Annotated in this window: 103 protein-coding genes, 8 tRNA genes and 1 pseudogene (1 of these 112 running past the window's edge); 77 read left to right on the top strand and 35 right to left on the bottom strand. The window is 67.0% G+C overall.

Annotation, left to right across the window (positions count from 1 at the left end; all coding sequences use genetic code 11):
• Positions 1-622 precede the first annotated feature (622 nt).
• Complete coding sequence (gene pbpG, locus SB786_RS07920; RefSeq protein WP_410727007.1) at positions 623-1,777, top strand: D-alanyl-D-alanine endopeptidase; 1,155 nt, start codon at positions 623-625, stop codon at positions 1,775-1,777.
• A 102-nt stretch (positions 1,778-1,879) separates the two neighbouring features.
• Here pbpG and SB786_RS07915 read toward each other — a convergent pair whose 3' ends face one another.
• Positions 1,880-2,689 (bottom strand): IclR family transcriptional regulator, encoded by an 810-nt coding sequence (locus SB786_RS07915; protein ID WP_006754125.1) that lies wholly within the window; start codon positions 2,687-2,689, stop codon positions 1,880-1,882.
• A gap of 182 nt (positions 2,690-2,871) precedes the next feature.
• Here SB786_RS07915 and SB786_RS07910 point away from each other — a divergent pair, with 182 nt between their 5' ends.
• The 12 genes from SB786_RS07910 to iscX all read left to right on the top strand — a co-directional run bounded on the left by SB786_RS07910 (position 2,872) and on the right by iscX (position 12,140).
• Complete coding sequence (locus tag SB786_RS07910) at positions 2,872-3,594, top strand: (Fe-S)-binding protein (RefSeq protein ID WP_410727006.1); 723 nt, start codon at positions 2,872-2,874, stop codon at positions 3,592-3,594.
• A 34-nt stretch (positions 3,595-3,628) separates the two neighbouring features.
• Positions 3,629-5,041: a lactate utilization protein B gene (locus SB786_RS07905; protein ID WP_410727005.1), complete on the top strand. Its 1,413-nt coding sequence runs from the start codon at positions 3,629-3,631 to the stop codon at positions 5,039-5,041.
• A 127-nt stretch (positions 5,042-5,168) separates the two neighbouring features.
• Complete coding sequence (locus tag SB786_RS07900) at positions 5,169-5,396, top strand: hypothetical protein (protein WP_006754128.1); 228 nt, start codon at positions 5,169-5,171, stop codon at positions 5,394-5,396.
• 101 nt (positions 5,397-5,497) lie between these two features.
• Positions 5,498-5,980 carry a low molecular weight protein-tyrosine-phosphatase gene (locus SB786_RS07895; protein ID WP_410727004.1) on the top strand — a complete coding sequence of 161 codons (483 nt, stop codon included), beginning with the start codon at positions 5,498-5,500 and terminating at the stop codon, positions 5,978-5,980.
• Between the two features lie 117 nt (positions 5,981-6,097).
• Complete coding sequence (iscR, locus tag SB786_RS07890) at positions 6,098-6,637, top strand: Fe-S cluster assembly transcriptional regulator IscR (RefSeq protein WP_006760276.1); 540 nt, start codon at positions 6,098-6,100, stop codon at positions 6,635-6,637.
• Positions 6,638-6,711: 74 nt separating this feature from the next.
• The gene (locus SB786_RS07885) at positions 6,712-7,935 is read left to right on the top strand and encodes an IscS subfamily cysteine desulfurase (protein ID WP_410727003.1); all 1,224 of its coding nucleotides are present in this window, start codon (positions 6,712-6,714) and stop codon (positions 7,933-7,935) included.
• Positions 7,936-8,003: 68 nt separating this feature from the next.
• Positions 8,004-8,411, top strand: coding sequence for a Fe-S cluster assembly scaffold IscU (iscU, locus tag SB786_RS07880; protein ID WP_410727002.1), 408 nt, complete (start codon positions 8,004-8,006; stop codon positions 8,409-8,411).
• Positions 8,412-8,554: 143 nt separating this feature from the next.
• Positions 8,555-8,878: an iron-sulfur cluster assembly protein IscA gene (gene iscA / locus SB786_RS07875; protein ID WP_006754132.1), complete on the top strand. Its 324-nt coding sequence runs from the start codon at positions 8,555-8,557 to the stop codon at positions 8,876-8,878.
• A 94-nt stretch (positions 8,879-8,972) separates the two neighbouring features.
• The gene (hscB, locus tag SB786_RS07870) at positions 8,973-9,500 is read left to right on the top strand and encodes a Fe-S protein assembly co-chaperone HscB (RefSeq protein ID WP_034176899.1); all 528 of its coding nucleotides are present in this window, start codon (positions 8,973-8,975) and stop codon (positions 9,498-9,500) included.
• 54 nt (positions 9,501-9,554) lie between these two features.
• Entirely contained in the window at positions 9,555-11,423 is a 1,869-nt protein-coding gene (hscA, locus tag SB786_RS07865) for a Fe-S protein assembly chaperone HscA (protein ID WP_410727001.1), read from the top strand.
• 89 nt (positions 11,424-11,512) lie between these two features.
• Positions 11,513-11,854 (top strand): ISC system 2Fe-2S type ferredoxin, encoded by a 342-nt coding sequence (gene fdx / locus SB786_RS07860; RefSeq protein ID WP_011657374.1) that lies wholly within the window; start codon positions 11,513-11,515, stop codon positions 11,852-11,854.
• Between the two features lie 76 nt (positions 11,855-11,930).
• Positions 11,931-12,140 (top strand): Fe-S cluster assembly protein IscX, encoded by a 210-nt coding sequence (gene iscX / locus SB786_RS07855; RefSeq protein WP_006754136.1) that lies wholly within the window; start codon positions 11,931-11,933, stop codon positions 12,138-12,140.
• Positions 12,141-12,265: 125 nt separating this feature from the next.
• On the opposite strand, the gene SB786_RS07850 is transcribed toward iscX, so the two are convergent.
• From SB786_RS07850 to SB786_RS07830, 5 genes are all read right to left on the bottom strand, one after another.
• Entirely contained in the window at positions 12,266-13,021 is a 756-nt protein-coding gene (locus tag SB786_RS07850; protein ID WP_410727000.1) for a glycine zipper 2TM domain-containing protein, read from the bottom strand.
• A gap of 347 nt (positions 13,022-13,368) precedes the next feature.
• Positions 13,369-14,895, bottom strand: coding sequence for a lysine--tRNA ligase (gene lysS, locus SB786_RS07845; RefSeq protein WP_410726999.1), 1,527 nt, complete (start codon positions 14,893-14,895; stop codon positions 13,369-13,371).
• 75 nt (positions 14,896-14,970) lie between these two features.
• Positions 14,971-16,075, bottom strand: a protein-coding gene (gene prfB, locus SB786_RS07840) for a peptide chain release factor 2 (RefSeq protein WP_098143590.1) whose coding sequence is annotated in 2 segments (ribosomal slippage) — positions 14,971-15,993 and positions 15,995-16,075 — 1,104 coding nt in all. Because the reading frame shifts where the segments join, the coding sequence is not laid out codon by codon here.
• 152 nt (positions 16,076-16,227) lie between these two features.
• Entirely contained in the window at positions 16,228-17,925 is a 1,698-nt protein-coding gene (recJ, locus tag SB786_RS07835) for a single-stranded-DNA-specific exonuclease RecJ (protein ID WP_410726997.1), read from the bottom strand.
• A gap of 10 nt (positions 17,926-17,935) precedes the next feature.
• Positions 17,936-19,012: a regulator gene (locus SB786_RS07830; protein WP_410726996.1), complete on the bottom strand. Its 1,077-nt coding sequence runs from the start codon at positions 19,010-19,012 to the stop codon at positions 17,936-17,938.
• 154 nt (positions 19,013-19,166) lie between these two features.
• Here SB786_RS07830 and SB786_RS07825 point away from each other — a divergent pair, with 154 nt between their 5' ends.
• The 9 genes from SB786_RS07825 to ftsB all read left to right on the top strand — a co-directional run bounded on the left by SB786_RS07825 (position 19,167) and on the right by ftsB (position 29,961).
• Positions 19,167-20,420: a lipoprotein-releasing ABC transporter permease subunit gene (locus tag SB786_RS07825; RefSeq protein WP_105787636.1), complete on the top strand. Its 1,254-nt coding sequence runs from the start codon at positions 19,167-19,169 to the stop codon at positions 20,418-20,420.
• On the top strand, positions 20,413-21,171 hold the full coding sequence (lolD, locus tag SB786_RS07820) for a lipoprotein-releasing ABC transporter ATP-binding protein LolD (protein ID WP_410726995.1): 759 nt from the start codon (positions 20,413-20,415) through the stop codon (positions 21,169-21,171). Before SB786_RS07825 ends, lolD begins: the two co-directional genes overlap by 8 nt.
• Before the next feature lie 65 nt (positions 21,172-21,236).
• Entirely contained in the window at positions 21,237-22,025 is a 789-nt protein-coding gene (locus tag SB786_RS07815; protein WP_410726994.1) for a TatD family hydrolase, read from the top strand.
• A gap of 57 nt (positions 22,026-22,082) precedes the next feature.
• The gene (locus tag SB786_RS07810; RefSeq protein ID WP_410726993.1) at positions 22,083-24,572 is read left to right on the top strand and encodes a DNA internalization-related competence protein ComEC/Rec2; all 2,490 of its coding nucleotides are present in this window, start codon (positions 22,083-22,085) and stop codon (positions 24,570-24,572) included.
• A gap of 22 nt (positions 24,573-24,594) precedes the next feature.
• The gene (locus tag SB786_RS07805; RefSeq protein ID WP_410726992.1) at positions 24,595-25,440 is read left to right on the top strand and encodes an alpha/beta fold hydrolase; all 846 of its coding nucleotides are present in this window, start codon (positions 24,595-24,597) and stop codon (positions 25,438-25,440) included.
• Between the two features lie 174 nt (positions 25,441-25,614).
• Positions 25,615-27,273: a CTP synthase gene (locus SB786_RS07800; RefSeq protein ID WP_410726991.1), complete on the top strand. Its 1,659-nt coding sequence runs from the start codon at positions 25,615-25,617 to the stop codon at positions 27,271-27,273.
• Positions 27,270-28,124: a 3-deoxy-8-phosphooctulonate synthase gene (gene kdsA, locus SB786_RS07795; protein ID WP_175664948.1), complete on the top strand. Its 855-nt coding sequence runs from the start codon at positions 27,270-27,272 to the stop codon at positions 28,122-28,124. The genes SB786_RS07800 and kdsA overlap by 4 nt, the downstream gene beginning before the upstream one ends.
• 106 nt (positions 28,125-28,230) lie before the next feature.
• A complete protein-coding gene (gene eno / locus SB786_RS07790) occupies positions 28,231-29,514 on the top strand; it encodes a phosphopyruvate hydratase (protein ID WP_410726990.1) in 1,284 nt (427 codons plus the stop codon).
• Between the two features lie 81 nt (positions 29,515-29,595).
• Positions 29,596-29,961, top strand: a complete 366-nt coding sequence (gene ftsB, locus SB786_RS07785; protein ID WP_410726989.1) for a cell division protein FtsB — start codon at positions 29,596-29,598, stop codon at positions 29,959-29,961.
• Positions 29,962-30,116: 155 nt separating this feature from the next.
• On the opposite strand, the gene SB786_RS07780 is transcribed toward ftsB, so the two are convergent.
• The 3 genes from SB786_RS07780 to SB786_RS07770 form a co-directional block, all read right to left on the bottom strand.
• The gene (locus SB786_RS07780; protein WP_410726988.1) at positions 30,117-30,473 is read right to left on the bottom strand and encodes a hypothetical protein; all 357 of its coding nucleotides are present in this window, start codon (positions 30,471-30,473) and stop codon (positions 30,117-30,119) included.
• A 135-nt stretch (positions 30,474-30,608) separates the two neighbouring features.
• On the bottom strand, positions 30,609-31,559 hold the full coding sequence (gene hslO / locus SB786_RS07775; protein ID WP_410726987.1) for an Hsp33 family molecular chaperone HslO: 951 nt from the start codon (positions 31,557-31,559) through the stop codon (positions 30,609-30,611).
• 24 nt (positions 31,560-31,583) lie between these two features.
• Positions 31,584-32,108, bottom strand: coding sequence for a gamma carbonic anhydrase family protein (locus tag SB786_RS07770; RefSeq protein WP_006761906.1), 525 nt, complete (start codon positions 32,106-32,108; stop codon positions 31,584-31,586).
• 153 nt (positions 32,109-32,261) lie between these two features.
• Between SB786_RS07770 and SB786_RS07765 the strand changes: the two genes are divergently transcribed.
• From SB786_RS07765 to SB786_RS07715, 11 genes are all read left to right on the top strand, one after another.
• Positions 32,262-33,113, top strand: coding sequence for a ferritin-like domain-containing protein (locus tag SB786_RS07765; protein WP_410726986.1), 852 nt, complete (start codon positions 32,262-32,264; stop codon positions 33,111-33,113).
• Positions 33,114-33,309: 196 nt separating this feature from the next.
• Positions 33,310-34,200 carry an alpha/beta fold hydrolase gene (locus tag SB786_RS07760; RefSeq protein ID WP_410726985.1) on the top strand — a complete coding sequence of 297 codons (891 nt, stop codon included), beginning with the start codon at positions 33,310-33,312 and terminating at the stop codon, positions 34,198-34,200.
• Positions 34,201-34,282: 82 nt separating this feature from the next.
• Positions 34,283-35,113, top strand: a complete 831-nt coding sequence (locus SB786_RS07755) for a 3',5'-nucleoside bisphosphate phosphatase (RefSeq protein WP_410726984.1) — start codon at positions 34,283-34,285, stop codon at positions 35,111-35,113.
• Between the two features lie 72 nt (positions 35,114-35,185).
• On the top strand, positions 35,186-35,818 hold the full coding sequence (locus SB786_RS07750; RefSeq protein WP_006762218.1) for an L-threonylcarbamoyladenylate synthase: 633 nt from the start codon (positions 35,186-35,188) through the stop codon (positions 35,816-35,818).
• 49 nt (positions 35,819-35,867) lie between these two features.
• Positions 35,868-36,530 (top strand): site-2 protease family protein, encoded by a 663-nt coding sequence (locus tag SB786_RS07745; RefSeq protein ID WP_166722628.1) that lies wholly within the window; start codon positions 35,868-35,870, stop codon positions 36,528-36,530.
• Positions 36,531-36,538: 8 nt separating this feature from the next.
• Positions 36,539-37,741, top strand: a complete 1,203-nt coding sequence (locus SB786_RS07740; protein ID WP_410726983.1) for a tryptophan--tRNA ligase — start codon at positions 36,539-36,541, stop codon at positions 37,739-37,741.
• Positions 37,742-37,750: 9 nt separating this feature from the next.
• Positions 37,751-38,353, top strand: a complete 603-nt coding sequence (locus SB786_RS07735) for a class I SAM-dependent methyltransferase (protein ID WP_410726982.1) — start codon at positions 37,751-37,753, stop codon at positions 38,351-38,353.
• 47 nt (positions 38,354-38,400) lie between these two features.
• Positions 38,401-39,306 carry a 4-hydroxy-tetrahydrodipicolinate synthase gene (gene dapA / locus SB786_RS07730; RefSeq protein ID WP_006751602.1) on the top strand — a complete coding sequence of 302 codons (906 nt, stop codon included), beginning with the start codon at positions 38,401-38,403 and terminating at the stop codon, positions 39,304-39,306.
• Positions 39,307-39,414: 108 nt separating this feature from the next.
• Positions 39,415-40,557 carry an outer membrane protein assembly factor BamC gene (gene bamC, locus SB786_RS07725; protein ID WP_410726981.1) on the top strand — a complete coding sequence of 381 codons (1,143 nt, stop codon included), beginning with the start codon at positions 39,415-39,417 and terminating at the stop codon, positions 40,555-40,557.
• Positions 40,558-40,561: 4 nt separating this feature from the next.
• Positions 40,562-41,338: an MBL fold metallo-hydrolase gene (locus SB786_RS07720; protein WP_006761912.1), complete on the top strand. Its 777-nt coding sequence runs from the start codon at positions 40,562-40,564 to the stop codon at positions 41,336-41,338.
• 121 nt (positions 41,339-41,459) lie between these two features.
• Positions 41,460-41,642, top strand: a complete 183-nt coding sequence (locus tag SB786_RS07715) for a hypothetical protein (protein ID WP_410727011.1) — start codon at positions 41,460-41,462, stop codon at positions 41,640-41,642.
• A 20-nt stretch (positions 41,643-41,662) separates the two neighbouring features.
• On the opposite strand, the gene SB786_RS07710 is transcribed toward SB786_RS07715, so the two are convergent.
• Together SB786_RS07710 and SB786_RS07705 are read right to left on the bottom strand one after the other, a co-directional pair.
• Positions 41,663-41,908 (bottom strand): hypothetical protein, encoded by a 246-nt coding sequence (locus tag SB786_RS07710; protein ID WP_410726980.1) that lies wholly within the window; start codon positions 41,906-41,908, stop codon positions 41,663-41,665.
• A 54-nt stretch (positions 41,909-41,962) separates the two neighbouring features.
• A complete protein-coding gene (locus SB786_RS07705) occupies positions 41,963-43,183 on the bottom strand; it encodes a JmjC domain-containing protein (RefSeq protein ID WP_410726979.1) in 1,221 nt (406 codons plus the stop codon).
• A 32-nt stretch (positions 43,184-43,215) separates the two neighbouring features.
• Between SB786_RS07705 and SB786_RS07700 the strand changes: the two genes are divergently transcribed.
• Entirely contained in the window at positions 43,216-43,764 is a 549-nt protein-coding gene (locus SB786_RS07700) for an FKBP-type peptidyl-prolyl cis-trans isomerase (RefSeq protein ID WP_410726977.1), read from the top strand.
• Here SB786_RS07700 and SB786_RS07695 read toward each other — a convergent pair.
• Both SB786_RS07695 and mutS read right to left on the bottom strand, forming a co-directional pair.
• Positions 43,744-45,000 carry a hypothetical protein gene (locus tag SB786_RS07695; protein WP_410726976.1) on the bottom strand — a complete coding sequence of 419 codons (1,257 nt, stop codon included), beginning with the start codon at positions 44,998-45,000 and terminating at the stop codon, positions 43,744-43,746. The genes SB786_RS07700 and SB786_RS07695 overlap by 21 nt on opposite strands.
• Positions 44,981-47,638 carry a DNA mismatch repair protein MutS gene (gene mutS, locus SB786_RS07690; protein ID WP_410726974.1) on the bottom strand — a complete coding sequence of 886 codons (2,658 nt, stop codon included), beginning with the start codon at positions 47,636-47,638 and terminating at the stop codon, positions 44,981-44,983. The genes SB786_RS07695 and mutS overlap by 20 nt, the downstream gene beginning before the upstream one ends.
• A gap of 390 nt (positions 47,639-48,028) precedes the next feature.
• On the opposite strand from mutS, the gene SB786_RS07685 reads away from it, so the two are divergent.
• Positions 48,029-49,156: an ATP-binding protein gene (locus tag SB786_RS07685; protein ID WP_410726973.1), complete on the top strand. Its 1,128-nt coding sequence runs from the start codon at positions 48,029-48,031 to the stop codon at positions 49,154-49,156.
• Between the two features lie 146 nt (positions 49,157-49,302).
• Positions 49,303-49,704 carry a hypothetical protein gene (locus SB786_RS07680; protein ID WP_410726972.1) on the top strand — a complete coding sequence of 134 codons (402 nt, stop codon included), beginning with the start codon at positions 49,303-49,305 and terminating at the stop codon, positions 49,702-49,704.
• A 272-nt stretch (positions 49,705-49,976) separates the two neighbouring features.
• Here SB786_RS07680 and SB786_RS07675 read toward each other — a convergent pair whose 3' ends face one another.
• Both SB786_RS07675 and SB786_RS07670 read right to left on the bottom strand, forming a co-directional pair.
• The gene (locus SB786_RS07675) at positions 49,977-51,599 is read right to left on the bottom strand and encodes an NAD(P)/FAD-dependent oxidoreductase (protein WP_006760908.1); all 1,623 of its coding nucleotides are present in this window, start codon (positions 51,597-51,599) and stop codon (positions 49,977-49,979) included.
• A gap of 310 nt (positions 51,600-51,909) precedes the next feature.
• Positions 51,910-52,713, bottom strand: a complete 804-nt coding sequence (locus tag SB786_RS07670; RefSeq protein ID WP_006751612.1) for an inositol monophosphatase family protein — start codon at positions 52,711-52,713, stop codon at positions 51,910-51,912.
• Between the two features lie 278 nt (positions 52,714-52,991).
• Between SB786_RS07670 and SB786_RS07665 the strand changes: the two genes are divergently transcribed.
• Positions 52,992-53,813 (top strand): RNA methyltransferase, encoded by an 822-nt coding sequence (locus SB786_RS07665; protein WP_410726971.1) that lies wholly within the window; start codon positions 52,992-52,994, stop codon positions 53,811-53,813.
• A 288-nt stretch (positions 53,814-54,101) separates the two neighbouring features.
• Positions 54,102-54,875 (top strand): serine O-acetyltransferase, encoded by a 774-nt coding sequence (gene cysE / locus SB786_RS07660; RefSeq protein ID WP_410726970.1) that lies wholly within the window; start codon positions 54,102-54,104, stop codon positions 54,873-54,875.
• Positions 54,876-54,932: 57 nt separating this feature from the next.
• Here cysE and SB786_RS07655 read toward each other — a convergent pair whose 3' ends face one another.
• The 4 genes from SB786_RS07655 to SB786_RS07640 all read right to left on the bottom strand — a co-directional run bounded on the left by SB786_RS07655 (position 54,933) and on the right by SB786_RS07640 (position 57,677).
• Positions 54,933-55,733 (bottom strand): UDP-2,3-diacylglucosamine diphosphatase, encoded by an 801-nt coding sequence (locus tag SB786_RS07655; RefSeq protein ID WP_006751615.1) that lies wholly within the window; start codon positions 55,731-55,733, stop codon positions 54,933-54,935.
• Positions 55,734-55,759: 26 nt separating this feature from the next.
• The gene (locus SB786_RS07650) at positions 55,760-56,251 is read right to left on the bottom strand and encodes a peptidylprolyl isomerase (protein ID WP_011352518.1); all 492 of its coding nucleotides are present in this window, start codon (positions 56,249-56,251) and stop codon (positions 55,760-55,762) included.
• 88 nt (positions 56,252-56,339) lie between these two features.
• Complete coding sequence (locus SB786_RS07645) at positions 56,340-56,915, bottom strand: peptidylprolyl isomerase (protein ID WP_006760912.1); 576 nt, start codon at positions 56,913-56,915, stop codon at positions 56,340-56,342.
• 39 nt (positions 56,916-56,954) lie between these two features.
• Positions 56,955-57,677: a tetratricopeptide repeat protein gene (locus SB786_RS07640; RefSeq protein WP_410726969.1), complete on the bottom strand. Its 723-nt coding sequence runs from the start codon at positions 57,675-57,677 to the stop codon at positions 56,955-56,957.
• A gap of 234 nt (positions 57,678-57,911) precedes the next feature.
• Between SB786_RS07640 and cysS the strand changes: the two genes are divergently transcribed.
• The 4 genes from cysS to tilS all read left to right on the top strand — a co-directional run bounded on the left by cysS (position 57,912) and on the right by tilS (position 62,752).
• The gene (gene cysS / locus SB786_RS07635; protein WP_410726968.1) at positions 57,912-59,309 is read left to right on the top strand and encodes a cysteine--tRNA ligase; all 1,398 of its coding nucleotides are present in this window, start codon (positions 57,912-57,914) and stop codon (positions 59,307-59,309) included.
• A gap of 43 nt (positions 59,310-59,352) precedes the next feature.
• The gene (locus SB786_RS07630) at positions 59,353-60,216 is read left to right on the top strand and encodes a DNA-3-methyladenine glycosylase family protein (protein WP_410726967.1); all 864 of its coding nucleotides are present in this window, start codon (positions 59,353-59,355) and stop codon (positions 60,214-60,216) included.
• A 99-nt stretch (positions 60,217-60,315) separates the two neighbouring features.
• Complete coding sequence (locus SB786_RS07625; protein WP_006478433.1) at positions 60,316-61,287, top strand: acetyl-CoA carboxylase carboxyltransferase subunit alpha; 972 nt, start codon at positions 60,316-60,318, stop codon at positions 61,285-61,287.
• 43 nt (positions 61,288-61,330) lie between these two features.
• On the top strand, positions 61,331-62,752 hold the full coding sequence (gene tilS, locus SB786_RS07620) for a tRNA lysidine(34) synthetase TilS (protein WP_410726966.1): 1,422 nt from the start codon (positions 61,331-61,333) through the stop codon (positions 62,750-62,752).
• Positions 62,753-62,872: 120 nt separating this feature from the next.
• Here tilS and SB786_RS07615 read toward each other — a convergent pair.
• A pseudogene (locus SB786_RS07615) lies at positions 62,873-63,110 on the bottom strand (hypothetical protein); the annotation flags it as partial.
• On the opposite strand from SB786_RS07615, the gene SB786_RS07610 reads away from it, so the two are divergent.
• The 7 genes from SB786_RS07610 to cyoD all read left to right on the top strand — a co-directional run bounded on the left by SB786_RS07610 (position 63,093) and on the right by cyoD (position 70,800).
• On the top strand, positions 63,093-64,346 hold the full coding sequence (locus SB786_RS07610) for an aspartate kinase (RefSeq protein WP_006759058.1): 1,254 nt from the start codon (positions 63,093-63,095) through the stop codon (positions 64,344-64,346). The pseudogene SB786_RS07615 and the gene SB786_RS07610 overlap by 18 nt on opposite strands.
• Positions 64,347-64,456: 110 nt before the next feature.
• Positions 64,457-64,550, top strand: a tRNA-Ser gene (locus tag SB786_RS07605).
• A gap of 576 nt (positions 64,551-65,126) precedes the next feature.
• Positions 65,127-66,656 (top strand): complex I subunit 4 family protein, encoded by a 1,530-nt coding sequence (locus SB786_RS07600; protein ID WP_410726965.1) that lies wholly within the window; start codon positions 65,127-65,129, stop codon positions 66,654-66,656.
• 305 nt (positions 66,657-66,961) lie between these two features.
• Positions 66,962-67,849: a ubiquinol oxidase subunit II gene (gene cyoA / locus SB786_RS07595; protein ID WP_410726964.1), complete on the top strand. Its 888-nt coding sequence runs from the start codon at positions 66,962-66,964 to the stop codon at positions 67,847-67,849.
• A 3-nt stretch (positions 67,850-67,852) separates the two neighbouring features.
• Positions 67,853-69,859 (top strand): cytochrome o ubiquinol oxidase subunit I, encoded by a 2,007-nt coding sequence (gene cyoB, locus SB786_RS07590; RefSeq protein ID WP_410726963.1) that lies wholly within the window; start codon positions 67,853-67,855, stop codon positions 69,857-69,859.
• Entirely contained in the window at positions 69,859-70,467 is a 609-nt protein-coding gene (gene cyoC / locus SB786_RS07585) for a cytochrome o ubiquinol oxidase subunit III (RefSeq protein ID WP_006759068.1), read from the top strand. Before cyoB ends, cyoC begins: the two co-directional genes overlap by 1 nt.
• Positions 70,468-70,800 carry a cytochrome o ubiquinol oxidase subunit IV gene (gene cyoD, locus SB786_RS07580; protein WP_410726962.1) on the top strand — a complete coding sequence of 111 codons (333 nt, stop codon included), beginning with the start codon at positions 70,468-70,470 and terminating at the stop codon, positions 70,798-70,800.
• A 100-nt stretch (positions 70,801-70,900) separates the two neighbouring features.
• Here the strand turns inward: cyoD and SB786_RS07575 are convergent, their stop codons facing one another.
• A complete protein-coding gene (locus tag SB786_RS07575) occupies positions 70,901-71,203 on the bottom strand; it encodes a DUF4148 domain-containing protein (protein ID WP_410726961.1) in 303 nt (100 codons plus the stop codon).
• A 216-nt stretch (positions 71,204-71,419) separates the two neighbouring features.
• On the opposite strand from SB786_RS07575, the gene SB786_RS07570 reads away from it, so the two are divergent.
• The 3 genes from SB786_RS07570 to SB786_RS07560 are packed head-to-tail and all read left to right on the top strand — an operon-like array spanning position 71,420 to position 74,182.
• Positions 71,420-72,094, top strand: coding sequence for a response regulator transcription factor (locus SB786_RS07570; RefSeq protein ID WP_410726960.1), 675 nt, complete (start codon positions 71,420-71,422; stop codon positions 72,092-72,094).
• An 11-nt stretch (positions 72,095-72,105) separates the two neighbouring features.
• Positions 72,106-73,497, top strand: coding sequence for a sensor histidine kinase (locus tag SB786_RS07565; protein ID WP_410726959.1), 1,392 nt, complete (start codon positions 72,106-72,108; stop codon positions 73,495-73,497).
• 19 nt (positions 73,498-73,516) lie between these two features.
• Positions 73,517-74,182, top strand: a complete 666-nt coding sequence (locus tag SB786_RS07560) for a response regulator transcription factor (RefSeq protein WP_006753717.1) — start codon at positions 73,517-73,519, stop codon at positions 74,180-74,182.
• Positions 74,183-74,267: 85 nt separating this feature from the next.
• Here the strand turns inward: SB786_RS07560 and SB786_RS07555 are convergent, their stop codons facing one another.
• The 4 genes from SB786_RS07555 to SB786_RS07540 form a co-directional block, all read right to left on the bottom strand.
• On the bottom strand, positions 74,268-74,525 hold the full coding sequence (locus SB786_RS07555; RefSeq protein WP_410726958.1) for a DUF4148 domain-containing protein: 258 nt from the start codon (positions 74,523-74,525) through the stop codon (positions 74,268-74,270).
• A 110-nt stretch (positions 74,526-74,635) separates the two neighbouring features.
• A complete protein-coding gene (locus tag SB786_RS07550; protein ID WP_410726957.1) occupies positions 74,636-76,051 on the bottom strand; it encodes an efflux transporter outer membrane subunit in 1,416 nt (471 codons plus the stop codon).
• Positions 76,044-77,219: an efflux RND transporter periplasmic adaptor subunit gene (locus tag SB786_RS07545; protein ID WP_410726956.1), complete on the bottom strand. Its 1,176-nt coding sequence runs from the start codon at positions 77,217-77,219 to the stop codon at positions 76,044-76,046. Before SB786_RS07545 ends, SB786_RS07550 begins: the two co-directional genes overlap by 8 nt.
• Positions 77,209-80,427: an efflux RND transporter permease subunit gene (locus tag SB786_RS07540; RefSeq protein WP_410726955.1), complete on the bottom strand. Its 3,219-nt coding sequence runs from the start codon at positions 80,425-80,427 to the stop codon at positions 77,209-77,211. Before SB786_RS07540 ends, SB786_RS07545 begins: the two co-directional genes overlap by 11 nt.
• A 343-nt stretch (positions 80,428-80,770) precedes the next feature.
• Here SB786_RS07540 and SB786_RS07535 point away from each other — a divergent pair, with 343 nt between their 5' ends.
• The 6 genes from SB786_RS07535 to SB786_RS07510 all read left to right on the top strand — a co-directional run bounded on the left by SB786_RS07535 (position 80,771) and on the right by SB786_RS07510 (position 87,899).
• On the top strand, positions 80,771-81,133 hold the full coding sequence (locus tag SB786_RS07535) for a hypothetical protein (RefSeq protein ID WP_410726954.1): 363 nt from the start codon (positions 80,771-80,773) through the stop codon (positions 81,131-81,133).
• A 221-nt stretch (positions 81,134-81,354) separates the two neighbouring features.
• Positions 81,355-83,238: an extracellular solute-binding protein gene (locus tag SB786_RS07530; protein WP_410726953.1), complete on the top strand. Its 1,884-nt coding sequence runs from the start codon at positions 81,355-81,357 to the stop codon at positions 83,236-83,238.
• A 52-nt stretch (positions 83,239-83,290) separates the two neighbouring features.
• On the top strand, positions 83,291-84,334 hold the full coding sequence (locus SB786_RS07525) for a microcin C ABC transporter permease YejB (RefSeq protein ID WP_410726952.1): 1,044 nt from the start codon (positions 83,291-83,293) through the stop codon (positions 84,332-84,334).
• A 48-nt stretch (positions 84,335-84,382) separates the two neighbouring features.
• Positions 84,383-85,480 carry an ABC transporter permease gene (locus SB786_RS07520; RefSeq protein WP_410726951.1) on the top strand — a complete coding sequence of 366 codons (1,098 nt, stop codon included), beginning with the start codon at positions 84,383-84,385 and terminating at the stop codon, positions 85,478-85,480.
• Positions 85,477-87,099, top strand: a complete 1,623-nt coding sequence (locus SB786_RS07515; RefSeq protein WP_410726950.1) for an ABC transporter ATP-binding protein — start codon at positions 85,477-85,479, stop codon at positions 87,097-87,099. The genes SB786_RS07520 and SB786_RS07515 overlap by 4 nt, the downstream gene beginning before the upstream one ends.
• A gap of 128 nt (positions 87,100-87,227) precedes the next feature.
• Entirely contained in the window at positions 87,228-87,899 is a 672-nt protein-coding gene (locus SB786_RS07510) for a C40 family peptidase (RefSeq protein WP_410726949.1), read from the top strand.
• 146 nt (positions 87,900-88,045) lie between these two features.
• Here SB786_RS07510 and SB786_RS07505 read toward each other — a convergent pair whose 3' ends face one another.
• Complete coding sequence (locus SB786_RS07505) at positions 88,046-88,954, bottom strand: patatin-like phospholipase family protein (RefSeq protein ID WP_410726948.1); 909 nt, start codon at positions 88,952-88,954, stop codon at positions 88,046-88,048.
• Between the two features lie 280 nt (positions 88,955-89,234).
• Here SB786_RS07505 and gltX point away from each other — a divergent pair, with 280 nt between their 5' ends.
• The 9 genes from gltX (at position 89,235) to SB786_RS07460 (ending at position 92,442) form a co-directional block, all read left to right on the top strand.
• Positions 89,235-90,644 (top strand): glutamate--tRNA ligase, encoded by a 1,410-nt coding sequence (gene gltX, locus SB786_RS07500; protein WP_410726947.1) that lies wholly within the window; start codon positions 89,235-89,237, stop codon positions 90,642-90,644.
• Between the two features lie 128 nt (positions 90,645-90,772).
• Positions 90,773-90,848, top strand: a tRNA-Ala gene (locus SB786_RS07495).
• Between the two features lie 139 nt (positions 90,849-90,987).
• Positions 90,988-91,063, top strand: a tRNA-Glu gene (locus tag SB786_RS07490).
• Between the two features lie 79 nt (positions 91,064-91,142).
• Positions 91,143-91,219 (top strand) — tRNA-Asp (locus SB786_RS07485).
• 63 nt (positions 91,220-91,282) lie between these two features.
• Positions 91,283-91,358: transfer RNA gene (locus SB786_RS07480), tRNA-Glu, on the top strand.
• Positions 91,359-91,438: 80 nt separating this feature from the next.
• Positions 91,439-91,515 (top strand) — tRNA-Asp (locus SB786_RS07475).
• Between the two features lie 63 nt (positions 91,516-91,578).
• Positions 91,579-91,654 (top strand) — tRNA-Glu (locus tag SB786_RS07470).
• An 80-nt stretch (positions 91,655-91,734) separates the two neighbouring features.
• Positions 91,735-91,811: transfer RNA gene (locus tag SB786_RS07465), tRNA-Asp, on the top strand.
• 166 nt (positions 91,812-91,977) lie between these two features.
• Positions 91,978-92,442 carry a GNAT family N-acetyltransferase gene (locus SB786_RS07460; protein ID WP_410726946.1) on the top strand — a complete coding sequence of 155 codons (465 nt, stop codon included), beginning with the start codon at positions 91,978-91,980 and terminating at the stop codon, positions 92,440-92,442.
• Between the two features lie 26 nt (positions 92,443-92,468).
• Here the strand turns inward: SB786_RS07460 and SB786_RS07455 are convergent, their stop codons facing one another.
• On the bottom strand, positions 92,469-93,350 hold the full coding sequence (locus tag SB786_RS07455) for an AraC family transcriptional regulator (protein WP_410726945.1): 882 nt from the start codon (positions 93,348-93,350) through the stop codon (positions 92,469-92,471).
• A 301-nt stretch (positions 93,351-93,651) separates the two neighbouring features.
• Between SB786_RS07455 and SB786_RS07450 the strand changes: the two genes are divergently transcribed.
• Positions 93,652-94,065 carry a gamma-glutamylcyclotransferase gene (locus SB786_RS07450; protein WP_410726944.1) on the top strand — a complete coding sequence of 138 codons (414 nt, stop codon included), beginning with the start codon at positions 93,652-93,654 and terminating at the stop codon, positions 94,063-94,065.
• 133 nt (positions 94,066-94,198) lie between these two features.
• Here the strand turns inward: SB786_RS07450 and aceB are convergent, their stop codons facing one another.
• Both aceB and SB786_RS07440 read right to left on the bottom strand, forming a co-directional pair.
• A complete protein-coding gene (aceB, locus tag SB786_RS07445) occupies positions 94,199-95,791 on the bottom strand; it encodes a malate synthase A (protein WP_410726943.1) in 1,593 nt (530 codons plus the stop codon).
• A 67-nt stretch (positions 95,792-95,858) separates the two neighbouring features.
• A complete protein-coding gene (locus SB786_RS07440; protein WP_410726942.1) occupies positions 95,859-96,620 on the bottom strand; it encodes a haloacid dehalogenase type II in 762 nt (253 codons plus the stop codon).
• A 154-nt stretch (positions 96,621-96,774) separates the two neighbouring features.
• Here SB786_RS07440 and SB786_RS07435 point away from each other — a divergent pair, with 154 nt between their 5' ends.
• Both SB786_RS07435 and SB786_RS07430 read left to right on the top strand, forming a co-directional pair.
• On the top strand, positions 96,775-97,680 hold the full coding sequence (locus SB786_RS07435) for a LysR family transcriptional regulator (protein ID WP_059529255.1): 906 nt from the start codon (positions 96,775-96,777) through the stop codon (positions 97,678-97,680).
• Between the two features lie 159 nt (positions 97,681-97,839).
• Entirely contained in the window at positions 97,840-98,274 is a 435-nt protein-coding gene (locus tag SB786_RS07430; RefSeq protein WP_006755353.1) for a universal stress protein, read from the top strand.
• Between the two features lie 220 nt (positions 98,275-98,494).
• Here the strand turns inward: SB786_RS07430 and aceA are convergent, their stop codons facing one another.
• The 3 genes from aceA to SB786_RS07415 form a co-directional block, all read right to left on the bottom strand.
• Positions 98,495-99,802, bottom strand: coding sequence for an isocitrate lyase (aceA, locus tag SB786_RS07425; protein ID WP_410726941.1), 1,308 nt, complete (start codon positions 99,800-99,802; stop codon positions 98,495-98,497).
• 399 nt (positions 99,803-100,201) lie between these two features.
• Positions 100,202-101,743 carry a DEAD/DEAH box helicase gene (locus tag SB786_RS07420; protein WP_410726940.1) on the bottom strand — a complete coding sequence of 514 codons (1,542 nt, stop codon included), beginning with the start codon at positions 101,741-101,743 and terminating at the stop codon, positions 100,202-100,204.
• Positions 101,744-102,103: 360 nt separating this feature from the next.
• On the bottom strand, positions 102,104-102,373 hold the full coding sequence (locus SB786_RS07415) for an acyl-CoA-binding protein (RefSeq protein WP_410726939.1): 270 nt from the start codon (positions 102,371-102,373) through the stop codon (positions 102,104-102,106).
• Positions 102,374-102,520: 147 nt separating this feature from the next.
• On the opposite strand from SB786_RS07415, the gene tsaB reads away from it, so the two are divergent.
• Genes tsaB through SB786_RS07395 form a run of 4 tightly spaced genes read left to right on the top strand, consistent with a single transcriptional unit; the run spans position 102,521 to position 105,774 of the window.
• A complete protein-coding gene (gene tsaB / locus SB786_RS07410; protein ID WP_410726938.1) occupies positions 102,521-103,288 on the top strand; it encodes a tRNA (adenosine(37)-N6)-threonylcarbamoyltransferase complex dimerization subunit type 1 TsaB in 768 nt (255 codons plus the stop codon).
• On the top strand, positions 103,285-103,785 hold the full coding sequence (gene rimI / locus SB786_RS07405) for a ribosomal protein S18-alanine N-acetyltransferase (protein ID WP_006762477.1): 501 nt from the start codon (positions 103,285-103,287) through the stop codon (positions 103,783-103,785). Before tsaB ends, rimI begins: the two co-directional genes overlap by 4 nt.
• Positions 103,772-104,818: a uracil-DNA glycosylase family protein gene (locus SB786_RS07400; protein WP_410726937.1), complete on the top strand. Its 1,047-nt coding sequence runs from the start codon at positions 103,772-103,774 to the stop codon at positions 104,816-104,818. The genes rimI and SB786_RS07400 overlap by 14 nt, the downstream gene beginning before the upstream one ends.
• A complete protein-coding gene (locus SB786_RS07395; RefSeq protein ID WP_410726936.1) occupies positions 104,815-105,774 on the top strand; it encodes a DUF1853 family protein in 960 nt (319 codons plus the stop codon). The genes SB786_RS07400 and SB786_RS07395 overlap by 4 nt, the downstream gene beginning before the upstream one ends.
• An 18-nt stretch (positions 105,775-105,792) precedes the next feature.
• Here SB786_RS07395 and thiD read toward each other — a convergent pair whose 3' ends face one another.
• Complete coding sequence (gene thiD, locus SB786_RS07390) at positions 105,793-106,602, bottom strand: bifunctional hydroxymethylpyrimidine kinase/phosphomethylpyrimidine kinase (protein ID WP_410726935.1); 810 nt, start codon at positions 106,600-106,602, stop codon at positions 105,793-105,795.
• A gap of 58 nt (positions 106,603-106,660) precedes the next feature.
• Positions 106,661-107,968, bottom strand: a complete 1,308-nt coding sequence (gene lplT, locus SB786_RS07385; RefSeq protein ID WP_166724917.1) for a lysophospholipid transporter LplT — start codon at positions 107,966-107,968, stop codon at positions 106,661-106,663.
• Between the two features lie 218 nt (positions 107,969-108,186).
• On the opposite strand from lplT, the gene alr reads away from it, so the two are divergent.
• The 3 genes from alr to SB786_RS07370 all read left to right on the top strand — a co-directional run bounded on the left by alr (position 108,187) and on the right by SB786_RS07370 (position 111,058).
• Positions 108,187-109,257 (top strand): alanine racemase, encoded by a 1,071-nt coding sequence (gene alr, locus SB786_RS07380; protein WP_410726934.1) that lies wholly within the window; start codon positions 108,187-108,189, stop codon positions 109,255-109,257.
• An 11-nt stretch (positions 109,258-109,268) separates the two neighbouring features.
• Positions 109,269-110,645 (top strand): DNA repair protein RadA, encoded by a 1,377-nt coding sequence (radA, locus tag SB786_RS07375; protein WP_012364148.1) that lies wholly within the window; start codon positions 109,269-109,271, stop codon positions 110,643-110,645.
• Between the two features lie 146 nt (positions 110,646-110,791).
• A complete protein-coding gene (locus SB786_RS07370) occupies positions 110,792-111,058 on the top strand; it encodes a DUF2866 domain-containing protein (protein ID WP_006759630.1) in 267 nt (88 codons plus the stop codon).
• Positions 111,059-111,238: 180 nt separating this feature from the next.
• Here SB786_RS07370 and SB786_RS07365 read toward each other — a convergent pair whose 3' ends face one another.
• Positions 111,239-112,917, bottom strand: the 3' portion of a protein-coding gene (locus SB786_RS07365) for an ATP-binding cassette domain-containing protein (RefSeq protein WP_410726933.1). Its footprint extends 253 nt past the window's final position; 1,679 of the gene's 1,932 nt are visible here — the last part of the coding sequence; its start codon lies beyond the right edge, outside the window — the gene reads right to left on this strand; it ends in the stop codon at positions 111,239-111,241.

Genomic DNA, 112,917 nt, shown 5'->3' with positions numbered 1-112,917 from the left:
TATAAAGGGCACTACGCTGGGGAACCTCGGCGCTGCGTGCTTTGTGCATCGCAGCAATGAGTCATATTTTAGGGCACAGAAAAGTCTTGTCAAGCATTTTTTGTGCATTGCACAATCGCGACAAATTATCGATAAAACAACGAGTTATCGCACGCGTCCGGAATCGGTTTCACCCGTGTTTTTCCCACATGGTGCGCACCCGGCCGGGGCAGGCGCGGCGCACCATGATCATGCACAGGTAAACCTGACAGGCATGTGGAACGTTATGCTTCTGTTCCTGTCGAAAAGCGCGCCGTTTCAATGCGCGTGCCGTGGCGACGTGCCGCCGCCGCGGCGGAGACCGGTGCCACGGGCACCCCGAGCGCCGGATACGTACTTTCCCCGCTTTAACTTCTCGTCAAAGTGACGTTATCTCAATTAACCGCGTGGTAATCGCGAGGCGGGTACTGTCGGGCAGCGCATCCCATGAATTTTTTCGATGGGAGCGGGAGGGTCGATCGATGGATCGTCGGGCGACCCTTACATTCCGGTTTAACGACGATCGGTAAGTGCCTAATATTGCTCTTTTTTTAAGCTTTAACTACACTTGCGGAAACCTCCCGCCCGCTTTGTCCAGACCCCAATGAAAGCCGAATCGTTTTCACCACGCAGATTGTTGCAGAGCATGACGCTCGGCACGGCTGTGTCGGTCGCCGTCGCCTTGCTGGCGACCACCGCGTCCGTCACGCCGGTTGACGCCTTTGCCGCCACTGCGAAGACCCACCAGGCCGCCAGGAAAGCCGCTTCCTCTTCGTCCGCGAAGAAGTCGGTGAAGGCTGCCTCCGCCAAATCCGCCGACGTCGCGTCGGCCGATGCGCCGCGCGCGAAGGCCTCGCGCAAGCGCGCGACGCTCACGGCGAACGTGCACGGCCACCGCGGCGCGGTGCGCAAGGTCGCGTTCCAGCCGCGTCGCCCGACGGTCGGCCAGGCGTTCGGCCTGCACGACACGCCGGACGCGCTCGCGTTGCGCTCGAGTGTCGCGTACGTCGTCGACCAGAACACCGGCGAGCCGCTGTTCGACAAGAATTCGCACGCCGTCGTGCCGATCGCGTCGATCTCGAAGCTGATGACGGCGATGGTCGTGCTCGACTCGAAGTCGCCGATGACCGACCAGCTCGAGGTCACCGACGAAGATCGCGACTACGAAAAGGGCACGGGCTCGCGCCTGTCGGTCGGCTCGGTCCTGTCGCGCGAGGACATGCTGCACATCGCGCTGATGGCATCGGAAAACCGCGCGGCGGCGGCGCTGTCGCGCTACTACCCGGGCGGCCGTCCGGCCTTCATCGCCGCGATGAACGCGAAGGCGAAGTCGCTCGGCATGAACGACACGCACTTCGAGAATTCGACGGGCCTGTCGAGCTCGAACGTGTCGAGCGCGCGCGATCTCGTGAAGATGGTCAATGCGGCATACCAGTACCCGGTGATTCGCCAGTTTTCGACCGATCGGACGTACGACGTCTATACGGGCAAGCGCAACCTGGTCTACAACAGCACGAACGCGCTGATCCGCGGCAACGGCTCGTGGGACATCGGCCTGCAGAAGACGGGCTTCATCAACGAGGCAGGCGAATGTCTCGTGATGCAGGCGACGATCCATGGCCGGCCGATGGTGATGGTGCTGCTGGATTCGTTCGGCAAGTATTCGCGCTTCGCCGACGCGGCGCGCCTGCGCAACTGGCTCGACGCCGGCGGCGGCGAGCGCCTGACGGCGGCCAACACGGCGAACGGCGGCACCTGATCGCGGCGCGGCGGTTTGCCGCCGCACCGGTCGCCGCAAAGAAAAAGCCCTGCAATCGCAGGGCTTTTTTTCGTCCGGCCGCCGGGCGGCGGGTGGCGCGGCTCATGCGTGCCGCTGCAGTCCTTCCGTATCCTTCGCGGGCGCGGGGCGGTAGCCGAGCGATTCCGAGATGGTCAGCGCGGTGCGGCTCAACTGGCCGAGCCACGCGTCCTGCAGGCGGTCGGCCGGTGCCGACAGCGACAGGCCGGCGACGAGCTTGCCCGAGTCGTCGTAGATGCCGGCCGCGATACAGCGCACGCCCAGCTCCAGTTCCTCGTTGTCGCGCGCGCACGATTGCTGGCGCACGAGCGTCAGCTCGCGCTCGAGCTTCGCGATGTCGGTAATGCTGTTCTGCGTATGGCCGGACAGCCCGGTGCGCGTCGCATAGGCGCGCACGCGCGACGTTTCGTCGACCGCGAGGAACAGCTTGCCGACCGACGTCAGGTGCAGCGGCGCGCGGCCGCCGATCGCGCGGACGACCTGCATCCCCGAGCGTTCCGAATACGCGCGCTCGATATAGACGATTTCGTCGCCCTGGCGTACCGACAGGTTCACGGTCTGGCCCGTCAGGCGGTGCAGCTCGCGCATCGGCATCAATGCCGCGTCACGTACCGACAGGCGCGCCTTCACCAGGTTGCCGAGCTCCAGCAGCCGCATGCCGAGCCGGTACGTGCCGGGATCGGAGCGGTCGACGAGGCGGCAGGTCACCATGTCGTTGAGGATGCGGTGCGCGGTCGACGGATGCAGCTCCGTGCGCTGGGCAAGCTCCTTCAGGCTGACGGGGTCGCTGTGCGCGGCGAGCGCGTCCAGCAACCGCATCATGCGTTCGATCACTTGGATCGACGTTTTGGAATCCGGGGTGGGTTGGCTCATGTCGGGGGAGAATCGGTTGACGCGTCAAGCGGTGTTGCGTCGATTGTATCTCGTATTGTGAAAAAAGCGAACGCCGTTCGAGGAAGTCCTCGTTTCCTGACATGCATGCTTGCGCGTGCGCCGGCGTTGGTCTTGCTGGCCAAACGGCGGATAATGAGAGCCGTTTTCTCGAAGGAGCGCGTATGCGAGTCGGTTTGTTCGTGACCTGCCTGGTCGACCTGATGCGTCCGGAAATCGGCTTTTCCGCGCTGAAGCTGATTCGCGACGCCGGCTACGAGGTGTTCGTGCCGCCCGCGCAAACCTGCTGCGGCCAGCCGGCCTACAACTCGGGCGATCGCGCGCTCGCGCGCGACCTCGCGGAAAAGACGCTGCGCGAGTTCGAGCAGTTCGATTGCGTCGTCGTGCCGTCGGGCTCGTGCGGCGGCATGATCCGCGCGCACTACGGCGACCTGTTCCGCGACGACCCCGAACTGATGGGGCGCTATGCGCGGTTCCAGCAGAAAGTCTACGAACTGACCGATTTCCTCGCGAACGTCGCGAAGGTCACGCTCGCGCCCGGCGAATTCGCGGGGCCCGTCACCTACCACGACTCGTGCTCGGGCCTGCGCGAACTCGGCGTGAAGGCGCAGCCGCGCGCGCTGCTCGCGCAGCGCGGCGTGGCCGTTACCGAGATGAAGGACTGCGAGCACTGCTGCGGCTTCGGGGGCACGTTCGCGGTCAAGTACGGCGACATTTCGGCAGCCATTGCGGACGAGAAATGCGCGAATGTGCGTGCGTCCGGCGCGGGCGCCGTCGTATTGGGCGATCTCGGCTGCATGCTGAACATCGAAGGGCGGTTGCGCCGGACGGGCGACCGCGACACGCGCGTGCTGCACGTCGCGCAGGTGCTGGCGGGCGACGTCTGACGCCCGGTTCCGCTCACTTTTCCCCGATACCGCGATGCAAGTCCAATCGATGCATTTCAAGGCGCGTGCCGGCCAGAAGCTGGCCGACCAGCGCTTGCAGCAGAACCTGAAGAAGCTGTCGACGAAGTTCGTGTCCGCGCGCGCCGACGCGATGACCGCGATCGACTTCCAGGCGACGCGCGCCGCGCTGAAGGCGCGCCGCAACCGGGCTCTGGAGAACCTCGACGTGTGGCTCGAGGCGTTCGAGCGCGAGGCGGCGCGGCGCGGCACGACGGTGCTGTTCGCGGAAACGACCGAGGACGCTGCGCGGCTCGTCGCCGACATCGCGCGGCGCCACGACGTGAAGAAGGTCATCAAGACGAAGTCGATGGTGTCCGAGGAAATGCGCCTGAACGCGGTGCTCGCCGAGATGGGCGTGCAGTCGATCGAGACGGACCTCGGCGAATACATCCTGCAGATCAACGACAACGAGCCGCCGAGCCACATCATTGCGCCCGTCGTGCACAAGGACAAGGACGAGATCGCCGACCTGTTCGCGCGCACGCACCACCGCGAGCGGCTGACCGAGATTCCCGACATGACGCGCGAGGCGCGCGAGGTGCTGCGCCCGCATTTCCTGTCGGCCGACATGGGCGTGACGGGCGGCAACTTCGTGATCGCCGAGACGGGTTCGGTCGCGATCGTCACGAACGAAGGCAACGAAGGCATGTGCACGGTGATGCCGCGCGTGCATGTCGCGGTGACGGGCATCGAGAAGGTACTGCCGACGCTCGAGGATCTCGCGACCGCGATGCGTCTGCTGCCGCGTTCGGCGACCGGGCAGAAGACGTCGAATTACTTCTCCCTGCTCACCGGGCCGCGCGGCCCGGGAGACGAGGACGGCCCGGAGCACAACTACGTGGTGCTCGTCGACGGCGGCCGCACGGGCCTGATCGGTGGCGAATTCCAGGAGATGCTGCGCTGCATCCGCTGCGGCGCGTGCATGAACCATTGCCCGGTGTACCAGAAGGTCGGCGGGCACGCGTACGGATGGGTCTATCCGGGCCCGATGGGGTCGGTGCTGACGCCGAGCTACGTCGGGATCGACCGTGCGCTCGACCTGCCGCAGGCCGCGACGCTGTGCGGCGAATGCGACAGCGTATGCCCGGTGGGGATCCCGCTGTCGCACCTGCTGCGCACGCTGCGCGAGAAACAGGTCGAGCGGCACCTGCGGCCATGGCGCGAGCGTGCCGCACTCGCCGCGTGGGGCTTTTTCGCGCGCCGGCCGATGCTTTACGCGCTGACGACCAAGCTCGCGGTGCGCGTGCTCGAGCGGCTCGGCGGCGCCGGCGGCGTGCTGCGGCGCCTGCCCATGATGGGCGGCTGGATGGACACGCGCGACCTGCCGACCCCGACCGGCCGCACGTTCCGCGAACTGTACGCGGCATCGCAAAGCCATCTCGGCTGACCACTGTTCATCGGATGACAACAGTGCGTTCGCTATTTATGTATTTATCTCGATAGATGCGGTCTATAGAATCTCGTCTGTAGTCCCCGGAATTGGGTTTCGGGGAATGAGGTCAAGGAGCCGCATCATGAAAAAGACAATATCGATGTACTGGCCGCTGGCAATCGTCGTTCCGCTCGCCGCGCTCGCCTATCTGCACGCGATGGCCGACGCGCCGTCGCGTGGTCCGCTCGCCGTGCATCAGGCATCCGCCGAACTGGCGCGCGCGGTGTCGTTCGGGCTCGTCGACGACGCGGCGCAACCGTTGCCGGCCGCTTCCGGCGACGTCGGGCTCGCCGCGCCCAAGGCGCTGTAAGGCACGCCGCCGTCGCTTTGCGCGGCGGCGCGATTTCGGGCGCCTTTGTATAATGGCGCGTTCTTCTCCAACGCGGTTCGCCGCGGCTTTCCGATAGTGCGATGACCCGCGTTGCGATCTGTTTCGTCTGTCTCGGCAATATCTGCCGTTCGCCCACCGCGGAAGGCGTGATGCGCCACCAGGTGGACGCGGCCGGGCTGGCCGAGCACATCGCGATCGAGTCGGCCGGCACCGGCGACTGGCACGTCGGCGAACCGCCCGACACGCGCGCGCAGGCGGCGGCCCGTACCCGCGGCTACGACCTGTCGGCGCTGCGGGCGCGGCAGGTGAGCGCGGCGGATTTCGAGCGGTTCGACCTGCTGCTGGCGATGGACGAAGCCAATCTCGCGGAATTGCGCCGGCGCTGTCCGCCGGAGCATCGCGACAAGGTGCGCCTCCTGATGGAATTCGCGTCGGGCGCGGCCGAGACCGAAGTGGCCGATCCCTATTTCGGCGGCGCGCAGGGCTTCGAACAGGTGCTCGATCAGGTCGAGCGCGCGTGCGCGGGCCTGCTGGACACCCTCCGGAGCCGTACCGGACGCTGATCGCGGCACGGTATTCAGCGTGCTGCGAATACCCTGTCGCAGACATGGATACTTGACTAAAATCGTCAAATATTTATACTTGACCAAAATCGTCAAGATTGCAGTCCCCTAGACACCATGAGACTCACCACCAAAGGCCGTTTCGCCGTCACGGCGATGATTGACTTGGCACTGCGCCAGGAGCAGGGCCCGGTGACGCTTGCAGGCATCAGCCAGCGCCAGCGGATTTCGCTCTCGTATCTCGAACAGCTGTTCGGGAAGCTGCGCAGGCATGAAATCGTCGAATCCGTGCGCGGCCCGGGCGGCGGCTACAACCTCGCGCGCCGCGCGCAGGACGTCACCGTCGCCGACATCATCATCGCGGTCGATGAACCGCTCGACGCCACGCAGTGCGGCGGCAAAGGCACGTGCGACGGGTCGAAGCAGCCCGACGGCCATTGCATGACGCACGAGCTGTGGTCGACCCTGAACCAGAAAATGGTCGAATACCTCGATTCGGTGTCGCTGCAGGATCTCGTCGATCAGCAGCGCGCACGCGAGGGCGCACCCGCGGTGTTGCGCGATCGACGCGCGCCGGAGCCCGCCGCGGCGCCGGCCGAACCGGTGCGCACGATGCCGCTCGGTCCCAATTCGGTGTTCAACATCGCGAGTTCGTGAGCGCGAACGCGCCGCACACCCGCCGCACACCCCATAACGCACATAGTCCCTGCACAGAATACCCGGAGCGACAGATGACCCAAGAGACTCTCCACCTGCCCATCTACATGGATTACAGCGCGACGACGCCGGTCGACCCGCGCGTGGTCGACAAGATGGTGCCGTACCTGCGCGAGCAGTTCGGCAACCCGGCATCGCGCAGCCACGCGTATGGCTGGGATGCGGAGCGCGCGGTAGAGGAAGCGCGCGAGCAGGTGGCCGCGCTCGTGAACGCGGATCCGCGCGAGATCATCTGGACGTCCGGCGCAACGGAGTCGGACAACCTCGCGATCAAGGGTGCTGCGAACTTCTACAAGGGCAAGGGCAAGCACATCATCACGGTGAAGACCGAGCACAAGGCCGTGCTCGATACCTGCCGCGAGCTCGAGCGCGACGGCTTCGAAGTCACTTATCTCGACGTGAAGGAAGACGGCCTGATCGACCTCGACGTGTTCAAGGCCGCGCTGCGCCCGGACACGATCCTCGTCTCGGTGATGCACGTGAACAACGAGATCGGCGTGATCCAGGATATCGAGACGATCGGCGAGATCTGCCGCGAGAAGGGCATCGTGTTCCACGTCGACGCCGCCCAGGCGACCGGCAAGGTCGAGATCGACCTCGCGAAGCTGAAGGTCGACCTGATGTCGTTCTCGGCGCACAAGACCTACGGCCCGAAGGGCATCGGCGCGCTGTACGTGCGCCGCAAGCCGCGCGTGCGCATCGAAGCGCAGATGCACGGCGGCGGTCACGAGCGCGGGATGCGCTCGGGCACGCTGCCGACGCACCAGATCGTCGGCATGGGCGAAGCGTTCCGCATCGCGCGCGAAGAAATGGCGACCGAGAACGAGCGCGTCCGCATGCTGCGCGACAAGCTGCTGCGCGGCCTGTCGCAGATCGAGGAAACCTACGTGAACGGCGACATGGATCATCGTGTCCCGCACAACCTGAACATCAGTTTCAACTTCGTCGAAGGCGAGTCGCTGATCATGGCGATCAAGGACGTCGCGGTGTCGTCGGGTTCCGCCTGCACGTCGGCGTCGCTGGAGCCTTCGTACGTGCTGCGTGCGCTCGGCCGCAACGACGAACTCGCCCACAGCTCGATCCGCTTCACTGTCGGCCGCTTCACGACGGAGCAGGACGTCGACTTCGTGATCGAACTGCTGAACAGCAAGATCTCGAAGCTGCGCGAACTGTCGCCGCTCTGGGAAATGCACCAGGAAGGCATCGATCTGTCCACGATCGAATGGGCTGCGCACTGAACATCGCATTGAATACATTCGCGGGCGAATTTGCGCACGCAGACGTAACGAGTCAAGGAGTCTGAGTCATGTCATACAGCAACAAGGTTCTGGATCACTACGAAAACCCGCGTAACGTCGGTTCGTTCGCGAAGGACGACGACGCGGTCGGTACGGGCATGGTCGGCGCGCCGGCCTGCGGCGACGTGATGAAGCTGCAGATCCGCGTCGGCGCGGACGGCGTGATCGAAGACGCGAAGTTCAAGACGTACGGCTGCGGTTCGGCCATCGCGTCGAGCTCGCTCGTGACCGAATGGGTGAAGGGCAAGACGCTCGACGAGGCGCTGTCGATCAAGAACACGCAGATCGCCGAAGAACTTGCACTGCCGCCGGTGAAGATTCACTGCTCGATTCTCGCGGAAGACGCGATCAAGGCAGCCGTGGCCGACTACAAGAAGCGCCACGACACCACGGAAAGCGATCAGGCAGCGGCCTGAGCGGCATCGAGCGGCTTCTCGATAAAACGCTGGGCCGCCCCAAGTTTTATTGACCCCCTCGGGGGGCCTGGCGCGAAGCGACAGGTTTGGGGGCGCTCAGAAGGGAACGCGGCGGGCCCCAGGCGTGCCGCGGCAAGGACATCATGGCAATTACACTGACCGAAAAAGCAGCACAGCACGTCCAGAAATACCTCGTCCGTCGCGGCAAGGGTGTGGGCCTGCGGCTTGGCGTTCGCACGACCGGGTGCTCGGGGCTCGCGTACAAGCTCGAGTATGTCGACGAGCTGGCTCCCGAGGATCAGGTATTCGAGAGCCATGGCGTGAAGGTCATCGTCGACCCGAAGAGCCTCGCGTACATCGACGGCACCCAACTCGACTTCGCGCGCGAAGGCCTGAACGAAGGGTTCAAGTTCAACAACCCGAACGTGAAGGACGAGTGCGGCTGCGGCGAATCGTTCCGCGTCTGACGCGGTCTTCCGCTCAAGGCGGGCAAGAGGCGGCACGGGCCGCCTTTTTAATGTGCGGCGTTTGCCGCGCGACGAACCGGAATTGAACGCGACGATGGTTTCGCTGAAAGACAGCCACTTCGATCTGTTTCACCTGCCGGCGCAATTCGCGCTCGACGAGGCGGCGCTCGACAGCGCGTATCGCACGGTGCAGACGCAGGTGCACCCGGACCGCTTCGCGGCGGCCGGCGATGCGCAAAAGCGCATCGCGATGCAATGGGCGACGCGTGCGAACGAGGCCTACCGCACGCTGCGCGATCCGCTGAAGCGTGCGACCTATCTGCTGTCGCTGCGCGGCGTCGACATCGGTGCTGAAAACAACACCGCGATGGAGCCCGCGTTCCTGATGCAGCAGATGGAGTGGCGCGAAGGCATCGAGGATGCCGCGGCCGCCCGCAACGTCGACGCGCTCGATGCGCTGCTCGCCGAACTGCGCGACGAGAAGCGCGTGCGCCTCGAGCGCCTCGGCACGCTGCTCGACAGCGCCGCCGACCAGGCCGCCGCCGAGGCCGTGCGCCAGCTGATGTTCATCGAACGCGTCGCGTCGGAAGTGGGCGCGCAGATCGAGCGCCTCGAAACTTAACCGCGTGCCTCGCGGCACGCGCAGCAAACGGGCCGAGCGCCCGAACGAACCAAGATGGCTTTACTGCAAATTTCCGAACCGGGCATGGCGCCGGCGCCGCACCAGCGGCGACTCGCTGTCGGGATCGATCTCGGCACGACGAACTCGCTCGTCGCGGCCGTGCGCAACAGCGTGCCCGAAGTGCTGCCGGACGAGGCGGGCCGCGCGCTGCTGCCGTCGGTGGTCCGTTATCTGGAGAAGGGCGGCCGCCGCATCGGCCACGAAGCGAAGGAGCAGGCCGCGACCGATCCGCGTAACACGATCGTGTCGGTCAAGCGCTTCATGGGCCGCGGCAAGGCCGAGGTCGAAGGCGCGGCGAACGCACCTTACGAATTCGTCGATGCGCCGGGCATGGTGCAGATCCGCACGATCGACGGCGTGAAGAGCCCGGTCGAGGTGTCGGCCGAGATTCTCGCGACGCTGCGTTACCGCGCGGAAGACACGCTCGGCGACGAGCTGGTCGGCGCGGTGATCACGGTGCCGGCGTATTTCGACGACGCGCAGCGCCAGGCGACGAAGGACGCCGCGCGTCTCGCGGGCCTCAACGTGCTGCGCCTGCTGAACGAACCGACCGCGGCCGCGATCGCCTATGGTCTGGACAACGCGGCCGAAGGCCTCTATGCGGTGTACGACCTCGGCGGCGGCACGTTCGACCTGTCGATCCTGAAGCTGACCAAGGGCGTGTTCGAAGTGCTGGCCGCGGGCGGCGATTCCGCACTCGGCGGCGACGATTTCGATCACGTGCTGTTCGGCCACGTGCTCGCCCAGGCCGGCATCGACGTGAAGGCGCTCGCGCCCGAGGACGTGCGCCTGCTGCTCGATCGCGTGCGCGTGCTGAAGGAAGTGCTGTCGTCCGCGCCGCAGGCGTCGCTCGACGTGACGCTGTCGACCGGTGCGCAGCTCGTGCAGACGATCTCGCACGACACGTTCGCGTCGCTCGTCGAGCCGCTCGTGCAGCGTACGCTGACGCCGACCCGCAAGGCATTGCGCGACGCGCAGGTGACGCCGGCCGACATCAAGGGTGTCGTGCTGGTCGGTGGCGCGACGCGCATGCCGGTGATCCGCGATGCGGTCGCGAAGTACTTCGGCCAGCCGCCGCTCGTCAATCTCGATCCGGACCAGGTCGTTGCGCTCGGCGCGGCGATCCAGGCCGACCTGCTCGCCGGCAATCGCGGCAGCGGCGACGACTGGCTGCTGCTCGACGTGATCCCGCTGTCGCTCGGGGTCGAGACGATGGGCGGTCTCGTCGAGAAGATCATTCCGCGCAATTCGACGATTCCGATCGCGCGTGCGCAGGAGTTCACGACCTTCAAGGACGGTCAGACCGCGATGGCGATCCACGTCGTGCAGGGCGAGCGCGAGCTCGTCGCCGACTGCCGGTCGCTCGCACGCTTCGAGCTGCGCGGCATCCCGCCGATGACGGCCGGTGCGGCGCGCATCCGCGTGACCTATCAGGTCGATGCGGACGGGCTGCTGTCGGTGTTCGCACGCGAGCAGCATTCGGGCGTCGAGGCATCGGTCGTCGTGAAGCCGTCATACGGCCTCGCCGACGACGACATCGCGAAGATGCTGGAAGACAGCTTCAAGACCGCCGAGATCGACATGCGCGCACGCGCGCTGCGCGAAGCTCAGGTCGAGGCCCAGCGGATGATCGAGGCGACGCAGGCGGCGCTTGCGGCCGACGGCGAATTGCTCGACGACGCCGAACGCACGCAGGTCGACGCGCTCGTCGCGGCGCTGCGCACGATCGCTCAGGGCGACGACGCGGACGCGATCGAAACCGCGACCAAGGCACTGGCCGACGGCACCGACGAATTCGCGGCGCGCCGGATGGACAAGAGCATCAAGCGCGCACTGTCGGGCCGGCGGCTCGACGAGATCTGAACGAACGACCTGCGCGCGGGCCGGCGACGGCCCGCGCGATATTGAACCGTGCGGCGCCAGCTGCCGCACCCTGACTGACGGAACGGACAATGCCTCAACTGGTAGTGCTGCCTCACGTCGAACTGTGTCCGGACGGCGCAGTGATCGACGCGACGCCCGGCAAGAGTATTTGCGACAACCTGCTCGACCACGGGATCGAGATCGAGCATGCCTGCGAGAAGTCGTGCGCATGCACGACCTGCCACGTGGTGATCCGCGAGGGCTTCAACGATCTCGAGCCGTCCGAAGAGGACGAAGACGACCTGCTCGACAAGGCGTGGGGCCTCGAGCCGACGTCGCGCCTGTCGTGCCAGGCGATCGTGCAGGAAGATTCGGACCTGGTGGTCGAGATCCCGAAGTACTCGATCAACCACGCGAAGGAAAATCACTGACGATTCGGCGGGACGGGCGGCGCGCATCACGTGCGTTCCGCCGAGCGAACTCGCTACGTACACGGGAGAGCAGGCCTTGAAATGGACCGATTCGCGCGAAATCGCCATCGCGCTGGCAGACAAGCATCCGGACGTCGATCCGCAGCGGATCAATTTCGTCGACCTGCGCCAATGGGTGATCGAGCTCGATGGCTTCTCCGATGATCCCAGCCACTCGGGCGAGAAGATCCTCGAAGCGATCCAGGCTCACTGGATCGACGAATCCGACTTCGACGACGAAGACTGAGGGTCGCGCCCGGCGCCCGGCACTCGCTCGGCACCGCTCCCGCGAAAAGAAAAGGCTCGTGACGCTGTCACGAGCCTTTTTCGTTTCCGCCGCGGCACAACGGCCGCCCGGCGATTCGTCATGCGTTACGCGCCGACCAGCGTGCCGTTCTCGATCCGCACGCGCTGACCCTGGCCGAACGGCGGCGGGTTGTGGTACGTGAACGTACGCGTCGCGCCGCTTTCCATCTGGACCTGCACCTGGTAGTCGGTTTCCGCGCGCACCTGCTTCTCGACCTGATTGCCGGCAAGACCGCCGCCGAGCGCGCCGATGATGGTCATCGCGGTGCGGCCGTTGCCGTGACCGAACTGGTTGCCGAGCAGGCCGCCGGCTGCTGCGCCGCCGACCGCGCCGATCCCGGAGCTCTGACCCGGCGTGCGCGATTGCGTGATCGAGACGATCGTGCCGCAGCTCTGGCAATAGGCCGGCTGAGCGGGCGCGGACTGCTGTTGCGCATATTGCGGCGGCTGCGGCGCCGGCGTATGGCGGCGGTGCGTGGCTGCCGGGCGCGGCGCGGGCTTCGGTTCGGCTTGTGCCGCCGCCGCCTTCTCGGCCGCCGCCTTTTGCTCGGCCTTTTGCTGCGCGGCCTGTTCGGCTGCCTGCTGCTGCGCTTGCGCGGCCAGCGCGGCACTGGCGGCTGCGGCCGTATCGACGGCCGGCTGCGACGCGATCAGCGCGGCCTGGGTCTGACCGTTCTGCGCGTTGTTGCTGCTGGCCTTCGGGAGGATGCCCGTGATCGCGGCGGTGGCGGCGAGGCTGGCGACGATGACGGCGCCTGCCGCGGTCGCGATGAGCGGATGGAGGCGTTGTTTTTGCGGCGTGGTCTGATTCTGGTTGTCCATGTTTTTCTCCGGTGTCGATCCGGCTCCGCACGTTGGCGCTGGCCGGATCCCACGCTTCGGGAGCGAGCAGACTTGGCGTTCCGGCGCCGCGTTCTGGTCCCGTGGTCATGCGTGGTGACGCAACAGGAGTGTCGTCTACCGGCGAGCGGCGCACCGTATCAAGGTGTAACGAATTGCAGCGGGGGACCGGCGCGCGCAACCGGGAAAACCCGGAGAAGGCCGTCGCGCCAAGGGGATAAAACGGGGGAGGATCGAAAACCGGCGGACACCGGCGGGCGGGATTTACGCGTGGTTACAAACCGCGCGCGTGCGCGCCGCGGGGCGCGGCGCACACGCAGGCACGAGCGTCAGTCTTCGCGGCGCAGGTGCGGGAACAGCAGCACGTCGCGGATCGTCGGGCTGTCGGTCAGCAGCATCACGAGACGGTCGATGCCGATCCCGCAGCCGCCCGTCGGCGGCATCCCGTGTTCGAGCGCGCGGATGTAGTCGGCGTCGAAGAACATCGCTTCCTCGTCGCCGGCATCCTTCTGCTCGACCTGCTTCTTGAAGCGCGCGGCCTGGTCTTCCGGATCGTTCAGCTCCGAGAAGCCGTTCGCGATCTCGCGGCCCGTCATGAACAGCTCGAAACGCTCGGTGATGCCCGGCACCGTATCCGACGCGCGCGCGAGCGGCGACACTTCAACCGGGTAGTCGATGATGTAGGTCGGCTCCCACAGCTGCGATTCGGCGGTTTCCTCGAACAGCGCGAGCTGCAGCGCGCCGATGCCGGCGTTCAGGAAGGCCGGCTGCGACACGTCGACGCCGAAGCGCTTCAGTTCGGTACGCAGGAATGCGTCGTCGGACAGCTGGCCGTCGGTGTACTGCGGCGCGTACTTCTGGATCGCCTGCGTGATCGTCAGGCGGTGGAACGGCTTTGCGAGGTCGAGTTCGCGGCCCTGGTACTGGATCGTCGCGGTGCCGAGCGCATCGATCGCCGCCTGGCGGATCAGCTGCTCGGTGAAGTCCATCAGCCAGCGGTAATCGGTGTACGCGGCGTAGAACTCCATCATCGTGAATTCCGGGTTGTGGCGCGGCGACACGCCTTCATTCCGGAAGTTGCGGTTGATCTCGAACACGCGCTCGAAGCCGCCGACGATCAGGCGCTTCAGGTACAGCTCCGGCGCGATGCGCAGGAACATCTGCATGTCGAGCGCGTTGTGATGCGTGACGAACGGCTTGGCCGCGGCGCCGCCCGGGATCGGGTGCAGCATCGGCGTTTCGACTTCCATGAAGTCGGCGTTGTCCATGAACTTGCGGATCGACGCGATGGTCCGGGTGCGCGCGCGGAACGTGTCGCGCGTTTCCGGCGTGACGATCAGGTCGACGTAGCGCTGGCGATAGCGCATCTCCTGGTCGGCGAGGCCGTGGAACTTGTCCGGCAGCGGGCGCAGCGCCTTCGACAGCAGGCGCAGCTCCTTGCACTGGACCGACAGCTCGCCCTTGTTGGTGCGGAACAGCACGCCGCGGGCGGCGACGATGTCGCCGAGGTCCCACTTCTTGAATGCGTCGTAGGTTTCCGCGCCGACGTCGTTCGGCGTCACGAAGAACTGAATCTGGCCCGAACCGTCCTGCACCGTCGCGAAGCTCGCCTTGCCCATCACGCGCTTGAGCATCATCCGGCCGGCGACCGACACCTCGACCGGGTTCGCTTCGAGCGTGGCCTTGTCCGAGTCGGCGAAGGTTGCCTGGAGATCGGCGGCATGATGCGTCGGCCGGAAATCGTTCGGATAGGCGACGCCTTGCTCGCGCAATGCGCGCAGCTTCTCGCGGCGCTCGGCGATGATCTGGTTTTCGTCCGCCGCGACGGCGGGCTGCGTTTGGGTCGGTTCGGTCATGATGGTCGGAATTCGGAGTGGGTGCGGCAACGCAACGGGGAGGGCGGCGCGACCGGAGAGGCCGCGCCGCGGCGCTTACACGCCCTGTTTGAGGCTCGCGCTGATGAAGTCGTCGAGATCGCCGTCGAGGACGGCTCGCGTGTTGCTCATTTCGACGTTCGTGCGCAGGTCCTTCACGCGGCTCTGGTCGAGCACGTACGAACGGATCTGGTGGCCCCAGCCCACATCGGTCTTGCTCGATTCGAGCTTGTCCTGCTCGGCCTGGCGCTTGCGCATCTCGGCTTCGTACAGGCGCGACTTCAGCATCGCCATCGCTTCGGCACGGTTGCGGTGCTGCGAGCGGTCGTTCTGGCACTGCACGACGATGCCGGTCGGCATGTGCGTGATCCGCACGGCCGAATCGGTCTTGTTGATGTGCTGGCCGCCCGCGCCCGACGCGCGGTACGTGTCGATGCGCAGGTCGGCCGGATTGACCTCGACTTCGATCGAGTCGTCGATTTCCGGATACACGAACACCGACGAGAACGACGTGTGGCGGCCGCCGGACGAGTCGAACGGCGACTTGCGCACGAGGCGGTGGATGCCCGTTTCGGTGCGCAGGAAGCCGTATGCGTATTCGCCCGTGACCTTGACCGTCGCGTTCTTGATGCCGGCGACGTCGCCGTCCGACTCTTCGAGCACTTCGGCCTTGAAGCCCTTGCGCTCGCAGTAGCGCAGGTATTGGCGCAGCAGCATCGACGCCCAGTCGCACGCCTCGGTGCCGCCGGCGCCGGCCTGGATGTCGATGAAGCAGTTGTTCGGGTCGGCCGGGTTCGAGAACATCCGGCGGAATTCGATGTCGCCGACGCGCGCTTCGAGCTTCTTCGCGTCGTCTTCGGATGCGACGAGGGTGTCTTCGTCGCCTTCCTCGCGGGCCAGCTCGAACAGGTCGAGCGCATCGCGCAGGTCGCTATCGAGCGCGGTGAGCGTCGTGACGACACCTTCGAGCAGCTTCTTCTCGCGGCCGAGTGCCTGGGCGTTCTTCGAATCGTTCCAGACGTTCGGGTCTTCGAGTTCCTTGTTGACTTCGGTCAGACGCGCAGATTTGGCGTCGTAGTCAAAGATACCCCCGAAGCTCGCCCGCGCGGGTGCGCAGGTCGAGCAGGGAGCTTTCGATCGCGTTGAGACGTTCCGCTTCCATGATCGTTCGCTGTTCTTGCTTCGTAAAAAAGCGGAATTATAGCCGATCGGCGGGGTTTCCCGGTGACGCGGAGTGTGCTTGCATGCGCGCCGTGGCGCCGTTCGGCGCGGCGAGCATGCGGCCCGCGAGCGTGCGGGCCGGGTGGCCGGTGCTCAGCCGGCCGCGTGCTCGACGATCAGCTGGACGCGCGTCACGCCGTTCCACGTGTCGGCGACGAGCCGATACGCGATCAGCGCGCTCGCCGGCAGCGGCTCGGTGTGGTTGAACCAGATCGCATTGAAGCGCTGGCGGCCGCGCGCCAGCTGCAGCTTCAGGTGCTTTTCCTTCACGAGCGACTGCGACACGACGTCGAACTCACCGGAGAAAAGCGGGGCCGGAAAGCCCTGGCCCCAGACGGCTTCGTCGAGCAGCCCGACGAACTGCGGCGTGAAATACGCGTCCTCCAGTTCGCCGTCGGTCTCGATCACGCGCGCGAGCACGTCGTCGGACAGCCACTCGCGCGCGACGGCCTCGAACGCGGCCGCGAAGCGCGGCACGTCGTCGGTGCCGAGCGTGAGGCCGGCCGCCATCGCGTGGCCGCCGAACGCGACGATCAGGTCGGGCTCGCGCTTCGACACCAGGTCGAGCGCGTCGCGCAGGTGGAAGCCGGGAATCGAGCGGCCCGAACCCTTGACCCGCGTGCCGGCTTCGTCCGCATGCGCGAACGTGAACGACGGGCGGTGGAATTTCTCCTTGAGCCGCCCGGCGACGATGCCGATCACGCCCTGGTGCCATGCGGGATTGAACAGCGTGATCGTGCACGCGTCGGCCGGATCGACGTCGGCGAGGTCGGCGAGCGCCTGCTGCTGCATGCCGGCCTCGATCTCGCGCCGCTCGCGGTTCATCACGTCGAGCTGCTGCGCGAGATCCCACGCGCGGCCGATGTCGTCGGTGATCAGGCATTCGATGCCGAGCGACATGTCGGAGAGCCGCCCGGCGGCATTCAGGCGCGGGCCGAGGCCGAAGCCGAGGTCGAACCCCGATGCGGTGCGCGCGTCGCGCGCGGCGGCGCGGAACAGCGCGGCGATGCCCGGCTGCATGCGGCCGTTGCGGATGCGCTGCAGCCCCTGCGCGACGAGCACGCGGTTGTTGCCGTCGAGCCGCACCACGTCGGCGACGGTGCCGAGCGCGACGAGGTCGAGCAGGCCGTCGAGGCGCGGCTCGGCTTCCTTGCTCGCGAACGCGCCGCGGCGGCGCAGCTCGGCGCGCAGCGCGAGCAGCACGTAGAACATCACGCCGACACCGGCGATGTGCTTGCTCGGGAACGCGCAGCCGGGCTGGTTCGGGTTGACGATCGCGCGCGCGGCGGGCAGCGCGTCGCCGGGCAGGTGGTGGTCGGTCACGAGCACGTCGATGCCGCGTGCATTCGCGGCTTCGACGCCCGCGACGCTCGCGATCCCGTTGTCGACGGTGATCAGCAGGTCGGGCTTGCGTGCGGCCGCGAGTTCGACGATCTCGGGCGTGAGCCCGTAGCCGTATTCGAAGCGGTTCGGCACCAGGTAGTCGATCTGCGCGCCGAACATCCGCAGGCCGCGCACCGCGACCGCACAGGCGGTCGCGCCGTCGCAGTCGTAGTCGGCGACGACCAGCAGGCGCCGCTTGTCGGCGATCGCGTCGGCGAGCAGCGACGCGGCGTCCGCGCAGCCTTTCAGTTCGGTGGGCGGCACGAGGCGCGCGAGCGCGGTCTCGATGTCGGTCGGGGACTGCACGCCGCGCGACGCATACAGGCGCGCGAGGACGGGATGCAGGCCGTGGCGCGCGAGCGCTTCTGCGTCGGCGGGCGCGACGGGGCGGGTAACGATCCGGGTCATACGAGTGGGGTCATTCGAACAGGGACGCCAGCGCGCGGCGGCGCCAGAACTTGCGCAGGTCGCCGCGCGTCGCGTGCAGCGTCACGGAGCTGGTGTCGCCGCACAGCGTGAAATCGACGCTGGCCAGCTCGCCGTTGCGCAGCGCGGCGAGGGTCGGCGCGAACCAGTCGCGCTCGAGCATGGCGAGCGCGTCGTGCCAGCGTGCCCAGTCCTGTTCGATGAACGGGGCGGACAGCGCCGGCAGCTCGACGAGCGTCGCGCCAGCGGCGGCGGGCAGCGCACCGAAGGCGGCCGGCGCGGCACCGGCCTCGGCCTGCGCGGCGCGCGCGAGGCCGAGCGCCGCGGGGGAGGCGGACAGCACGCGCTCGAACGGCTTGGCGACCGGCTTCAGCGTGCCTTGCGCATGGAACCAGATCGAATTGACGGCAGGCAACCCGCGCGCTTCGCGCGCTTCGTTGACCGGGTGCTGGAACCACGCCATCTGCACTTCGTTCTGCAGCTTCATCCACATCCGCGAACGTTCGCCGGTGTGCGCCTCGTGCGGCAGCCAGATTTCGATGTTGCGGCCGCTCGCGCGCAGCGGCGCGGCGCCGGCGAGGCGGGCGAGCTGTTCGCTGGACAAGTACCAGCGCGTCGGCTGCGGCGCTTCCAGCCGCACGCCGAGCTCCTCGATCAGCGGGCGCGCGACCGCCAGCAGCGCGGCCGCGTCGCCGTCGTCGAGCGCGAGGCTGGCCGGGTCGACGAGCACGAGGTGATCGTGCGCGATCCGGACGTGCACGGGCTCGACGCACGCCCAGGCCTGCGTGCCGGGGTCGCCGCCGTCCGCCAGCAGCATGTAGGGCGCGAGCGGCGCCTCGTCGGCGGCGTTGCCCCGGCTCGCGCCGAACTGGCGGGCCAGCCAGCGCTCGTGCGGCAGCGTGCGCTGGAAGTCCTCGCCGGCCACGCGCTCGACGAGGCTCGCGCAGGCCAGCAACTTTTCGAGCGCGGGGCTGTCCAGCGTGTGCAGGGACGAGGCCGCATCGGCTGCCGACGGCAGCGCGAACGGAACGAGGAAATGGAGGCGTCGGTCGTGCATGATGGTGCGCATTGTATGGCAAACTGCGCGCGTGATCGGGCCGGTGGACGGCCCGATTGCGTCCGGCGACCGTTTTTTCGACCGCGCCCGGGGCGGGCGGCCGTCGCCGGACGGCGCTCCCGGGCGCGGGCCGTCATCCCCGCCGTAACCAGCAGAAAGGATTCGCTTGAAACTTCCGTACGAATGGCAGATCGGCTGGCGCTACACGCGCGCCGGCAAACGCACGACCGGCAACGGCTTCATTTCCTTCATCGCGCTCGTGTCGATGCTCGGGATCGCGCTCGGCGTCGCGGCGCTGATCGTCGTGCTGTCCGTGATGAACGGCTTCCAGAAGGAAGTGCGCGACCGCATGCTGTCGGTGCTCGCGCACGTCGAGGTGTTCTCGCCGACCGGCTCGATGCCCAACTGGCAACTGACCGCGCAAGAGGCGCGCCGCAATCCGTCGGTGACGGGCGCGGCCCCTTACGTCGACGCGCAGGCGCTGCTCACGCGCCAGGACGCGGTGAGCGGCGTGATGCTGCGCGGCATCGAGCCGTCGCTCGAACCGCAGGTGTCGGACATCGGCAAGGACATGAAGGCGGGCCAGCTGACCGCGCTCGTGCCCGGCCAGTTCGGCATCGTGCTGGGCGACGCGCTCGCCGGCAACCTCGGCGTGACGGTCGGCGACAAGATCACGCTGGTCGCGCCCGAAGGCACGATCACGCCGGCCGGGATGATGCCGCGGCTCAAGCAGTTCACGGTCGTCGGCGTGTTCGAATCGGGGCACTACGAATACGACAGCACGCTCGCGATGGTCGACATCCGCGACGCGGAGGCGCTGTTCCGGATGTCCGCGCCGACCGGCGTGCGGCTGCGGCTCACCGACATGCAGAAGGCGCCGCAGGTCGCGGTCGAGCTGTCGCACACGCTGTCGGGCAGCCTGTATATCCGCGACTGGACCCAGCAGAACAAGACCTGGTTCTCGGCCGTGCAGATCGAGAAGCGGATGATGTTCATCATCCTCACGCTGATCATCGCGGTCGCGGCGTTCAACCTCGTGTCGTCGCTCGTGATGACGGTGACCAACAAGCAGGCCGACATCGCGATCCTGCGCACGCTCGGCGCGCAGCCGGGGTCGATCATGAAGATCTTCGTCGTGCAGGGCGTGACGATCGGCTTTGTCGGCACCGCATCGGGCGTCGCGCTCGGCTGCCTGATCGCGTGGAGCATTCCGTGGCTGATCCCGATGATCGAGCATCTGTTCGGCGTGCAGTTCCTGCCGCCGTCGGTGTACTTCATCAGCGAGCTGCCGTCCGAGCTCGTCGCGGGGGACGTGATCAAGATCGGCCTGATCGCGTTCGTGCTGTCGGCCGTCGCGACGCTCTATCCGAGCTGGCGCGGCGCGAAGGTGAAGCCGGCGGAGGCGCTTCGCTATGAATGACCGCGCGACCGCATTCGCGGATTCACGACAACCCATCAGACAGGATTCGGCAGGTATGCAGGAATACGTGCTTCAGGCGCGCGGGATCACGAAGGCGTTCGTGCAGGGCGGCTTCAATGTGCAGGTGCTCAACAATACCGAGCTGACGGTGCGGCGTGGCGAGAAGCTTGCGGTCGTCGGCGCGTCGGGCTCCGGCAAGAGCACGCTGCTGCACGTGCTGGGCGGCCTCGACGAACCGAGCGCGGGCGAAGTGTCGCTGCTCGGCAAGCCGTTTACGCAGCTCGCCGAGCGCGAGCGCAACGAGCTGCGCAACCGCGCGCTCGGGTTCGTCTATCAGTTCCATCACCTGCTGCCGGAATTCACCGCGCTCGACAACGTCGCGATGCCGCTGCGTATTCGCCGGATGACGACCGAGGATGCGCGCGAGCAGGCACAGGCGATGCTCGAGCGGGTCGGTCTCGGTCCGCGTGCGAAGCATCGGCCGGGCGAGCTGTCGGGCGGCGAGCGGCAGCGCGTCGCGATCGCGCGCGCGCTGGTGACGAAGCCGGCCTGCGTGCTCGCCGACGAGCCGACCGGCAACCTCGACGGCGCGACGGCCGATACGGTGTTCAACCTGATGCTCGAATTGTCCGAGACGCTCGAAACGAGCTTCGTGATCGTCACGCACGACCCCGAGCTTGCCGCGCGCTGCGATCGCATCATGCGCCTGCGCGACGGCGTGCTGCACGAGGAGCCGGCGCTGCCGGTGTGAACGAGCGCGCCTGCCGCGCTGCCGGGTGAGCCCCGGCGCCGCGGCGAGGGCGCGGGAAAACCGCCATGTGGATCGATACGCACTGCCATCTCGACGCCGGCGAATTCGACGCCGACCGCGACGCGGTCGCCGACGCGGCGCGCGCGGCCGGCGTGTCGCGCATCGTGATCCCGAGCGTCGGGCGCGACAATTTCACCACGGTGCGCGAGCTCGCGCAGCGCACGCCGGGCGCGGTCTATGCGCTCGGCATCCATCCGATGTTTACGCCGCAGGCGCACGACGCGGATCTCGACCGGCTGCGCATGGAGATCGAGGCGAGCATCGACGATCCGCGCTTCGTCGCGATCGGCGAGATCGGCCTCGACTACTTCGTGCCGGGGCTCGACGAAGAGCGGCAGCAATTCTTCTATCAGGAGCAGCTCAGGCTCGCGCGCGAATTCGACCTGCCGGTGCTGTGCCACGTGCGCAAGTCGCAGGATCGCGTGCTCGCCGGGTTGCGCCGCTTCGGCGTGCGGCGCGGCATCGCGCATGCGTTCAACGGCAGCTTCCAGCAGGCCGATGCGTATCTCGCGCAGGGGCTGCACCTCGGCTTCGGCGGCAACGTGACGTTCGGACGCGCGTTGCAGATCCGCCGGCTCGCCGCGCAATTGCCGCTCGACGCGATCGTCGTCGAGACAGACGCGCCTGACATCGCGCCCGAGTGGGCGTACAAATCGCGCAACGCGCCCGACCAGGTGCCGCGCATCGGTGCCGTGCTCGCCGAACTGCGCGGCGTCGACGCTCACTCCTTGTGCCTATCCACAACGGCTAACGCGCTCTCTGCGCTGCCGCGCCTCGCACTTTCGTCCGCATAATCGTTACCGGAAGGCGCCGCGTCGATATCGGCGGCGCCGGGTCGACGAGGAGGCGCGATGCGGGTGTGGTGGATCGCGTTCGCGCTCGGCGTCGTCGTGCTGCAGCGGCAGGCGGCGTTGCCGGGCGCGGGCGGCTGGGTAATCGGGGCGGCGATGCTGGCCGGTTGCGGCGCGCTGCTCGCATGGTGTGCGCGGCGCCGTCGAACCCGTGCGATCGTCGCGCTCCGGTGGATGCTGTGCGCAAGCGCCGCCTGTGCGATCGGATTCGGCTATGCGGCCGCGCGCGCCGAATGGCGGCTGCGTGACAGCCTGCCCGTCGAGCGGGAAGGGCGCGACATCGCCGTCACCGGGGTGATCCGCGGGTTGCCGGTGATCGACGACACCGGCGCGCGACTGCTGTTGGCCGTCGAATCGAACGATGCGGGCCTGGACCATTTCCCGCCGGTGATCCGGTTGTCGTGGCGCACGTATGGCGCGCCGGCCGCACGCGCTGCGATTCCCGATTTGCGCGCGGCGCAGCGCTGGCGTCTCGTCGTGCGCCTGAAGCGCCCGCATGCCGAGGCGAATCCAGGCGTGCGCGACAGCGAGGCGGCGTGGCTCGCCGCGGGAATTCGTGCGATCGGCTATGTCGTCGCGCCCGAGCGCGCGGAATTGCTCGACGCGCGCGCAACGGGATGGCGCGCGTTAATCGATCGGCTGCGCGACGCGCTGCGCACGCGTATCGGCGAAGCGCTCGACGACGCGCGCCATCGCGGCATCGTCACCGCGCTCGCGGTCGGCGATCAATCCGGTATCGGCGACGACGACTGGCGCGTGCTGCGCAATACGGGCACGAGCCATCTGGTCGCGATTTCGGGCCTGCACGTCGGGCTCGTCGGCGCGATCGCAGGCGGGATCGTATCGATGGTCTGGCGGCGTCTGCGCTGGCGCGGACGTGCCGCGGCGCTCGTGATGCCGGCGCCATACATGGCTTCGGTGGCGGCGCTGACGGCCGCCGCCGGCTATGCGGCGCTTGCCGGCTTCAACGTGCCGGCGCAGCGCGCATGGTGGATGATCGCGGCCGGGGCGGCTGCCTATCTGGCCGGACGCAGCGTGCCGACTTCCGCGGTGTTGTGCGCGGCGCTCGGCGGCGTGCTGCTTGCCGATCCGTGGGCGGTGCTGTCGGCCGGCTTCTGGCTGTCGTTCGGCGCGGTTGCCGTGATCCTGATGGCGGTGGCGGGCTGGCGCGCCGTGCGTGAATTTGACGGCGGCGACGACAGTGCGCCCGATGGCGCCGCCGCGTTCGATCGCTGGCGCCGGCTGCGCACATGGTGCGCGCGTGCCGGACGCCGGATCGCCGAGGCGACGCGCGTGCAGTACGCGGTGACGCTCGGCCTCGCGCCGCTCACGGCCGCGTGGTTCGCGCAGATCTCGGTATCGGGTCCGCTCGGCAATGCGTTTGCGATTCCGTGGGTCAGTTCCGTCGTGACGCCGATCGTGCTCGCCGGTATCGGGTTGCCCGCGCCGTTGGACGCCTATGCATTCCGCCTCGCGCATGCGGCGCTCGAACCGATGATGGCGCTGCTCCGGCACCTCGCCGACTGGCCGGCCGGCGTGTTCTGGCTGCGTATGCCGGACTGGCCGGTGCTGGTGCTGGCATGCGTGGGTGTCGGGTGGGCATTGATGCCGCGCGGCTGGCCGCTGCGCTGGGCGGCGCCGCTTACATGGCTGCCACTGGTCGCACCGGCGCCCGATGCGCCGCCGCCGGGCGGTTTCCGGCTGACCGTGCTCGACGTCGGGCAGGGCGCGTCGGTGCTGGTCGAGACCGCGCGCCGGACCCTGCTGTTCGATGCGGGGCCGGGTGCGGAATCGACCCATGCCGGTACGCGGATCGTTGCGCCGGCGTTGCGCGCACGCGGAATCCGGACCCTCGATTCGCTCGTGCTCAGCCATGCGGACGCCGATCACGCGGGCGGCGCGGCGGCCGTCTATGCGGCGGCGGAGGTCCGCCAACTGCTCGCCGGCATTGCGCCGCGGCACCGGCTGTGGCGCGACGCGCAGGCGGCCGGCGTGGCCGATCGGGTGCCTTGCGCGGCCGGGCAGCGGTGGACCTGGGACGGCGTCGTCTTCACGATGCTGTGGCCGCCCGGCGTGGCGGGCGCCGGCCCGTCGAACGAGCAATCGTGTGTATTGCGCGTCGACGCGGGCGGCACGTCGGCACTGCTGACGGGCGACATCGAGGCGCGCGCCGAACGGCGCTTGGTGGCCGACGCGCGCGACGCACTGGCCGCGCAGATCCTCGTCGTCCCGCATCACGGCAGCCGCACGTCGTCGGTCGAGCCTTTCCTCGATTCGGTCGAACCGCGCGTCGCGGTATTTCCTGTAGGCTATCGCAATCGCTTCGGGCATCCGCACCGGACGGTTCTCGCGCGCTACGAGGCGCGCGGGATTCCGCTGCCGCGCACCGATCGCGACGGGGCCGTGCGGTTCGACGTCGCGCCGGCGGGCGGCGTTTTCGCGTTCGAGCGTTATCGCGATGCGCAGCGACGGTACTGGATGGACCGGTGACCGACAAAGGAGACATTGGCGTTTGAAGGACATCATCCACTTCTCGCATGCGAACGGTTTTCCGGCGTCGACGTACCGGACGATCTTCGCCGAGCTGGCAGACGACTACGAGCTGCGCTACATCGAGCGCATCGGTCATGATCGCCGCTACCCGGTGACGCGTGACTGGCCGCATCTTGTCGAACAGCTGCTCGACGATGTCGGCGGCCGCTACGAGCGCCCGGTCTGGCTCGTCGGCCATTCGCTCGGCGGCTACCTGTCGCTGATGGCCGCGCTGAAAAAGCCGCAATGGGTGCGCGGCGTGGTGATGATCGATTCGCCGATCATCGCGGGCTGGCGCGCCGGCGCGCTGCGCGCGAGCCAGTGGGCCGGGCTCGACGAGCGGCTGTCGCCGGCGGCCGCGACGCGCAACCGGCGCACGCGCTGGACGAGCCGCGACGAAGTCTGGCGGCACTTCCACGAGAAACCGGCGTTCGCCCGCTGGGACGAACGGATGCTGTCCGACTACATCGACTACGGCATCCCGCAGGCGGGCGCCGACGGCGAACGCGTGCTCGCCTTCGACCGCCAGGTCGAATACCTGATCTACCGGACCTTGCCGCACACGCTCGGCCCGCGGCTCGCGCACGGCGCGCCGGTGCCGCTCGGCTTTCTCGCCGGCACGCGCTCGCGCGAAGTGACGCAGGTCGGGCTCGACGCGACGCGCCGCGCGGCGCGCGGGCGGATCGAATGGCTCGAGGGCAGCCACCTGTTCCCGATGGAGCGGCCGATCGAGACGGCCCGCGCATTGCAGCGGATGCTGAATTCGCTGAAGGCGACGGAGGGCGGCGTGCCGCGCGACAGCGTGGCGCTGGCGAAGCGCGCCTGACGCGGCGCCCGGTGCACCGCGTTGCGCATGTGCGGTTGCACCGACCGGCCGGTCGGTTCGCGTCGGTCCACATGGCCGGTGCGGCACAGCCCGAAGGGGCGCGATCATCGCGCCAATTGCTGAGAGAAGGGCGGGCTTTACGGTATAATCCGTTTTTCCCGCGAGCATCCAGCGATGACCAAATATGTTTTCGTCACCGGCGGCGTAGTTTCTTCCCTCGGCAAGGGTATTGCCGCCGCCTCTCTCGCCGCGATCCTCGAATCGCGCGGTCTGAAAGTCACCCTCCTCAAACTCGATCCCTACATCAACGTCGACCCCGGCACGATGAGCCCGTTCCAGCACGGCGAAGTGTTCGTGACGGAAGACGGAGCGGAGACCGACCTCGACCTCGGCCACTATGAGCGCTTCATCAGCACGAAGATGCGCAAGGCCAACAACTTCACGACCGGCCAGATCTACGAATCGGTGATCCGCAAGGAACGCCGCGGCGATTATCTCGGCAAGACCGTGCAGGTGATCCCGCACATCACGAACGAAATCCAGGCATTCATCGAGCGCGGGGCGGCATCGGCCACCTGCGGCGAGCCGGACGTCGCGATCGTCGAGATCGGCGGTACCGTCGGCGACATCGAGTCGCTGCCGTTCCTGGAAGCCGCACGCCAGATGAGCCTGCGCCTCGGCCGCAACAGCGCGTGCTTCGTGCACCTGACGCTCGTGCCGTACGTCGCGACGGCCGGCGAGCTGAAGACGAAGCCGACCCAGCACAGCGTGCAGAAGCTGCGCGAGATCGGCATCCTGCCGCACGTGCTGCTGTGCCGTGCGGATCGCCGCATCCCCGACGACGAATCGAAGAAGATCTCGATGTTCTCGAACGTGCCGGAAGACGCCGTGATTTCGGTGTGGGACGCCGACAGCATCTACAAGATTCCGCAGATGCTGCACGACCAGGGCCTCGACCGGATCATCTGCGAGGAGCTGAAGCTGTCGCCGAAGGACGCCGACCTGAGCATGTGGTCGGAGCTCGTCGAGAAGCTGGAAAACCCGAAGCACGAAGTCACGATCGGCATGGTCGGCAAGTATGTCGATCTGACCGAGTCGTACAAGTCGCTGATCGAGGCGCTGCGCCACGCATCGCTGCATACGTCGACCAAGGTCAACATCGAGTACATCGACTCGGAAGAGATCGAGACGAACGGTGTCGACAGCCTGAAGCACCTGGATGCGGTGCTCGTTCCGGGCGGTTTCGGCCGTCGCGGCACGGAAGGCAAGATCGCGGCGATCCGCTACGCGCGCGAATCGAAGGTGCCGTACCTCGGCATCTGTCTCGGCATGCAGCTCGCGGTGATCGAATTCGCACGCGACGTCGTCGGCCTGAAACAGGCGAACAGCACGGAATTCGATCCGGAAACGCCGGAACGCGTGGTCGCGCTGATCACCGAGTGGTACGACCGCGACGGCAAGGTCGAGACGCGCACCGAAGAGTCGGATCTCGGCGGCACGATGCGCCTCGGCTCGCAGCGCTGCCCGATCAAGCCGGGCACGATGGCCGAAGAGATCTACGGCAAGGACGTGAACGAGCGCCATCGCCACCGTTATGAAGTCAATAACCGCTTCGTGCCCCAGCTCGAAGCCGGCGGCCTTATCATCAGCGCCCGTACCCCGAGCGAGGATCTGCCGGAAATGATGGAGCTGCCGCGTTCGATGCACCCGTGGTTCGTCGGCGTCCAGTTCCACCCGGAGTTCACGTCGACGCCGCGTGACGGCCATCCGCTGTTCAAATCGTTCGTCGAAGCGGCGTTTGCCAACAAGCAAGCGCGCGGAGTGAAAGCATGAAGCTGTGCGATTTCGAGGTCGGTCTCGACCAGCCTTTCTTCCTGATCGCGGGTACCTGCGTCGTCGAATCGGAGCAAATGACGATCGACACGGCGGGCCGCCTGAAGGAAATCTGCGCGAAGCTGAACGTGCCGTTCATCTACAAGTCGTCGTATGACAAGGCGAACCGCAGCTCGGGCAAGTCGTTTCGCGGCCTCGGAATGGACGAGGGCCTGCGGATCCTCGGCGAAGTGAAGCGCCAGCTCGGCCTGCCGGTGCTGACCGACGTGCATTCGATCGACGAGATCGAGCAGGTCGCGTCGGTCGTCGACGTCCTCCAGACGCCCGCGTTCCTGTGCCGCCAGACCGATTTCATCCATGCGTGCGCGCGCTCGGGCAAGCCCGTCAACATCAAGAAGGGCCAGTTCCTCGCGCCGCACGACATGAAGAACGTGATCGACAAGGCGCGCGAAGCGGCGCGTGAAGCCGGTCTGTCGGAAGACCGCTTCATGGCGTGCGAGCGCGGCGTCTCGTTCGGCTACAACAACCTCGTGTCCGACATGCGTTCGCTCGCGATCATGCGCGAGACGAGCGCGCCGGTCGTGTTCGACGCGACCCACTCGGTGCAGCTGCCGGGCGGGCAGGGCACGAGCTCGGGCGGCCAGCGCGAATTCGTGCCGGTGCTCGCGCGTGCCGCGGTCGCGACGGGCGTCGCGGGCCTGTTCATGGAAACGCACCCGAATCCGGCCGAAGCGAAGTCGGACGGCCCGAACGCGGTGCCGCTGAACCGGATGAGCGCGCTGCTGGAGACCCTCGTCACGCTCGACCAGGCGGTGAAGCGCCATCCGTTCCTGGAAAACGATTTCAACTAAAGATCGAATGAACCTTGCGGCGGCTTCTTGCGTCTGTAGCGAAAGCAGTTTCGGCACGCGAGTCGTCGCAGTTTGAAGAATCCATCGTCATTCTCAGAGGAAACCCATGAGTGCAATCGTAGATATCATCGGCCGCGAGATTCTGGATTCGCGCGGAAACCCCACCGTCGAATGCGACGTGCTGCTCGAATCGGGCACGATGGGCCGCGCGGCGGTGCCGTCGGGCGCGTCCACCGGCTCGCGTGAAGCGATCGAACTGCGTGACGGCGAAGCCGGCCGCTACAACGGCAAGGGCGTGCTGAAGGCCGTCGAGCACATCAACACCGAAATCTCCGAAGCCATCATGGGCCTCGACGCGTCGGAACAGGCGTTCCTCGACAAGACCCTGCTCGAGCTGGACGGCACCGACAACAAGTCGCGCCTCGGCGCGAACGCGATGCTGGCCGTATCGATGGCCGTCGCGAAGGCAGCGGCCGAAGAAGCCGGCCTGCCGCTGTACCGCTACTTCGGCGGCTCGGGCGCGATGCAACTGCCGGTCCCGATGATGAACATCGTCAACGGCGGCGCGCACGCGAACAATAGCCTCGACATCCAGGAATTCATGATCGTCCCGGTCAGCCAGCCGACGTTCCGTGAAGCCCTGCGTTGCGGCGCGGAAGTGTTCCACGCGCTGAAGAAGATCCTGAGCGACCGCGGCATGAGCACGGCAGTCGGCGACGAAGGCGGCTTCGCACCGAACTTCGGCAGCAATGACGAGTGCCTGTCGACGATCCTCCAGGCGATCGAGAAGGCCGGCTACCGTGCGGGCGAAGACGTCCTCCTCGCGCTCGACTGCGCGGCCTCCGAGTTCTACCACGACGGCAAGTACCAGCTCGCCGGCGAAGGCCTGCAACTGTCGTCGGCCGAATTCACCGACTACCTCGCGACGCTCGCCGACAAGTTCCCGATCGTGTCGATCGAGGACGGCATGCACGAAAGCGATTGGGAAGGCTGGAAGCTGCTGACCGAGCGCCTGGGCAAGAAGGTGCAGCTCGTCGGCGACGACCTGTTCGTCACGAACACGCGCATCCTGAAGGAAGGCATCGAGAAGGGCATCGGAAACTCGATCCTGATCAAGATCAACCAGATCGGTACGCTGACCGAAACGTTCGCGGCAATCGAAATGGCGAAGCGCGCGGGCTACACGGCCGTGATCTCGCACCGCTCGGGCGAAACGGAAGATTCGACGATCGCGGACATCGCGGTCGGCCTGAACGCCGGTCAGATCAAGACGGGTTCGCTGTCGCGCAGCGACCGCATCTCGAAGTACAACCAGCTGCTGCGTATCGAGGAAGATCTCGGCGATATCGCGAGCTACCCGGGCAAATCGGCTTTCTATAACCTGCGCTAACGCGCTACTATCGGGTTCGTCACCTCGACGCCGCTCTGCGCATTCGCGCGAAGCGGCGCTTCTTATATCTGCGTCTCTTACATGCGGCTTGTCACTGTCGTCCTGATTGCCTTGCTGGCGCTCATTCAGTACCCCCTATGGTGGGGACACGGCGGCTGGTTGCGGGTGCACGAATTGCGTCAGCAACTCGGCGATCAGCTGCAGAAGAACGCGGACGAGAAGCTGCGCAATGAGCGCATCGCGGGTGAGGTGCAGGATCTGCAAAGCGGCACCGCGGCCATCGAGGAGCGTGGGCGCTACGAGATGGGCATGGTGAAGGACGGCGAAGTATTCGTGCAGTTCGTGTCGCCGAACACGCCGGCCGGGCCGCTCAACACCACGCCGTCGAACACGTCGACGCGCGGCGCCGTGTCCGCGGCGCCCGTGCGTGTGGTGCCGAACCCGTAGTCGATTGCAAGGCCGTCGCGGCATCACGGCGGCGAGAAGGGCAAGCCCGCGCATCACTGAGCATGGCAGTCCGTACCATTGAAAAAGCGCGGGAAATGCCGCGCTTTTTTTATTTCCTGCCGGTTTTCAATCGGGTCGATCGGCGCGTTCGCGCATCACCACCACCAGCCCGGGTAACCGTAGCCATAGCCGATACCGGTGCCCCACCGGTTTCCCCAGCCGCCGTAATAGCCGCCGTAGACCGTCACGGGCGGCGGCGAGTAATACGCCCACGCGCGCGCGGCTGCCTCGGCTGCCATTGCATCGTTCTGCTCGCGCAGCACCTGCCGGTCGATTTCGTCGTAGCGTTTGCGTTCCGCACTCGACAGCGCGGGCGGCTGGCCGCCCGATGCGCCCGGTTCGGGCAGGCGGCTGAGGATCGTCGACGAAGGCGGCTGCACCGCGCAGCCGGCGAGGGCCAGCGTGCCGACGGCGACGCTGGTCAGGACGAAGGTGCGGAACGGGTGATTCATGTGTCTCTCCAGCAGCGCGCCGACAGCGAGAAGCGGCTTGTGCCGAAGGCCAGGCCTGAGGCGACCGAGCCGTGCGTGCGACGCTCATGCGTCCATTATGCGCCCGCGCCCGCATCGCGCGCACGGGCGCGCGGCTCAGTGACGCTGGTCGGTCGCGGGCGTGATGCCGGTCGCGAGTTCCGGCGCGGCGAACAACTGCGCGACGTCGACGGGGTCGAACTCGTAGCGCTGGTTGCAGAACTCGCAGTGAATCTCGACGTGACCGCGCTCGACGATCACGCTGTCGACTTCATCGCGACCGAGCATGCGCAGCATCGCGCCGACCTTCTCGCGCGAGCACGAGCACTGGAAGCGCGTACCGGCCGGCTCGAAGTGCTGCACGTTTTCCTGCCAGAAGAGCCGGCGGAACACGACTTCCGGCTCGACCTCGAGCAGTTCCTTGGCGGACAGCGTGCTGCCGAGCGTGCAGACACGCTCCCAGGTGTCTGCGTCCGTCTCGGCGTTGCGCGGCACGATGCCGCCGTCGCCCGGCAGCTTCTGCAGCAGCATGCCGACCGCTCGGTCGCGATCGGCCGCGAGCCACAGCCGCGTGTCGAGCTGCTCCGAGTGATGCATGTAGTGCTCGAGCACCTGCGACACCGATTCGAGCGGACCGTCGACGCCGTTCAGCGGTACGATGCCCTGGTACGGCTGCTGGCCCGGCAGCTTCTCGGCCGGGTCGAGCGTGATCACGCAACGGCCGTGGCCGCTCGCATTGACGAGCGACGCAAAGCGCGTGTCGTCGCCAATCGTCTGCGCCGCGTCGCCGGCGAACTTGGCCGTGGCGCGCATCGACAGGTCCGAGCTGCACTGGACGACCAGCATCTGGACCGGCCCGTCGCCGAAGATCTGCATGATCAGGGTGCCGTGAAATTTCAGGTTCGCGGATAGCAGCGCACACGCGGCCATCATCTCGCCGAGCACCGTGCGCACCGGGGCAGGGTAATCACGGCGGGAAAGCACCTCTTGCCACGTGTTGCGCAGCGACACGATTTCGCCGCGCACGGGTGCCGAATTGAACATGAATTTCTGTAACTGGTCGCTCACTCTTGTTCCTTGAAATCGCGCGAATCACCCGATCCGCACGAGTTGCTCCTTGAAATGCGCACGCCGCTCGACGTACGTCTTCGCATTTGCGCGCAGCCGCGCGATGTCGTCCGCCGACAGCTCGCGCACGACTTTCGCCGGGGCGCCGAGAATCAGCGAGTTGTCCGGGAACACCTTGCCTTCCGTCACGACCGCGCCTGCGCCAACCAGACAGTTGCGGCCGATGACCGCACCATTCAAGACCACCGCCTGAATCCCGATCAGCGAACCTTCGCCGATCGTGCATCCGTGCAGCATCGCCTGGTGCCCGATCGTCACGTTTTCCGCAATCGTCAGCGGAAAACCGGGGTCCGTGTGCAGGACCGCGCCTTCCTGGACATTGCTGCCGGTGCCGACCGTGATCGTCTCGTTGTCGCCGCGAATCGTCGCGCCGAACCATACGCTCGCGTTTTCCTCCAGCACGACCTTGCCGATGATGGCCGCCGTATCGGCGACGAATACGCTTTCGTGGATCGTCGGGGCCGTCTCGCCCAGTTTGTAGATCGTCACGGGGTCTCCTGTCTCTTCGATGATGGGCGCCGGTAGAATGGCGCGTCTGGCGTGTCGGGCGCATTGCATTGCGTCGCGGCACAAACGCATATTGTAAACCGTCGCGTGCGTGCGCTCCCGCGATGCGCACGGACGGTGCCCCCGTTTGAGAGCATGGAGCCTTCTTCTTTCACTGCCGCGCCGCGCTGTGTGCGCCGCGCCGCGCTCGACGCGCTGCGGATGTCCGAGCCGGCCGCGAAGGCCGCGCAGGTCCGCGCGCTGTACGACGCCTTGCTGGGCGGGCAGGCCGCGATCGCGCGGGCGCTCGACCTGGACGAACCGGCCGACCTGCCGGGCCGCCCGGCGCGCCCGCCGCTCGTCGAGCCGCGCCAGCTCGAGCGTCGCAGCATGCGCTCCCCCGCGGGGCGCGCGGTGCTGCTGCACGCGCTCGCGCATATCGAATTCAATGCGATCAACCTCGCGCTCGACGCCGTGTGGCGCTTCGCGCGGATGCCGGACGCGTTCTATGCGGACTGGCTGAAGGTCGCGGCCGAGGAGGCTTATCACTTCACGCTGCTGTCCGAGCGGCTGGCCGGGTTCGGGCATGCGTACGGCGATTTTCCCGCGCACAACGGGCTGTGGGAGATGTGCGAGCGGACCAAGGCCGATGTGCTCGCGCGGATGGCGCTCGTGCCGCGCACGCTCGAGGCGCGCGGGCTCGATGCGTCGCCACCGATCCGCGCGCGGCTCGTGCAGGCCGGCGACGACGCATCCGCGGCGATCCTCGACGTGATCCTGCACGACGAGATCGGCCATGTCGCGATCGGGAACCGCTGGTTCCGGCACTTGTGCGACGCGGCCGGCCGCGATCCGGTGCCGGCTTACCGCGAACTGGCCGAGCAGTACCATGCGCCGCGGCTGCGCGGTCCGTTCAATTTCGACGCGCGCCGCACTGCGGGATTCGAGCAGGCGGAGCTGGACGAACTGGCCGCGCAGGACGCGGCGGACGGCAAGGCGGCGGGTTAGGGCGGGTGCGTGCCGCCGGCTGTCGCGGTACGAAAGCTGTCGCAGGTCGGCCGTAACGCCATGCCGCGGGCATCCAGTGCGCCGGTTGCGCGCGCTATCGGCTCGCCGTCGCTAGAGAGCGGCCTCGATCGCCGGCCGCCGGAATGCAGGCGCCACCGCTATAATCGAACGATCATTCTTTTTTCTGGCGGCTGCAATGAGTGCGTCGAGTTCTGTTTCCGATTTCGTCACGGTGCGCGGCGTCAAGCTGCATGTGCGGCGCTGGGGCCGGCCCGATGCGCCGACGCTGTTCATGCTGCACGGCTGGATGGACGTCGCCGCGTCGTTCCAGTTCGTCGTCGACGCGCTCGCGGGCGACTGGCAGGTGATCGCGCCGGATGCGCGCGGCTTCGGCCTGTCCGACTGGCCGGTCGCACGGCACGGCGGCGGTCATTACTGGTTCCACGAATACCTGGGCGATCTCGATGCGCTCGTCGATCACTATGCGCCCACCGGCGAAGTCAACCTGATCGGGCACAGCATGGGCGCGAACGTCGTGTGCCTGTACGCGGGCGCGCGGCCGGAGCGCGTGCGGCGCGTGGTCGATCTCGAAGGGTTCGGGCTCGCCCCCGCGCGGGCCGAGCAGGCGCCGCGCCGGCTGCGTGGCTGGCTCGACGAGTTGCGCGAGCCGCCGGTGCTGCGCCCGTACGCGTCACTCGACGACGTGGCGGCCCGGCTGGTCAAGACCAATCCGCGGCTCGATGCGCGCCGCGCCGCGTTCCTTGCCGCACACTGGTCGAAGCGCGGCGACGATGGCCTGTACCACCTGCTGGCGGACCCCGCGCACAAGATGGCGGGTCCGATGCTGTACCGGCTCGACGAGGTGATGGCCGTCTGGAAGCAGGTGCGCGCGAAGGTGCTGCACGTCGAGGCCGTCGCTTCGCCGACGCTCGCGTACCTCGCGGGTGACATCCCGCTGCCCGAGTTCAAGGCGCGCTTCGGCGCGTTCCCCGACTGGCGCGAAAAGCTCGTCGAGGATGCCGGCCACATGGTCCATCACGACCAGCCGGAGCAGATCGCGGCGCTGATCGAGGCCTTCTGCGCGTAGGCCAGCGGCGGTGGCGGCAGGGCAGGCGGGCGGCGCAATTGCCGCATTGCAGTAGAATGAAGCTTCACCTGCCATACCGACAATGAACGCTGATCTCCACTGCCATTCGAATGTTTCCGACGGGTTGCTGTCGCCTGCCGACGTCGCGCGCCGCGCCCATGCCGGCGGCGTGACCTTGTGGGCGCTGACCGACCACGACGAGATCGGTGGCCAGGCGGCGGCGCGCAGCGAGGCGCAAGCGCTCGGCATGCGCTACCTGAGCGGCGTCGAGATTTCGGTCACGTGGGCGTCGCGCACCGTGCACATCGTCGGGCTGCACATCGATCCGTCGAACCCGATGCTCATCGACGGCCTCTATCGCACGCGGCACGGCCGTGCCGCCCGCGCGCACGCGATCGCCGCGCAGCTCGAGACGCTCGGCATCCCCGGCGCGTACGAAGGCGCACTGAAGTACGTATCGAATCCCGACCTGATCTCTCGTACCCACTTCGCGCGCTTTCTGGTCGAGAACGGCCACGCCGAATCCACTTCCGACGTGTTCGACCGCCTGCTCGGCGACGGCAAGCCCGGCTTCGTCCCGCACCGCTGGGCGACGTTGTCCGATGCGGTTTCGTGGATTCGTGCGGCGGGCGGCGAGGCCGTCGTCGCTCATCCCGGCCGCTACCGCTATACGCCGGTCGAATTCGATGCGTTCTTCGGCGAATTCATCGATCTGGGCGGCCGTGCGATCGAGGTCATCACGGGCAGCCACACGCCCGACCAGTACCGCGAATACGCGGACGTCGCCCGCCGCTTCGGCTTCGAAGTGTCGCGCGGTTCGGATTTCCACGCGCCGGGCGAGGGCCGCATCGAGCTCGGCGGCCTGCCGCCGTTGCCGCCCGACCTGAAACCGGTCTGGGAACGCTGGCTCTGACGCGCAGCGGCCGCTTGCCGCACGCGGCGCCCGTCGCGCCCGCATCCGACTTTTCCCCCTTTACGTACCCTCATGTCCCAGTTCTTCAGGATTCACCCGGATAATCCGCAGCCGCGCCTGATCAAGCAGGCCGCGGATATCGTCAGCAAGGGCGGCGTGATCGCGATGCCGACCGATTCGAGCTATGCGCTCGCATGCCACCTCGACGACAAGGACGCGGTCGAGCGCGTGCGCCGCATCCGCGGCCTCGACGACAAGCAGCACCTGTCGCTGCTCGTGCGCGACCTGTCGGAGCTGGCCAACTTCGCGATGGTGGACAACCGCCAGTACCGGCAGATCAAATCGGTGACGCCGGGCCCATACGTGTTCATCCTGCAGGCGACGAAGGAAGTGCCGCGCCGGCTGTCGCACCCGTCGCGCAAGACGATCGGGCTGCGCGTGCCCGATCACGCGATCACGCTCGCGCTGCTCGAATCGCTGGGTCAGCCGTTGCTCGGCACGACGCTGATCCTGCCGCCGGACGACGAGCCGCTCAACGATCCGGAGGACATCCGTGCGCGGCTCGAGAAGCAGGTCGATCTCGTGATCGACGGCGGTGCGTGTCCGCGCGAGCCGTCGACGGTGATCGACCTGACGGGCGACGAGCCGCAGCTCGTGCGCGCGGGGCGCGGCGCGCTCGAACCATTCGGGCTCGTGGCCGCGTAAGCGCACGCCGTTCATTTTTGCGCGAGTGCGCTTGTTACAATAACGCGATATGGATGCTTCCCTGATACAGACCATCGCCGTCTACGCGCTGCCCGTGATCTTCGCGATCACGCTGCACGAGGCCGCGCACGGCTACGCCGCGCGCCTGCTTGGCGACAACACCGCCTACATGATGGGGCGCGTGTCCTTCAATCCGATGCGCCACATCGATCCGCTCGGTACGATCGCGATCCCGCTCGCGATGTATTTCCTGACCGGCGGCGCGTTCCTGTTCGGCTATGCGAAGCCGGTGCCGGTATCGTTCGGCAATCTGCGCGATCCGCGTTGGGGCAGCCTGTGGGTGGCGCTCGCGGGCCCGGCCTGCAACTTCGTGCAGGCGTTGATCTGGGGCATGTTGACCATCGTGCTGCCCGCAGCCGGCGTCGACGAGCCGTTCTTCACGCGGATGGCCTACGCGGGCGTCAGCGCGAACCTGGTGCTCGGCGTGCTGAACCTGTTTCCGCTGCCGCCGCTCGACGGCGGCCGCATCCTGGCGGCGCTGCTGCCGCCGAAGCAATCGATCGCGCTGTCGCGCATCGAGCCGTACGGTTTCATCATCGTCCTCGTGCTGGTCGCGACGGGCGTGCTGACGAACTTCTGGCTGCGCCCGCTCGTGAACGCCGCGGCCGGCGTGCTGAGCGCCATCCTGTCTCCCTTCGCCTCGCTTTTCTAACGACAATCATGTTCCCAGATCGTATTTTCTCCGGCATGCGACCCACCGGGTCGCTGCACCTCGGCCACTACCACGGCGTGCTGAAAAACTGGGTGAAGCTGCAGTCCGAGTACCCGTGTTTCTTCTGCGTGGTCGACTGGCATGCGCTGACGACGCACTACGAGACGCCCGAGGTCATCGAGAAGAACGTGTGGGACGTGCTGATCGACTGGCTCGCGTCCGGCATCGATCCGGCGCAGGCGACGCTGTTCATCCAGAGCAAGGTGCCCGAGCATGCGGAACTCGCGCTGCTGCTCGGCATGAGCACGCCGCTCGGCTGGCTCGAGCGCGTGCCGACCTACAAGGAGCAGATGGAGAAGCTCAAGGACAAGGATCTGTCGACCTACGGCTTCCTCGGCTACCCGGTGCTGATGGCCGCCGACATCCTGCTGTATCGCGGCTCGCTCGTGCCGGTCGGCGAAGACCAGGTGCCGCACGTCGAGATGACGCGCGAGATCGCGCGCCGCTTCAACTACCTGTACGGCCGCGAGCCGGGTTTCGAGGAGAAGGCGCTCGAAGCCGCGAAGAAGCTCGGCGGCAAGCGCGCGAAGCTCTATCACGAGCTGCGCAATGGATACCAGCAGGAGGGCGACGACGAAGCGCTCGAACAGGCGCGCGCGATGCTGCACGAATCGCAGAGCCTGTCGATGAGCGACCGCGAGCGCCTGTTCGGCTATCTCGAAGGCGCGCGCAAGATCATCCTGGTCGAACCGCAGGCGCTCCTGACAGAAGCGTCCCGGATGCCGGGCCTCGACGGCCAGAAGATGTCGAAGTCGTACGGCAATACGATCGGCCTGCGCGAAGACGCGGAGACGATCACGAAGAAGGTCCGCACGATGCCGACCGATCCGGCGCGCGTGCGCCGCACCGATCCGGGCGATCCCGACAAGTGCCCGGTGTGGCAGCTGCACCAGGTCTATACGGACGCAACGACGCATGAGTGGGTGCAGAACGGCTGCCGTTCGGCGGGCATCGGCTGCCTCGACTGCAAGCAGCCGGTCGTCGAAGGGATCCTGCGCGAACAGCAGCCGATGCTCGAGCGCGCGCAGAAGTACATGGACGATCCGTCGCTGCTGCGCGCGATCGTCGCGGACGGCTGCGACAAGGCGCGCAAGCACGCGGTCGAGACGATGCGCGACGTGCGCGAGGCGATGGGCCTGTCGTACACCTGAGCTGACGGCATGCGCGAATCCGTCATTGTCGCCGCGGGCGGCCACGTCGCCCAGACCGAGCCGTCGCGCTGGGTCGCCCGGTGGTCGTGGCTCGTCCCGGCCGGCGGTGCGGTGCTCGACGTGGCGGCGGGCGGCGGCCGCCATGCGCGCTGGTTTGCGTCGCACGGGCATCCGGTCGTCGCGCTCGACCGCGATCCGGTCGCGCTGGCCGCATTGCGGGCGATCGCAGGCGTCGACGCGCGCGACGCCGATCTCGAGGGGGCACCCTGGCCGCTGCAGGCCGGCGCGTCGTTCGCGGCCGTGATCGTCACCCATTATCTGCATCGTCCGCTCTGGCCCCATCTGCTCGAGGCGGTGGCGCCGGGCGGCGTGCTCATCTACGAAACCTTCGCGCAAGGAAACGAAACGGTCGGCAAACCGTCCAATCCCGCGTTCCTGCTCGCTCCGGGCGAGTTGCTGGACGCGGTGCGCGGCCGCCTGCGGGTGGTCGCCTACGAGGACGGATTCGTCGCCGGGCCCCGCGAGGCGTTCGTGCAGCGCATCTGCGCGGTACGTGAAGGCGTGACCCCGACGGCGGGGGCGGGAATTCCACGTTACGAACTGCCCGGCTAATCCGCTACAATCTCACCGTTTACCGGTACATCAATCAATCGCGTTTCATGGCTAACGGCACCCAAGACGGCATTCAAATCCGCGGCAGCATCCCCGCGATCGTCACTCCGATGCTCGAAGACGGCAGTCTCGATCTGCCGGCGTTTCGCAAACTGATCGACTGGCACATCGCGGAAGGCACCGACGCAATCGTCGTGGTCGGCACGAGTGGCGAGTCGGCAACGCTCAACGTCGAAGAGCACATCCTGATGATCCGCACGGCGGTCGAGCATGCGGCGAAACGCATCCCGATCATCGCGGGCGCGGGCGGCAATTCGACCGCGGAGGCGATCGAACTGACGAAGCACGCGAAGGCCGTCGGCGCCGACGCGACGCTGCAGGTCGTGCCGTACTACAACAAGCCCACGCAGGAAGGGATGTACCGGCACTTCAAGTCGATCGCCGAAGCGGTCGACCTGCCGGTGATCCTGTACAACGTGCCGGGCCGCACGGTCGCCGACATGGCGCACGAGACGACGCTGCGCCTCGCGCAGGTGCCGGGCATCATCGGCGTGAAGGAGGCGACGGGCAACATCGATCGCGCCGCGCACCTGATCAAGGCCGCGCCGAAGCATTTTGCGATCTACAGCGGCGACGATCCGACCGCGATCGCGCTGATGCTGCTGGGGGGCCACGGCAACATCTCGGTGACGGCGAACGTCGCACCGCGCGCGATGAGCGACCTGTGCCGCGCGGCGCTGGCCGGCGACGTCGCCACGGCGCGCGCGCTGCACATGAAGCTGCTGTCGCTGCACAAGAACCTGTTCATCGAGGCAAACCCGATTCCGGTGAAGTGGGCGCTGCAGGCGATGGGCAAGATGCAGGGCGGCATCCGCCTGCCGCTTACGCCGCTCGACGAGCGCTGTCACGATGTCGTGCGTTCGGCCCTGGTCGAGGCCGGCGTCCTCGCCTGATGCACAGGCGGCCGCGTCCTGCGGCCGCCGGCACTCCTCATCAACCCGCACCGGCCGGCTCCGTCCGGCGCCGCTCCTGACGAGCGCTCTAGCAAGACGAAGGATTTCATGAAACGTTTCGCCTTTTCATCTCGCGCCATCCAGGTTTCGGTGGTGGCGCTGGCGCTGGGCGCGCTCGCCGGCTGCGATACGCTGAACGACTATCTGGCTCCTGACCGGGTCAACTACAAGAACACGGGTTCGGCGCCGCCGCTCGCGGTGCCGAGCGACCTGAAGCCGGTGCCGACGACCCAGCAGTTCGTCGCGCCGCCGAGCAACGCAGGTCTCGGCACGCTGCCGCCGCGGGCGACGACGGCCGCCGGCAACGCGACCGACGGCGTCCCGAGCGCGCAGGATCCGCTCGGCATGCATATCGAGCGCGACGGCGACCGCCGCTGGCTCGTCGTCGACGGGCGTACGCCCGAGCAGCTGTGGCCGATCCTGAAGGAATTCTGGCAGGAGAACGGCTTCTCGCTGAAGACCGACGCGCCGTCGACCGGCATCATGGCCACCGACTGGGCCGAGAATCGCGCGAACATTCCGGACGACTGGTTCCGCCGCACGATCGGCAAGGTCATCGATTTCGCGTACTCGTCCGGCACGCGCGACCGTTTCCGTACGCTCGTGAACCGCACGCCGAACGGCAACACCGACATCTCGATCACGCACAGCGCGATGGAGGAAATGATGGTCGGTCCGCAGGGCGGCACGTCGTCGCGCTGGGAAGAGCGTCCGCGCAACCCGGTGCTCGAGGCCGTGTTCCTGTCGAAGCTGATGCAGAAGTTCGGCCTGAGCGACGCGCAGGCGAAGCAGCTGCTGACGGACGCGCGTCCGGCGACGGCGCCGGCGCAGGTCGGCGACGCGAGCAGCGGCGCCGCGACGCTGCAACTGGCTGAATCGTTCGACCGCGCATGGCTGCGCGTCGGTCTCGCGCTCGACCGCACCAATTTCGCGGTCGACAATCGCGACCGCGAGAAGGGCCTGTACACGGTCCGCTACGCGAACACGATGGAAGAGCTCAAGCGCGACGGGCTGTTCGGCAAGCTGTTCTACGGCGGCCCGGCGGCGGCCAAGCCCGGCAAGGAATACCTGGTCAACGTGCGCGCCCAAGGCAGCGGCACGCAGGTCGCGGTGGTCGACGCCAGTGGCAAGGTCGACAACTCGTCGGACGCGCAGCGGATCATTTCGCTGCTGCACGCCGAACTGAACTGAACGCGTGCGCTTCGCCAGCCTCGGTAGCGGCAGCGAAGGCAACGCACTGGTCGTCGAGGTCGCGAGCGGCACGACGACCACGCGCGTGCTGCTCGACTGCGGTTTTTCAGCGAAGGAGGTCGAGCGCCGTCTCGGCCGCCTGAATCTCGGCATCGACGATCTCGATGCGATTCTCGTCACCCACGAACACAGCGACCACGTCGGCAGCGCGTTGACGCTCGCGCGGCGCGGGTCGCTGCCGCTCTACATGAGCTGGGGCACGGCGCGCGCGGTGGGCGCGGACGAGGCCGATGTCGATCTCCACGTGTTGTGGGGCGACGAGACGGCTGCGATACGCGATCTGGCCGTGATGCCCTATACGGTGCCCCACGACGCGCGGGAACCGCTCCAGTTCGTCTTCATGGACGGTTGCCGGCGGCTCGGCGTGCTGACCGACGTCGGAATGGCCACGCCGCACATCACGACTGTCCTGAGCGGCTGTGACGCGCTGGTGCTCGAATCCAACCACGATACCGCGATGCTGGCCGGGAGCCGCTATCCGCAGTCGCTGAAGGCGCGGATCGGCGGCAATCATGGCCACCTGAGCAACGATGCCGCCGCCGACATCCTCGCGTCGCTCGAGCGCAGCCGCCTCCAGCATCTTGTCGCGGCGCACCTGAGCCAGCAGAACAATCGTCCCGAGCTGGCCCGCCAGGCGTTTGCCGGCGTGCTGGGAACGGACGGGGAGGAGGTGGTCGTCGCCACGCAGGACGCGGGCTTCGACTGGCTGACGCTCGGCTGAGCGGCCGCGCAAGGGCGCAAGAGGGGTGGGGCGCGTCTTGGCCGTCCTGGCTGCCTGGCGCGAGATACGGAACCGACAGACATAAAAAAACCGGCCCAAAGGGCCGGTTTTTTTTCAGCTGATGCTGAGGCTTACTGGCTTGCGCCCGAAGCCGGAGCAGCCGGCGCTGCCGAAGCAGCCGACGCCACAGCAGCAGCTGCATCGCTCGCAGCAGCCGAAGCCGACGAAGCAGCAGCCGAAGCGTCGCTCGCAGCACCGGCAACTGCCGAAGCAGCCGACGAAGCAGCAGCCGATGCGTCGCTAGCAGCCGACGAAGCAGCTTGATCAGCGCTCTTGTTGCAAGCAGCCAGTGCAACAGCAGCCAACAGGGAAGCTACGAGGAGGGATTTCTTCATGATCACGTCCTTTTATGGTTAAAGGTAAGCAACAGCGCGAAACAATACCGGTAATGTGCTCCAACACCGACCTGGGCCGCTGGTGGAGACGCACTCCTAGAGCGTGAATCTTCCCTACGGCTTGGGCGGAAATTATATGCACTTTCCTATCGACCGTCGACAAATGCGGGGTCAATACGTTGTCTTTCCCATACAGAATTTGATCTGCATGGGCATACGGGGTAACTGACTAAATCCGGTTTCCGACCCGTATCCAGCCCGCACAATACCACTCGTGCAGCAAGGCTGTCATGGAGGGACCCCGAGAGAGTGTTACAAACCGTTTCGCCTCCATATAGCGCAGATTGGCCAGTTCGGGCAGCCATTCTCCGGCTTGCTCGAGCGGTTCTTCTTCACCATTAATGAAGTACGATCGCGCGTTATACATCAATGCGGCCCTTCTGTCGAGATACACGCCGCGGCGTGACGCCTGCGCGACGAACGCGGCCTCGGACAGCGGGCGTGCCGGTGGCTCGAATACCACGCTCGATTTCGGCTCGCTCAGGTAGCAGCCGAGGAATTCGGCGACGTCGCGCTTGCGCCAGCGGATTGCGTCGACGATCTCGGCTACGCGCTCGACCATCGCCGGCGGCAGTTGCGCCGGCGTGTCGACCGCCGGTTGCTTCGGGTCGCGGTAGAGTGCATCGCCGCGCTCATCGCGCAGGCCGCCGCGTTCCGCGAGGTAGTACAGGAATTGCGCGCCCAGCTCCCCGGCGGACGGTGCCCGAAAGCCGATCGAGCAGGTCATGCACTCGCCTTCGGCCACGCCGTCGTGCGCGATGTGCGGGGGCAGGTACAGCATGTCGCCCGGCTCCAGCACCCACTCGTCGCTCGGCTCGAAATGCTCGAGGATCTTCAGTGGCACGTCCGGCTGCAGCGACAGATCCTTCTGCGCGCCGATGCGCCAGCGGCGCCGGCCCTCGACCTGCAGCAGGAACACGTCGTACGAGTCGAAGTGGGGGCCGACGCCGCCGCCGTCCGTCGCGTATGAAATCATCAGGTCGTCGAGGCGCGCGTCCGGGACGAAGCGGAAGCGGTCGAGCAGCGCGCGTGCCGCGTCGACGTGCAGGTCGAGCCCCTGCACGAGCAGTGACCAGGACTTGCGCGACACGGCTGGCAGCGCGCCCGGCTCGAATGGACCGTGCGCGAGTTGCCACTTGTTACGAAAATGGGTGATCAGTCGCGATTCGGCGTCATAGTCGGCCGCCAGTTCGAAAAGCGCGTCGCGCGTGACCGGCGGCTTCACGCCGGGGATCGCCTGGCGGATCAAGAGCGGCTTCTTCTGCCAGTAGCGGCGCATGAATTGCGCCGGCGAGAGACCGCCGAGCAGCGGTGTGGGAAGATCGGAAGGCGGCGCGCCGAGCGGCGCGGCAGCGGCATCCCGCGGTTCGGCTTGAGACCGGTTGCGCATCGTATAATGAGACTTGTATTTGGGAGAATTGGATGAAAATCGCAAAAAACACCGTCGTGTCTGTCACTTACAAGCTGTCGGATGCACAAGGCAATCTGATCGAGGAAAGCGACGAGCCGATGGTCTATCTGCACGGCGGCTATGATGGCACGTTCCCCAAGATCGAGGAACAGCTCGACGGCCACGAGCCCGGTTACCAGGCGCAGATTCAGCTCGAGCCGCAGGACGCGTTCGGCGACTACGATCCCGAACTCGTGAAGGTCGAGCCGCGCGATCGTTTTCCCGAGCCGCTCGAAGTGGGCATGCAGTTCGAAGGCACGCCGGAAGACGGCGACGAGGAAGTGGATTCGCTGATCTACACGGTCACCGACGTCGCCGAAGACAAGGTCGTGCTCGACGGCAACCACCCGCTCGCGGGCATGGCGCTGCGTTTTGCGCTCACGGTCAAGGACGTTCGCGAAGCGACCGAGGACGAGATCGAGCATGAGCACGCGCACGGCGCGGAAGGCCTCGAAATCGTCGACGAGGACGAAGACGAGGACGGCGACGGCGACACGCCGTCAGGGCGGACCCTGCACTGAACTGGCGGGCAGGCCGGGCGCCGGCCCTGAAGTTGGGGGCGGCGCACCCGGCGTCGTGCCGTCGCCTTGCAGCGGCGGCGCGACCGACGACGAGTCGGGCAGTGCCGGCAAGGCCGGAATTTCCGGCATCTGCGGCAGCGGGACATCGTCGCGCGGCACGGCCGGCAGTGCGGGCGGGATCGGCAGGTTCTTCGGCACGTCCTGCAGGCTGACGTTGAAGATCGTCTGTCGTGCCGGCGACACGTTCACCTTCACCCACTGATTCGCCGGATGACGCGGTCCGATCGCGACGCGCGTCACATTTCCCACCAGCACACCGTCGTCCGCATGCAGCGGGCGATCGATCAGGAAGCCGTTCGCAAGCGGCTCGCCACTCGCGTGCATCACCAGGATCGGGCCGCGGAAAGTCGCCGCCGCCTTCACCAGCGTTCGTTTCAGCTCGCGGAAGCCATCGCGGATGCGCGGCCGGTTGAAGCGCAACCACGCAAAGCGTTCGGCTCGCTCGTAGCGATCGAACTGCGGATCGCCTTCGAACATCACGACCATCGCGCGCGCTTCGCGCCGCTTCGCATATTCGGCCGCGTGGTCGATCCAGAAGCCGTTCGCGATGATGCGGTCCTCGAATTCACCGTTGCGGCCGCCGGCCGTCAGGTAATGGTTGTTCGGCGCCGGTGCGTTCAGCGCGACGTAGACGACGTCGTCATGCATCCAGCGCGCGTTTTCGCGATACGGCCGAAACCGGGCGACTTCGCTTTCGCGCGTGATCTGAAGCGCGCCGGGGTCGGGCAGCGCCGCGTCGGCGAGCAGCGTCTGCCGCAGGAAGTCCAGACGTTCGACCGGATCGTAGCCGCCGCCGGCCGCAGTGTTGCACGTCACCCAGTCGTCGTGGCCGGGAATGAACACGAGCGGCACGCGCGACGCGTCCAGGATCGCGCCGCGCTGCGTATACAGCGCGTCGCGACACGCTTCCTTCGTGCCCTTGATGTCGCCTGCATAGACGATGAAAGCCAGATTGCGCTCGCGCGCGATCGATTCGAACAGTCGCTGCGCGGCCGGTTCGTCGGCCGGCGCGGCGATCACGCCCGATACGATCGCGAACGAGTAGGGTGCGGCGACACGCTTGGGCGGCGCGGCCAGCGCGCCGGCCTGCGCCAGCATGAGCACCGCCGCGATCAGCGCGGCGGCGGCGCGGACCGACCGGCCCGACGCGACGCGTTTATGCGTGCCCGTCGGCATCGTGCGAGCGGACGAGCGTGCGCAGTTCGTACAGCAGGTCGAGCGCCTCACGCGGCTTGAGATCATCGGGATCGATGTCGCGCAGCTTTTCGAGCGCCGGATGCGGGATGGCGGATACTGCGGGCGCATCCGCGCATTCGAGTTCGTCGGCCGCGGCGGGCGGCGCGCTGAAGAGGTCGAGCTGCGGCGTGTGCTGCGTGGCCGACTGCTGTTCGAGATACGCGAGATGCTTGCGTGCGGCACGGATCACCGGCGCCGGTACGCCCGCGAGCTGCGCAACCTGCAGCCCGTAGCTCTGGTTCGCCGGACCTTCGTTGACCGCGTGCAGAAACACGATGCCGTGGCCGTGCTCGACGGCCGACAGGTGGACGTTCGCCGCTTGCGGGAATTCGGCCGGCAGTTGCGTCAGCTCGAAGTAGTGCGTCGCGAACAGCGTGTAGCAGCCGTTTTGCGCCAGCAGATGACGCGCGATGGCCCACGCAAGCGCGAGGCCGTCGAACGTCGACGTGCCGCGGCCGATTTCGTCCATCAGCACGAGGCTTTGCGGCGTCGCGTCGTTGAGGATCGCGGCGGCTTCGGTCATCTCGACCATGAAGGTCGAGCGGCCGCCGGCGAGATCGTCGGCCGCGCCGATCCGCGTGAAGATGCGGTCGATCGGGCCGAAGCAGGCCGACTTCGCGGGCACGTAGCTGCCGATATACGCCATCAGCGCGATCAATGCCGTCTGGCGCATGAACGTCGACTTACCGCCCATGTTCGGGCCCGTGATCAGCAGCAGCTTGCGCTCGACGCCGAACCGGCAGTCGTTCGCGATGAACTGCTCGACCTGCGCTTCGACGACCGGGTGGCGACCCTGTTCGATCTCGATGCCGATTTCGTCGGTGAAGGCCGGCGCGACCCAGTCGAGCGTGCGGGCACGCTCGGCGAACGCGGCGAGCACGTCGAGCTCCGCGAGCGCAGACGCGACGCGCTGGCATTCGGGAATGAACGGCAGCAGCGCCTGCAGCACGCCGTCGTACAGCGCGCGCTCGCGGGCCAGTGCGCGCTCCTGCGCGGACAACGCCTTGTCCTCGAAGGTCTTCAGTTCGGGCGTGATGTAGCGCTCGGCATTCTTCAGCGTCTGGCGCCGGCGATAATCGTCGGGCACCTTGTCGGTCTGGCCGCGCGTGACCTCGATGTAGAAGCCGTGCACCTTGTTGTATTCGACCCGCAGGTTCGCGATGCCCGTGCGGGTGCGCTCGCGCGCTTCGAGATCGATCAGGAACTGGCCGCAGTTCTCGGAGATGTCGCGCAGCTCGTCGAGCTCCGCGTCGTAGCCGCGCGCGATCACGCCGCCGTCGCGCACCATCGCGGCCGGCTCGGGGGCGATCGCGCTCGTCAGCAGGTCGAGGCATTCGGCGGGCGGTGCCAGCGCCGCGTCGACGCGCGTGAGCGCATCCGCGTTCGCGACGATCGCGCTGATGCGCTCACGCAGTGCCGGCAGCGCGGCGAACGTATCGCGCAGGCTCGACAGGTCGCGCGGCCGCGCGGACAGCAGCGCGAGACGCCCGGTGATCCGTTCGACGTCGGCGATCTGACGCAGCGCGCTGCGCAGTGCGTCGAGGCTCGCGTCCGCGGGCGCATCGAGCAGTGCGCCGATCGCTTGCTGGCGCGATTGCGCGGCGACCGACGCGCGCGGCGGATGATGCAGCCAGTGACGCAGCAGGCGGCTGCCCATCGTCGTGCAGCACGTGTCGAGCAGCGAGTACAGCGTCGGCGATTCGGTGCCGCGCAGCGTTTCGGTCAGCTCGAGGTTGCGGCGTGTCGCCGGATCGAGGCCGATGTATTCCGTTTCGTTCTCGACCTTCAGGCTGCGCACGTGACGTAGTTGCTGGCCCTGCGTGGCCGCCGCGTACAGCAGCAGCGCGCCGGCGGCGCCGCACGCGCTCGTCAGCGAATGCGCGCCGAAGCCGTCGAGGCCGGCGACGTCGAGCTGGTCGCACAGGCGCTGCGTGCCCGATGCGATGTCGAAGTGCCATGCCGGCACGCGCTTGATCGCGCCGGCGCCTGCGGGCGCCGTGTCGGTTGCGCCGTCAGCCGTCAGGATCTCGGCTGGCCGGATGCGTTCGAGCGCGGCGCCGAGCTGGTCGGGTTCGATTTCGGCGAGCCGCAGTGCGCCGCTTGCTAGGTTCAGCCACGCGAGGCCGATGTTGACCGCGACGCCACGCTTGTGGTGGCCCGTGCACATCGCAAGCAGGTAGACGTCGTTCTTGTCGGACAGCAGGGCGGCATCGGTCAGCGTGCCGGGCGTGACGACGCGCACGACCTTGCGCTCGACCGGCCCCTTCGACGTGGCCGGGTCGCCGATCTGCTCGCAGATCGCGACCGATTCGCCCATCTTCACGAGCTTCGCCAGATACTGTTCGACCGCGTGGTGCGGGACGCCGGCCATCTTGATCGGCGTGCCGGCCGATGCGCCGCGTTGCGTGAGGGTCAGGTCGAGCAGGCGGGCGGCTTTCTCCGCGTCTTCGAAGAACAATTCGTAGAAGTCGCCCATCCGGTAGAAGACGAGCGTGTCGGGGTGATCGGCCTTGATGCGCAGGTACTGCTGCATCATCGGGGTGTGGCCAGCAAAGGCCTCGGGCGACAGCGTGGTCATAGATCCGGCGTAAAGTTGTTGCTTGAGTTGCCCGAGTTTACCAGTGGCCCGGACGGGCAAGCGCGAAGTTCGCCGTTTGGCCAGTTGCGGGCATGGGCGGGAGGGAGGGCTGTTCCAGAAGTTGCTTTGATATCGGGGTTTACCAGCGAATTCGACGGGTAACCACGAAGCTCACTATGCCGTCAGTTGATGCACACTAACGGTAGCGGTTCACGCGCGCGGGCCCCGCTTCTGGCGCCATTATGTTCCGATCAAACCATCATAAGGTAGCGGCACCTGACGCGGGATTGTGCGCGGCTTTCGATGTAGTCGCCTGCGATCGATGGTATTCACGTGATATCGTTGCGCAGCACAGAAGCATCCACCGTTCATTCCGTTATGAGGGGCGATATGCGTCTAGCTGATTTTATCGTTCGGAACATGTCACCCATCTTGGTTCAGTGGGAAGCGTTTGCCGCAACGCTCCTACCGGCTGCGAAAAGCATGGATTCGCGCGGACTGCGCGACCACGCGCGTGAGATCCTGGAGGCAGTGGCCAAAGATATAGCTTCCCCGCAATCCAAGGACGAGCAACGGGAAAAATCGCTGGGGCGCGCGATCGCGCCGATGAATGCCAAGGAGACAGCCGCGCAGACGCATGCCATTCTGCGCGCCCGGGCGGGCTTCAACATCAACCAGTTGACGGCCGAGTATCGGGCTCTGCGTGCCAGCGTACTGAGCTTGTGGATCGACGAGTGTCAACCTGGCCTCCCGCATTTCGCGGACATGATTCGGTTCAATGAAGCGATAGATCAAGCGCTGGTGGAGTCGGTCGCTTTTTTTACCGAACAGCTCGAGCAGGCTCGCAATTTGTTGCTCGGTATGCTGGGGCACGACATGCGTACGCCATTGCAGACCATTCAGATAACAGCGTCCTATCTTTCGGCGCTCAATGCTGGCGAGGAAATATCGGAGGCTGCCGCCCGGCTGATCAGAAGCGGTGGCCGCATGCAGGCCCTGCTTGACGATCTCTGCGATCTCAATCGGACCCAGCTCGGGCTGGGCATCAACGTTGTTCCTCGCAACACCGATCTCGCGCATGTCGTCGCCAATGTGGTCGACGAATTGCAGGCAGCTCATCCGAATCGCGAGATCAAGATCAACGTGAACGGCAACCTGCGGGGTGAGTGGGATGATCGGCGGCTGCAGCAACTCCTGAGTAATCTGGTGGGCAACGCCGTCAAGTATGGGGCGCCCGGTACACCTGTGCGGGTGGCAGCGACGTCGGACGACACAGAGGTGCACATCGAGGTAGGAAATAGCGGGCCCGCCATCGATCGGCTCACGCTCGACCACATCTTCGATCCGCTTCGGCGTGGAGCCCACCAATCGGGAAGAGCGGATCACGATGTCGGATTGGGGCTCGGCTTATACATCGCCAAGGAAATTGCCAAGGCACATGACGGTCGTATTGACGCGCGGTCCGATCAGACAGAAACAGTATTCGTGGTGCACCTGCCACGAGGTGGTGTGAAATGAGCTTCACTGCGCCCGTGTCGAGCCGCTGAAACGCCGCGTAGCTTTCCCTTTCCTAGTGGCGGCAGGCTCGTTAAAGGGTTTGGAAACCGCTTCAACGAGACGTGTGGTGGCGTCGGCCGTGGCGACGGCATTGATGGGAATGCACCATGTCAATCGAGTGGAAGCACCGCGTCAGACTGTTTATCCAGCGTTTCTGGCAGCCGACCGGTGCATGCATGACCTGCATGCCTGGGAGCTGGGGCAATATCATGAGCGTTGCCCACTGGACTATTGCATTTCATACAGGTCTGCTTACTGGACTCCTGGCTGTACTTTTGACTTTCACGCCTGTGGCGAAACTCTACGCGCATCGATACGGCAATGCGCTGATCGTGGGCGTCCTGACAACGTTGGGCGACGCCTACTCGCACACGAGTCACTACCGTATCCCCTATGTCGAGCACATCGTGACGGGTGCAATTTCAGGTCTATTGACGCTGGCGGCCTCATATCTCTTCGAAGACCGCGCGCGACGCCTTCGGGTGGTATGGGCTCGGGTGTTCGGATAGCTATCCGCCGACTTTCTGAACCGACCGGGCCAAACGGAAAGAGGCTCCCCGGTGTGGCTACGCTTCATGATCGGGAGGCTGCGCATGGACAACGGGAACTCGCGACCGTTACATGCCCTAGCGTCAGGGCGCGGTCAAAAGGCCAATTGCCGAAGATCGCGATCGATGGCCGTCGGCCCGATCCGGCGATTCGATCTGCTTCCCGATCAAGGATTGAAAAAGCCGGCTTCACCCGGCGCACCGACCTGCGTGCGCCGAGTCTCGCCAACCGATCAGGACGCGTGCGCCGACACCAGATCGAGCGCCACCGCCTGCGCGACTTCGATCCCGTCGATCGCCGCCGAGTAGATGCCGCCCGCATATCCGGCGCCTTCGCCGGCCGGATACAGCCCTTCGACGTTCACACTCTGGTAATCGTCCTTGCGACGGATCCGGATCGGTGACGACGTGCGCGTCTCCACGCCGGTGAGCACCGCATCGTGCATCGCGAAGCCGGCGATCTTCTTGTCGATCTGCGGCAGCGCTTCACGAATGGCTTCGATCACGTAGTCGGGCAGCGCGGTGCTGAGATCGGTCGGGCGCACGCCAGGTTTGTACGACGGCACCACGGAGCCCAGCGACGTCGACGGCCGGCCGGCGATGAAGTCGCCGACCAGCTGGCCCGGCGCGCTGTAATCGCCGCCGCCGAGTTCGAACGCGCGCTCTTCCCACTTGCGCTGGAACGCGATGCCCGCGAGCGGGCCGCCCGGATAGTCTTCCGGCGTGATGCCGACGACAATGCCCGCGTTCGCGTTGCGCTCGGCGCGCGAATACTGGCTCATGCCGTTGGTGACCACGCGGCCCGGCTCGGAAGTCGCCGCGACCACCGTGCCGCCCGGGCACATGCAGAAGCTGTAGACCGCGCGTCCGTTGCTGCAGTGGTGGACCACCTTGTAGTCGGCCGCGCCGAGTTGCTTGTGGCCCGCGAACTTGCCGAAGCGGCTGCGATCGATCAGCCCCTGCGGATGTTCGATCCGGAAGCCCAGCGAGAACGGCTTCGCTTCGACGTAGACGCCGCGATCGTGCAGCATCTGGAACGTGTCGCGCGCGCTGTGGCCGACGGCCAGCACGACGTGGTCGCAGCGCAGCGTTTCGCCGTTCGACAGCGTCAGCGAGCGCACCTTGCCCTGATCGATCTCGATGTCCTCGACCCGGCTCTCGAAGCGCACTTCGCCGCCCAGTTCGTGGATGGTCGCGCGCATCTTTTCAACCATGCTGACGAGGCGGAACGTGCCGATGTGCGGCCGGCTCAGATAGAGGATGTCCTCCGGTGCGCCGGCCTTGACGAATTCGTCGAGCACCTTGCGGCCGTAGTGGTGCGGATCCTTGATCTGGCTGTACAGCTTGCCGTCGGAAAACGTCCCGGCCCCGCCTTCGCCGAACTGCACGTTGGACTCGGGATTGAGCACGCTCTTGCGCCACAGGCCGAAGGTGTCCTTGGTGCGCTCGCGTACGGCCTTGCCGCGTTCGAGGATGATCGGACGGAACCCCATCTGCGCGAGGATCAGGCCGGCAAACAGGCCGCACGGCCCCATACCGATGACGACAGGCCGTAGGAAGTTGCCGTGCTCGGGCGCCTTCGCGACGAAGTGGTACGCCATGTCGGGCGTCACGCCGCAATGCGGCGTGGCGGCGAGTCGAGGAAGCACGGACGCTTCGTCCTTGACCTCGACATCGACGATATACGTGAGCTTGATGTCGGAGCGCTTGCGCGCATCGTGCGCACGGCGGAACACCGTGTAACGGAGGAGCCCGTCAGCCGCCACGCCGAGTTCCTCGAGGCGCGCGCGAATCGCGGCTTCGAGGGCGCTCTCGGGGTGGTCGAGCGGGAGTTTCAGTTCGCTTAGCCGTAACATGAGTACTCGGATACGGTCGCCACGCAGTCGTGGCGGAGTTGAGACAGGCGGGGGCCGGCGTGCCGGCGGCGGCGTGCGCTGCCTGCGCATCCGCGAAGCCGATCCTCCGGCATCGGAAAGCGCGCCACGCGCGGCGGTACACCGCTCAGGCCGGCCCACGCGGGCAATGTCGGGACGGGCGCCCGAAGCGACCGCTCCGTGGAGAAGATTACTTCGCTCCCCGGATAACGGAAAGGCAACGAGCGCGCCGTCATGACGGTGCCAGCGCGTGGTTGATGCGCAAGCCGTGCCGCGCGGGCGCGGCCCGGGCTTACTCCGCTGCCGGATGCACGCGGCTGTAGCGGTTCAGGATCGGGATCATCTGCGCATAGATCTTCGGGTTCGCCGCGACGATCTCATGGCGATGCAGGAAGTCGGCGTCGCCCGTGTAGTTGCCGACGAGGCCGCCGGCTTCGGTGATCAGCAGGCTGCCTGCCGCCATGTCCCACACGTTGATGCCTTGCTCGAAGAATGCGTCGAGACGGCCGGCCGCGACGTTCGCGAGGTCGAGCGCGGCCGCGCCCGGACGACGCAGGCCCGTGCAGGCCTGGGTCATTTCGGTGAACAGGCGCGCGTAGGCGTCGAGGCCGTCCTTCTCGCGGAACGGGAAGCCGGTGCCGACCAGCGCGTCTGCCAGGCGGTCGCGACGGCCGACGCGGATGCGGCGGTCGTTCAGGTACGCGCCACGGCCGCGAGTCGCCGTGAACAGGTCGTTCTTGTTGGGATCGTAGACGACGGCCTGCGTGACGACGCCCTTGTGCTCGAGCGCGATCGACACGCAGTAGTACGGGAAGCCGTGGATGAAGTTGGTCGTGCCGTCGAGCGGATCGATGATCCACTTGAATTCGGATTCGTTCTCCGATTCGCCCGATTCTTCCGCGAGGATCGCGTGGTCGGGGTAGGCGGTCTTCAGCGTCTCGATGATCGCCTCTTCGGCGGCCTTGTCCACTTCGGTGACGAAGTCGTTCTGCTGCTTCTTGCGGATCTCGATCAGGTCGAGGTCGAGCGAGGCGCGGTTGATGATCTGTCCGGCGCGGCGCGCAGCCTTGACAGCAATGTTGAGCATGGGATGCATGAGCCTGGATCCTGTAGCCGGCGGCACGGGCCGCCACGAAGTGGAACACACCGCCTGGAACGGCGCAAACGTGCCGGGCGAGATGAGACGCGAATTGACAAAGAGCGGGTACGACCCGCGCCGCACGGGATGCGACGCGTAAACGCATGATTTTACCCGATTTTCGAGCGTTTCAGGTAACGGGGATGCGGGGAAACCCCACTGGCCATCCGGACGAGTGGGTTTGCCGGGGCGATGGCGCTACCATACGGCCATTCTGATGAACCGAGTCGTATGTAGTGGAAACTCCGCTGAACCCCGCCGCGCCGTCCGAATCCGGCGCGGCCTTGTCCCCGCCGCCGTCCGGCGGCTTCACGTCCACCCGTTTCGTGCTCGTCGAGCCGAGCCATCCCGGCAATGTCGGGGCGGCCGCCCGCGCGCTGAAGACGATGGGTTTCTCCAGGCTCGTGCTGGTCGCGCCGCGCGTGCCGCACGTGCAGGACGACCCCGAGGCGATCGCGATGGCGAGCGGCGCCGACGACGTCCTGGCGTCCGCGCTTGTCGTGCCTACGCTCGGCGACGCGCTGTCCGGCGTCCACTGGTCGATCGCGCTGACCGCCCGCACGCGCGAATACGGGCCGCCGCGGCTGGCGCCGCGCGCGGCCGCCGAGCAGGCGTGCATGCAGGTCGGCACCGGCGACATCGCGCTCGTGTTCGGCAACGAGCGCACGGGCCTCGCGAACGAGCACGTCGAGCAATGCAGCGCGCTCGCGCACATTCCGGCGAATCCGGCCTACAGCTCGCTGAACCTCGCGCAGGCCATACAGGTGCTGGCATACGAGCTGCGCGTCGCGTTCCTGGAGCAAGGCAGCGGGCTGCACCAGGCGCAAGCCGAGGTCGGCACGCTCGCGCAGAGCGACGAGATCGAGCGGATGTACGCGCACCTCGAGAACGCGCTGGTCGCACTCGATTTCCTCGACCCGCGCAACCCGAAGAAGCTGATGCCGCGGCTGCGGCGCCTGTTCGCGCGTACGGGCCTCGAGCGCGAGGAAGTCAACATCCTGCGCGGCATCGCGAAGCACATCCTGCTGAAGGCCGGCACGCCTGCCGGCGACGCGTAAGCGGCCGGTAGGCTGGCTGCCGGGCGCTCAGGCGTTCGGCGGCTGCGTTTCGCCTGCCTCGGCCGCCCTGCGTCGGCCGGCCGATGCTTGCGTCCCGGCCCGCGCGGATTCACCGGCGGGGCGCGTCGCTCGGCGACACTAGGTGCCCCGCTTGAATACCCGTGCCGCCGGCGGGGTGAACGCGCGACGTGGTGCGGTCTCGCCCGAGTGGCCCTACAATCGCCGGACATCATAAGTAAATTACCCGGCGCGATAACGCCCGGCCTTTTCCCCAGCCCAGACCCGACCATGTTCACTAGACTGCGCGAAGACGTTGCGACGATTCGCGAGCGGGATCCCGCCGCTCGCAGTGCCTGGGAAGTGTTGACCTGTTATCCGGGGCTGCACGCGCTCGTACTGCATCGTTTCGCCCATGCGTGCTGGCGCGCGAAGCGCTACTGGCTCGCACGCTTCGCGTCGCAGGCCGGGCGCTTCCTGACGGGGATCGAGATTCACCCGGGCGCGACGATCGGCCGGCGCGTATTCATCGATCATGGGATGGGTGTCGTGATCGGTGAAACCGCGATCATCGGCGACGACTGCACGATCTATCAGGGCGTGACGCTCGGCGGCACGTCGCTCACGCGCGGCGCGAAGCGCCATCCGACGCTCGAGGCCGGCGTGATCGTCGGCGCGGGGGCGAAGGTGCTCGGCGGTTTCACGGTCGGCGCGGGCGCGAAGATCGGTTCGAACGCGGTCGTCGTGAAGCCGGTGCCGGCAGGCGGTACCGCGGTCGGCAATCCGGCGCGCATCGTGATGCCGGCGCAACCGAAGCCGCAGTCCGAGCGCGCCGCGTTCTGCGCATACGGGATCACGCCGAACGCGGACGACCCGATGTCGCTCGCGATTCACGGGCTGATCGATCACGCGGCGAAGGAAAGCCGGCGCGTCGACGAGATCGTCGCGGCGCTCGAGCAACTCGGCACGCATCTGGAAACGCTGCAGGGCGCGGACGCGGCGCGTCTCGATTTGCGCAGGCTGTCGGCGGTGCTGGAAGGCAAGGCGGTCGAGCGCCAATCGTAACGCGGCGTCTGCCGGCGGCCGTCGGCAGCGACAGTGGCGCCGATCGTGCCGATCGCGTCAGTCGAGCGGCATCGCGTGGATGCCCTCGGCGTCGACGCGCAGATAGCCGCCGCGCCGCGTGCCGTGGTCGAGATCCCAGTCGGGCAGTACCCAGCGAATCCCGCCCGGTTCGAGATGGCGCGCGGGGCGATGCGTATGGCCGTGAATGATCACGCTCGCGCGACTCTTCTTGAACAGCGCCGCCACGCCTTCACGCGTGACATCGTAGATCGCCGAAACGGGGCGCATCCGGCCCGCTTCGCTGTTCGAGCGCATCCGTTGCGCAAGCGCGCGGCGCCAGCGGAACGGCCATACGAGAAACAGCGCCTGCGCGACGCGATTGCGCGCGAACCGCCGGAACACCTGATAGCCGCGATCGGCCGTGCATTGCGCGTCGCCGTGCGCAAGCACGATGCGCTGGCCAAACGCCATGATCAGCGCCGGGTCCGGCAGCAGCATCGCGCCGGCCGCCTTCATGAAGCGCCGGCCGAGCAGGAAATCGCGATTGCCGTGCATCACGTAGAGCGCGATGCCGCGCTCCGAGAACGTATGCATCAGCGCGGCCATGCGTGCGGCGAACGGATCGTCGTCGAGCACGTCGTCGCCGATCCAGTATTCGAACAGGTCGCCGAGGATGAACACGGAGTCGGCGCTGTCGGCTGTGTATTTCACGAAATGCTCGAACGCGGCGACCGTCTTCGGAATCGCCTCGCTCAGGTGCAGATCGGACAGAAACAGGAACGGGCGTGCGGCTTGCGCGTATTCGCGCTCGCCCGGCACGCCCGCGGAGACGCTTCGCGGCGGACTCTCCTGCAACATCGAAGTGCCTCCGTAACAACCGTGCGTCAGACCACCACGGCCTTTTCGATCACGACGTCATCGGCCGGCACGTCCTGGTGGAAGCCCGCGTTGCCCGTCTTGACACCCTTGATCTTGTCGACCACGTCCTGGCCTTCGACGACCTTGCCGAACACCGCGTAGCCCCAGCCCTGCGGCGTCGGCGACGAGTGGTTCAGGAAGTCGTTGTCGTTCACGTTGATGAAGAATTGTGCGGTGGCCGAGTGCGGATCGTTCGTGCGCGCCATCGCGACCGTGTAGTTGTCGTTCTTCAGACCGTTGTTCGCTTCGTTGTCGATCGGCGCGTCGGTCGGCTTCTGCTTCAGGCCCGGCTCGAAGCCGCCGCCTTGAATCATGAAGCCGTTGATCACGCGGTGGAACACCGTACCGTCATAATGGCCCTTCTTCACGTAGTTGAGGAAGTTCTCGACCGTCTTCGGTGCCTTCGCGGCGTCCAGCTCGAGCTTGATCACGCCGTGGTTCGTGTGCAGTTCAACCATGATGAATTCCTTCGGTAAGGCAGTTTAAATGGCACGCGGCCGGTCGTGCGACGCGGCCGCGTGTGGCGCCGGACGTGCCGGCAGGTGCTTATTTCGAGACGATGCTGGCCGATTCGATCAGGACCGGCTGGGCCGGCACGTCCTGCATCGGGCCGCGCGAGGTCGTCGCCACGCCTTCGATCTTCTTCACGACGTCGAGGCCCGACACGACCTTGCCGAACACCGCATAGCCGTTGCCGTCCGGGTTCGGGTAGTCGAGGCCGCCGTTGTCGACCGTGTTGATGAAGAACTGCGCGGTGGCCGAGTTCGGATCGCTGGTACGCGCCATCGCGATCGTGCCCGTCAGGTTCTTCAGACCATTGCGGCTTTCCAGCGGGATCGGCGCGCGGGTCGGCTTCTCCTCGAAGTTGGTCTTGTAGCCGCCGCCCTGGATCATGAAGCCCTTGATCACGCGATGGAAGATCGTGCCGTTGTACTGGCCGGCCTTCACGTAATCGAGGAAGTTGGCGACCGTCTTCGGCGCCTTTTCCGGGTAGAGCTCGACGCGGATGTCGCCCTGCGAGGTCTTCAGCTGCACGACGGGGTGCGCGGTAGCCGATTGCGCGAAAGCAGGCGCGGTCGCGAGAAGGGCGGCGCCGCCAAGCGCCAGCAACAGACGTTTCATTGCGATCCTCAGGTTGGGAGGGAAAGAAGGCCGCGCCGCTTATTGCGACGGCGCGACGTACGGCGCCGCCAGTGCGCCGGACGGACCGCTGAACTGGAACGTCGGCGACATCGGCAGCGTGGTGGTGCTCACGTTCGCGGCGGCGCGATCGGTGTACTCGCGCGTGGCCGGCTTCACCGCGCGGGCGTTCGGCGCGGCCTTCGGCGGTGACACGATCTTCTGCAGATCGGCGAGGCGCTGCGCCGTCGCGCCGCTCGTGCGGCCGAGCGATTGCGCACGCTTGTACGATTCGGCCGCGAGGCGCAGGTAGAGATCGCCGAGGTTCTCGTACGCGAGCGAGTAGCTCGGGTTCGATTGCGTCGCGGTGACGAGCGCGCTGCGCGCTTCGTCGTAGCGGCCGTGCTTCGCGTAGAGCGCCGCGAGGTTGTTGTACGGTTCGGGCAGTTCGGGGTAGGCCTGCGTGATCGCGACGAACTGCTGGATCGCGTCGTCGTCGCGGTTCAGGCGGGCGAGCACGGTGCCGCGCTTGAACTGCGCCTGCACGTCGTGCGGATTCGCCGCGATGCGCGCGTCGAGTTGCGCGAGCGCCTGCTGCCACTGCTTGCCGGTGATCGACGCATCGATTTCGGGTGTGCCGTCGGCGGTGGCCGGGGCCTTTTGCGCATGTGCCGCGGAGGCCGCGAAAAGCGTCAGTGCGACGCCCATGACGGCGGTCGCAACGAGGGTCGCAGCGCTCGGCGCGCGGCCGCGATGAGGTTTCATAGGCGTAAATCGGAATGTTATACTCCGAGCCATTCTAACAAAACGTCTGCGCGTTCCGGCGAGCCGTAGACAGTCTTTCTTTGCCTCTCGTGGCCGTCACCGCTGTGCTTGCAGCCTGACCGCCCCATGTGATACCGAGGACGCCCGGCGTCGTGCCGCAGCAGGTGGTCCTTCCGTTTCGCATGCTGGGCGAGCTTCGCCAGGGCGGTTTCCTACGGCTCACGGTTCATCTCTATGGAATCACTGCGCATCTACAACACGCTCGCGCGTGACAAGCAAGTCTTCGTGCCACGCCAGTCCGGTGAAGTGCGGATGTACGTATGCGGGATCACCGTCTACGACTATTGTCACGTGGGCCACGCGCGCATGCTGGTCGTGTTCGACCTCGTCCAGCGCTGGCTGCGTGCGATCGGCTATCGGGTCACGTACGTGCGCAACATCACCGACATCGACGACAAGATCATCCGCCGCGCGCTCGAGAACGGCGAGACGATCAAGTCGCTGACCGACCGGTTCATCGGCGCGATGCACGAGGATGAAGCCGCGCTCGGCATCCAGCGGCCCGACATCGAGCCGCGCGCGACGCAGTTCATTCCGCAGATGCTCGGGATGATCGAGACGCTCGAGACGAACGGCTACGCGTACCAGGCGGGCGACGGCGACGTCAATTATTCGGTGCGCAAGTTCGCGAACTACGGGAAGCTCTCGGGCAAGTCGCTCGACGACCTGCGCGCGGGCGAGCGCGTCGCCGCGAACGACGCAAAGGAAGATCCGCTCGATTTCGTGTTGTGGAAGCGCGCGAAGGCGGACGACCCGCAAGGCGCGTCATGGGCATCGAAGTACGGGATGGGCCGGCCGGGCTGGCACATCGAGTGCTCCGCGATGGGCTGCACGCTGCTCGGCGAGCATTTCGACATCCACGGCGGCGGGCAGGATCTGCAATTCCCGCACCACGAGAACGAAATCGCGCAGAGCGAAGGCGCGACCGGCCAGACGTTCGTCAATTACTGGATGCACAACGGCTTCGTGCAGGTCGACAACGAGAAGATGTCGAAATCGCTCGGCAACTTCTTCACGATCCGCGAAGTGCTCGAGCGGTACGACGCCGAGGTCATGCGCTTCTTCATCGTGCGCACGCACTACCGGTCGCCGCTCAATTACAGCGACGTGCATCTCGACGATGCGCGCGCGTCGCTCACGCGCCTGTACACGGCGCTGAAGGATGTCGAGCCCGACGCGCTCGCGCTCGACTGGAACGAGCCGCACGCGCAGCGATTCGCGGCCGCGATGAACGACGACATCAACACGCCGGTCGCGGTGGCGACGCTGTTCGAGCTGGCGGGCGAGGTCAACCGCACGCGCGATGCGTCGCTCGCGCGGCAGCTGAAACAACTGGCGGGCCTGCTGGGCCTGCTCGGCCGCGAACCGCGCGTGTTCCTGCAGCAGGGCACCGGTGCCGCGCAGGCCGGCGGGCTCGCAGCCGACGAGATCGAAGCGAAGATCGCCGCGCGTGGCGCGGCGAAGCAAGCGAAGGACTATGCCGAAGCGGACCGGATTCGAGCGGAACTGCTCGACGCCGGCATCGCTCTTGAAGACAAACCGGGCGGATCGACCGAATGGCGTCGCGTATGAGCGCGGCGTGTTCCACTGACCGATCCGTCAGGTAGGAGGCAAGATGGCAACGGCAAGAAAAGCGCCGGTCAGGCGCGCGACCCCGGTCGCCGCGCGTCCGGCAGCCAGGCGCGCGCCTGCGGCGAAGACGGACGCGACGCGCGCCGTGCCGAACGGCGCGCTCAACGGTCATGCGAGGCCCGCGCGCGCGAAGAGTGCGGACGCGGCGCAGCCGGAGGCCGCGATGGCGGCCGCCGACGCGGTGCGCAAGGTGCGTGCATCCGAGGCGGCAGCCGACGGCGCCGATGGCGTCGTGCGTCCTGCTTACTGGGACAAGGCGTGCGCCGATCTCGTCAAGCGCGACCGCATCCTGAAGAAACTGATCCCGAAGTTCGGTCCCGCGCATCTCGTGAAGCGCGGCGACCCGTTCGTCACGCTCGCGCGTTCGGTCGTCGGCCAGCAGATCTCAGTGCCGTCCGCGCAGGCGCAATGGGCGCGAATCGAGGATGCGTGTCCGAAACTCGCACCGCAGCCGGTCATCCGGCTCGGCGCGGACAAGCTGATCGCATGCGGGCTGTCGAAGCGCAAGACGGAATACATTCTGGATCTCGCGCAACACTTCGTGTCCGGCGCGCTGCACGTCGACAAATGGACGTCGATGGACGACGAGGACGTGATCGCGGAACTCACGCAGATCCGCGGCATCAGTCGCTGGACAGCCGAAATGTTCCTGATCTTCAACCTGTCGCGGCCGGACGTGCTGCCGCTCGACGATCCGGGGCTGATCCGCGCGATCAGCGTCAATTACTTCAGCGGGGAGCCCGTCACGCGCAGCGAGGCGCGCGAGGTGGCCGCCAACTGGGAGCCGTGGCGCACCGTCGCGACCTGGTACATGTGGCGCAGCCTCGACGCGCCCGACGCCGATTGATGGCTATCGGGTTTTAAACATCAATAGTTGAGAGCCGGTTTTGCATACCGCCCGCGCGGGTAGAATACGCGCTGCCGCAAGACCCAAGGATTCGCACACATGAAGACCACGTTTCTGGATTTCGAACAGCCGATCGCCGAACTCGAGGCCAAGATCGAAGAGTTGCGATTCGTGCAGGACGACTCGGCTGTCGATATTTCGGAAGAAATCGAGCGGCTGTCGAAGAAGAGCCAGCAACTGACGAAGGACCTCTACGCGAACCTGTCGCCGTGGCAGGTCTCGCAGATCGCGCGTCATCCGCAGCGTCCGTACACGCTCGATTACGTTGCGGAACTGTTTACCGATTTTCATGAACTGCATGGCGACCGCGCATTCGCGGACGACCTGTCGATCGTCGGCGGTCTCGCGCGCTTCGGCGGCCATCCGTGCATGGTGATCGGCCATCAGAAGGGCCGCGACACGAAGGAACGCGCGGCGCGCAACTTCGGGATGCCGCGTCCGGAAGGCTATCGCAAGGCCGAGCGCCTGATGCGTCTCGCCGAGAAGTTCGGGCTGCCGATCTTCACGTTCGTCGATACGCCGGGCGCCTATCCGGGCATCGGCGCGGAAGAGCGCGGCCAGTCGGAAGCGATCGGCCGCAATCTGTATGTGATGGCCGAACTGAAGACGCCGATCATCACGACCGTGATTGGCGAGGGCGGTTCGGGCGGTGCGCTCGCGATCGCCGTGGCCGACACCGTGATGATGCTGCAGTTCTCGACCTACTCGGTGATCTCGCCGGAAGGCTGCGCGTCGATCCTGTGGAAGAGTGCCGCGAAGGCGCCCGAAGCCGCGGAAGCACTGGGCCTCACCGCCCATCGCCTGAAGGCGCTCGGCCTGATCGACAAGATCATCAACGAGCCGCTCGGCGGCGCGCACCGAGATCCGAAGGGCATGGCCGCGCTGCTGCGCCGCGCGCTTGCCGATTCGCTGCGCCAGTTCCAGGGCATGAGCATCGATGCGCTGCGCGAGCGCCGCTTCGAGCGCCTGATGGCCTACGGCAAGTTCAAGGAAACCACGCCCGGCGCATGACCGGCGTGTTCATATCGCGCGCCGTCCGGCGCGCGTCCGTCTCGTGATCCCCCCGACCGAACTCTTCGCCGACCGCGTCGTACTCGATGCGGTCGGCGTTGCGCTTGCCGATCTGCCGGCGGATGCGCGCATCGCGATCGCGTACAGCGGCGGCCTCGACTCGACGGTGCTGCTCGACGCGGCCGTGCGCATGGCCGGCGCATCGCGCTGCGTCGCGCTGCACGTGCATCACGGCCTCAGTGCGAACGCCGACGCGTGGGTCGCGCATGCGCAAGCGACGGCCGAGCGACTCGGTGTCACGTTCGAATCGGAGCGTGTCGACGTGCCGCGCGACAGCGGCCTCGGCATCGAGGCGACCGCCCGCGAGCGCCGATATGCGGCGCTCGATGCGATGTGCGAGCGTCACGGCGTGGCGGTGCTCTGGGTCGCGCAGCACGCGGACGATCAGGCCGAGACCGTGCTGCTGCAACTGTTGCGCGGCGCGGGGATTGCCGGCCTGGCCGCGATGGCGCCGCGCTATCGTCCCGACGGCGCGAGCGTCGAGCGCGTGCGGCCGTTCCTGCGATTGTTGCGTGCCCAACTGGAGCGCTACGCGGCGCAGCGTGGTCTCGCGTGGATCGACGACGAATCGAACGCCGACACGCGCTACGCACGCAATGCGTTGCGCATCGACGTGCTGCCGACGCTCGCCATGCACTTCCCGGGCTTTCGCGATGCGCTGGGCCGTGCGGCCCAGCATGCGGCCGCCGCGCAGCGGCTGCTCGACGATCTGGCCGAACTGGATTTCGCCGGCGCCGCGCGCGACGACGGCCGCGCGCTGTCGCGCGATGCGCTGGTTGCGTTCGACGACACGCGCGGCGCGAACCTGCTGCGTTTCTGGATGCGCCGGCTCGGCTTGCCCGGTGCGTCGGCAGGCCGGCTCGCGAACATGATGCGGCAACTGCGCGATGCGCACGACGCGCATGCGCTGCGGATCGATCACGCGGGGCAGTGCCTGCGACTGTATCGCGATGTCGTGTACTGGGAGGCGGGCGACAGTGCCGACCCGGCGGACGACGGCACCGGGATGCCGCGTCCGGAGGCCTCGCTCGCGTGGGACGGACAGGAAGTCTGGCGCGTGCCGGCGTGGCGCGGCACGTTCGTGTTCGCGCCGGCCGAGGCCGGTAGCGACGGGGCGGTGCCGGAGGCGCTGCTGCGCGGCGCGACGCTCGCCGTGCGCGCGCGGGCGGGCGGCGAGCGGCTGCGTACGTCGCCCGGCGGCCCGGGGCGCACGCTGAAGAACCTGTTCCAGGAGCGCGGCGTGCCGGCCTGGCAGCGCGACGTGCCGCTGCTGTTCGCGGGGGACCGGCTCGTCTACGTGCCGCGGCTCGGCGTGAATCATGGCGACGGGCTTTCCGGCGAAGGGCTCTCCGGCGACGGCGGGTGGCGTCGGATCGAGTGGCGTCCCGACCTGCTGATCGCGTAGTGGCGGCATGCTTGCGGCCGCGCGATCGCGCCGGTTTTCACCATTTGGTAAACAGCGCCGGAACGCCTGCCAAACCGGCGAGCGGCTTGTCAAGCGGGCGTCTATCGGGTACGCTCGGTCGTTTGCTCGGCTCGATTTTTGAGCGTTTTGTGCAGGTTTTCCGCGTGACGTACCCGGTTTGCGCGGCCTGATCGGCCTTCCGGGCAAAATCCGTCACGCTTGCGTGTTGCGTCCCAGCCGTCCCCCTCGTCGTCCGTCCACAGCCACAAGCCGCGTGACCGAACGGCAACGCGGCCTGCCCAGCGCGCCCGTGCGGTTTCTCCTCCAGTTCAGAACGACAATGGCACTCATCGTACACAAATACGGCGGCACTTCGATGGGCTCGGTCGAGCGCATCAAGAACGTCGCGAAACGCGTCGCAAAATGGCATCAGGCCGGGCACCAGATGGTGGTCGTGCCGTCCGCGATGTCCGGCGAAACCAACCGTCTGCTCGGTCTCGCGAAAGAGATTTCGAGCCAGCCGAGCCCGCGTGAGCTCGACATGATCGCGTCGACCGGCGAGCAGGTCAGCGTCGGCCTGCTGTCGATCGCGCTGCAGGAAATCGGCGTCGAGGCCGTGAGCTATGCCGGCTGGCAAGTGCCGATCAAGACGGACAACGCGTACACGAAAGCGCGTATCCACTCGATCGACGACGAGCGCGTGAAGGCCGATCTGAACGCCGGCAAGGTCGTGATCATCACGGGTTTCCAGGGCGTCGATCCGGACGGCCACATCACGACGCTGGGCCGCGGCGGCTCGGACACGTCGGCGGTGGCGGTCGCGGCCGCGCTGGATGCCGAAGAGTGCCTGATCTACACGGACGTCGACGGCGTCTACACGACCGACCCGCGCGTGGTCGAAGAGGCGCGACGCCTCGACCGCGTGACGTTCGAGGAAATGCTGGAAATGGCCAGCCTCGGCTCGAAGGTCCTGCAGATCCGCTCGGTCGAATTCGCCGGCAAATACCAGGTGAAGACGCGTGTGCTGTCGAGCCTGACCGATCCGCTGATTGCGCTCGACGAAGAAATGCGCTCGGGCACCCTGATTACTTTTGAAGAAGACGAGACCATGGAAAAGGCAGTCATTTCCGGCATCGCGTTCCAGCGCGACGAAGCACGCATTGCGGTGATGGGCGTGCCCGACAAGCCGGGCATCGCGTATCAGATCCTCGGCCCGGTCGCCGACGCGAACGTCGACGTCGACATGATCATCCAGAACCAGAGCGTCGAGGGCAAGACCGACTTCACGTTCACGGTCGGTCGCGGCGACTACCAGAAGGCGATGGACATCCTCACCAACCAGGTGCAGGGCCATGTGAGCGCCGAGCGCGTGCAGGGCGACCCGAAGGTGTCGAAGGTGTCGGTCGTCGGCGTCGGCATGCGTTCGCACGTGGGCGTCGCGAGCAAGATGTTCCGCACGCTGTCGGAAGAGGGCATCAACATCCAGATGATCTCGACGTCCGAAATCAAGATTTCGGTGCTGATCGACGAGAAGTACATGGAGCTGGCCGTCCGCGCGCTGCACAAGGCATTCGAACTCGAGCAGGCGGCGTGAATTATTCGTGATGCATTGAAGAAAATGCGTCACGGAAATTGACGAACGGTTCGAAACCCTATACTATTTCGTTCTCGTCGCACTGCCTCCCTGGTGCGAGCGAAAGTTTGGGAGACGTGGCCGAGAGGTCGAAGGCACTCCCCTGCTAAGGGAGCATCTGGGCCAAAACCTGGATCGAGGGTTCGAATCCCTCCGTCTCCGCCAAAAGCGGTGACAAAGCCCCGCAAGTTCTCGGACTTGCGGGGCTTTTCTTTTCCCGCTTCCTTTCCGGACGTGCCGCTCGGGCATTCCGTGCTGACCGTCCTTTCGCATCGACCTGTCGACGAGCTCGTCGACATACGTGGCAACTTCCGAGGTGCGAATCACTGCGATCGGCACTCGTTGAAATAAAAATGAAAGTAGCCGTGTAAGGATCGAGTCGCTCTCATCCATCGCTCCCCACATTCTGTTCTTGCGTGCTGACGCGCCGTGCTTTCGAAAAAAATGCGGCATCGCACCCATTCAGGCGATCGCCGCCGCTCCGCACCACAAAAAATTCATCATAAAAATCAAAAGCCTATCTGCGGCGCTCAAAACGCATCTCTGCTGCGCTGCAAAAAATAATCAACCGCCTTATGCTGGTTAACCCGATTGCGTTTGAGCGGCATCAAGCTTTGCCCTGATCCCGCTTTACATTTTGCCAACATTGGCGATCCACGAAATCTAGCTGTCGATTTGATTTCGTTCCCATCGTCACGTCTGTTCCGACTACAGCGCGCGACCCTCTCAAGGCCTGTTGACATGCATGATTTCCCCTTTCTGAGCCTGGCGATCTGGGTTCCGATCCTGTTCGGCGCGTGCCTGCTGCGCGCCGGCTCCGACCGTCATCCGCATCGCACGCGACTGATCGCGCTCGTCGGCGCACTCGCGGGGCTGGCCGCCGTCGTGCCGCTCGTCACCGGTTTCGATTCGCACTCGGCCGCGATGCAGTTCGCCGAAACCCGCGACTGGCTCGCGGCCTTCAACGCCGGCTGGCGCGTCGGGATCGACGGCGCGTCGCTGTGGCTCGTCGTGCTGACCGCCTTCACGACGCTCGTCGTCGTGATCGCGTCGTGGGAATCGATCACGGTGCGCGTCGCGCAGTACTACGCGTCGTTCCTGATCCTGTCGGGGCTGATGGTCGGCGTGTTCGTCGCGCAGGACGGGCTGCTGTTCTTCATCTTCTTCGAGGCGACGCTGATTCCGCTGTACCTGCTGATCGGCACGTGGGGCAGGGAGCATCGCGTCTACGCGGCCGTGAAATTCTTCTTCATCTCGTTCGCGGGTTCGCTGCTGCTGTTGATGGCGATGCTGTACCTGTTCGCGAAGTCGCACACGTTCGACATGAACGCATGGCGCATGCTGCAACTCGGCTTCGCACCGCAGTTGCTGGTGTTTCTCGGCTTCTTCGCCGCGTTCGCGGTCAAGGTGCCGATGTGGCCGGTGCATACGTGGCTGCGCGACGTCTACACGGACGGCCCGACGGGCGCCGCGCTGATGCTCGCGATGCTCAAGCTCGGCGGTTACGGCTTCCTGCGCTTCGCGCTGCCGATCACGCCGGACGCGAGCCACTTCTTCGCGCCGGCCGTGATCGCGCTGTCGCTGTTCGCGATCGTCTACGCGAGCCTGATCGCGCTCGCGCAGACCGACCTCGGCAAGCTGCTCGCGTATTCGACGGTGGCGCACATGGGGATCGTCACGCTCGGGCTGTTCCTGTTCAACCAGATCGGCGTCGAAGGCGCGATCGTGCAGCTCGTGTCGTACGGCTTCGTCGCGGGCGCGATGCTGCTCTGCGTGAGCGTGCTGGTCGATCGCACGAAGCAGCGCGAGATCGGCGCATACGGCGGCGTGGCGGGCGTGATGCCGCGCTTCGCGACGTTCGCGCTGCTGTTCGCGATGGCCAACGTCGGCCTGCCGGGCACGTCGGGCTTCGTCGGCGAGTTCATGGTCATCATGGGCGCGATCCGCGTCAACTTCTGGATCGGCGCAACCGCGGCGCTCACGCTGATTCTCAGCGCGTCGTACACGCTCTGGATGGTCAAGCGCGTCGTGTTCGGCAAGATCGCCAGCCCGCGCATCGCGAAGCTCGCCGACCTCAGCCGCCGCGAGATCGTGATGTTCGCGTCGCTCGCGCTGATCGTGCTGATGGTCGGCGTCGATCCCAAGCCGTTCACCGACGCGATCGATCCGACCGTCGCACGGCTGATCGACGACGCCAGCCGTTCGAAGCTGCCGGCCGGGGACGGCGTCGCGCCGGTGCAGCCGGCGTTCATGGCATCGGCGCACGGCTGAATCGCGTGATACCGCGCACGACGGCTGCATCGCACGACGATGCGGCGATCGTTGTGCGCACATCCATCGGGGCGTGCGCGCGAACGGTGTCGCCCGGTTTTCGCCGGATTCAGGTCGGCTCGCGGCCGGCTTCCGGCTGCGTGAAATTGCCCCGCGACAATCTGTCTCACAACAGATTCTGCAATGGTGATTTGCCGCATCCACCGGTTTTTCATCGCACTCGCGCGACGTATGATTCGGCCACTTTCGTGGATCGAATGCGCATCGGGCATACGCAACGGATTCAATGACCCTCGGGCGGTGTGATGAAAAGAAGAGCTTCAAGAGGCTGGATTGCGCTGATGTCGATCGGCGCGGCGCTGAGCCTGTCAGGCTGTAAGTTAGATGTACTAAATCCGAAAGGAAGCGTCGGCGCCGCCGAAAAGGCGCTGATCGCAACCTCGACATGGGCGATGCTGGTCGTCGTCGTGCCGGTGATCCTGCTCACGCTGTGGTTCGCGTGGCGTTACCGCGCATCGAACCGCAACGCCACCTACGCGCCGAACTGGTCGCACTCGACCGCGATCGAAGTCGTGATCTGGACGGTGCCGACGCTGATCATCCTGTTCCTCGGCGTGCTCACGTGGAAGACCACGCACGAGCTCGATCCGTACAAGCCTCTCGAGTCGTCGGTGAAGCCGATCGACGTCGAGGTCGTCGCGCTCGACTGGAAGTGGCTGTTCATCTATCCGGAACTCGGCATCGCGTCGGTGAACCAGCTCGCGATTCCGGTCGGCACGCCGGTGAACTTCCGCATCACGTCGGATTCGGTGATGAACTCGTTCTTCATTCCGCAGCTCGGCGGCCAGGTCTACGCGATGGCTGGCATGCAGACGCGCCTGCACCTGATCGCCGACGAGCCCGGCAACTACGCGGGCACGTCCGCCAACTTCAGCGGCCGCGGTTTCTCCGACATGAAGTTCCGCACGCTCGCCGAGCCGCGCGAGCAGTTCGATGCGTGGGTGCAGAAGGTGAAGGCGTCGCCGGACCGGCTCGACGCGACCGTGTACGGTACCGTCGCGCAGCCGAGCGAGAAGGCGCCGGTGCGCTACTTCTCGTCGGTCGATCCACGGCTCTTCCACAACATCATCGCGAAATACAACGATGGCCACGTTCTCGACCTGAAGGACGCCGCCTGCGGCACGAAGGGGTAACGCATGTTCGGAAAACTCACACTCTCGGCGATCCCGTTCGATCAGCCCATCATCATGGGGGCCGGCGCCTTCATGGGGCTGGTCGTGCTGGGCATTCTCGCCGCGCTGACGATCACCGGCCGCTGGAAATGGCTGTGGACGGAATGGCTGACCACGGTCGACCACAAGAGACTCGGCGTGATGTACATCATCGTCGCGCTGATCATGCTGCTGCGCGGCTTCAGCGACGCGATCATGATGCGCATGCAGCTCGCGCTCGCGTACAACGCGCCCGGCTACCTGCCGCCGCACCACTATGACCAGATCTTCACGGCACACGGCGTGATCATGATCTTCTTCATGGCAATGGTGTTCATGGTCGGCCTGATGAACCTGGTCGTGCCGCTGCAGATCGGCGCGCGCGACGTCGCGTTCCCGTTCATCAACTCGCTGTCGTTCTGGATGACGGCGGTCAGCGCGATCCTGATCAACCTGTCGCTCGTGATCGGCGAGTTCGCACAGACGGGCTGGCTCGCGTATCCGCCGCTGTCGGAGCTGCAGTTCAGTCCGGGGGTAGGGGTCGACTACTACCTGTGGGCGCTGCAGATCTCGGGCGTCGGCACGCTGCTGACCGGCGTGAACTTCTTCGTGACGATCATCAAGATGCGCGCGCCCGGCATGACGCTGATGAAGATGCCGGTGTTCACGTGGACGGCCCTCTGCACGAACGTGCTGATCATGGCGTCGTTCCCGATCCTGACCGCGACGCTCGCGCTGCTCGGCCTGGACCGTTACCTCGGCATGCACTTCTTCACGAACGAAGCCGGCGGCAACGCGATGCTGTACCTGAACCTGATCTGGGCGTGGGGCCATCCGGAGGTGTACATCCTGATCCTGCCGGCGTTCGGCATCTTCTCGGAAGTCATCGCGACGTTCTCGAGGAAGCCGCTGTTCGGCTACAAGACGATGGTGTACGCCACCTGCGCGATCATGGTGCTGTCGTTCCTCGTGTGGCTGCATCACTTCTTCACGATGGGGTCCGGTGCGAACGTGAACGCGTTCTTCGGCATCATGACGATGATCATCGCGATCCCGACCGGCGTGAAGGTATTCAACTGGCTGTTCACGATGTACCGCGGCCGGATCGAATTCACGACGCCCGTGCTGTGGACGATCGGCTTCATGGTCACGTTCACGCTCGGCGGCATGACCGGCGTGATGATGGCGATCCCGGGCGCGGACTTCGTGCTGCACAACAGCCTGTTCCTGATCGCGCACTTCCACAACGTGATCATCGGCGGCGTGCTGTTCGGTTATCTCGCGGGCTTCAACTACTGGTTCCCGAAGGCGTTCGGCTTCAAGCTGAACGAGAAGCTCGGCAAGGCTGCGTTCTGGTTCTGGCAGGTCGGCTTCTACGTCGCGTTCGTGCCGCTCTACGTGCTCGGCTTCATGGGCATGACGCGTCGTCTGAACCACTACGACAACCCGGCGTGGCATCCGTGGCTGCTGGTCGCCGCGTTCGGCGCCGTGCTGATCGCGATCGGCATCGCCTGTCAGCTGCTGCAGCTGGTCGTCAGCATCCGCAACCGCAACCTGCCGGCGTATCGCGACACCACGGGCGATCCGTGGGGCGGCCGCACGCTGGAATGGGCGACCTCGTCGCCGCCGGCCGACTACAACTTCGCGGTGCTTCCGCAAGTGCGCACGCTGGATGCGTACGCCGACATGAAGGCACGCGGCGACGGCCGGCCGAACCCGGCGACGATGCGCGACATCCACATGCCGTCGAACACGTGTGCGGGTCTCGTCATCGCCGTCTTCAGCCTGGTGCTCGGCTTCGCGCTGGTATGGCACATCTGGTGGATGGCGATCGGCGGCCTGGTCGGCATCGTCGCGACGCTCGTGATCTACAGCTCGCGTGACAACGACGGCTACTACATCCCGGCGTCGAAAGTGCGCAAGATCGAAGAGAAGCAACCGGCGGCGCGCGTGGCCACGCGTGTCGACGACGTGGAACTGGAGGCCAACTGATGTTGCAGAAAACCTTGAGCGCAACCCTGCTCGAGCACGACGACCATCCGCCGTCGCACTCGGTGTTCGGCTTCTGGCTGTACCTGATGACCGACTGCGTGATCTTCGCGGCGCTGTTCGCGACGTTCGCGGTGCTCGGCAACCAGTACGCGGGCGGTCCGACCGCGAAGGACCTGTTCGACATTCCGGGCGTCGCGGTCGAAACCGCCGCGCTGCTGCTGTCGAGCATCACCTACGGCTTCGCGATGCTGGCCGCGTACAAGCAGCGGCGCGGCGCGCTGCTCGCGTGGCTCGCGGTGACGTTCGTGCTTGGCGCGGCATTCCTCGCGATGGAGCTGCGCGAGTTCTCGCACCTGATCGCGGAAGGCGCGGGCCCGCAGCGCAGCGCGTTCCTGTCCGCGTTCTTCACGCTGGTGGGCACGCACGGGCTCCACGTGACGGCCGGCCTGCTGTGGATGATCGTGCTCGCGGGGCAGATCGTATTGCGCGGCGGCGACCTGACCGACCGCGACCTGCGGCGTTTGACGTGCCTGAGCCTTTTCTGGCACTTTCTCGACATCGTGTGGATCTGCGTGTTTTCCTTTGTTTATCTCGCGAGCGTGATCTAAATGGCCCATTCGCATTCGTCTCAACTCGAAGAAGGGCACGGCAGCGTCGGCGGCTATGTCGCCGGGTTCGTCCTGTCGGTGCTGCTCACGGCCGCGTCGTTCGGCCTCGTGATGGGCGGCGTGCTGTCGCCGCACGCGTCGCTGATCGCGCTGGCCGCGCTCGCGTTCGTGCAGATCGTCGTGCACCTCGTGTACTTCCTGCACATGAATGGCTCGTCCGGCCAGCGCTGGAACGTGATGGCGTTCAGCTACACCGTGCTGACCGCGGCGATCCTGATCGTCGGCACGCTGTGGGTGATGCACAACGTCAGCATGAACATGATGTCGCGCTGAGCGGCATCGCGGCGCAGCGGACGATCTCCATGCGCATTCATGCAAGAAAGGCGGCACGCGAGTGTCGCCTTTTTTTATTTCGGCGCGCCGCGCACGCCGGTCAGTGCGCGTCCGTACGTGCGTCCGCTGTCAGTGCATGCGTGCAGTCCGCGCGATATTCGGCGGCGAGCCGCTGCTGCGCGCCGTCGAGATCGTCGGGATAGTAGGGGCTGTTGTGCGAGGGATCGTAGCCGACCTGCTCGAGTTCGGTCAGTTCGCGCACGAGATCCGCATGCGTGACTTCGTGCCGCGTGTGAACGAACGGGTACGCGTTGCATTCCTGAGGCGTCAGGTGAGGCGCCGCGAACGCGGCGGTGCTGGCGCATGCGCTCAGCATGCAGGCGACTGTAATCGACAGTTTCATCCGGTGGCTCCTGAATTCGCGGCCCGATGCCGCATGACGTCAGCGTAGGCGGCGCGCGGAGCCAAGCGGGCGACGCACGGATGAAACATGTTTCACCCGTATCCGCCCGATGCCGAATGAAGCTATTTTCATCTAACGCCGGACGGCGATCGACGCGGCTACGATAGTTGCGCGCGCATCGATGCGCGCGTCGTGACAGCCATTGCGAGGACGGACATGCGAGTACTGACAGTCGAAGACGATGCTGTGACCGCGAACGAGATCGTTGGCGAACTGAGCGCGCGCGGATTCGAGGTCGACTGGATCGACAACGGCCGCGAAGGAATGATGCGCGCGATGAGCGCATCCTACGATGCGATCACGCTCGACCGGATGCTGCCCGGTGCTGACGGGCTCGCGATCCTGACCGCGATGCGCACGGTCGGCATCGATACGCCGGTGCTGATGCTGAGCGCGCTCGGCGACGTCGACGAGCGCATCCGCGGGCTGCGCGCGGGCGGCGACGACTACCTGACCAAGCCGTTCGATTCCGGCGAACTGAGCGCGCGCATCGAAGTGCTGTTGCGCCGCCGGCAGGCCTCGGGCGTGCCGCAGCAGACGCCGTTGACGGTCGGCGCGCTCGAACTCGACCTCATTTCGCGCTGCGCGCGCCGCGGCGTCGACGAGATTCCATTGCTGCCCACCGAGTTTCGCGTCCTCGAATTCATGATGCGCAACGCGGGGCAGACGATCACGCGCACGATGCTGTTCGAGGCCGTGTGGGGCTATCACTTCGACCCGGGCACCAACCTGATCGATGTCCACATGGGGCGGCTGCGCAAGAAGATCGACCCGCCGGGCGCCGTGCCGATGATCCAGACCGTGCGCGGCTCGGGCTACATGCTCGGATGATGGAGGGACGGATGGATGCGGCCCGTGCGGCGAACTTCACGCGTCGCTGGCATACGACGACGTTTCGCTGGCTGTGCGCGTACGCGGCGATCTTCTCGGTTTCGCTGCTGCTGCTCGCGGGCGTGATCAACGTCGCCGCGACACGGACGATGACGCGCGACACCGACGAGGTGCTCGCGTGGCAACTGATCTACTTCGATTCGATCCCCGACGCCGAGCTGCCGCTTGCGATTCACCGCCGGCTCGAGCACGAGCACATGCATACGAATTTCTACGGACTGTTCGACGCGAGCGGGCGCCGCGTGGCCGGCGACATCGCGACGCTGCCCGCGCTGCGTACGGATCGCCGCGGACGCACGCTTGACCGTACGCTCGCGCCGCTCGACGGCCAACCCGCGCCGATCACGCGCGCGATGGCCGTGCACCGCGACGACGGGATGACGCTGGTGGTCGCGCGCGACCTGTCGCATTTCATCCAGATTCGCGAAGTCGCGATCCGCGGACTCGTGATCGGCGGCGTGCTGATCCTGATCGCGGGCATCGCGGGCGGCAGCATGCTCGGCATGCGGCAGATCCGCCGCGTCGCGGCGATCCGGCGCGTCACGCGACAGATCGCCGAGGGCGATCTCGGCAAGCGGTTGCCGGTGGGCCGCTACGACGAGCTCGACCTGCTCGCGCATCTCGTGAACCACATGCTCGACGAAGTCGAGCGGCTGATGGGCGAAGTGCGTCACACCTGCGACGGCATCGCGCACGATCTGCGCACGCCGCTCGCACGCGTGCATACGATGCTGGCGCGGCTCGCCGAACAGCCGCATTGCGCGCACGATCCGGCGTCGGCGCAGCTGCTGGCGTCGGCGCGCGATGAAACCGACCGGCTGCTCGAGCGCTTTCGCGCGATGCTGCGCATCTCCGAGATCGGGACGCTGAGCCGGCGCGGCGGTTTCGCCGCGGTGGACGTCGCGGCATTGCTGCGCGACGTGTGCGAGCTGTACGAGCCGCTCGCCGAAGCGGGCGGCGTCGCATTCGGACTCGACGCGATGCCGGTCGACGGCATTCATGGCGACCGCGCGTTGCTGTTCGAGGCGTTCAGCAATCTCGCGGACAACGCGATCAAGTTCACGCCGCCCGGCGGTCGCGTGCGCGTCGCGCTCCACGCGACGCAGAACGGCCCGCTCGTGCGGTTCGAGGACAACGGGCCGGGAATCGCACCGGGCGAGCGCGACGCGGTGCTCGAGCGGTTCTATCGCGGCGAGCGCACGCGTCACGTGAACGGTTCGGGGCTCGGGTTGAGCATCGTGTCGGCGGTGATGCGCGTGCACGGCTTCGCGCTGCGGATCGGCGACGCGCAGCCGGCCGGTGCGGCGATCACGGTCGAATGCTGGCCGCGCTCGCTCGGATGAGCTCGCGGGAAAACGGTCGATGCGCATCCTGCTGATTTCGCCCCCGACGCCGGAGGCGGCGCGGCTCGACAAGGCGTTCCGCGAAAGCACGCACGGCGTGGAGCGCGTTGACGAGTGGCGCGACGGCTGCTTCGCCGCGACACAGGACCGCTTCGACGCGATCGTGCTGGTCGAGCCCGACGCGGCTGCCGGGGCCGTGCTGCTCGACATGTTGCCGCGGCTTGCCGCATCGGCCGGCGGTGCGACGATCGCCGCGCTCGTCGTCGGTGCGACGCCCGCACGGCGTGCGCGGATGCTGCAGGCCGGCTGCGACGTGTGTCTTGCCCAGCCGTGTTCGTTCGTGGAGTTGCACGAACGCTTGCGCGCGCTGTGGCGTCGCGCGGGCATCATCGCGTTGCGCGAGTCGGTGCGGCTCGACGCGGCCACGCGCGCGCTCGAGGAGCGCGGCCGCAGGCTCGCACTCAGCGCACGCGAATTCCGTGTCGTCGAATGCCTGCTGCGCGAAGCCGGTCGGCCGGTCGGGCGCGATGCCGTACTGCGTTACGCATGGGGTGAAGCCGACATCGAACCGGAAACCGTCAATGCGCTGGTCGTGCGGCTGCGGCGCAAGCTCGTCGCGCACGCGTTTTCCGCGCGCATCGAGACGGTTGCGCGATTCGGATTCAGGTTCGATGCCGGCGGTTGATAACGCGGTATCGGTCGGGCTTGAGAACGCCGAACGCCGAACGGGCGCCGGCGGCATGGCGCGCGGCGTCGCCGTTGCGGCGCGATCAGTGCGAATAAAGCTCGCGGTTGAGCTGCGCGAGCTGGCCGTCGCGTTGGGCGCGAACGAGTTCGCGATAGACCTGGGCGCGCGTGAGCGGCGCTACCGGCGGCGCCTTCCACGCATCGCTCGATGACGCCCGCGCGCCGGCGGTCGATGTAAGCGTCCGCGGCGCGGTCGCCGCAGCGGATTGCGATGCGGCGGCACGGCCGGGCAGCGTGGCACAGAGGGCGCAGAGCAGGGTGGCGAACAGCAGTGTCTTCATGGCGTGATCCTTTGCAAAAGGCGGAGACCGGCGCCGCGAACGCGATGCCGGCAGGGCCCACGTTATCGGACACGCTCCGTCAGGCACCGGGCGCGCCGATGAAGAAACGTTCATGAACGCGCGTCGCGCCAGCCGCCGCCGAGCGCGCGTACGAGCGCGACGGACGCCTGCAGGCGTCGGGCATCGACGTCGAGCGACGCGATTTGCGTATCGAGCTCGGTCGTTTGCGCGGTGACCACGTCGAGATAGCTGACGGCGCCGTCGCGATAGCGCGACATCGCAAGCGCAAGCGACTGCCGCGCCGCGCCGAGCGCGGCGTCGTCCTCGGCCGATTCGTCGCCGAGCCGGTGCAGCAGCGCGAGATCGTCCTCGACTTCGCGGAACGCCGCCAGTACGACGCTTCGGTAACGTGCGCCCTGTTCGGCGAACTGCGCGCGCGCGTGGCGTACACCCGCCGCACGCAGGCCGCCGTCGAACAGTGTCGTCGCAAGCCGCGGCCCGATCGACCAGATTTCGTTCGGTGCGGCGAGCCACGGCGAGAACGTGTCGCTTTGGAAGCCCGCGTCGAGGCCGAGCGACAGGTCCGGGAAGTACGCGGCGCGCGCGACGCCGATCCGTGCGTTCGCGGCCGCGACGCGGCGTTCCCCGGCGGCGATGTCCGGGCGGCGTTCTAGCAGCGTCGACGCGAGCCCGGTCGGAATCGATGGAACGGCGGGCAGCGCGGCGGCGGCGGGCAGCGAGAACGTCGACGCGGATACGCCGACGAGCACGGCGATTGCGTGCTCGTCGAGCGCACGGCGCGCGGCGATGTCGGATGCGCGAGCCTGCGCGAGCGCGAGCTGCGTCTGCGCGCGCGATACGTCGAGCCCCGATGCGAGGCCGCCGCGATGGCGGCTAACCGTCAGTTGCCACGCACGGCGATATGCATCGATCGTCTGCGCGAGCGAGTCCGCTTCACGATCGAGTCCCGCGAGATCGAAGTAGGTGCTGGCGACGCGGGCCTGCAGGCTGAGCCGCACGGATGCGAGATCATCGGCCGCGGCTTGCGCGTTGTCGCGGCCGGCGGCGACCGTGTTGCGGACCTTGCCCCACAGATCGACGTCGTAACCGAGTCCGGCATCGAGCGTGTTCGATTCGTAGACGTCGGGCTGCCCGCTGCCGCGCAGCGGCCGGCGCGCGGACTGCCGGTCGCGATCGGTCTCGGCGCCGATGCCGATGGTTGGCAGCAACGCGGCGTGCGCCTCGTCGAACAATGCAGCCGCCTCGTCGTGCCGTGCGACGGCGGCGGCGAGGTCCGGGTTCGCGCGTGCGACGAGCGGCTCGAGCCGGTCGAGTGTCGCGTCGCCGTACACGCGCCACCAGCCGTCGCGCGGCAGGCGATCGGCCGGGGCGGCATCGACCCATGGGCCGGTTTCGCGAAACGCGGCCGGCACCGGCACGGCTGGCGCGTGATACGTCGGCGCGAACGAACAGCCGGCGAGCAGCGCGGCGCTGCCGAGCCATGCGGCGAGCTTACGGTCAGCCATGCGTAGGCTCCGTCGTCGCGGTGCCGGCGATGCGCACCGGGTCGCCGTCCTCGAGCGAATCGGGCGGATTGTCGATCACGCGTTCGCTCGCCGCGAGCCCCGACGCGATCTCGACGCGCGTGCCGAGATCGGTCGCGATCGACACGTGGCGCAAGCGCGCATGGCCGGTCGCGTCGAGCACGGCGACCTGTAATCCGTCGTGGCGGAAGATCAGCGTGCTCGCCGGAATCGTCAGCGCGTGCGTGGCGTTGGCCACCGCGATCCGAACCTGCGCGTATTCGCCCGGGAACAGCGTGCCTGCCGGGTTCGCGATCGAGAACTGCGCGAGCAGCGTGCCGGAAGCCGGATCGATCGCCTGGGCGGAATCGGCGAGCGTCGCATCGAACGTCGTGCCGGGACGCTCGGGGACGGTCAGCGCGGCATGCATGCCCGCACGGATCGCGCCCGCGTCGTCCTGCGGAATATGGACGTAGAGCCGCAGCCGCCGTGCATCCGAGACGGTGAAGAGTTCGGCGCCGTTGCCGCTGCCTGCGTCGATCAGCGCGCCGACATCGGTCTTGCGCGCGGTCACGACGCCGTCGAACGGCGCGGTGAGGCGCTTGAACGATTCGAGCGCCTCGAGCCGCCGCACGTTCGCGGTGCTGGCGGCCACGGCCGCGCGTTTCGCATCGAGATCGCTGCGCTTCTCGTCGGCCTCCTGCCGCGACACCGAATCCTGCGCGAGCATCTCGGACCAGCGCGCGGCGGTGACGGCCGCGAGCCGTTCGTTCGCAGTCGCGCTTTGCAGGTCGGCGCGCGCCTGCTGTAGCTGCTGGTCGAGGTCGGGCGTGTCGATCGACGCGAGCAACTGGCCGGCCTTCACGTGCGCGCCGATGTCGACGTACCATGCGTGCAGATAGCCGGGCACGCGCGCGTAGATCGGCGCGTCGACATAGGCATCGAGGCGGCCTGGCAGCACCAGCGCGTCGGCGGCGGCCGGCTGCGGCGCGACCGTCGCGACGGTCGGGATCGCCTGGCTGGCGGTCCACGCGGCGACTTCACGCGCATCGTGCGCGCGTTCGACGACGCCGGTCGCGGCGGCGGCGAGTGCCGCGATCACGCCCGCGATCGCGAGCGGTTTCAGGTAACGCGGCGTGGCGGGGGGACGGACGTCGAATTCACTGGACATGCTGTTCTCCCGGAGTGAGGGACAGGGATTCGGAGTGGGGCGCGCGATCGCGCCGATGGACGAGGCTGAACACGACGGGCACGAACACGAGCGTCGCGACGGTCGCGCAGAGCAGGCCGCCGATCACCGCGCGGCCGAGCGGCGCGTTCTGTTCGCCGCCGTCGCCAAGGCCGAGTGCCATCGGCGCCATGCCGATGATCATCGCGAGCGCGGTCATCATCACCGGCCTGAAGCGCGTGAAGCCGGCTTCGAGCGCGGCGACGGTCGCGTCGGCCGTGTGCGCGAGCCGCTCGCGCGCGAACGTGACGACCAGGATGCTGTTCGCGGTCGCGACGCCCATGCACAGGATCGCGCCCGTCAGCGCCGGCACCGACAGCGGCGTGCGCGTGACGAACAGCATCCACACGATGCCGGCGAGCGCCGCAGGCAGCGCGCTCACGATCACGAACGCGTCGCGCCACGAATGGAAGTTCACGACGATCAGCAGATAGATCAGCAGCACCGCGCCGGCGAGACCGGCGAGCAGCCCGCCGAACGCGCTGCTCATCGTCTGCACCTGGCCGCGCAGGGTCACGCGAGACCCCTTCGGCAGGTCGGCCGCGCTTGCGTGGAGCACGCGCGCGATGTCGGCGCTGACCGCGCCGAGATCGCGGTCCTGGGTCGTCGCGAAGATGTCGTACAGCGGCGCGATGTCGTAGTGCGACACGACCGCGTCGGTCTGGCCGCGTACGATCGTCGCGAGGCCGCCGAGCAATTGCGGCGCGCCCGAGCGGCCCGTGACGGGCAGCGCGCGCAGGTCCGACAGCGACGTCATCCGGTATTGGGGCGTTTGCGCGACGATCGGGTAAGACACGCCGTTGTGCGGATCGAGCCAGTAGGTCGGCGAAACCTGGCTCGTGCCGGACAGGCTCGCGACGACGGCATTGGTGACGTCCTGCTCGGTGATGCCGAGTTGCGCGGCGAGCGCGCGGTCGACCGACACCGTGAACTGCGGATAGGTCGACGCCTGCTGCACGCGTGCGTCGGCCACGCCCGGCACCGTGCGGATGCGCCGCAGCAGCTCGGTCGCATACGCGCGGTTCGCCGCGAGATCGGGGCCCGTCACCTGTACGTCGATCGGCGCGGGCGCGCCGAAGTTGAGAATCTGGCTGACGATGTCGGCAGGCAGGAACGAGAACGTGACGCCCGGAAACGCGCGCGGCAGCAGGGTGCGCAGCTTCTTCACGTAGTCGGCGGTCGGCGCGTGGTCGCCGGCGAGCGACACGAGGATGTCGCCGTCCTGCGGGCCGATCGTGCCGCTGTTGCTGTACGTGAGGTTGATCCCGCTGTTCGGCAGCCCCATGTTGTCGACGATGCTCGCGAGCGCGCGCGGCGGCACGACGCCGCGCACCGTGCGCTCGACGCGATCGAACAGCGCGGCCGTCTCCTCGATGCGCGTACCGATCGGCGCGCGCACGTGCAGCGCGATTTCGCCCGCGTCGACCGACGGGAAGAAGTTGCGGCCGAGCCCCGGCACCAGGACGAACGACACCGCGACCGCCGTGAGGAACAGCGCGACGAAGCGCGCGCGGTGCGCCAGCGCGAGGCCGAGCACGGCACGGTAGCCGGTGCGCAAGGCCGCGAAGCGGCGCTCGAAGCCCTGCTGGAACACGACGAGCGGATTGCGCGATCGCGGCGTCGGGAATGGCGCGCCGTGCGGCGCGAGCACGGCCGCCGGATGGGCGGCGTGCGGGCGCAGCAGGTAGCGCGCCATCATCGGCACGAACGTGCGCGACAGCACGAACGACGCGATCATCGCGAAGATCACGGCTTCGGCCATCGGCACGAATAGGAAGCGCGCGACGCCGTCGAGCAGCAGCATCGGCACGAACACGATGCAGATGCACAGCAGCGACACGAACGCGGGCGCGACGATCTGCGACGCGCCGTCGAGGATCGCGCTGCGGACGTCCTTGCCCTGTTCGAGATGCCAGTTCACGTTCTCGATCGTGACGGTCGCATCGTCGACGAGAATGCCGACCGCGAGCGCGAGCCCGCCGAGCGTCATCACGTTGAGCGTCTCGCCCGCGGCGGCGAGCGCGGCGATCGCCGCCAGCACCGCGAGCGGAATGGACGCGGCGATGATCAGCGTCGAGCGCCAGCTGCCGAGGAACAGCAAAATCATCGCGGACGTGAGCGCGGCGGCGATCAGTCCTTCGCGCGCGACGCCGCTCACCGCGCCCTTGACGAACACCGACTGGTCGCCCATCACGACGAGCCTGAGCGACGGCGGCAGCGTTGCCTCGATGCGCGGCAGTTGCGCCTTCACGCCGGCGATGATGTCGAGCGTCGACGCCGAGCCGCTTTTCAGTACGCTCATCAGCACCGCGCGGCTGCCGTCGACGCGCACGATGTTGCCTTGCGGCGGAAAGCCGTCGCGCACGTGCGCGACGTCGCGCATGAAGATCACCGCGCCGTTGACGGTCCGGATCGGCAGCGCGTTGAGCTGGTCGATGGTGAGCGGGCTGTCGTTGAGGCGGATGTTGTACTCGAAGCGGCCGATCTTCTGCGTGCCGGCCGGGATGATCTGGTTCTGCTGCGCGAGCGCGGTCGCGACGTCCTGCGCGGACAGCCCCTTCGCCTGCAGCGCCCGCGGATCGAGGTCGATCTGCACTTGGCGCACCTTGCCGCCATACGGCGACGGAATCGCGACGCCGGCGACCGACAGCAATTGCGGCCGGATCACGTTGGTCGCGTAGTCGCCGAGCTGCTGCTCGTTGAGCGTGTCGCTCGTCAGCGCGAGTTGCAGTACGGGCACGGTCGACGCGTTGTAGTTGAGGATCTGCGGCGGCGTGGTGCCGGGCGGCATCTGCTTGAGCACGGTCTGCGAGATCGACGTGACCTGCGCGGTCGCGGTGCGGATGTCGACGCTCGGCTGGAAGAAGATCTTGACGATCCCGTAGCTGCGGAACGACTGCGACTCGATGTGCGCGACGTCGTTGACCGTCGTGCCGAGCGTGCGTTCGTAGTACGTGACGATGCGTCCGGCCATGTCGGCCGGCTGCAGGCCCGCGTAATTCCACACGACGCTGATGACCGGAATCCGGATGTCGGGGAAGATGTCGGTCGGCGTGCGCAGCGCCGCGAGCGGTCCCGCGATCAGGATCAGCAGCGCAAGGACGATGAACGTATAGGGGCGCGCGAGCGCGAGTCGGACGAGTTTCAGCATCGGCGAGGTCTCCGCCGGCGCGGGGCGCCGGCCTGTCAGCGAGGTGCCGAAGCGCGGCGTGAGCCCGCATCGGCTCGCGCAGTGTGCGTGGCGCCGGTTAACGCCGGGCGCGGGCCAGGATGAAAGATGTTTTAGGAACCGGCGGAAAGGACGAAGCGGGCGGGTGGCCGGTGCGGCAACGCGGCCCGGGCACGCGGGCACCGCGGGCCGGCAGTTGTTACAAGACGTTAGCGGGCGCTTCCGGTTGCCATCCCGCGCATCAGTTCTTACAAACTTGAAATATGCGGGCACGGCGCTTGCCGCTATAGTCGAATCACACATGAAACAACTCGAAGAGGAATCCATGAAGACTTTGCGTGTTGCCTCGCTCTTGACCGGTATGACGGCCTTGCTCGTGTCGGGCGCAGCAATGGCGGGAGTCAATGTCGGGATCAACGTCGGCGTGCCGGCTCCGGTCTACGTCGCGCCTGCGCCCGTGTATGCGCCGCCGCCTCCGCCGGTTGTCTACCAGCCGGCGCCCGTGTATGCACCGGCGCCCGTCTATGCGCCGGGATCGGCGATCGTGATGGGCTGGCACGGCGATCGCTACTGGGACGGCCGCCGCTACTGGGGGCGCGACGAGTGGTATCGCCATCACGGCCGCGGCTGGGGCGACGACCGTCGTCACGGTCACTGGGACAACGGCCGCCACAACGGCTGGCGCTGATCGACGGATGGTGCACATGGTGCACCTCGCGCACGCGTGACGCGTGCGCCGCATCGACAGAAAACCGCCCGCGTGGCGGTTTTCTTTTGCCCGCGCCGGCCGCGCGCGGAGGTCGCGGTGCGGTGACGTGACGCACGACCGCGAGCAAGTTGGCTCGGCGTCGAATTGAATGGGTAGAATCGCCCTACGTTTCATCCCCTCAATCGATCCACAGGGCCTCTATGACGAAGGGTTCGCCCCGGACCGCCGCCGCGCGCATCCGTTTCGGCGCCGCGCAGGCGGTACGGGCCGCCGGCCGCACGGCGGCAGTATGGGCAATACAGGCGGCACTGGCCGCGACGGCCGCGCATGCGGCATATGCGATCGCGCAGTACGGCGAGCCGAAATATCCGCCGGGCTTCAAGCATTTCGACTACGTGAACCCGGATGCGCCGAAGGGCGGCACGCTCGTGCTCGCGAATCCGAGCCGGCTGACGTCGTTCGACAAGTTCAATCCGTTCACGATGCGCGGCAACCCGGCGCCGGGCATCGACATGCTGTTCGAGAGCCTCACGACCGGCAGCTCGGACGAATCGGCGTCCGCCTACGGGCTGCTCGCCGACGACATCGAGATCGCGCCGGACCGCCGCTCGGTCACGTTCCACCTGAACCCGCGCGCGCGCTTCTCGAACGGCGACCCGGTCACGGCCGACGACGTCAGGTTTTCGTTCGACACGCTCAAGAGCAAGCAGGCCGCGCCGCAGTTCGGCGCGTATTTCGCCGAAATCGCGAAGGCCGTCGTGATCGACCGCGCGACTGTGCGGTTCGAATTCCGCAGCGCGAACCGCGAGCTGCCGCTGATCGCCGGCGGCGTGCCGGTGTTCTCGCGCAAGTGGGGGCTGCGCGCGGACGGTTCGCGGATTCCGTTCGACCAGCTCGCGTTCGAGCAGCCGATCGGCAGCGGCCCGTATCTGATCGAGCGCCACGACAACGGCCGCACCATTACATATAGGCGCAATCCCGCGTACTGGGGCGCCGACCTGCCGGTGCGGGTCGGCACCCACAACTTCGAGCGGATCGTCTACAAGCTGTACGGCGACGGCGTCGCGCGCCTCGAGGCGTTCAAGGCCGGCGAGTACGACGTGCTGGTCGAATACATCGCGCGCAACTGGGCGCGGCGCGACGTCGGCAAGCGCTTCGACAGCGGCGAGCTCGTCAAGCGCGAATTCCGCCAGCACAACGGCGCGGGCATGCAGGGCTTCTTCATGAACCAGCGCCGGCCGCTGTTTCGCGACGTGCGCGTGCGCCAGGCGCTCGATCTCGCGTTCGACTTCGAATGGCTGAACCGCCAGTTGTTCTATGGCGCGTACACGCGCCTCGACAGCTATTTCGCCGACACCGACCTGCAGGCGACCGGCACGCCGGGCCCCGGCGAGCTGAAGCTGCTGGAGCCGCTGCGTGCGCAGCTCGACCCGGCCGTGTTCGGCCCGATGGTGTCGCAACCGAGCACGAACCCGCCGGGCTCGCTGCGCGCGAACCTGCTGAAGGCGCGCACGCTGCTCGCGCAGGCTGGCTGGACCTACCGCGACGGCGCGCTGCGCAACGCGCAGGGCGAGCCGTTCGAGTTCGAGATCCTCGACGATTCGGGCGCGGCGATGGAAGGCATCGTGACCGCTTATCGGCGCAACCTTGCGAAGCTCGGCATCGAAGCGCGCTTTCGCACGGCCGATTACGCGCTGCTGCAAAAGCGGCTCGACGCGTTCGACTACGACATGACGACGGTCCGCCTGCCGGGCGTGCAGGTGCCGGGTGCCGAGCAGTTCTCGCGCTACGCCAGCAAGTTCGCCGACGAGCCGGGCTCCGACAACCTCATCGGCCTGAAGTCGCCGGCCGTCGACGCGCTGCTGCATGCACTCGGCACCGCGCAGACACGCGACGACCTGCTCGACGCGACGCATGCGCTCGACCGCGTGCTGATGCACGGCTATTACGCGGTCCCGCAGTGGTACAGCACGACGCACCGGATCGCGTACAAGCGCACGCTCGGCTATCCGCAAACGCTGCCGCTGTACTATTCGGCCGAGGGCTGGGTCGTGTCGACCTGGTGGGCCAAGCCAGGCCACTGAAGCACGCCGGCCCTTCGTTCAACCCAGCCTATCGATCGCGAGTCGCCACCCTATGTGGAGCTACATCCTCAAACGTCTGCTGCTGATGATCCCGACGCTCGTCGGCGTGCTCACGCTCACGTTCGCCGTGATCCAGTTCGTGCCGGGCGGCCCGGTCGAACAGGCCGTGCAGGAATTGCGCAAGGGCGCGACGGAGCAGGGCGCGACGCCGTTCGGGATGCGTGCGCATACCGGCGTCGACGCGCAGCAGCTCGCGCAGCTCAAGGCGCTGTACGGCTTCGACAAGCCACCGCTCGAGCGCTACTGGCTGATGCTCGAGCGCTTCGCGCGCTTCGATCTCGGCGACAGCTACTTCCGCCACCAGAGCGTGTGGTCGCTGATCGTGCAGAAGCTGCCGGTGTCGATCAGCATCGGGTTGTGGACGTTCTTCGTCACCTACCTGATCTCCGTGCCGCTCGGCATCGCGAAGGCCGTGCGCAACGGCTCGCCGTTCGACGTCGCGACGAGCCTCGTCGTGCTGATCGGCTATGCGATCCCGGGCTTCGTGCTCGGCGTGCTGCTGCTCGTGCTGTTCGGCGGCGGCTCGTTCTGGCAGCTGTTCCCGCTGCGCGGGCTCACGTCGGACAACTTCGCGCAACTGTCGGTCGCCGGCAAGGTGCTCGACTATCTGTGGCACATCGCGCTGCCGATCACGGCGTCGGTCGTCGGCAGCTTCGCGGTCATCACGATGCTCACGAAGAACGCGTTCCTCGACGAGATCCGCAAGCAGTACGTGCTGACCGCGCGCGCGAAAGGGCTCGCCGAGCGCACCGTGCTGTGGAAGCACGTGTTCCGCAACGCGATGCTGCCGCTGATTGTCGGCTTTCCGGCCGCATTCATCGGCGCGTTCTTCACGGGCAGCCTGCTGATCGAGACGCTGTTCTCGCTCGACGGCCTCGGGCTGCTGTCGTACGAGTCGGTCGTGCGGCGCGACTATCCGGTCGTGCTCGGCACGCTGTACCTGTTCACGCTGATCGGGCTCGCGACCAAGCTGGTCTCCGACCTCTGCTACGTATGGGTCGACCCGCGCATTCAATTCGACAACCTGGAGCGCTGACATGAAACGATCCATCCGCATGCCTGGCGTGATCGGGCGAGGATCGCGATGAACCGGGCCGTCGTGTCGTCCCGCCTCGAAGCCGCGCGTTCGCGCGTGTCGCCGTCGCCCGCGCGCCGCGTCTGGCAGCGCTTTCGCCGGCAGCGCCTCGGCTACTGGAGCTTCGTGATCTTCTTCGTCGCGTTCGCCGCGAGCCTCGCGGCGCCGCTGTGGTCGAACGACAAGCCGCTCGTCGTGCGCTACGACGATCACTACTATTTCCCGATGTTCCATGCGTACCCGGAGACGACCTTCGGCGGCGACTTCCCGGCACAGGCCGACTATCTCGATCCATACGTGCGCAAGCGGCTCGAGGCGCCGGGCAACTTCGTCGTCTATCCGCCGAACCGTTACTACTACGACACGCTGAACTACTTCTCGAGCGTGCCGAACCCGGCGCCGCCGTCGCGCGAGAACTGGCTCGGCACCGATGCGCAGGGGCGCGACCTGCTCGCGCGGCTCGTGTACGGGTTCCGTGTATCGGTCGAGTTCGGGCTGATCCTGACCGTGATCGGCACGCTGCTCGGGATCGCCGCGGGCGCGGTGCAGGGTTTCTTCGGCGGGCGCATCGACATCGTCGGACAGCGGCTGATCGAGATCTGGAGTTCGCTGCCGGAGCTGTACCTGCTGATCATCTTCGCGTCGATCTTCGAGCCGAGCTTCCTGCTGCTGATCGTGCTGCTGTCGCTGTTCGGCTGGATCGGCCTGGCCGACTACGTGCGTGCCGAATTCCTGCGCAATCGTACGCAGGACTACGTGCGCGCGGCTCGCGCGATGGGGCTCACGAACTGGCAGATCATCTGGCGCCACGTGCTGCCGAACAGCCTGACGCCCGTGATCACGTTCCTGCCGTTCCGGATGAGCGGCGCGATCCTCGCGCTCACGAGCCTCGACTTCCTCGGGCTCGGCGTGCCGCCGCCAACGCCGAGCCTCGGCGAACTGCTCGCGCAGGGCAAGGGCAACCTCGACGCGTGGTGGATCTCGCTGTCGACGTTCGGCGTGCTGGTCGCGACGCTGCTGCTGCTGACCTTCATGGGCGACGCGCTGCGCAATGCGCTCGACACGCGGATCGCCGACTCGGTGCGCGCGGCGGGAGGCCAGCGATGAGCGACACGGTCGTAGCGAAATCGGGCGAACCGCTGCTGTCGCTCGAGCATCTGCATGTGCGCTTCGGCGACACGGTGGCCGTCGACGACGTGACGCTCGCGATCGGTCGCGGCGAGCGCGTCGCGCTCGTCGGCGAGTCGGGCTCGGGCAAGAGCGTGACCGCGCTGGCGATCCTGCGGCTGCTGCGCGATGCCGACGTGAGCGGCACGATCCGCCTGGCCGGACAGGATCTCGCCGGCAAGAGCGAGCGCGAGATGCGCGGGCTGCGCGGCTCGGACATCGCGATGATCTTCCAGGAGCCGATGACGGCGCTCAACCCGCTGTATACGATCGGCGCGCAGATCGGCGAGACGATCGTGCTGCACGACGGCGTGACGGCGGCCGAAGCGCGCAAGCGCGCGATCGCGCTGCTCGCGCGCACGGGCATCGCGGAGCCGGAAAAGCGCGTCGACAGCTACCCGCACCAGTTGTCGGGCGGCCAGCGGCAGCGCGCGATGATCGCGATGGCGCTCGCGTGCCGGCCACGCCTGCTGCTGGCGGACGAGCCGACCACCGCGCTCGACGTGACGATCCGCGCGCAGATCGTCGACCTGCTGCTCGAACTGCAGCGCGAGGAGGCGGAAAAGCGCGGGATGGCGATCCTGCTGATCACGCACGACCTGAACCTCGTGCGGCACTTCGCCGAGCGGGTCGCGGTGATGGAGCGTGGCAAGCTGGTCGAAAGCGGGCCGGTCGAGCGGATCTTCGCTGAGCCGGAACATCCGTATACGCAGCGGCTGTTGAACAGCCGCCCGCAGCGCGCGGTCGTGCCGGTGATGCCCATTGCCCCCGTCGTGCTCGACGCGCGCCACGTCAGCGTGCAGTTCGCGCGCAAGCGGCCGGGCTTCGCGGGCTGGTTCGGCACGGTGCCCGTGACGGCGGTCGCGGACGTGTCCGTGTCGGTGCGGCAGGGCGAGACGCTCGGCATCGTCGGCGAATCGGGGTCCGGCAAGTCGACGCTCGCGATGGCGCTGCTCGGGCTGCAGAAGACGGCACACGGCGAAATCGAATTCCAGGGGCGCGCGCTGTCGACCTATCGCGGCCGGGAACAGACCGCGCTGCGCTCGAACATGCAGGTCGTCTTTCAGGATCCCTTCAGTTCGCTTTCTCCGCGTCACACGATCGAGCGGATCGTCGGCGAGGGGCTCGAACTGCACCGTCCGCAACTGACACCGGACGCGCGCCGCGCGAAGTCGCTGGCCGTGCTGCGCGAAGTGGGGCTCGACCGCACCGTGCTGCATCGTTATCCGCATGAATTCTCGGGCGGCCAGCGCCAGCGGATCGCGATCGCGCGCGCGCTCGTGCTGGAGCCGCGCATCCTGATCCTCGACGAACCGACGTCCGCGCTCGACGTGTCGATCCAGCAGCAGGTGCTGAAACTGCTCACCAATTTGCAACAGAAATACAACCTGGGCTATGTGTTCATCAGCCACGATCTGGAGGTGATCGGCGCGATGGCGCACCGCGTCGCGGTGATGCAGGAGGGGGTTGTCGTGGAGTCGGGAGAGGTGGCCGAGATCTTCGCCAGACCGTCACATCCTTACACACAAAAGCTGTTGAAAGCGGTCTGGAAAGCGTGATAGGCCGCCAATGGTCTGACTATCTCGATTGTATTTATTAATTTGTTTTGACAAACGATTACGCGCTGGCTAGTATCGACCGAAATTTTCCGCCAATCAGCTGATTTTTAAGCAAATTCCATCGCCCAATGCAGCATCGATCCTTGACCCAGGCATGCGCGCGCACCATCGCCGGGCTCTTCATCGGCGCCCTGTTCGCAGCAGCTCCCGGCGCGTTCGCCGACGAAGTCAACAGTTTTAGCCAGAATGCCAGCAATTCGACTCAGATCGGGTCGAGTTCCTCCCTCCAGCAGACCAGCGCGCAGCCGTCCAGCGGCGGTGCGAAGTCGTTCCTCGCCGGCATGGCGGGCAAGGCAGGCGACGTGGTCGTCGGCGCGCTCAACATGATCGGCGTGCGCTATCGCTGGGGCGGCAACTCGCCGGATTCGGGCCTCGACTGCAGCGGCTTCGTGCGTTACGTGTTCCAGGACACGCTCGGCATGTCGCTGCCGCGCCGTGCGGAAGAAATGAGCCGCGTGGGCGAGAAGGTCAGCATGAGCAACCTCAAGCCGGGCGACCTCGTGTTCTTCAACACGATGCGCCGTACGTTCTCGCACGTCGGCATCTATATCGGCGACAACAAGTTCGTGCATTCGCCGTCGACGGGCAGCACCATTCGCGTCGACGATCTCGACAACGGCTACTGGGAAAAGCGGTTCACCGGCGCGCGCCGGCTCGAATCGGAGTTTCCGATGAAGGCCGACGACTTGCGCCAACGCGTGCGCGCGACGATCGGCGACGACGCGAACGGCAGCAATTGACGCTCGCCGGCGCTCCGCCGAATCGAAAAACCCTGTCACCGAAAGGCGACAGGGTTTTTTGTTTTTGAGGCGCGCGGAACCGGCGGGCGGCAGTGTCGGCGTGGGCGGCGCGCGCCGTCATGCGTCGCGCACCGCGCTGAGTCCGATTACGCCGCCGCGACGCCGCGGGCCGCCGCGAGCTTGCGCTGGAGCTCGGGCATGACGCGCGCGACGGCTTCCTCGCCCGCGAGGATCGCCGCGTTGCGCTGGTTGAAGTCGCTGCCGCCCATCGCCGCGAGGTTCGGGCGGATCACGACGTCCGCGTACTTGTCGAGCTCGTACGACTTGATCGTCTGGCCCATGATCGTGAAGGTCTGCAGCAGCATCTCGATCGGGTTGTTGGTCGCCGCGCCGTCCGGCCGCGCCGAGATGTCGACCGCGATCACGAAGCTCGCGCCCATCTTGCGCGCGAACGACGCGGGCACCGGGCTCACGAGGCCGCCGTCGACATACTCGCGATTGCCGATCCTCACCGGTTCGAACACCGACGGCACGCTGCACGACGCGCGCACCGCGAGCCCCGTATTGCCCTGCTGGAACAGGATCGGCTGGCCGCTCTGCAGATCCGTCGCGACGATGCCGAGCGGCTTCGCCATCTTCTCGATCGGCCGGTTGCTGAGCGTCTTGTTCAGGAAGTTCTGCAGCGCGACGCCCTGCAGCAATCCGCGTGAGCGGAACGGCAGCGCCCAGTCGCTGATCGCCGCCTGATCCATGTCGAGCGCGATCTTGTTGATCTGCAGCGCGCTCATCCCGGACGCGTAGAGCGCGCCGACCACCGAGCCCGCGCTCGTGCCCGCGACGATCTCGACCGGGATGCCGCGTGCCTCGAGCGCCTTCAGCACGCCGATGTGCGAGAAGCCGCGGGCGGCGCCGCCGCCGAGCGCGATGCCGATCTTCACGGGCTTTTCCTGCGACTGGGCGGGACGGGGCTTGTCGCCGAACGACGTACAGGCGGCGAGGCTGGCGGACGCGCACGCGATCGTGAAGTGACGGCGCGACAGGCGAGGGGACGACATCGAATGATTCTCCGGCGGCTTGGCGGCGGGCCGTGCGGCCCGCGGCGGCAATAGGTTCCGAGCGGCCGTGCGGCGGGAGCCGGGCGGCCGGCGCGGCGCCGGCTGGCGGCCGCGGCGCGCACATCATAAAGCAAGCGGCGCGCTTGGCGCGAAGACCGGCGCGAGTATAATTCCGGCTTCTTTCCCGTTCCGGGCGCGGCCGGCCCCATTGCTGTCCGGGCTGCCGCCGTCGATCCCGCGTCGAATCATTCATGCGCCCCAGGCGTTCGAGTTACCGTTTATGACCCGTCCTGTCCGTACCCGCTTCGCGCCGAGTCCCACCGGCTTCATCCACCTCGGCAACATCCGCTCCGCGCTCTATCCGTGGGCGTTCGCCCGCAAGATGAAGGGCACGTTCGTGCTGCGTATCGAGGATACCGACGTCGAACGTTCGTCGCAGGAAGCCGTCGACGCGATCCTCGAAGGGATGCAGTGGCTCGGCCTCGATTTCGACGAAGGCCCGATCTACCAGATGCAGCGGATGGACCGCTATCGCGAGGTGCTCGCGCAGATGCTCGAGCAGGGCCTCGCGTACCCGTGCTACATGTCGGCCGAGGAGCTCGACGCGCTGCGCGAACGCCAGCGCGAGGCCGGCCTGAAGCCGCGCTACGACGGCACGTGGCGTCCGGAGCCGGGCAAGGTGCTGCCAGAGCCGCCGGCCGGCGTGAAGCCGGTGCTGCGTTTTCGCAACCCGCTGACCGGCACGGTCGTGTGGGACGACGCGGTGAAGGGCCGTGTCGAGATCTCGAACGAGGAACTCGACGACCTCGTGATCGCGCGCCCGGACGGCACGCCGATCTACAACTTCTGCGTGGTCGTGGACGACATGGACATGAACATCACGCACGTGATCCGTGGCGACGACCACGTGAACAACACGCCGCGCCAGATCAACATCCTGCGCGCGCTCGGCGGCGAGCCGCCCGTCTATGCACACCTGCCGACCGTGCTGAACGAGCAGGGCGAGAAGATGAGCAAGCGGCACGGCGCGATGAGCGTGACCGCTTATCGTGACGCCGGCTTCCTGCCGGAGGCCGTCGTCAACTATCTCGCGCGTCTCGGCTGGTCGCACGGCGACGCTGAAATCTTCTCGCGCGAGCAGTTCGTCGAATGGTTCGACCTCGAGCATCTCGGCAAGTCGCCCGCGCAGTACGACCACAGCAAGCTGAGCTGGCTGAACGCTCACTACATCAAGGAAGCCGACAACGCGCGCCTTGCCGCGCTGGCGAAGCCGTTCCTCGACGCGCTCGGCATCGAGGACGCGGCGATCGCGACGGGCCCCGCGCTCGACACGGTGGTCGGCCTGATGAAGGATCGCGCGACGACGGTCAAGGAGATCGCCGAAGGCGCCGCGATGTTCTACCGCGTGCCCGCGCCGGACGCCGACGCACTCGCGCAGCACGTGACCGATGCGGTGCGTCCGGCGCTGGCGGACCTCGTCGCCGCCTTGAAGGCGGCCGAGTGGACGAAGGAAGCCGTGTCCGCGGCGCTGAAGGCGACGCTCGGCACGCACAAGCTGAAGATGCCGCAGCTCGCGATGCCGGTGCGCCTGCTGGTGGCGGGCACGACGCATACGCCGTCGATCGACGCGGTGCTCGTGCTGTTCGGTCGCGACGTCGTGGTGTCGCGTATCGAAGCCGCGCTGGCCTGAGGTTGGGGCGGGAGCGAGGCCGTCCGCGCGTGAGGGGCGCGCGGCTTCGCAAAAAATTTCGCTCCAATCGCAAAAAGGGTATTTACAAGTTCAAATTCGGTCCATATAATCTCATTTCTGTTCTGCAAGGGGGTATAGCTCAGCTGGGAGAGCGCTTGCATGGCATGCAAGAGGTCAGCGGTTCGATCCCGCTTACCTCCACCATCAGAGCAGAATGGATTGATTTGTGAAGCAGTGGCAGTAGTAATAAATGCTTCACAAAATGATTTAAAGCAGTTAGAATTTCGGCCTTCGCTGTTGCGGTGAATGAATAGCGAAAGTCAGACAGATCTGAAAAGATTATGTCCCCTTCGTCTAGAGGCCTAGGACATCACCCTTTCACGGTGAGTACAGGGGTTCGAATCCCCTAGGGGACGCCAGATTCAGCGGCGTTTCGTAGAAGTGTCGCGAGGCTTGCAGGACGTAACCGACGTCCTGCAGGTAACGGTGCAGAAAGTTGGAGCGGTAGTTCAGTTGGTTAGAATACCGGCCTGTCACGCCGGGGGTCGCGGGTTCGAGTCCCGTCCGCTCCGCCAGAACGAAGCCCGTTCAAGACGTTTTTGAGCGGGCTTTTGTATTGAAGATGTAAGCAGTACGCTGTCCCCTTCGTCTAGAGGCCTAGGACATCACCCTTTCACGGTGAGTACAGGGGTTCGAATCCCCTAGGGGACGCCAGGATTCAGCGGCGTTTCGTAGAAGTGTCGCAACGCTTGCAGGGCGTGAACGTGGTCCTGCGGGTGGGAGTGAAGAAAGCTGGAGCGGTAGTTCAGTTGGTTAGAATACCGGCCTGTCACGCCGGGGGTCGCGGGTTCGAGTCCCGTCCGCTCCGCCAGAACGAAGCCCGTTCAAGACGTTTTTGAGCGGGCTTTTGTATTGAAGATGTAAGCAGTACGCTGTCCCCTTCGTCTAGAGGCCTAGGACATCACCCTTTCACGGTGAGTACAGGGGTTCGAATCCCCTAGGGGACGCCAGGATTCAGCGGCGTTTCGTAGAAGTGTCGCAACGCTTGCAGGACGTGAACGTGGTCCTGCGGGTGGGAGTGAAGAAAGCTGGAGCGGTAGTTCAGTTGGTTAGAATACCGGCCTGTCACGCCGGGGGTCGCGGGTTCGAGTCCCGTCCGCTCCGCCAGAAAATGAAGAAGCCCGCCTCGTGCGGGCTTTTTCATTTGTGTTTCCGTTCGTGCCCGCTTGCGGGCGCGTGACGCATCATCGGTTGCGCGCCGCTACGAGAAATTCGCCATTGCATCCGCCCGCGACTGCGCTATCGTGGCGGAATGCGTTCTTGACCCCCCGCGATGCTCGATCCGACCGACCTGCGATTGCTGTATCAGCTCCGGCCCGCGGAGCCTGGCGATTTTCCGTTTGCCGAGGCGCTGACGCACGGCAACATGGGCGGCTATTACAAGCGCCATGGGCTCGTCTGGCGCAGCGACCTGTTCTATGCGAGCTGGCGCGAATCCGAAAACTTCATCCTGGAAGCCGACGGCGAACGCATCGGCGTGCTGCGCGTGACCGAGGAGGGCGATTCGCTGCACATTCGCGACGTGCAGATTGCAGCCGGTCATCGCAGTCAGGGCGCCGGCACCTACATGCTCGACATGTCGCTGCGCTGGGCGCGCGCCCGCGGGCTGCACGAACTGCAGTTGCGCGTGTTCGTCGACAATCCGGCCGCGCGGCTCTACCAGCGCATGGGCTACCGCGTCAGCGGGCCGCGGCTGGCGCAGCTCGGCTCGATCCGCCACATGGTGCGCACGGTCTGAGCGCGTAACGGTGCGCGCGGCGACCGTCAGCGAGCGGTGCCGAACGCGTCGTCGTCGTCGAGGGCGTCGTCCGTCGCGATGCCATCTTCCGCGCCGCGGTGCTCGTAGCCGCGCAGCATGAACGCGCGCGGGCTTTCGCCGAACGCGCGCCGGAACATCGCCGAAAACGCACTCTGGCTCTGGTAGCCCAGCTCGCGCGCGATATGCGACAGCGGACGCCCCTGGTTCAACAGCGGAATCGCGCGCGCGAGCAGCGCCTGCTGCCGCCACTGCGAAAAGCTCACGCCCAGTTCCTGCTTGAAGAGCCGGGAAATCGTGCGCGTGCTCGCGCCGACCTCGCTTGCCCAGTGCTCGAGCGATTCCGCCTGCGCCGGCTGCGCGAGAACCGACTCGCACAGCATGCGCAGGCGCTTCTCGTCGGGCATCGGCACCGCGAGCGGCAGCGGTTCGGCGCGGCTCAGCTCGTCGAGTACGAGCCCGCACAGCAGCCGCTCGCGCGCATCGCTCAGGTCACGTGCGTCGAGCGCGACGATCAGTTCGCGCAGCAAGCCCGTCACCTCGACCACCCGGCATGCATCGAGCCCGCCGGGCACGATCGACTCGTCGATATACAGCGTGCGCAGATACGCCTCCTCGACGATCACGACTTCGTGCGTGATGTGCGGCGGCACCCAGATCGCGCGGGACGGCGGCACCATCCACGTCGTCCCGGTCGTCGCGACGCGTAGCACCCCGCGCGACGCGTACGCGAGCTGCGCCCACGCATGCGTGTGCAGCGGGATCCGGCGGCCGGCATCCACCTGCCGCGCCCGGACGCGCATCGGGTGGACGCGGGTCGGCGCGAACTCGGGCGGGATGTCGATGACGTCGTAGGGATTCGATGTGTCGGCTTGGGCAGGCGGATTCATGGACAACTCGGTCGGCGCGGCGGCGATGCCATTATTTTAGAAGGCGCCGCGCAGGCACATGCGGCAGTTTTTCGGCCGATAATGCACCGTTCAAATGAACTTTGTATGGGCCGCGCGCATTCCGGCCACGCGCAAGTTTTGAGCTCGCACGACGCGTGCGGCCAAAAAACATCGGGCCGTGATCGCGGTCTGCCGATGCGGCCGCGTTGTCGCGCAAGCGGCGCCCCGAAGACGCCGGTGCCCGCGGCGCGCCCGCGACGGCCCCGGCCAGGCAACACCTGAATCGAAGAGGAGAACCACGATGCGCCACGTATTCGTCTACGGCACGTTGAGAGCGGGAGAGGCCAACGACATCGGCCATGCGGCCGCGCGGCACGGGATCGCCGCGCCGACGCTGCTCGGTGCGGCCGCGCTGCCGGGTGAACTGTACGATTTCGGCACGTACCCGGGCATGATCGCCGGGCCGGCCGGCCAGTCGCTCGTATGGGGCGACGTCTATGAGATCGACGAGCAGTTGATGCCCGTGCTCGACGAGATCGAGCGCGTCTATCCGGGCGTCGACACGCTGTTCCGGCAGGAGCCGGTGACCGTCCAGCTCGGCGGCCGTACGTACGCGTGCGTCTACTATCCGGTCGCCGCGCATGCGGCAGCCGACCGTCCGCGCATCGTGTCGGGCGACTGGGTTCGGCACCGGCGCGAGCGGGAAGCCGCCTGAGCGCCCGCGCGGCAAACTGCGGCCTCGCAAGGAAAAAGCGCCCAAGCCGGGCGCTTTTTTTATACCGCCGGGTGGTGCGACTCGCGGCGGGCAGGGTGGCACGACCAGGGCCGGCAGGACCCGGCCCGCGCCGTCAGATTTCCTCGTACAGCGGCAACGTCAGGAATTCGGTGAAGCCTTCCGACGTCGACATCTGTTCGAAGATCGCCGCGGCACGCTCGTACGGCTGCGTGTTGCCGCCGACGGAACGCTTCACGTTGTCGAGCTCGGCCTTCGCGAATTCGCGCACGAGTTCCGCCGTGACCTTGCGGCCGTCGTCGAGCACGCCCTTCGGCGAGCGGATCCACTGCCATACCTGCGAGCGGGAGATTTCGGCGGTGGCCGCGTCTTCCATCAGGTTGTGGATCGGCACGCAGCCGTTGCCGTCGAGCCACGCGCCGAGATAGTGGATGCCGACGTTGATGTTGTTGCGCAGGCCGGCTTCGGTGATCGGCGCTTCAGGCTGGAAGTCGAGCAGGTTCTTGCCTTCGATCTGCACGTCGTCGCGCTGCTTGGCGATCTGGTTCGGCTTGTCACCGAGCACCTTGACGAATTCTTCCATCGCGATCGGCACGAGGCCCGGGTGCGCGACCCAGCCGCCGTCGTAGCCGTCGGTCGCGTCGCGCTGCTTGTCCGAGCGTACGCCGCCCATTGCCTTCTCGTTCGCTTGCGGATCGTTCTTGATCGGAATCAGCGCGCTCATCCCGCCGATTGCCGGTGCGTTGCGCTTGTGGCAGGTCTTCAGCAGCAGCAGCGCGTACGCGCGCATGAACGGCACCGTCATCGTGATCTTCGAGCGGTCGGCCAGGCAGAAGTCGCGATCGTTCTTGAACTTCTTGATCGCCGAGAAGATGTAGTCCCAGCGGCCGGCGTTCAGGCCCGAGCTGTGTTCGCGCAGCTCGTACAGGATCTCGTCCATCTCGAACGCGGCGAGGATCGTCTCGATCAGCACCGTCGCGCGGATCGTGCCGCGCGGCACGCCGACCGCTTCCTGTGCCGCGACGAAGATGTCGTTCCACAGGCGAGCCTCGAGATGGCTTTCCATCTTCGGCAGGTAGAAGTACGGGCCCGAGCCGCGCGCGATCAGTTCCTTCGCGTTGTGGAACAGGAACAGCGCGAAATCGAAGATGCCGCCGGACACGCGCTGGCCGTCGACCGTCACGTGCTTCTCGTCGAGGTGCCAGCCGCGCGGACGCACGATCAGCGTCGCGACCTTGTCGTTCAGCCGGTACGACTTGCCGTTCTGCTCGAGCGAGATCGTGCGGCGCACCGCGTCCTTCAGGTTGATCTGGCCGTCGATCTGGTTTGTCCAGCTCGGCGCGTTCGAATCCTCGAAGTCCGTCATGTACGAATCGGCGCCGGAGTTCAGCGCGTTGATGATCATCTTGCGCTCGACGGGGCCCGTGATCTCGACACGGCGGCATTGCAGGTCGGCCGGCAGCGGCGCGACCTTCCAGTCGCCGTCGCGGATCGCCTTCGTGTCGGCCAGGAAATCGGGGCGTTCGCCGGCGTCGAGGCGCCTGGTGCGTTCGAGGCGGGCCTGCAGCAGCGCCTGGCGCCGCGGCTCGAACGTGCGGTGCAGCGCCGCGACGAGTGCGAGCGCTTCAGGCGTCAGGATCGCTTCGTAACCCGGCTTGATTTCGCCGGTGATCGCCATGCCTTGCGGCAGCGTGATCGGGGTGCTCATGAGTCTCATCTCCTTGGTCGGTCAGTTGCGGTTTCGGTGAAGGGGGAAGGCGGCAGCGCCGCGAACGTCATGCGCCCGGGCCGGGGCGCGCGCGGTTTGCGGGTCTGCCGGACGGAGCCGGGGTGGCGAGGAAGGCGAGCAGATCGGCCATGCCGCTGCCGGTGCCGTCGGGCGGCGCGCCGAGTTCCTCGGCGGGCGCGCCCGTGCGGTTGAGCCAGAACGTCGTGTAGCCGAACCAGGCGGCCCCCGCGACGTCCCAGGCGTTCGACGACACGAACACGATGTCGCGCGCGTTCGCGCCGAACGCCGCGGTGCCGAGTGCGTAGACGGCCGGACTGGGCTTGTACGCGCGCACGGTGTCGGCCGACAGCGCGCGATCGAACAGGCCGGTCATGCCGGCGCTCTTGATCGCGATGTCGAGCATCTCGGGGTTGCCGTTCGACAGGATCGCGAGCGGCGGGCGCGGGTCGAGCGCGCGCAGCTTGCGCAGCGCGGGCAGCGTGTCGGGGTAGGTGGACAGGCACGCGTATTCGTCCATCAGCCGCTTCTCGGCCGCGCTGTTCAGCGCGAGGCCGAGCACGCGCGCGGAGAACCGCAGCGCGTCGAGCGTGATGTCGCGAAACGGCCGATAGCGGGCGCCGGCCGGATCGGCGAGCGTGCGCAACTGCGAGTATTCGATTTGCTTGCGTCGCCACAGCTGCGACAACCGCTCCCCGTGACCGGGAAACATCTGCTCCGCCGCGGCCACGACCGCATGCACGTCGAACAACGTGCCGAATGCGTCGAAGAGGATTGCGTCGGGAGAGGAGAGTGTCGTTGTGGCCGACATAGCCTTGCGCTCCAGTTTCAGAGGTCGAGTCGATTCTATTCGTGATCACATGTACTAAAAAAGACGCTAATCATCACTTGATCTTTTACTTTCATATACCTAATCTTGACCGGCTTAAGCTATTTGAAGGGCGGAATAGCCGTCCTTTCGAGTCATGGACCGGTTCAAACAGATCGAAACGTTCGCCGCGGTCGCGGCGAAGGGCAGCCTGTCGGCGGCCGCGCACGCGGAAGGCGTCGCGCCGGCGATCATCGGCCGCCGCCTCGACGCGCTCGAGGAGCGGCTCGGCGTCAAGCTGCTGGTGCGTACCACCCGCAAGCTCACGCTGACCTTCGAGGGTTCGGCCTTCCTCGAGGATTGCCAGCGGATCATCAACGACATGCAGAACGCGGAGGCGAGCGTGTCCGCCGGCGGCGTGAAGGCGAGCGGCCACCTGCGCATTTCCGCACCGGCCGGCTTCGGGCGGCGCCACGTCGCGCCGCTCGTGCCCGAGTTCAGCGGCGCGCATCCGGACGTGTCGGTCACGCTCGACCTGTCCGACCGGATGGTCGACCTCGTCAACGAAGGGTTCGATTGCGCGGTGCGGCTCGGCGAGCTGCCCGATTCGTCGCTGGTGTCGCTGAAGCTCGGCGAGAACCGGCGCGTGTGCGTCGCGTCTCCGGCGTATCTCGCGCGGCGCGGCACGCCCGCCACGCTCGCCGAACTCGCGCGCCACAACTGCCTCGCCCTGGCCGCGAACGCTAATCAGCAGCGCGGCTGGGCGTTCCAGGAGGACGACAAGGTCGTGTCGATCCGCGTGAACGGCACGATGGAATGCTCGGATGGCGCGGTGCTGCACGAGTGGTGCCTCGCCGGCTACGGCCTGGCATGGCGATCGTGGTGGGAGGTCGGCGACGACATCGCGGCCGGCCGTCTCGTCAGCGTGCTCGATGCGTTCGCGGCGCCGCCGATCGGTATCCACGCGGTGTTTCCGCAGCGCCGCCACCTGCCGCTGCGCGTGCGGCTGTTTCTCGATTACCTGAAACATACGTACGAGCGGCCCGGGTATTGGGGCGAGTAGGGCGCGCCCGCCCGCGCGTTTCCGATATGAGGGCGAACCCGCTGACGGCGCCGGCCGTCCGGTTTCGCGCACTACAATCGAAACTGGCATGCGCGTTGCGCCGGGGCCGGCTCGCATGGGTTCGCGGCGCGCGCGGTGCGTCTGACGCAGGAGGGCGCGATGTTCCGGCACATCCTCGTTCCAACCGACGGTTCCGAACTGTCGCAGAAGGCGATCGACGGCGCGATCGACCTGGCGCGCGCGGTCGGCGCGCAGGTCACGGCCTATGCGTGTCTGCCGCAGTATCCGTACTCGCCGTTTTCCGAAGTGATCATCGAGCCGCCCGCCGATTTCCGGGCGCGCAGCGAGCGTGAGGCGCGCGCGCACCTCGACGAGGTGCAGGCGGCCGCGAAGGCGGCCGGCGTCGTCTGCGACAGCTGGACGAGCGTGCATCCGTCGCCGTACCTCGGCATCATCGAGGCGGCCGAACGCGGCGGCTGCGACGTGATCTTCATGGCGTCCCACGGACGCCGCGGGCTCGGCAGCCTGCTGATCGGCAGCGAGACGCAGCGCGTGCTGACCCATACGAAAATTCCGGTGATCGTCTATCGGTAGCGACGACGTCGTCCGTGACCGCGCGGGCGGCGGCACGGCAGCGCCGCTGAAAAAGGGCGCGCCGGACGAAGCCGGCGCGCGTCGTTGCTGGCGGCCGCAGGCCGCGCGGCGGGTCGCGCGGGTCCCCGCGCGCCTGCCGTCTCCTCCCTGATTTTTGTTCCGTGCCGCCGATGCCGCACCGTCGCGTGACGGGCGGGCATCGGCGTGACGCGCTCGCGCGTTACGCGACCTTCTTGCCGTCGAAGAACTGCTCGTCCTCGGTCGAGCCGTGCAGCGCGGTCGTCGATGCCTCGCGCTCGACCGTCTGCGTCACCGCGTCGAAGTAGCCGGTGCCGACTTCGCGCTGGTGCTTGACGGCCGTGAAGCCCTTGTCGGCCGCCGCGAACTCGGCCTGCTGCAGTTCGACGAACGCGCTCATCTGCGTGCGGGCATAGCCATGCGCGAGGTTGAACATCGAGTAGTTCAGCGCATGGAAGCCGGCCAGCGTGATGAACTGGAACTTGTAGCCCATCGCACCCAGTTCCTTCTGGAATTTCGCGATCGTCGCGTCGTCGAGGTTCTTCTTCCAGTTGAACGACGGCGAGCAGTTGTACGACAGCATCTTGCCCGGGAACTGTTTGTGGATCGCTTCGGCGAACTTCTTCGCGTACTCGAGATCCGGCTTGCCCGTTTCGCACCAGACCAGGTCGGCGTACGGCGCATACGCGAGGCCGCGCGAGATCGCCTGCTCGATGCCCGGCTTCGTGCGGAAGAAGCCTTCGACCGTACGCTCGCCCGTCAGGAACGGCTTGTCGTTGTCGTCGATGTCGGACGTGATCAGGTCCGCTGCTTCCGCGTCGGTCCGCGCGACCAGCACGGTCGGCGCGCCCATCACGTCGGCGGCGAGACGCGCCGCCGACAGCTTCGCGACGGCCTCGCGCGTCGGCACGAGCACCTTGCCGCCCATGTGGCCGCATTTCTTCACCGACGCAAGCTGGTCCTCGAAGTGGACGCCCGAGGCGCCTGCCTCGATCATCGCCTTCATCAGTTCGAACGCGTTCAGCACGCCGCCGAAGCCGGCTTCCGCATCCGCGACGATCGGCGCGAAGAAGTCGACGTAACCTTCGTCGCCCGGGTTCTTGCCTTCGGACCACTGGATCTGGTCGGCACGCGTCAGCGTGTTGTTGATGCGCTTGACGACGAGCGGCACCGAGTTCGCCGGGTACAGCGACTGGTCCGGGTACATTTCGCCCGCGACGTTCGCGTCGCCGGCCACTTGCCAGCCCGACAGGTAGATCGCCTTGAGGCCGGCCTTCACCTGCTGCATCGCCTGGTTGCCGGTCAGCGCGCCGAGCGCGTTGACGAACGGCTCTTCGTTCATGAGGCTCCACAGCTTTTGCGCGCCGCGCTTGGCCAGCGTGTGTTCGACGGCGATCGAGCCGCGCAGGCGAACCACGTCGTCAGCGGTGTAGCTGCGCTTGATGCCCTTCCAGCGCGGATCGGTTTCCCATTGCTTTTGCAGTTCCTGTGCCTGTTGTTGTCGCGACATGATGAGCTCCTTGATACGGTGCGTTGCCTGATGAGTCGAATCGGACGGTGAGGATGCTGTTCGCGAAGCGGAGCGGAGCGGGGTGCGTGCCGGTTCGTGAGGTCTTGTATAAGAGTCTAGGCAACTCGACCGACAGGGAACAGGGGCTATCTCAGGAAGTGCGAAATTTTTTAATCGTTATGAATCAAGTGGTTGAAAATCGCTTTCCGCAATAAGAAACGATTTTTCCCATCTCGCAATCGTAAGGTTGTGCCGCGCAGCATGATTTTTTACGACGCAAAAAAATTTTCCGCATTGTGAAATTTGGTGCGGGACGAAAAAAAACCGGCGCGGGGTGCGCCGGTCTTTTGGATGGGTGGGGCGGCCATCCGTGGGGCGGCCGGAGCCGCCCGGGCGTGCTTACGACGCCGAGTTGCTGCGACGCGGGCCGCTGCTGCGTTGGCCGTCGCGACGCGGGCCGCCGTCGCGGCTGCCGCCCGGCTTGCCGCTCCAGCCGCCGCCATTGCCGCCGCCGTAGCTGCGGCCGGTGCCGCCATGACCGCCGCCCGGCTTGCCGCCGAAACGACGACCGCCGTTACCGCCGCCCGGACGGCCGCGGCCGCCGGTGCCGCGATCGGTGCGCGGGGCTGCCTTGCGCGGCTCGAAGCCTTCGATCACGTTGACCGGCAGCGGCGAGCGGACGAAGCGCTCGATGCGCTTGAGCGCGCCCTGTTCGGCGTGGTGCACGAGGCTCACCGCGGTGCCCGAACGGCCGGCGCGGCCCGTACGGCCGATACGGTGCACGTAGTCTTCCGCGAACTTCGGCAGGTCGTAGTTGAACACGTGCGTGATGCCCGGGATGTCGATGCCGCGGGCCGCGACGTCGGTCGCGACCAGCACGCGCACGCGACGCTCGCGCAGCGCACGGATCGTGCGGTTACGCGCGCCCTGCGGCAGGTCGCCATGCAGCGCGGCGGATTCGAAGCCAGCGTCGGCGAGACGGCCGGCGAGCTGGTCGGCGTCGATCTTGGTCGCCGTGAAGATGATCGCCTGGTCGAGCGCGTCGTCGCGCAGCAGGTGATCGAGCAGGCGATCCTTGTGGTCGCGGTCGTCGACGTAGTGCACGGTCTGCGCGATGTTCGTGCGCGACTCGAGGCGCTGCTGGATCTCGATGCGCTCGGGGTCCTTCAGCAGGCGGCCCGTCAGCGAACCGATCTTGCCGTCGAGCGTGGCCGAGAACAGCATCGTCTGGCGCGACGCGGGCGTTGCCGCGACGATCGTCTCGATGTCATCGATGAAGCCCATGTCGAGCATGCGGTCGGCTTCGTCGAGCACGAGCAACTTCAGTTCGGACAGGTCGATGCGGCCGCGCTCGAGGTGATCCAGCAGGCGGCCCGGCGTGGCGACCAGGATTTCGGGGTTCTTCGCGAGCAGCATCAGCTGCTGGCCATAGGCGACGCCGCCGAGGATGCTGACCGTGCGCAGGCGCTTCAGGTGCTTGCCGTAGGTCGATGCGGCCGTGGTGACCTGCATCGCGAGTTCGCGGGTCGGCGTCAGCACGAGCATGCCCGGGCGCGCGACGGGTTGCGGGCGGCGCACGCGGCGGTCGCCCTGGTTCGGCTCGCGCGGCGCGCGCGGTTGCTGCGCCTGCGTCTTCTGAAGCTGCGCGAAACGTTCGATCGCGGGCAGCATGAATGCGGCGGTCTTGCCCGAACCGGTCGGGCTCGACACCAGCAGGTCGCGGCCGGCGATGCCGGCCGGAATCGCGCGCTGTTGGACCGGCGTCGGCTTCACATAGCCGGCGGCCTCCAGCGCGGAGACGATCTCCGGCGACAGCCCGAGCGACGCGAAGCTCGGCTCGTCCGACGCCGGTTCGATCGCGGCCGGTACGGCGGCGTCGTCGAGACCGAGCGCCTGGTCGGCGATCGCGTTGAGCGGGCTGGAGTTAATGCTCGAAGTCATAACAATCCTTGAAACACAGTGGGTGAAACGTCGGCGCCAATCGCGCATACCCAAGTCGTCGGATTCAGCGAGCAAATCGGGAAACGGGGGTGCAATCCGCCGAACCGTCGGCGGATGAGGCATTAGAAGCTGTTTTGGGTGCGGCGCGCTTCAGGAGCGGGGCCGCCAGCCTGATAAATGACGACCGCGAGGGTCGAAGCAGGAGGGGACAGGTTCTAAACCGGATTGGAGCATAACGCTACGAGGCGTCTTGCCGGAACGGCTTTCGAGCCGAGCGCGGGGGTGACGCAGGCCGCATTATAAAGAGATTTGCTGCGCTGCGCCACTGATTTGATTGCCGATTGCGGGGCGGCTATCCGGTCAGGACGCCGTGCCGTTCTTCAGCGATTCGACGAGTTCGACATATTGCTGCTTCGCGGCGTCCTTCGACGTGCCTTTCAGCGCTTCCCACGCGTCGTACTTGTACTTGCCGACGATATCGGTGAAGCCCGGCTTGTCGCCGTGCGCGTCGCCGTCGGTCGCTTGCTTGAAGAGCGCGTACAGGCGCAGCAGCGTCAGGTTGCCCGGTCGCTCGGTCAGTTGCTTGACGTCGACCTGGGCCTGGTCGAATTGGGCGGTGAGATCGCTCATCATGTGTTTCCGTAAGGGTTTCGAGTCGGCCGATCTTAACAAGCGCCGCGCCGCGCGGGGTCGAGCGATCCTTCCAAACCGCCGGCCGCGCGTCGCACGCACCTGGATCGGGTCCGATCGCCCGTGGGAGCGGGGCGCCGCATTACAATGTCGGCCATGACGCAAACAGTGCTCCTCGCCATCGATACGTCGACCGAATACTGCTCGGTCGCGCTGCTGCGCTCGGCTCCGGCCGATGACGCCGTTTCCACCCCGCAAACCTGGGTCCGCCACGAACCGACGGGCGCCGTGTCGAGCACGCGTGTGCTGCCGGCCATCCAGGAGCTCTTCGCCGAATCGGGTCTCTCGTTCGCCGACTGCGACGCAATCGCGTTCGGCGCGGGCCCCGGCTCGTTCACCGGGCTGCGTACCGCCACCGGCATTACCCAGGGGCTCGCGTTCGGGCGCGGGCTGCCGGTCGTGCCGGTCAGCACGCTGCTCGCGTGCGCCGAGCACGCGCGGCTGCGCGCGCCCGGCACGACGCGCGTGCTGGCCGCGCTCGATGCGCGGATGGACGAAGCGTACTGGGCCGATTTCGCGTGGGACGACCAGGCGGGCGACTGGCGCACGCTGCATCCGGCGTCGCTCGATGCGCCGGGAGCCGTCGGCGTGCCCGACGTGCCGTTCACGCTCGCGGGCAACGCGGCGGCCGCATTCGGCGCGCAATTGCCGGCTGCCGCCGCGGCAGCCGTGATCGACGGCGACGCGCTGCCGCATGCGCTGGCGGTCGCGCATGCCGCGCTGCGGGCGTTTCGCGCCGGCCGTACGGTGCCGGCCGACCAGGCCGCGCCGGAATACGTGCGCGACAAGGTTGCGCAGACCACCGCCGAGCGCATCGCGGCGCGTGCCGCGCAGACGGGCGGAGCGAAAGGATGACGGGCGTACTGTTGAGCGACCGCTATTTGTCGCCGATGACCGACACCGACCTCGACGAGGTCGTCGCGATCGAGCAGGTCGCGTACGAATTCCCGTGGAGCCGCGGCAACTTCGAGGATTCGCTGCGCAACGGCTATTTCGGCGTGTGCCTGCGGCACGTGACGGGCGCGCTCGTCGGCTATTGCGTGCTGATGCCGGTGATCGACGAGATGCACCTGCTGAACCTGTGCGTCGCCCCGGCCGCCCAGCACGCGGGCGCGGGCCTCGCGCTGCTGCGCGAAGCGGTGCGCATCTCGCGCGCGGAGCGGCTCGACGGCGTGCTGCTCGAGGTGCGGCCGTCGAATCCGCGCGCGATCCATCTGTACGAGCGCTTCGGCTTCGTGACGATCGGCCGGCGCAAGAACTACTATCCGGCGCGGCATCGCGGCCGGGAGGACGCGATCGTGATGCGTCTGACGCTGAACAAGGACGAAGGGGACGCGCATGGCGTGGGCTGAAGCAGCGCTCGAGGAAATGGGTCTCGCGCAGATCTGGGTGCGGCGCGGGCAGCGCGCGGAAAGCGCTGAAGCGGGCGAAACGCCGGCTGCGGCATCCGGCGCGGCGGACGACGCGTCCGCCGTTGCGGTCGCAACCGACGCGGCCAAGCCGCGGCCGGCGCATGACACGCAGCCGCCTGCGCGTGGGGTTCCGCGTGACGATACGCCGCCGGTGGGTGGTGCGGCTCCCAACGCGGCGCCGAGCGGCGAAGCGGGTGCGGGTACGCCCGCGCGAGGCGCGATCGACGACGGCCGTGCGTGCGTCGAGCCCGCGCCGTCCGCGCCGTCCGCCGCTGCGGACGACATGCCGCCGGCCACCGAGGACGATTTCGCGTGGTTCGACGCGGCGCCGCCCGGCGATCCGCTGCCGCCGGACGAATCGCGGCCTGCCGCAACGCCGGTGGCGATGCTCGACTGGGATACGCTCGCCGCACGCGTCGCCGTCTGCACGAGCTGCCGCCTGTGCGAGAAGCGCACCAATACCGTGTTCGGTGTCGGCGATCGTGAAGCGGACTGGATGCTGATCGGCGAAGCGCCGGGCGAGAACGAGGACAAGCAGGGCGAGCCGTTCGTCGGCCAGGCCGGCAAGCTGCTCGACAACATGCTGCAGTCGCTGGCGCTCAAGCGCGGCGAGAACGTCTACATCGCGAACGTGATCAAGTGCCGGCCGCCCGGCAATCGCAACCCCGAACCCGACGAAGTCGCCCGCTGCGAGCCGTACCTGCAGCGCCAGGTCGCGCTCGTGAAGCCGAAGCTGATCGTCGCGCTCGGCCGCTTCGCCGCGCAGACGCTGCTGAAGACGGACGCGAGCATCGCGTCGCTGCGCGGCCGCGTGCACACGTACGAAGGCGTGCCGGTGATCGTCACCTACCACCCGGCGTACCTGCTGCGCAGCCTGCAGGACAAGTCGAAGGCGTGGGCCGACTTGTGCCTTGCGCGCGATACGTTCCAGCAGGCGGGCGACGCCGACGCGACCGGGCCGGTCGCACAATGACGCACGGCGCGGCGTTCGCGTTCGTCGATACGCTGCGCGATGTCGCGGTCCGCGATCTGGGCTGGCTCCTCGCGAGCCCGAGCCTGCTCACCGCGGCGCCCGGCGCGCCGCTCGCGCATCCGTGGTCGGATGCGCCCGAACGGGTGGCCGTCGAAGCGTGGCTCGTCGCGCTCGACGCCGCGCCCGAGCCGTTGCACCGCGCGCTCGACGGGCTGCGGCCGGTGCGGCTCGGACGCTATGCCGAATGCCTGCTCGAATATTTCCTCACGCACGGGCCGTCGCTGCGGCTCGTCGCCGCCAATCTGCCGCTGCGCAGCAACGGCAAGACGCTCGGCGAAGTCGATTTCCTCGTCGATGCGCCGGGCGGGCAACGCCTGCACTGGGAGCTCGCCGTGAAGTGCTACCTGTGCGCGCCGGTGGAGGGCGACGCATCGCTCGCGGATTTCGTCGGTCCGAATCTCGTCGACCGCCTCGACCGCAAGCGCAGCCGGCTGCTCGAGCATCAGTTGCGGTTGAGCGATCGCCACGGGTTTGCGCTGCTCGGCTACGGCGCGCCGTCGGACGCTCAGATGTTCATCAAGGGCTGGCTGTTCTATCCGCACGGTGTGCCGCTGCCGCCGGTCTGCGCGGAAATCGCGGCCGATCATCCGCGCGGCTTCTGGCTGACGCACGCGCAGTGGCCGGCCTGGGCGGCCGCGCAACCCGATGGTGCGGCGTGGAATGTGCTGGCGCGGCTGGCCTGGCTTGCGCCGCGGCGGGCGGCGGCCGATGCTGCGCCCGAACCGCTGGCGAATTCGCTTGCGCTGCCATCCGTCTTGACGGCGCGTCAGGCGCCCACGCTGATCGGCGTGCATCGACAGGACGGCGACGGTGTGTGGCGGGAGACGGCGCGCGGCTTCATCGTGCCGGACGACTGGCCGGCGCGCGCGCAGGCGTTCGCCGCGCAGGAACACTGACGCCGCGTCAGCCGGCGCTTACCACCAGCGATGGAAGTGATGGACCGGGCCGACGCCGTGGCCGACGTCGAGCCGGCCGCTCGCGGCGATCGCGCCGGTCAGGTAGACCTTCGCGTCGCGCACCGCGCTCTCGAGATCCGGCCGCTGCGGCAGCAGCGCGGCGATCGCCGACGACAGCGTGCAGCCCGTGCCGTGCGTGTTGCTGACCGGCACGCGCGTGCCGCCGAGCCGCACCGCATGCGCCGCTTCGACGAGCCAGTCGGGGCTCGCGGCCGCGTCGGGCAGGTGGCCGCCTTTCATCAGCACGGCGTTCGCGCCGGTCTGCAGCAGCGCCCGGCCTTGCCGGACCATGTCGTCCTCGGTCGTCGCGGGCGTGTCGCCGAGCAGGGCGGCCGCTTCGGGCAGGTTCGGCGTGACGACGGTCGCGAGCGGTAGCAGCACGTCGCGCAGCGCGTCGACCGCGTCGGGTGCGAGCAGCGCGTGCGAACTCTTCGACATCATCACCGTATCGAGCACGACGAAGCGCGGCGCGTAACGCCGCAGCGCGTCGGCCACCGCATGGACGATCGCCGCGTTCGCGAGCATGCCGATCTTGACCGCGTCGATGCGGATGTCGTCGAACACCGCGTCGAGCTGCGCGGTCACGAACGCCGCGTCCGGCGCGTGCACGCCGCTCACGCCGCGCGTGTTCTGCGCGGTCAGCGCGGTGATCACGCTCGTGCCGTACGCGCCGAGCGCGGAGAAGGTCTTGAGGTCGGCCTGGATGCCCGCGCCGCCGCCCGAGTCGGAGCCGGCGATCGTCAGGACGTTGGGTATCGGGTGCGTCATGATGGCAAGGCGCCGGTGCGAAGACCGGCGCCGACGGGCGGAAACGAACAGTGTAGCGTCAGTGCCGCGATTCGCCGATCAGCGCGACCGAGTCGAACTGGCGCTGGTTCGCCTGGTGGCGGCGCATCACGAGCCACATCGTCAGGCAGACGAACGTGCCGAACAGCACGATCACGACGCCGACCGGCACGTCGAGCCAGACCAGCACCGCATACAGGCACAGCATCACGAGCACCGACAGGTTCTCGTTGAAGTTCTGCACCGCGATCGAGTGGCCGGCCGACAGCAGCACGTGGCCGCGATGCTGCAGCAGCGCGTTCATCGGAACCACGAAATAGCCGGACAGCGCGCCGACGCCGATCAGGAAGATATACGCGACGATCAGGTACACCGGCAGGCGCAGGTGGCCGAAGTGCACGGCCCAGTGCGCGGGGAACAGGTCGCGCGTGTAGAACGCCATCAGCATGACCGCGATGCCCATGATGATGCCGACGGGCAGAACGGAGAGCGACTTCTTCAGCGGGATGCGCGCGGCGGCGGCGATCGCGCCGCCCGCGACGCCCACCGCGACCACGGCCTGCAGGAGCGCGCCTTCGGACAGCGACATGTTGAGCGAGACTTCAGCCCACTTCAGCACGATGAACTGCAGCGTCGCGCCGGCGCCCCAGAACAGCGTCGTGACCGCGAGCGAGATCTGGCCGAGCTTGTCGCGCCAGAGCACCATGAAACAGTCGGCGAAATCGGTGAGGAGCTTGACCGGGCCGCGCTCCTGCTTCGGGTAGCGCGCGCCGGTATCGGGGATCCGCAGGTTGAACATCGCGGCGATCACGTAGATCGCCATGATGATCGCCATCGCCGCTTCGGCGGGCGTGCTGATCCAGGCGGGCGTGTGCGCGATCACGTGCGACGCGATGTGCGGGCTGATCAGCGCGCCGCCGAGCACGGTGCCGAGAATGATCGAACTGACGGTGGTGCCTTCGATCCAGCCGTTCGCGGCGACGAGCCGGTCGGCCGGCAGCAGCTCGGTCAGGATGCCGTATTTGGCGGGCGAGTAGGCCGCGGCGCCGAACCCGACGATCCCGTACGCGATCAGCGGGTGGGCGCCGAACAGCATGATCAGGCAGCCGACCACCTTGATCGAATTCGTGATGAACATCACGCGCCCCTTCGGACGCGAATCGGCGAACGCACCCACATAAGCCGCCAGCACCACATAGGACAACACGAAGAACAGCTTGAGCAGCGGTGTCATCCAGTTGGGGGCGTGAAGGTCTTTCAGCAGGGCGATGGCGGCGATGAGAAGCGCATTGTCGGCCAGCGACGAGAAAAACTGCGCGGCCATGATGGTGTAAAAACCTTTTTTCATCTGATGCGATGCTTTCGTCGCTGCGGCAGGGCCGCGTAGGCCGCCTGGTATGCGATCGGCTTATTCCGTTCGAAATGGGTTGTGCGCACGGCTTTATAACACGAAAATACGGCAATTCGGACTAGCAAGATTCCCCGATCGTTCCGCAAATTGTCGGCTTCGGTGCTCAAAAGGCGCGGTAAGCTGATGATTCGCAAGCGTCTTTACGTAAATTTCCCATGCCGCGCCCGATCTCCGCCACCATCCATACCGCCGCTCTCGCGAACAATCTCTCCGTCGTCCGCCGGTTCGCCGGCCCGTCCAAGGTCTGGACGGTCGTCAAGGCCAACGCGTACGGCCACGGTCTCGCGCGCGTGTTTCCCGGCCTGCGCGGCACCGACGGCTTCGGTCTGCTCGACCTCGACGAGGCCGTGAAGCTGCGCGAGCTTGGGTGGGCCGGCCCGATCCTGCTGCTCGAGGGGTTCTTCCGCTCGACCGACATCGACGTGATCGACCGCTACAGCCTGACGACCACCGTCCACAACGACGAGCAGATGCGGATGCTGGAGACGGCGCGCCTGTCGAAGCCCGTCAACGTGCAGCTCAAGATGAACAGCGGCATGAACCGGCTCGGCTATGCGCCGGAGAAATACCGCGCCGCGTGGGAGCGCGCCCGGGCGTGCCCCGGGATCGGCCAGATCACGTTGATGACCCATTTTTCGGACGCCGACAACGAGCGCGGCGTCGCCGAGCAGCTCGCGACGTTCGAGCGCGGCGCGGAAAACATCGCCGGCGCGCGCAGCCTCGCGAATTCGGCGGCCGTGCTGTGGCATCCGGATACGCACTTCGACTGGGTGCGGCCGGGAATCATGCTCTACGGCGCGTCGCCGTCGGGACTGTCGGCCGACATCGCCGACACGGGGCTGAAGCCCGCGATGACGCTCTCGTCCGAGCTGATCGCGGTGCAGACGATCGCGAAGGGGCAGGCGATCGGCTATGGCTCGACGTTCTCCGCACCGGCCCAGATGCGCGTCGGCGTCGTCGCGTGCGGCTACGCGGACGGCTATTCGCGCGTCGCGCCCGAAGGCACGCCGGTGATCGTCGACGGCATCCGCACGCGCATCGTCGGCCGCGTGTCGATGGACATGATCACCGTCGACCTCACCCCGTGCCCGCAGGCCGGGGTCGGCGCGCGGGTCGAGCTGTGGGGCAACGCGCTGCCGATCGACGATGTCGCGCGCCATTGCGGGACCATCGGCTATGAACTGATGTGCGCGGTCGCCGGGCGCGTACCGGTGCGCGCGGAATAAGGGCGGCACGCGTGGCGAAACAGAAAACCGTCTATGTCTGCAGCGAATGCGGCGGACAAACCCCGAAGTGGCAGGGGCAATGCCCGTCGTGCCAGGCCTGGAACACCCTCGTCGAATCGGTCGCCGAGTCGCCGGCCGCCCATCGCTTCCAGTCGCTCGCGAAGCGGGCGCCGGTGCAGCGGCTCGTCGACATCGAGGCCGCCGACGTGCCGCGCTTCTCCACCGGCATCGGCGAATTCGATCGCGTGCTGGGTGGCGGGCTGGTCCCGGGAGGCGTCGTGCTGATCGGCGGCGATCCGGGCATCGGCAAGTCGACGCTGCTGCTGCAGTCGCTCGCGGACATCGCGAACGAGCGGCGCGCACTCTATATCAGCGGTGAGGAATCGGCCGCGCAGATCGCGTTGCGCGCGCAACGGCTCGCGCTGCTCGACGGCGGCGCGCCGGCGGCCGAGCTGAAGCTGCTCGCCGAGATCCAGCTCGAGAAGATCCAGGCCGCGATCGACGCGGAACGGCCGGACGTCGCCGTCATCGACTCGATCCAGACCGTCTATTCCGAAGCGCTGACGTCGGCGCCCGGCTCGGTCGCGCAGGTGCGCGAGTGCGCGGCGCAGCTCACGCGCATCGCGAAGCAGTCCGGCACCGCGATCATCATGGTCGGGCACGTGACGAAGGAGGGCAACCTCGCCGGCCCGCGCGTGCTCGAGCACATCGTCGACACGGTGCTGTACTTCGAGGGCGACACCCATTCGTCGTTCCGGCTCGTGCGCGCGTTCAAGAACCGCTTCGGCGCGGTCAACGAGCTCGGCGTGTTCGCGATGACCGAGCGCGGGCTGCGCGGCGTCGCGAACCCGTCCGCGCTGTTCCTGTCGCAGCACGAGCAGGTCGTGCCGGGTTCGTGCGTGCTCGTCACGCAGGAGGGCACGCGCCCGCTGCTCGTCGAAGTCCAGGCACTCGTCGATACGGCTCACGTGCCGAACCCGCGCCGGCTCGCGGTCGGCCTCGAGCAGAACCGGCTCGCGATGCTGCTCGCGGTGCTGCACCGGCACGCGGGCATCGCGTGTTTCGATCAGGACGTGTTCCTGAACGCGGTCGGCGGCGTGAAGATCACCGAACCGGCTGCTGACGTCGCCGTGCTGCTTGCAATCCATTCGTCGATGCGTAACAAGGCGCTGCCGAAGGGCCTGATCGTATTCGGCGAGGTGGGGCTGGCGGGCGAGATCCGGCCGTCCCCGCGTGGCCAGGAACGGCTGCGCGAGGCCGCGAAGCTCGGCTTCACGGCCGCGCTGATCCCCAAGGCGAATGCGCCGAAGCAGCCGATCGAAGGGCTGAACGTGATGGCCGTGGAGCGGATCGAGCAGGCGATCGACCGCGTGCGCGATCTTGAATGACCGCGCGTGGCCGGCACCCGCGCGTGGCGGCCGGCCACGATCTGTCGCGTAATTCGTTGTAAAGAATATGTAGGCTCCTGTAACCCGGCGGACATCGCTTTTCCCTATCCTTTGCCGGATTGTCGAACCGCAATGGAAGGGAACCTATGTTGAAACAGTATGGGGATGCGGCCAGCGGACGCCTTTACAACCTGCGCGGCTGCCGCGTATCGGAGCCGATCGTTCACCCGTGGGGCGGCGGATGCCGGATCGTCGAGTGGATCGACGAAGAAGGGCGCCTCGCACGCCGGGTCGTGTCCGAGGACGTGACGGAAGCGGAAGTCGCCGCGGCGATCCGCCAGCCGACCGAAGGGCGGCGTCACCTGATGGACGATGACGAGCAGCTGCCGCGCGATACGTTGCCGCGGCGTTGAGCGGGCGGCGTACGGCCGACCCGACAACGACAGTCATACCTGCAATGAAGAGGCCGGGCCAGGGCGCCCGGCCTTGTCTTTTACGGGCCGGATGCAGCCGCCCCGGTTCGTCGGGTATTGACGCCGCCGTGGATGCCGCGCCACCGATCAAGCGACCGGCCGACGGCGCCCGGGCCGCGTTCAGCCGATCTGCTCGAGCTCTTCGTGAAGGGCGAGCCAGTCGGCCTCGACTGTCTCGAGCCGGGTATTGACCTCGCCGAGCTTGCGGATCGCTTCGGTCAGCTCCGTCTTGCGCGTGGCCTCGTAGCTTGCCGGATCGGCGACGAACGTGTCGAGGCGTGCCTTCTCCGCGTGCAGCGTTTCCATTTCCTTTTCGAGCTTCGTGATGCGGTTCTGCAGCGGCCTTTTCAGCTGCGACAGGCGCTGACGCTCCTCGGCCGCCTGGCGCTTCTGATCCTTGCGGTTGACGCCCGTGTCGGCGCCCGTCGCCGCCGCGCCGTCGGCCTTCGCGGCCGCGCGCTGCTCGGCCGCGTGCTGCAGCAGCCAGTCGCGGTAATCGTCGAGGTCGCCGTCGAACGGCTGCAGGCGGTGCTTCGCGACGAGCATGAACTGGTCGGTGGTCGCGCGCAGCAGGTGGCGGTCGTGCGAGACGAGGATCAGCGTGCCTTCGAACTGCGCAAGCGCCATCGTCAGCGCGTGACGCGTTTCGAGGTCGAGGTGGTTGGTCGGCTCGTCGAGCAGCAGCAGGTTCGGCTTCTGCCAGATGATCAGCGCAAGCGCGAGCCGCGCTTTCTCGCCGCCGGAGAACGGGCCGACCGGGCTCGTCGCCATGTCGCCGGAGAAATTGAAGCCGCCGAGAAAGTCGCGCAGTTCCTGCTCGCGCGTGTCGGGTGCGAGCCGCGCGAGATGCGCGAGCGGCGAATCGTCCTCGCGCAGCGTTTCGAGCTGGTGCTGCGCGAAATAGCCGATCGTCAGGCCTTTGCCGTCGCGCACGTGGCCCGATAGCGGTGCGAGTGTGCCGGCCAGCGTCTTGATCAGCGTCGACTTACCCTGGCCGTTCGCGCCGAGCAGGCCGATGCGCTGGCCGTTCTGGATCGACAGCGCCACGCGTTCGACGATCGGGATGTCCGTGCCGTCGTCGGCATGGTAGCCGCAGCGGACGTCTTCCATCACCATCATCGGGTTCGGCGCGGCGTCGGGCGTGCGGAACTCGAACGTGAACGGCGACGCGATGTGCGCGGGCGCGATCAGTTCCATCTTCTCGAGCGCCTTCATCCGGCTCTGCGCCTGCTTGGCCTTGGTCGCCTTGGCCTTGAAGCGGTCGACGAAGCTCTGCAGGTGCTCGATCGTCTTCTGCTGCTTTTCGTATGCGTTTTGCTGCAGCGCAAGCTGCTGCGCACGCAGCACTTCGAATTGCGAGTAGTTGCCGCCGTAGCGCTTGACCTGGCGATTTTCCAGATGCAGCGTGACGTTGCAGATCGAGTCGAGGAATTCGCGGTCGTGCGAGATCACGACGAGCGTGCCGGCGTAGCGGTGCAGCCAATCTTCGAGCCAGACGATCGCGTCGAGGTCCAGGTGGTTGGTCGGTTCGTCGAGCAGCAGCAGGTCGGAGCGGCACATCAGCGCCTGCGCGAGGTTCAGGCGCATGCGCCAGCCGCCGGAGAAGCTGGCGACCGACTCGCGCGTCTGCGCGAGCGTGAAGCCGAGGCCGAGCAGCAGGGCTTCGGCGCGCGCCGGTGCGGTATAGCCGTCGGCGTCGGCGAACGCCGCGTGCGCGTCGGCTTCGGCTGCGCCGTCATGCGCGGCCGATGCGACGGCGATGCGTGCTTCGATCTCGCGCAGCGCGGTGTCGCCGTCGA

Source organism: Burkholderia sp. SIMBA_062, assembly GCF_046534765.1.
Taxonomy (GTDB): Bacteria; Pseudomonadota; Gammaproteobacteria; order Burkholderiales; family Burkholderiaceae; genus Burkholderia; species Burkholderia ambifaria.
The sequence above is the reverse complement of the archived record's forward strand: the minus strand, read 5'-3'. Positions and strand labels throughout refer to the sequence as shown.

Excerpts from the sequence above, each read along its gene's own strand:
- pbpG (WP_410727007.1), top strand. The coding sequence starts at position 623 with ATGAAAGCCGAATCGTTTTCACCACGCAGATTGTTGCAGAGCATGACG.
- SB786_RS07915 (WP_006754125.1), bottom strand. The coding sequence starts at position 2,689 with ATGAGCCAACCCACCCCGGATTCCAAAACGTCGATCCAAGTGATCGAA.
- SB786_RS07910 (WP_410727006.1), top strand. The coding sequence starts at position 2,872 with ATGCGAGTCGGTTTGTTCGTGACCTGCCTGGTCGACCTGATGCGTCCG.
- SB786_RS07905 (WP_410727005.1), top strand. The coding sequence starts at position 3,629 with ATGCAAGTCCAATCGATGCATTTCAAGGCGCGTGCCGGCCAGAAGCTG.
- SB786_RS07900 (WP_006754128.1), top strand. The coding sequence starts at position 5,169 with ATGAAAAAGACAATATCGATGTACTGGCCGCTGGCAATCGTCGTTCCG.
- SB786_RS07895 (WP_410727004.1), top strand. The coding sequence starts at position 5,498 with ATGACCCGCGTTGCGATCTGTTTCGTCTGTCTCGGCAATATCTGCCGT.
- iscR (WP_006760276.1), top strand. The coding sequence starts at position 6,098 with ATGAGACTCACCACCAAAGGCCGTTTCGCCGTCACGGCGATGATTGAC.
- SB786_RS07885 (WP_410727003.1), top strand. The coding sequence starts at position 6,712 with ATGACCCAAGAGACTCTCCACCTGCCCATCTACATGGATTACAGCGCG.
- iscU (WP_410727002.1), top strand. The coding sequence starts at position 8,004 with ATGTCATACAGCAACAAGGTTCTGGATCACTACGAAAACCCGCGTAAC.
- iscA (WP_006754132.1), top strand. The coding sequence starts at position 8,555 with ATGGCAATTACACTGACCGAAAAAGCAGCACAGCACGTCCAGAAATAC.
- hscB (WP_034176899.1), top strand. The coding sequence starts at position 8,973 with ATGGTTTCGCTGAAAGACAGCCACTTCGATCTGTTTCACCTGCCGGCG.
- hscA (WP_410727001.1), top strand. The coding sequence starts at position 9,555 with ATGGCTTTACTGCAAATTTCCGAACCGGGCATGGCGCCGGCGCCGCAC.
- fdx (WP_011657374.1), top strand. The coding sequence starts at position 11,513 with ATGCCTCAACTGGTAGTGCTGCCTCACGTCGAACTGTGTCCGGACGGC.
- SB786_RS07850 (WP_410727000.1), bottom strand. The coding sequence starts at position 13,021 with ATGGACAACCAGAATCAGACCACGCCGCAAAAACAACGCCTCCATCCG.
- lysS (WP_410726999.1), bottom strand. The coding sequence starts at position 14,895 with ATGACCGAACCGACCCAAACGCAGCCCGCCGTCGCGGCGGACGAAAAC.
- recJ (WP_410726997.1), bottom strand. The coding sequence starts at position 17,925 with ATGACCCGGATCGTTACCCGCCCCGTCGCGCCCGCCGACGCAGAAGCG.
- SB786_RS07830 (WP_410726996.1), bottom strand. The coding sequence starts at position 19,012 with ATGCGCACCATCATGCACGACCGACGCCTCCATTTCCTCGTTCCGTTC.
- lolD (WP_410726995.1), top strand. The coding sequence starts at position 20,413 with ATGAATGACCGCGCGACCGCATTCGCGGATTCACGACAACCCATCAGA.
- SB786_RS07815 (WP_410726994.1), top strand. The coding sequence starts at position 21,237 with ATGTGGATCGATACGCACTGCCATCTCGACGCCGGCGAATTCGACGCC.
- SB786_RS07810 (WP_410726993.1), top strand. The coding sequence starts at position 22,083 with ATGCGGGTGTGGTGGATCGCGTTCGCGCTCGGCGTCGTCGTGCTGCAG.
- SB786_RS07800 (WP_410726991.1), top strand. The coding sequence starts at position 25,615 with ATGACCAAATATGTTTTCGTCACCGGCGGCGTAGTTTCTTCCCTCGGC.
- kdsA (WP_175664948.1), top strand. The coding sequence starts at position 27,270 with ATGAAGCTGTGCGATTTCGAGGTCGGTCTCGACCAGCCTTTCTTCCTG.
- eno (WP_410726990.1), top strand. The coding sequence starts at position 28,231 with ATGAGTGCAATCGTAGATATCATCGGCCGCGAGATTCTGGATTCGCGC.
- ftsB (WP_410726989.1), top strand. The coding sequence starts at position 29,596 with ATGCGGCTTGTCACTGTCGTCCTGATTGCCTTGCTGGCGCTCATTCAG.
- SB786_RS07780 (WP_410726988.1), bottom strand. The coding sequence starts at position 30,473 with ATGAATCACCCGTTCCGCACCTTCGTCCTGACCAGCGTCGCCGTCGGC.
- SB786_RS07765 (WP_410726986.1), top strand. The coding sequence starts at position 32,262 with ATGGAGCCTTCTTCTTTCACTGCCGCGCCGCGCTGTGTGCGCCGCGCC.
- SB786_RS07760 (WP_410726985.1), top strand. The coding sequence starts at position 33,310 with ATGAGTGCGTCGAGTTCTGTTTCCGATTTCGTCACGGTGCGCGGCGTC.
- SB786_RS07755 (WP_410726984.1), top strand. The coding sequence starts at position 34,283 with ATGAACGCTGATCTCCACTGCCATTCGAATGTTTCCGACGGGTTGCTG.
- SB786_RS07750 (WP_006762218.1), top strand. The coding sequence starts at position 35,186 with ATGTCCCAGTTCTTCAGGATTCACCCGGATAATCCGCAGCCGCGCCTG.
- SB786_RS07745 (WP_166722628.1), top strand. The coding sequence starts at position 35,868 with ATGGATGCTTCCCTGATACAGACCATCGCCGTCTACGCGCTGCCCGTG.
- SB786_RS07740 (WP_410726983.1), top strand. The coding sequence starts at position 36,539 with ATGTTCCCAGATCGTATTTTCTCCGGCATGCGACCCACCGGGTCGCTG.
- SB786_RS07735 (WP_410726982.1), top strand. The coding sequence starts at position 37,751 with ATGCGCGAATCCGTCATTGTCGCCGCGGGCGGCCACGTCGCCCAGACC.
- dapA (WP_006751602.1), top strand. The coding sequence starts at position 38,401 with ATGGCTAACGGCACCCAAGACGGCATTCAAATCCGCGGCAGCATCCCC.
- bamC (WP_410726981.1), top strand. The coding sequence starts at position 39,415 with ATGAAACGTTTCGCCTTTTCATCTCGCGCCATCCAGGTTTCGGTGGTG.
- SB786_RS07715 (WP_410727011.1), top strand. The coding sequence starts at position 41,460 with ATGCTGAGGCTTACTGGCTTGCGCCCGAAGCCGGAGCAGCCGGCGCTG.
- SB786_RS07705 (WP_410726979.1), bottom strand. The coding sequence starts at position 43,183 with ATGCGCAACCGGTCTCAAGCCGAACCGCGGGATGCCGCTGCCGCGCCG.
- SB786_RS07700 (WP_410726977.1), top strand. The coding sequence starts at position 43,216 with ATGAAAATCGCAAAAAACACCGTCGTGTCTGTCACTTACAAGCTGTCG.
- SB786_RS07695 (WP_410726976.1), bottom strand. The coding sequence starts at position 45,000 with ATGCCGACGGGCACGCATAAACGCGTCGCGTCGGGCCGGTCGGTCCGC.
- mutS (WP_410726974.1), bottom strand. The coding sequence starts at position 47,638 with ATGACCACGCTGTCGCCCGAGGCCTTTGCTGGCCACACCCCGATGATG.
- SB786_RS07685 (WP_410726973.1), top strand. The coding sequence starts at position 48,029 with ATGCGTCTAGCTGATTTTATCGTTCGGAACATGTCACCCATCTTGGTT.
- SB786_RS07680 (WP_410726972.1), top strand. The coding sequence starts at position 49,303 with ATGTCAATCGAGTGGAAGCACCGCGTCAGACTGTTTATCCAGCGTTTC.
- SB786_RS07675 (WP_006760908.1), bottom strand. The coding sequence starts at position 51,599 with ATGTTACGGCTAAGCGAACTGAAACTCCCGCTCGACCACCCCGAGAGC.
- SB786_RS07670 (WP_006751612.1), bottom strand. The coding sequence starts at position 52,713 with ATGCATCCCATGCTCAACATTGCTGTCAAGGCTGCGCGCCGCGCCGGA.
- cysE (WP_410726970.1), top strand. The coding sequence starts at position 54,102 with ATGTTCACTAGACTGCGCGAAGACGTTGCGACGATTCGCGAGCGGGAT.
- SB786_RS07655 (WP_006751615.1), bottom strand. The coding sequence starts at position 55,733 with ATGTTGCAGGAGAGTCCGCCGCGAAGCGTCTCCGCGGGCGTGCCGGGC.
- SB786_RS07650 (WP_011352518.1), bottom strand. The coding sequence starts at position 56,251 with ATGGTTGAACTGCACACGAACCACGGCGTGATCAAGCTCGAGCTGGAC.
- SB786_RS07645 (WP_006760912.1), bottom strand. The coding sequence starts at position 56,915 with ATGAAACGTCTGTTGCTGGCGCTTGGCGGCGCCGCCCTTCTCGCGACC.
- SB786_RS07640 (WP_410726969.1), bottom strand. The coding sequence starts at position 57,677 with ATGAAACCTCATCGCGGCCGCGCGCCGAGCGCTGCGACCCTCGTTGCG.
- cysS (WP_410726968.1), top strand. The coding sequence starts at position 57,912 with ATGGAATCACTGCGCATCTACAACACGCTCGCGCGTGACAAGCAAGTC.
- SB786_RS07630 (WP_410726967.1), top strand. The coding sequence starts at position 59,353 with ATGGCAACGGCAAGAAAAGCGCCGGTCAGGCGCGCGACCCCGGTCGCC.
- SB786_RS07625 (WP_006478433.1), top strand. The coding sequence starts at position 60,316 with ATGAAGACCACGTTTCTGGATTTCGAACAGCCGATCGCCGAACTCGAG.
- SB786_RS07610 (WP_006759058.1), top strand. The coding sequence starts at position 63,093 with ATGGCACTCATCGTACACAAATACGGCGGCACTTCGATGGGCTCGGTC.
- SB786_RS07600 (WP_410726965.1), top strand. The coding sequence starts at position 65,127 with ATGCATGATTTCCCCTTTCTGAGCCTGGCGATCTGGGTTCCGATCCTG.
- cyoA (WP_410726964.1), top strand. The coding sequence starts at position 66,962 with ATGAAAAGAAGAGCTTCAAGAGGCTGGATTGCGCTGATGTCGATCGGC.
- cyoB (WP_410726963.1), top strand. The coding sequence starts at position 67,853 with ATGTTCGGAAAACTCACACTCTCGGCGATCCCGTTCGATCAGCCCATC.
- cyoC (WP_006759068.1), top strand. The coding sequence starts at position 69,859 with ATGTTGCAGAAAACCTTGAGCGCAACCCTGCTCGAGCACGACGACCAT.
- cyoD (WP_410726962.1), top strand. The coding sequence starts at position 70,468 with ATGGCCCATTCGCATTCGTCTCAACTCGAAGAAGGGCACGGCAGCGTC.
- SB786_RS07575 (WP_410726961.1), bottom strand. The coding sequence starts at position 71,203 with ATGAAACTGTCGATTACAGTCGCCTGCATGCTGAGCGCATGCGCCAGC.
- SB786_RS07570 (WP_410726960.1), top strand. The coding sequence starts at position 71,420 with ATGCGAGTACTGACAGTCGAAGACGATGCTGTGACCGCGAACGAGATC.
- SB786_RS07565 (WP_410726959.1), top strand. The coding sequence starts at position 72,106 with ATGGATGCGGCCCGTGCGGCGAACTTCACGCGTCGCTGGCATACGACG.
- SB786_RS07560 (WP_006753717.1), top strand. The coding sequence starts at position 73,517 with ATGCGCATCCTGCTGATTTCGCCCCCGACGCCGGAGGCGGCGCGGCTC.
- SB786_RS07555 (WP_410726958.1), bottom strand. The coding sequence starts at position 74,525 with ATGAAGACACTGCTGTTCGCCACCCTGCTCTGCGCCCTCTGTGCCACG.
- SB786_RS07550 (WP_410726957.1), bottom strand. The coding sequence starts at position 76,051 with ATGGCTGACCGTAAGCTCGCCGCATGGCTCGGCAGCGCCGCGCTGCTC.
- SB786_RS07545 (WP_410726956.1), bottom strand. The coding sequence starts at position 77,219 with ATGTCCAGTGAATTCGACGTCCGTCCCCCCGCCACGCCGCGTTACCTG.
- SB786_RS07540 (WP_410726955.1), bottom strand. The coding sequence starts at position 80,427 with ATGCTGAAACTCGTCCGACTCGCGCTCGCGCGCCCCTATACGTTCATC.
- SB786_RS07535 (WP_410726954.1), top strand. The coding sequence starts at position 80,771 with ATGAAGACTTTGCGTGTTGCCTCGCTCTTGACCGGTATGACGGCCTTG.
- SB786_RS07530 (WP_410726953.1), top strand. The coding sequence starts at position 81,355 with ATGACGAAGGGTTCGCCCCGGACCGCCGCCGCGCGCATCCGTTTCGGC.
- SB786_RS07525 (WP_410726952.1), top strand. The coding sequence starts at position 83,291 with ATGTGGAGCTACATCCTCAAACGTCTGCTGCTGATGATCCCGACGCTC.
- SB786_RS07520 (WP_410726951.1), top strand. The coding sequence starts at position 84,383 with ATGAACCGGGCCGTCGTGTCGTCCCGCCTCGAAGCCGCGCGTTCGCGC.
- SB786_RS07515 (WP_410726950.1), top strand. The coding sequence starts at position 85,477 with ATGAGCGACACGGTCGTAGCGAAATCGGGCGAACCGCTGCTGTCGCTC.
- SB786_RS07510 (WP_410726949.1), top strand. The coding sequence starts at position 87,228 with ATGCAGCATCGATCCTTGACCCAGGCATGCGCGCGCACCATCGCCGGG.
- SB786_RS07505 (WP_410726948.1), bottom strand. The coding sequence starts at position 88,954 with ATGTCGTCCCCTCGCCTGTCGCGCCGTCACTTCACGATCGCGTGCGCG.
- gltX (WP_410726947.1), top strand. The coding sequence starts at position 89,235 with ATGACCCGTCCTGTCCGTACCCGCTTCGCGCCGAGTCCCACCGGCTTC.
- SB786_RS07460 (WP_410726946.1), top strand. The coding sequence starts at position 91,978 with ATGCTCGATCCGACCGACCTGCGATTGCTGTATCAGCTCCGGCCCGCG.
- SB786_RS07455 (WP_410726945.1), bottom strand. The coding sequence starts at position 93,350 with ATGAATCCGCCTGCCCAAGCCGACACATCGAATCCCTACGACGTCATC.
- SB786_RS07450 (WP_410726944.1), top strand. The coding sequence starts at position 93,652 with ATGCGCCACGTATTCGTCTACGGCACGTTGAGAGCGGGAGAGGCCAAC.
- aceB (WP_410726943.1), bottom strand. The coding sequence starts at position 95,791 with ATGAGCACCCCGATCACGCTGCCGCAAGGCATGGCGATCACCGGCGAA.
- SB786_RS07440 (WP_410726942.1), bottom strand. The coding sequence starts at position 96,620 with ATGTCGGCCACAACGACACTCTCCTCTCCCGACGCAATCCTCTTCGAC.
- SB786_RS07435 (WP_059529255.1), top strand. The coding sequence starts at position 96,775 with ATGGACCGGTTCAAACAGATCGAAACGTTCGCCGCGGTCGCGGCGAAG.
- SB786_RS07430 (WP_006755353.1), top strand. The coding sequence starts at position 97,840 with ATGTTCCGGCACATCCTCGTTCCAACCGACGGTTCCGAACTGTCGCAG.
- aceA (WP_410726941.1), bottom strand. The coding sequence starts at position 99,802 with ATGTCGCGACAACAACAGGCACAGGAACTGCAAAAGCAATGGGAAACC.
- SB786_RS07420 (WP_410726940.1), bottom strand. The coding sequence starts at position 101,743 with ATGACTTCGAGCATTAACTCCAGCCCGCTCAACGCGATCGCCGACCAG.
- SB786_RS07415 (WP_410726939.1), bottom strand. The coding sequence starts at position 102,373 with ATGAGCGATCTCACCGCCCAATTCGACCAGGCCCAGGTCGACGTCAAG.
- tsaB (WP_410726938.1), top strand. The coding sequence starts at position 102,521 with ATGTCGGCCATGACGCAAACAGTGCTCCTCGCCATCGATACGTCGACC.
- rimI (WP_006762477.1), top strand. The coding sequence starts at position 103,285 with ATGACGGGCGTACTGTTGAGCGACCGCTATTTGTCGCCGATGACCGAC.
- SB786_RS07400 (WP_410726937.1), top strand. The coding sequence starts at position 103,772 with ATGGCGTGGGCTGAAGCAGCGCTCGAGGAAATGGGTCTCGCGCAGATC.
- SB786_RS07395 (WP_410726936.1), top strand. The coding sequence starts at position 104,815 with ATGACGCACGGCGCGGCGTTCGCGTTCGTCGATACGCTGCGCGATGTC.
- thiD (WP_410726935.1), bottom strand. The coding sequence starts at position 106,602 with ATGACGCACCCGATACCCAACGTCCTGACGATCGCCGGCTCCGACTCG.
- lplT (WP_166724917.1), bottom strand. The coding sequence starts at position 107,968 with ATGAAAAAAGGTTTTTACACCATCATGGCCGCGCAGTTTTTCTCGTCG.
- alr (WP_410726934.1), top strand. The coding sequence starts at position 108,187 with ATGCCGCGCCCGATCTCCGCCACCATCCATACCGCCGCTCTCGCGAAC.
- SB786_RS07370 (WP_006759630.1), top strand. The coding sequence starts at position 110,792 with ATGTTGAAACAGTATGGGGATGCGGCCAGCGGACGCCTTTACAACCTG.